The sequence below is a fragment of the Paraburkholderia sp. genome (assembly GCF_036488795.1).
In the GTDB taxonomy this organism is placed as follows: Bacteria; Pseudomonadota; Gammaproteobacteria; order Burkholderiales; family Burkholderiaceae; genus Paraburkholderia.
On sequence record NZ_DASXHA010000122.1, the window covers coordinates 1 to 101,088 of the forward strand.

Annotated in this window: 92 protein-coding genes, 1 tRNA gene and 2 pseudogenes; 29 read left to right on the plus strand and 66 right to left on the minus strand. The window is 62.1% G+C overall.

The genetic code is table 11. From position 1 onward, the window contains the following. The first annotated feature begins 231 nt into the window (after positions 1-231). Positions 232-1,422, plus strand: a complete 1,191-nt coding sequence (locus VGH41_RS17550; protein ID WP_331598780.1) for a porin — start codon at positions 232-234, stop codon at positions 1,420-1,422. Positions 1,423-1,626: 204 nt separating this feature from the next. Here VGH41_RS17550 and VGH41_RS17555 read toward each other — a convergent pair whose 3' ends face one another. The 6 genes from VGH41_RS17555 to VGH41_RS17580 all read right to left on the minus strand — a co-directional run bounded on the left by VGH41_RS17555 (position 1,627) and on the right by VGH41_RS17580 (position 8,742). Continuing rightward, on the minus strand, positions 1,627-2,505 hold the full coding sequence (locus VGH41_RS17555) for a proteasome-type protease (RefSeq protein ID WP_331598781.1): 879 nt from the start codon (positions 2,503-2,505) through the stop codon (positions 1,627-1,629). A gap of 94 nt (positions 2,506-2,599) precedes the next feature. After that, positions 2,600-3,400: a transglutaminase family protein gene (locus tag VGH41_RS17560; RefSeq protein WP_331598783.1), complete on the minus strand. Its 801-nt coding sequence runs from the start codon at positions 3,398-3,400 to the stop codon at positions 2,600-2,602. A 13-nt stretch (positions 3,401-3,413) separates the two neighbouring features. Beyond that, the gene (locus tag VGH41_RS17565) at positions 3,414-4,364 is read right to left on the minus strand and encodes an alpha-E domain-containing protein (RefSeq protein ID WP_331598784.1); all 951 of its coding nucleotides are present in this window, start codon (positions 4,362-4,364) and stop codon (positions 3,414-3,416) included. Between the two features lie 139 nt (positions 4,365-4,503). Next, positions 4,504-5,913 (minus strand): circularly permuted type 2 ATP-grasp protein, encoded by a 1,410-nt coding sequence (locus tag VGH41_RS17570; protein ID WP_331598785.1) that lies wholly within the window; start codon positions 5,911-5,913, stop codon positions 4,504-4,506. Positions 5,914-6,321: 408 nt separating this feature from the next. After that, positions 6,322-6,768 carry an HU family DNA-binding protein gene (locus tag VGH41_RS17575; RefSeq protein ID WP_331598786.1) on the minus strand — a complete coding sequence of 149 codons (447 nt, stop codon included), beginning with the start codon at positions 6,766-6,768 and terminating at the stop codon, positions 6,322-6,324. A 453-nt stretch (positions 6,769-7,221) separates the two neighbouring features. Beyond that, on the minus strand, positions 7,222-8,742 hold the full coding sequence (locus VGH41_RS17580) for an oligopeptide:H+ symporter (protein WP_331598787.1): 1,521 nt from the start codon (positions 8,740-8,742) through the stop codon (positions 7,222-7,224). 57 nt (positions 8,743-8,799) lie between these two features. Between VGH41_RS17580 and VGH41_RS17585 the strand changes: the two genes are divergently transcribed. Both VGH41_RS17585 and VGH41_RS17590 read left to right on the plus strand, forming a co-directional pair. Next, positions 8,800-9,102, plus strand: a complete 303-nt coding sequence (locus VGH41_RS17585; protein ID WP_331598788.1) for a hypothetical protein — start codon at positions 8,800-8,802, stop codon at positions 9,100-9,102. A 462-nt stretch (positions 9,103-9,564) separates the two neighbouring features. After that, on the plus strand, positions 9,565-10,137 hold the full coding sequence (locus tag VGH41_RS17590; RefSeq protein ID WP_331598789.1) for a helix-turn-helix domain-containing protein: 573 nt from the start codon (positions 9,565-9,567) through the stop codon (positions 10,135-10,137). Between the two features lie 86 nt (positions 10,138-10,223). On the opposite strand, the gene VGH41_RS17595 is transcribed toward VGH41_RS17590, so the two are convergent. The 8 genes from VGH41_RS17595 to VGH41_RS17630 all read right to left on the minus strand — a co-directional run bounded on the left by VGH41_RS17595 (position 10,224) and on the right by VGH41_RS17630 (position 18,161). After that, positions 10,224-10,523, minus strand: a complete 300-nt coding sequence (locus VGH41_RS17595; protein ID WP_331598873.1) for a hypothetical protein — start codon at positions 10,521-10,523, stop codon at positions 10,224-10,226. Between the two features lie 86 nt (positions 10,524-10,609). Next, a complete protein-coding gene (gene panE, locus VGH41_RS17600) occupies positions 10,610-11,545 on the minus strand; it encodes a 2-dehydropantoate 2-reductase (protein WP_331598790.1) in 936 nt (311 codons plus the stop codon). Between the two features lie 154 nt (positions 11,546-11,699). After that, on the minus strand, positions 11,700-12,884 hold the full coding sequence (locus tag VGH41_RS17605; RefSeq protein WP_331598791.1) for an acetyl-CoA C-acyltransferase: 1,185 nt from the start codon (positions 12,882-12,884) through the stop codon (positions 11,700-11,702). A 68-nt stretch (positions 12,885-12,952) separates the two neighbouring features. Continuing rightward, entirely contained in the window at positions 12,953-14,392 is a 1,440-nt protein-coding gene (locus VGH41_RS17610; RefSeq protein ID WP_331598792.1) for an efflux transporter outer membrane subunit, read from the minus strand. Positions 14,393-14,402: 10 nt separating this feature from the next. Further along, positions 14,403-15,974 carry a DHA2 family efflux MFS transporter permease subunit gene (locus VGH41_RS17615; protein WP_331598874.1) on the minus strand — a complete coding sequence of 524 codons (1,572 nt, stop codon included), beginning with the start codon at positions 15,972-15,974 and terminating at the stop codon, positions 14,403-14,405. A 37-nt stretch (positions 15,975-16,011) separates the two neighbouring features. Continuing rightward, positions 16,012-17,121, minus strand: a complete 1,110-nt coding sequence (locus VGH41_RS17620) for an HlyD family secretion protein (protein ID WP_331598793.1) — start codon at positions 17,119-17,121, stop codon at positions 16,012-16,014. Between the two features lie 82 nt (positions 17,122-17,203). Further along, a complete protein-coding gene (locus tag VGH41_RS17625; protein ID WP_331598795.1) occupies positions 17,204-17,620 on the minus strand; it encodes a MarR family winged helix-turn-helix transcriptional regulator in 417 nt (138 codons plus the stop codon). A gap of 109 nt (positions 17,621-17,729) precedes the next feature. After that, positions 17,730-18,161 carry a MarR family transcriptional regulator gene (locus VGH41_RS17630; RefSeq protein ID WP_331598796.1) on the minus strand — a complete coding sequence of 144 codons (432 nt, stop codon included), beginning with the start codon at positions 18,159-18,161 and terminating at the stop codon, positions 17,730-17,732. Positions 18,162-18,402: 241 nt separating this feature from the next. Between VGH41_RS17630 and fliD the strand changes: the two genes are divergently transcribed. Beyond that, the gene (gene fliD, locus VGH41_RS17635) at positions 18,403-19,899 is read left to right on the plus strand and encodes a flagellar filament capping protein FliD (protein ID WP_331598797.1); all 1,497 of its coding nucleotides are present in this window, start codon (positions 18,403-18,405) and stop codon (positions 19,897-19,899) included. Between the two features lie 48 nt (positions 19,900-19,947). Here fliD and VGH41_RS17640 read toward each other — a convergent pair whose 3' ends face one another. The 3 genes from VGH41_RS17640 to VGH41_RS17650 are packed head-to-tail and all read right to left on the minus strand — an operon-like array spanning position 19,948 to position 27,005. Continuing rightward, complete coding sequence (locus VGH41_RS17640) at positions 19,948-20,838, minus strand: transglutaminase family protein (RefSeq protein ID WP_331598798.1); 891 nt, start codon at positions 20,836-20,838, stop codon at positions 19,948-19,950. Continuing rightward, on the minus strand, positions 20,835-23,492 hold the full coding sequence (locus VGH41_RS17645; protein ID WP_331598799.1) for a circularly permuted type 2 ATP-grasp protein: 2,658 nt from the start codon (positions 23,490-23,492) through the stop codon (positions 20,835-20,837). Before VGH41_RS17645 ends, VGH41_RS17640 begins: the two co-directional genes overlap by 4 nt. Before the next feature lie 30 nt (positions 23,493-23,522). Then, positions 23,523-27,005: a transglutaminase family protein gene (locus tag VGH41_RS17650; RefSeq protein WP_331598800.1), complete on the minus strand. Its 3,483-nt coding sequence runs from the start codon at positions 27,003-27,005 to the stop codon at positions 23,523-23,525. A 344-nt stretch (positions 27,006-27,349) separates the two neighbouring features. Between VGH41_RS17650 and VGH41_RS17655 the strand changes: the two are divergent. Further along, positions 27,350-28,408, plus strand: a pseudogene (locus VGH41_RS17655) (zinc-binding metallopeptidase family protein); the annotation flags it as partial. A gap of 443 nt (positions 28,409-28,851) precedes the next feature. Further along, positions 28,852-31,200, plus strand: a complete 2,349-nt coding sequence (locus VGH41_RS17660) for a tetratricopeptide repeat protein (RefSeq protein WP_331598801.1) — start codon at positions 28,852-28,854, stop codon at positions 31,198-31,200. 56 nt (positions 31,201-31,256) lie between these two features. Here VGH41_RS17660 and VGH41_RS17665 read toward each other — a convergent pair whose 3' ends face one another. The 3 genes from VGH41_RS17665 to VGH41_RS17675 all read right to left on the minus strand — a co-directional run bounded on the left by VGH41_RS17665 (position 31,257) and on the right by VGH41_RS17675 (position 34,012). Beyond that, a complete protein-coding gene (locus tag VGH41_RS17665) occupies positions 31,257-32,534 on the minus strand; it encodes a DUF3443 domain-containing protein (protein WP_331598802.1) in 1,278 nt (425 codons plus the stop codon). Between the two features lie 10 nt (positions 32,535-32,544). After that, positions 32,545-32,994 (minus strand): DUF2844 domain-containing protein, encoded by a 450-nt coding sequence (locus VGH41_RS17670; RefSeq protein WP_331598875.1) that lies wholly within the window; start codon positions 32,992-32,994, stop codon positions 32,545-32,547. A gap of 595 nt (positions 32,995-33,589) precedes the next feature. Continuing rightward, the gene (locus tag VGH41_RS17675; RefSeq protein WP_331598803.1) at positions 33,590-34,012 is read right to left on the minus strand and encodes a phasin family protein; all 423 of its coding nucleotides are present in this window, start codon (positions 34,010-34,012) and stop codon (positions 33,590-33,592) included. Between the two features lie 578 nt (positions 34,013-34,590). Between VGH41_RS17675 and VGH41_RS17680 the strand changes: the two genes are divergently transcribed. The 5 genes from VGH41_RS17680 (at position 34,591) to VGH41_RS17700 (ending at position 40,846) form a co-directional block, all read left to right on the plus strand. After that, on the plus strand, positions 34,591-36,288 hold the full coding sequence (locus tag VGH41_RS17680) for a methyl-accepting chemotaxis protein (RefSeq protein ID WP_331598804.1): 1,698 nt from the start codon (positions 34,591-34,593) through the stop codon (positions 36,286-36,288). Positions 36,289-36,595: 307 nt separating this feature from the next. Then, a complete protein-coding gene (locus VGH41_RS17685) occupies positions 36,596-38,071 on the plus strand; it encodes a sensor domain-containing diguanylate cyclase (RefSeq protein ID WP_414696678.1) in 1,476 nt (491 codons plus the stop codon). Positions 38,072-38,209: 138 nt separating this feature from the next. Continuing rightward, positions 38,210-38,668 (plus strand): hypothetical protein, encoded by a 459-nt coding sequence (locus tag VGH41_RS17690; protein ID WP_331598806.1) that lies wholly within the window; start codon positions 38,210-38,212, stop codon positions 38,666-38,668. A 57-nt stretch (positions 38,669-38,725) separates the two neighbouring features. After that, positions 38,726-39,100, plus strand: a complete 375-nt coding sequence (locus tag VGH41_RS17695) for a DUF2784 domain-containing protein (RefSeq protein WP_331598807.1) — start codon at positions 38,726-38,728, stop codon at positions 39,098-39,100. Positions 39,101-39,247: 147 nt separating this feature from the next. Continuing rightward, positions 39,248-40,846, plus strand: coding sequence for an SH3 domain-containing protein (locus VGH41_RS17700; protein ID WP_414696677.1), 1,599 nt, complete (start codon positions 39,248-39,250; stop codon positions 40,844-40,846). Here VGH41_RS17700 and VGH41_RS17705 read toward each other — a convergent pair. Next, complete coding sequence (locus VGH41_RS17705) at positions 40,843-41,688, minus strand: CHAD domain-containing protein (protein WP_331598808.1); 846 nt, start codon at positions 41,686-41,688, stop codon at positions 40,843-40,845. The genes VGH41_RS17700 and VGH41_RS17705 overlap by 4 nt on opposite strands. Positions 41,689-41,921: 233 nt before the next feature. On the opposite strand from VGH41_RS17705, the gene VGH41_RS17710 reads away from it, so the two are divergent. After that, complete coding sequence (locus VGH41_RS17710; protein ID WP_331598809.1) at positions 41,922-42,077, plus strand: DUF3309 family protein; 156 nt, start codon at positions 41,922-41,924, stop codon at positions 42,075-42,077. A 468-nt stretch (positions 42,078-42,545) separates the two neighbouring features. After that, positions 42,546-42,917, plus strand: a complete 372-nt coding sequence (locus tag VGH41_RS17715) for a hypothetical protein (protein WP_331598810.1) — start codon at positions 42,546-42,548, stop codon at positions 42,915-42,917. Positions 42,918-42,999: 82 nt separating this feature from the next. Here VGH41_RS17715 and VGH41_RS17720 read toward each other — a convergent pair whose 3' ends face one another. After that, positions 43,000-43,155, minus strand: a complete 156-nt coding sequence (locus VGH41_RS17720) for a hypothetical protein (RefSeq protein WP_331598811.1) — start codon at positions 43,153-43,155, stop codon at positions 43,000-43,002. A 56-nt stretch (positions 43,156-43,211) separates the two neighbouring features. On the opposite strand from VGH41_RS17720, the gene VGH41_RS17725 reads away from it, so the two are divergent. Further along, a complete protein-coding gene (locus VGH41_RS17725; protein ID WP_331598813.1) occupies positions 43,212-44,759 on the plus strand; it encodes an FAD-dependent oxidoreductase in 1,548 nt (515 codons plus the stop codon). Positions 44,760-45,004: 245 nt separating this feature from the next. Beyond that, entirely contained in the window at positions 45,005-45,268 is a 264-nt protein-coding gene (locus VGH41_RS17730) for a hypothetical protein (RefSeq protein WP_331598814.1), read from the plus strand. Positions 45,269-45,283: 15 nt separating this feature from the next. Here VGH41_RS17730 and VGH41_RS17735 read toward each other — a convergent pair whose 3' ends face one another. Next, positions 45,284-46,267, minus strand: a complete 984-nt coding sequence (locus VGH41_RS17735; RefSeq protein ID WP_331598815.1) for a glycosyltransferase family 9 protein — start codon at positions 46,265-46,267, stop codon at positions 45,284-45,286. Positions 46,268-46,289: 22 nt separating this feature from the next. Here VGH41_RS17735 and VGH41_RS17740 point away from each other — a divergent pair, with 22 nt between their 5' ends. After that, a complete protein-coding gene (locus VGH41_RS17740) occupies positions 46,290-47,546 on the plus strand; it encodes a hypothetical protein (protein WP_331598816.1) in 1,257 nt (418 codons plus the stop codon). A 43-nt stretch (positions 47,547-47,589) separates the two neighbouring features. On the opposite strand, the gene VGH41_RS17745 is transcribed toward VGH41_RS17740, so the two are convergent. The 6 genes from VGH41_RS17745 to VGH41_RS17770 form a co-directional block, all read right to left on the minus strand. Then, positions 47,590-48,030, minus strand: a complete 441-nt coding sequence (locus VGH41_RS17745) for a PRC-barrel domain-containing protein (RefSeq protein WP_331598817.1) — start codon at positions 48,028-48,030, stop codon at positions 47,590-47,592. A gap of 153 nt (positions 48,031-48,183) precedes the next feature. After that, positions 48,184-48,582 (minus strand): RcnB family protein, encoded by a 399-nt coding sequence (locus VGH41_RS17750; RefSeq protein ID WP_331598818.1) that lies wholly within the window; start codon positions 48,580-48,582, stop codon positions 48,184-48,186. A gap of 157 nt (positions 48,583-48,739) precedes the next feature. Then, positions 48,740-49,339, minus strand: coding sequence for a LysE family translocator (locus VGH41_RS17755; RefSeq protein WP_331598819.1), 600 nt, complete (start codon positions 49,337-49,339; stop codon positions 48,740-48,742). 192 nt (positions 49,340-49,531) lie between these two features. Beyond that, on the minus strand, positions 49,532-52,579 hold the full coding sequence (locus VGH41_RS17760; RefSeq protein WP_331598820.1) for an efflux RND transporter permease subunit: 3,048 nt from the start codon (positions 52,577-52,579) through the stop codon (positions 49,532-49,534). After that, the gene (locus VGH41_RS17765; RefSeq protein ID WP_331598822.1) at positions 52,576-53,706 is read right to left on the minus strand and encodes an efflux RND transporter periplasmic adaptor subunit; all 1,131 of its coding nucleotides are present in this window, start codon (positions 53,704-53,706) and stop codon (positions 52,576-52,578) included. Before VGH41_RS17765 ends, VGH41_RS17760 begins: the two co-directional genes overlap by 4 nt. Continuing rightward, a complete protein-coding gene (locus VGH41_RS17770; RefSeq protein WP_331598823.1) occupies positions 53,696-55,108 on the minus strand; it encodes a TolC family protein in 1,413 nt (470 codons plus the stop codon). Before VGH41_RS17770 ends, VGH41_RS17765 begins: the two co-directional genes overlap by 11 nt. A gap of 173 nt (positions 55,109-55,281) precedes the next feature. Here VGH41_RS17770 and VGH41_RS17775 point away from each other — a divergent pair, with 173 nt between their 5' ends. The 3 genes from VGH41_RS17775 (at position 55,282) to VGH41_RS17785 (ending at position 58,915) form a co-directional block, all read left to right on the plus strand. Next, positions 55,282-55,944, plus strand: coding sequence for a response regulator (locus VGH41_RS17775; protein WP_331598824.1), 663 nt, complete (start codon positions 55,282-55,284; stop codon positions 55,942-55,944). Further along, positions 55,941-57,266, plus strand: coding sequence for an ATP-binding protein (locus VGH41_RS17780; protein ID WP_331598825.1), 1,326 nt, complete (start codon positions 55,941-55,943; stop codon positions 57,264-57,266). Before VGH41_RS17775 ends, VGH41_RS17780 begins: the two co-directional genes overlap by 4 nt. 140 nt (positions 57,267-57,406) lie before the next feature. Beyond that, a complete protein-coding gene (locus VGH41_RS17785) occupies positions 57,407-58,915 on the plus strand; it encodes a SulP family inorganic anion transporter (protein ID WP_331598826.1) in 1,509 nt (502 codons plus the stop codon). A gap of 42 nt (positions 58,916-58,957) precedes the next feature. Here the strand turns inward: VGH41_RS17785 and dhaL are convergent, their stop codons facing one another. The 5 genes from dhaL to VGH41_RS17810 form a co-directional block, all read right to left on the minus strand. After that, positions 58,958-60,664 carry a dihydroxyacetone kinase subunit DhaL gene (gene dhaL / locus VGH41_RS17790; protein WP_331598827.1) on the minus strand — a complete coding sequence of 569 codons (1,707 nt, stop codon included), beginning with the start codon at positions 60,662-60,664 and terminating at the stop codon, positions 58,958-58,960. Positions 60,665-61,028: 364 nt separating this feature from the next. Beyond that, positions 61,029-61,105, minus strand: a tRNA-Val gene (locus tag VGH41_RS17795). Between the two features lie 114 nt (positions 61,106-61,219). After that, a complete protein-coding gene (gene catC, locus VGH41_RS17800; protein WP_331598828.1) occupies positions 61,220-61,510 on the minus strand; it encodes a muconolactone Delta-isomerase in 291 nt (96 codons plus the stop codon). A gap of 53 nt (positions 61,511-61,563) precedes the next feature. Further along, positions 61,564-62,472, minus strand: coding sequence for a catechol 1,2-dioxygenase (gene catA / locus VGH41_RS17805; RefSeq protein WP_331598829.1), 909 nt, complete (start codon positions 62,470-62,472; stop codon positions 61,564-61,566). Positions 62,473-62,526: 54 nt separating this feature from the next. Further along, positions 62,527-63,684 (minus strand): muconate/chloromuconate family cycloisomerase, encoded by a 1,158-nt coding sequence (locus VGH41_RS17810; protein WP_331598830.1) that lies wholly within the window; start codon positions 63,682-63,684, stop codon positions 62,527-62,529. Positions 63,685-63,946: 262 nt separating this feature from the next. On the opposite strand from VGH41_RS17810, the gene VGH41_RS17815 reads away from it, so the two are divergent. Next, entirely contained in the window at positions 63,947-64,834 is an 888-nt protein-coding gene (locus tag VGH41_RS17815; RefSeq protein WP_331598832.1) for a LysR family transcriptional regulator, read from the plus strand. Between the two features lie 19 nt (positions 64,835-64,853). On the opposite strand, the gene VGH41_RS17820 is transcribed toward VGH41_RS17815, so the two are convergent. The 7 genes from VGH41_RS17820 to VGH41_RS17850 all read right to left on the minus strand — a co-directional run bounded on the left by VGH41_RS17820 (position 64,854) and on the right by VGH41_RS17850 (position 70,383). Beyond that, positions 64,854-65,861, minus strand: a complete 1,008-nt coding sequence (locus tag VGH41_RS17820) for a GlxA family transcriptional regulator (protein ID WP_331598833.1) — start codon at positions 65,859-65,861, stop codon at positions 64,854-64,856. A 70-nt stretch (positions 65,862-65,931) separates the two neighbouring features. Next, a complete protein-coding gene (locus VGH41_RS17825) occupies positions 65,932-66,981 on the minus strand; it encodes a HoxN/HupN/NixA family nickel/cobalt transporter (RefSeq protein ID WP_331598834.1) in 1,050 nt (349 codons plus the stop codon). Positions 66,982-67,012: 31 nt separating this feature from the next. Then, complete coding sequence (locus VGH41_RS17830; RefSeq protein WP_331598835.1) at positions 67,013-67,393, minus strand: nitrile hydratase accessory protein; 381 nt, start codon at positions 67,391-67,393, stop codon at positions 67,013-67,015. Positions 67,394-67,401: 8 nt separating this feature from the next. Further along, complete coding sequence (gene nthA, locus VGH41_RS17835; RefSeq protein ID WP_331598836.1) at positions 67,402-68,028, minus strand: nitrile hydratase subunit alpha; 627 nt, start codon at positions 68,026-68,028, stop codon at positions 67,402-67,404. Positions 68,029-68,049: 21 nt separating this feature from the next. Continuing rightward, positions 68,050-68,793, minus strand: coding sequence for a nitrile hydratase subunit beta (gene nthB / locus VGH41_RS17840; protein ID WP_331598837.1), 744 nt, complete (start codon positions 68,791-68,793; stop codon positions 68,050-68,052). 56 nt (positions 68,794-68,849) lie between these two features. Beyond that, positions 68,850-69,365, minus strand: coding sequence for a DUF1097 domain-containing protein (locus VGH41_RS17845; protein ID WP_331598838.1), 516 nt, complete (start codon positions 69,363-69,365; stop codon positions 68,850-68,852). A 49-nt stretch (positions 69,366-69,414) separates the two neighbouring features. Further along, on the minus strand, positions 69,415-70,383 hold the full coding sequence (locus tag VGH41_RS17850; protein ID WP_331598839.1) for a GTP-binding protein: 969 nt from the start codon (positions 70,381-70,383) through the stop codon (positions 69,415-69,417). A 223-nt stretch (positions 70,384-70,606) separates the two neighbouring features. Between VGH41_RS17850 and VGH41_RS17855 the strand changes: the two genes are divergently transcribed. Continuing rightward, positions 70,607-70,924 carry a hypothetical protein gene (locus VGH41_RS17855; RefSeq protein ID WP_331598840.1) on the plus strand — a complete coding sequence of 106 codons (318 nt, stop codon included), beginning with the start codon at positions 70,607-70,609 and terminating at the stop codon, positions 70,922-70,924. A 72-nt stretch (positions 70,925-70,996) separates the two neighbouring features. On the opposite strand, the gene VGH41_RS17860 is transcribed toward VGH41_RS17855, so the two are convergent. From VGH41_RS17860 to VGH41_RS17890, 7 genes are all read right to left on the minus strand, one after another. After that, the gene (locus tag VGH41_RS17860) at positions 70,997-71,767 is read right to left on the minus strand and encodes an SDR family NAD(P)-dependent oxidoreductase (RefSeq protein ID WP_331598841.1); all 771 of its coding nucleotides are present in this window, start codon (positions 71,765-71,767) and stop codon (positions 70,997-70,999) included. A gap of 12 nt (positions 71,768-71,779) precedes the next feature. Beyond that, the gene (locus VGH41_RS17865) at positions 71,780-72,775 is read right to left on the minus strand and encodes an acetamidase/formamidase family protein (RefSeq protein ID WP_331598842.1); all 996 of its coding nucleotides are present in this window, start codon (positions 72,773-72,775) and stop codon (positions 71,780-71,782) included. A gap of 60 nt (positions 72,776-72,835) precedes the next feature. Further along, entirely contained in the window at positions 72,836-73,540 is a 705-nt protein-coding gene (gene urtE, locus VGH41_RS17870) for an urea ABC transporter ATP-binding subunit UrtE (RefSeq protein ID WP_331598843.1), read from the minus strand. A 2-nt stretch (positions 73,541-73,542) separates the two neighbouring features. Then, positions 73,543-74,301: an urea ABC transporter ATP-binding protein UrtD gene (gene urtD / locus VGH41_RS17875; protein WP_331598844.1), complete on the minus strand. Its 759-nt coding sequence runs from the start codon at positions 74,299-74,301 to the stop codon at positions 73,543-73,545. After that, positions 74,298-75,434 (minus strand): urea ABC transporter permease subunit UrtC, encoded by a 1,137-nt coding sequence (gene urtC, locus VGH41_RS17880; RefSeq protein ID WP_331598845.1) that lies wholly within the window; start codon positions 75,432-75,434, stop codon positions 74,298-74,300. The genes urtD and urtC overlap by 4 nt, the downstream gene beginning before the upstream one ends. Further along, positions 75,431-77,071 (minus strand): urea ABC transporter permease subunit UrtB, encoded by a 1,641-nt coding sequence (gene urtB / locus VGH41_RS17885; RefSeq protein ID WP_331598846.1) that lies wholly within the window; start codon positions 77,069-77,071, stop codon positions 75,431-75,433. Before urtB ends, urtC begins: the two co-directional genes overlap by 4 nt. A 62-nt stretch (positions 77,072-77,133) precedes the next feature. Then, entirely contained in the window at positions 77,134-78,381 is a 1,248-nt protein-coding gene (locus tag VGH41_RS17890) for an urea ABC transporter substrate-binding protein (RefSeq protein WP_331598847.1), read from the minus strand. 400 nt (positions 78,382-78,781) lie between these two features. On the opposite strand from VGH41_RS17890, the gene VGH41_RS17895 reads away from it, so the two are divergent. After that, positions 78,782-79,969 carry a transporter substrate-binding domain-containing protein gene (locus VGH41_RS17895; RefSeq protein ID WP_331598848.1) on the plus strand — a complete coding sequence of 396 codons (1,188 nt, stop codon included), beginning with the start codon at positions 78,782-78,784 and terminating at the stop codon, positions 79,967-79,969. Beyond that, the gene (locus VGH41_RS17900; RefSeq protein WP_331598849.1) at positions 79,966-80,568 is read left to right on the plus strand and encodes an ANTAR domain-containing response regulator; all 603 of its coding nucleotides are present in this window, start codon (positions 79,966-79,968) and stop codon (positions 80,566-80,568) included. Before VGH41_RS17895 ends, VGH41_RS17900 begins: the two co-directional genes overlap by 4 nt. Here VGH41_RS17900 and pqqE read toward each other — a convergent pair. The 10 genes from pqqE to VGH41_RS17950 form a co-directional block, all read right to left on the minus strand. After that, a complete protein-coding gene (pqqE, locus tag VGH41_RS17905) occupies positions 80,565-81,725 on the minus strand; it encodes a pyrroloquinoline quinone biosynthesis protein PqqE (RefSeq protein ID WP_331598850.1) in 1,161 nt (386 codons plus the stop codon). The two genes, VGH41_RS17900 and pqqE, sit on opposite strands and share 4 nt — an antisense overlap. Next, on the minus strand, positions 81,722-82,438 hold the full coding sequence (gene pqqC / locus VGH41_RS17910) for a pyrroloquinoline-quinone synthase PqqC (protein ID WP_331598851.1): 717 nt from the start codon (positions 82,436-82,438) through the stop codon (positions 81,722-81,724). Before pqqC ends, pqqE begins: the two co-directional genes overlap by 4 nt. 72 nt (positions 82,439-82,510) lie before the next feature. Beyond that, the gene (gene pqqA / locus VGH41_RS17915; RefSeq protein WP_331598877.1) at positions 82,511-82,585 is read right to left on the minus strand and encodes a pyrroloquinoline quinone precursor peptide PqqA; all 75 of its coding nucleotides are present in this window, start codon (positions 82,583-82,585) and stop codon (positions 82,511-82,513) included. A 105-nt stretch (positions 82,586-82,690) separates the two neighbouring features. Next, positions 82,691-83,038, minus strand: a complete 348-nt coding sequence (locus tag VGH41_RS17920; RefSeq protein WP_331598852.1) for a hypothetical protein — start codon at positions 83,036-83,038, stop codon at positions 82,691-82,693. A gap of 109 nt (positions 83,039-83,147) precedes the next feature. Continuing rightward, complete coding sequence (locus VGH41_RS17925; protein ID WP_331598853.1) at positions 83,148-83,456, minus strand: cytochrome c; 309 nt, start codon at positions 83,454-83,456, stop codon at positions 83,148-83,150. Between the two features lie 9 nt (positions 83,457-83,465). Then, on the minus strand, positions 83,466-84,668 hold the full coding sequence (locus VGH41_RS17930) for a PQQ-dependent sugar dehydrogenase (RefSeq protein ID WP_331598854.1): 1,203 nt from the start codon (positions 84,666-84,668) through the stop codon (positions 83,466-83,468). A 266-nt stretch (positions 84,669-84,934) separates the two neighbouring features. Further along, complete coding sequence (glxR, locus tag VGH41_RS17935; protein ID WP_331598855.1) at positions 84,935-85,822, minus strand: 2-hydroxy-3-oxopropionate reductase; 888 nt, start codon at positions 85,820-85,822, stop codon at positions 84,935-84,937. A 22-nt stretch (positions 85,823-85,844) separates the two neighbouring features. Next, entirely contained in the window at positions 85,845-86,822 is a 978-nt protein-coding gene (locus tag VGH41_RS17940; protein WP_331598856.1) for a D-glycerate dehydrogenase, read from the minus strand. 40 nt (positions 86,823-86,862) lie between these two features. Continuing rightward, positions 86,863-87,282 carry a heme-binding protein gene (locus tag VGH41_RS17945; RefSeq protein ID WP_331598857.1) on the minus strand — a complete coding sequence of 140 codons (420 nt, stop codon included), beginning with the start codon at positions 87,280-87,282 and terminating at the stop codon, positions 86,863-86,865. 23 nt (positions 87,283-87,305) lie between these two features. Next, positions 87,306-88,316: a 2-keto-3-deoxygluconate permease gene (locus VGH41_RS17950; protein ID WP_331598858.1), complete on the minus strand. Its 1,011-nt coding sequence runs from the start codon at positions 88,314-88,316 to the stop codon at positions 87,306-87,308. 255 nt (positions 88,317-88,571) lie between these two features. On the opposite strand from VGH41_RS17950, the gene VGH41_RS17955 reads away from it, so the two are divergent. The 3 genes from VGH41_RS17955 to VGH41_RS17965 all read left to right on the plus strand — a co-directional run bounded on the left by VGH41_RS17955 (position 88,572) and on the right by VGH41_RS17965 (position 91,376). Further along, positions 88,572-89,342 carry a FadR/GntR family transcriptional regulator gene (locus VGH41_RS17955; protein ID WP_414696679.1) on the plus strand — a complete coding sequence of 257 codons (771 nt, stop codon included), beginning with the start codon at positions 88,572-88,574 and terminating at the stop codon, positions 89,340-89,342. Between the two features lie 172 nt (positions 89,343-89,514). Next, positions 89,515-90,138 carry a LysE family translocator gene (locus tag VGH41_RS17960; RefSeq protein WP_331598860.1) on the plus strand — a complete coding sequence of 208 codons (624 nt, stop codon included), beginning with the start codon at positions 89,515-89,517 and terminating at the stop codon, positions 90,136-90,138. Between the two features lie 296 nt (positions 90,139-90,434). After that, positions 90,435-91,376 carry a zf-HC2 domain-containing protein gene (locus tag VGH41_RS17965; protein WP_331598861.1) on the plus strand — a complete coding sequence of 314 codons (942 nt, stop codon included), beginning with the start codon at positions 90,435-90,437 and terminating at the stop codon, positions 91,374-91,376. Here VGH41_RS17965 and VGH41_RS17970 read toward each other — a convergent pair. Then, positions 91,373-92,353: a zinc-binding alcohol dehydrogenase family protein gene (locus VGH41_RS17970; protein ID WP_331598862.1), complete on the minus strand. Its 981-nt coding sequence runs from the start codon at positions 92,351-92,353 to the stop codon at positions 91,373-91,375. The genes VGH41_RS17965 and VGH41_RS17970 overlap by 4 nt on opposite strands. Positions 92,354-92,488: 135 nt before the next feature. Here VGH41_RS17970 and VGH41_RS17975 point away from each other — a divergent pair, with 135 nt between their 5' ends. Beyond that, positions 92,489-93,301 (plus strand): helix-turn-helix transcriptional regulator, encoded by an 813-nt coding sequence (locus VGH41_RS17975; RefSeq protein WP_331598863.1) that lies wholly within the window; start codon positions 92,489-92,491, stop codon positions 93,299-93,301. Here VGH41_RS17975 and VGH41_RS17980 read toward each other — a convergent pair. Further along, on the minus strand, positions 93,270-94,685 hold the full coding sequence (locus VGH41_RS17980; protein ID WP_331598864.1) for a PLP-dependent aminotransferase family protein: 1,416 nt from the start codon (positions 94,683-94,685) through the stop codon (positions 93,270-93,272). The two genes, VGH41_RS17975 and VGH41_RS17980, sit on opposite strands and share 32 nt — an antisense overlap. A 203-nt stretch (positions 94,686-94,888) precedes the next feature. On the opposite strand from VGH41_RS17980, the gene VGH41_RS17985 reads away from it, so the two are divergent. Further along, positions 94,889-96,217 carry an aspartate aminotransferase family protein gene (locus VGH41_RS17985; RefSeq protein WP_331598865.1) on the plus strand — a complete coding sequence of 443 codons (1,329 nt, stop codon included), beginning with the start codon at positions 94,889-94,891 and terminating at the stop codon, positions 96,215-96,217. Between the two features lie 51 nt (positions 96,218-96,268). On the opposite strand, the gene VGH41_RS17990 is transcribed toward VGH41_RS17985, so the two are convergent. From VGH41_RS17990 to VGH41_RS18005, 4 genes and pseudogenes are all read right to left on the minus strand, one after another. Further along, a complete protein-coding gene (locus VGH41_RS17990; RefSeq protein WP_331598866.1) occupies positions 96,269-97,243 on the minus strand; it encodes a nucleoside hydrolase in 975 nt (324 codons plus the stop codon). Positions 97,244-97,294: 51 nt separating this feature from the next. Continuing rightward, on the minus strand, positions 97,295-97,708 hold the full coding sequence (locus VGH41_RS17995) for a cytidine deaminase (RefSeq protein WP_331598867.1): 414 nt from the start codon (positions 97,706-97,708) through the stop codon (positions 97,295-97,297). Positions 97,709-97,813: 105 nt separating this feature from the next. Continuing rightward, positions 97,814-98,050, minus strand: a pseudogene (locus tag VGH41_RS18000) (nucleoside transporter C-terminal domain-containing protein); the annotation flags it as partial. A gap of 293 nt (positions 98,051-98,343) precedes the next feature. Further along, complete coding sequence (locus VGH41_RS18005; protein WP_331598868.1) at positions 98,344-98,865, minus strand: DUF6496 domain-containing protein; 522 nt, start codon at positions 98,863-98,865, stop codon at positions 98,344-98,346. A 250-nt stretch (positions 98,866-99,115) separates the two neighbouring features. Between VGH41_RS18005 and VGH41_RS18010 the strand changes: the two genes are divergently transcribed. Beyond that, positions 99,116-99,367 (plus strand): hypothetical protein, encoded by a 252-nt coding sequence (locus tag VGH41_RS18010; RefSeq protein WP_331598869.1) that lies wholly within the window; start codon positions 99,116-99,118, stop codon positions 99,365-99,367. Between the two features lie 147 nt (positions 99,368-99,514). On the opposite strand, the gene VGH41_RS18015 is transcribed toward VGH41_RS18010, so the two are convergent. Continuing rightward, entirely contained in the window at positions 99,515-100,723 is a 1,209-nt protein-coding gene (locus VGH41_RS18015; protein WP_331598870.1) for an ABC transporter substrate-binding protein, read from the minus strand. A gap of 109 nt (positions 100,724-100,832) precedes the next feature. After that, positions 100,833-101,088 (minus strand): cytochrome c (locus VGH41_RS18020; RefSeq protein ID WP_331598872.1); only part of this gene is annotated, 256 nt, incomplete at its 5' end.

A 101,088-nucleotide genomic window follows, 5' to 3' on the forward strand; every position in this document is an offset into this window, starting at 1 on the left:
GCCGCGACGGCGGTCCTATCTCAACGATCACTATAAACAAAACAACAATAATTCGTTTTTATCCATACACTATTGACGTTTTCACAACAATCAACTAAGAGCCTATTTCATAAGGGTTTTCTGCCGGTGTCACATTTAGACGACACTCATTTTTTTTCGTTTCTTACGCCCAGACACGCTGCGCTATTCTCCTTTCCGCAACAACGAAACCAACATCGCGTGGAGAAACGGATGAAAAAATTCGCACTGTCTACCCTCTCGCTGGCACTGCTGGGTGCAGCAGGTGCAGCGCATGCACAGAGCAGCGTCACGCTGTATGGCGTGATCGACGAGTCCATTCAGTACCAACACAACGTCAATGCCAAGGGCGACAACCTGTGGCAGATGTACGCCGGTAACATCCAGGGCGATCGCTGGGGCTTGAAGGGCACGGAAGATCTGGGCGGTGGTCTGAAGGCAATCTTCCAGTTGGAAAACGGCTTCAACGTGAACAACGGCACCATGGGCACCTACAACGGCAGCTCGAAGCTGTTCGGTCGCCAGGCATACGTGGGTCTCGAGCAGGACAGCTACGGTACGGTGACCCTCGGTCGCCAGTATGACCCGCTGGTCGACCTGGTTCAGCCGGTCACGGCCGACAACTACTTCGGCAGCACGTTCACCACGCCAGGCGACGTCGACAATAACGACAACAGCTCGCGCACGAACAACTCGATCAAGTACGCCTCGCCGGTATGGTCTGGCTTCCAGTTCGAAGGCTTCTACGCATTCGGCGGTGTCGCTGGTTCGACGGGTTCGGGTCAAACGTGGTCGGGTGCCGCAACCTACGGCACGGGCCCGTTCAGCGTGGCCGCTGGCTACATCCGTATGGACAACGCATCGACGTTCGCCGGCCGCGGCGGCAGCCTGACGACGGCTCCGGGCTGGGGCACGGGCGCCACCTCGGACGGCACGTTCGACTCGATCATCAACAGCGCATACGCATCGGCGAAGTCGATCGGCATCGCTTCGGTGGCGGGTCAATACGTGACGGGCCCGTTCACGGCAGCCATCCGTTACAGCAACGCGCAATACAAGGCGGATGCTTCGTCGGCCTTCGCATCGACCGAGCGCTACAACGTCGCTGGCGGCTACCTTGGCTACCAGGTGACGCCGGCTGCCTTGATCGGTCTGGCCTATACGTATACGCATGGCGCGGGCGACACGTCGGCTACGTACAATCAGGTGTCGCTGGGCGGCGACTACAACCTGTCGAAGCGCACGGACATCTACCTGCTCGGCGTTTATCAGCACGCCAACGGTACGCAACGTGTCAACGCAACGACGACGCAAACTGCAGTGGCTTCGGCTGCCGACTACGGCAACCCGTCCAGCAGCAGCTCGCAAGAAGTCGTCAGCCTCGGTATTCGTCACAAGTTCTAACTGGATTTGACGAACAACTAGCAGGACGCTGTTTAAAGCCAGCCACAGGCGCCAAGCCGGTGGTTGGCTTTTTTTATGGTTGCCGGCTTTTTACAGGCGTCACACGACGACGCGCCACGCGTCCGGGACTGTGGCGAGCGGGAAAATGCGGGGTAAAAGCGGAAAAGAACGGCGGCAATCGTTCACCGCCGCCCGACGCTACCGTTAGCGCTGCGTCTTGTTCTTGTCGGCTTGCGCCAGCGTCTGGGCGGGCTTGGCGGTCACTGCGTCATCGCTCGCCACCGGCGCACGATGCAACACCAGCGCGCGCTCGCGGCGCTGCAACGGCACGTTGGTCGACTCCTGCCAGTCGGGATCGGGGATCTCGCCGAACACCTGACGCAGGCGTTCGCCCCATGTCCGATGGATCATCTCGAAGTAGGCATTGTCGTGATCCACGGAAACAAAGCGCGTCACCTTCAGCGCATCCTTTTCGTAGACCAGCAGATCGAGCGGCAAGCCCACTGAGAGATTCGAGCGCAGCGTCGAATCCATCGAAATCAGCGCGCATTTGGCGGCTTCGTCGAGCGGCGTAGTGGGCGTGAGCACCCGGTCGATGATCGGCTTGCCATATTTCGATTCGCCGATCTGGAAATACGGATTCACGCTCGACGATTCGATGAAATTGCCCGCCGAATAGATCATGAAGAGTTGCGGCTTGCCGCCATGCTGCTTGCCCGTAACGGCAATCTGGCCGCCCAGGATGAAGCTGCAATTGAACTCGACACCGAATTCCTGCAACGCCTGCGCTTCACGCTGGTGCACGTCGCGCACCGCCTGGCCTACCACGCGCGCGGCGTCGGCCATGGTAGGCGCGGTCCATAGCGTGGGCCGCTCGGGCTCGGACGGTTCGCTCAGTTCGTGCAGCACGGCCTGCGTGAGCGACAGATTGCCGGCGCCCAGCAGCACCAGCACACGCTCGCCGGGCAGTTCGAAAACCGTCATCTTGCGCGCGGTGCTGATGTGATCGACGCCCGCATTGGTCCGCGTGTCGGAAAGAAAGACGAGCCCCTCGTCCACGCACATCGCCACACAATAAGTCATAAAAGTATCCAGAAAGACCCGCCAACGCCGCCATTGTAAAGCGGCGCCGCTGCGCCCTCCGTGCAACTCCGCTTACTGTGGCGCTACTCTGCCACTACTGCGGCACTTGCGCACTCACTGTCACGGAAACATTCAGTTTCTCTTCCAGGCCGCCAATGCGCCGGCCGCGCACCGGTGCAGCCGCCTCGTAGTCGCGCGCCGCCGCCAGACGGCAGTAGATTTCGCTGGCGAAGCTGGCGTGCGTGACGTCCACGGAGGTCCAGCCCACGCCGCTCAGCCACACGTCGACCCACGCGTGGCTCGCGCCGTGCGGCACGTCGCCCGGTTCGATATAGCCGCTCACGTAGCGCGCCGGAAGGCCGCGCGCGCGACAGCAGGCGAGCATCAGATGCGCGTGGTCCTGGCACACGCCCTTGCCGAGCGCGAGCGCTTCAGCCGCCGTACTGGTCACTTCGGTGCTGCCCGGCCGGTACTGCACCCGCTGCACTATCTGCTCCGCGAGCACGATCAGTCCGCCCGGCGAGCCCAGCATGGGCACCGATTCAGCCAGTTCGCGCACGGCCGCGTCGGCTTCGGTCAGGCGCGTCGCGCAGGTGAAATGTTCGAGCGGCACCGCACCGGCGGTGTCCGGCAGCAGACCGTCGACGAGCGGAATGGTGTCCACTTCGCCGGACACGTGCACGCGAATCTCGCTGTGCGGCTTGTTCAGCACCAGCGTGTGCAGCACGTTGCCGTACGCATCGAAGGTGGCGTCGAGCTTGCCGGGCGCGTCGATACTCCAGCGTCGCACCGACTGCGCCGCGCCGCTAGCCGGCGTCAGGCGCAACTGCTGGATCGAATAATGAACGGTCGCTTCGTAGCGATAGGAAGTGTCGTGGCGGATCGTCAGGTACATAAAGAAAACTCCGTCAGGCGACTGGCAGCATCAGATAGGTGCGCGCCACCAGATTGCCGAGTTCGAACACGCGCGCCAGAAACTGCGTCAGATAGGCATGCAGACCAGCTTCGAAAATCTGCCGGATGTCGGAATACACCAGCTCCGCGCGCAGCTTGCCGGCAAAGCGCTCGCACTGGTTGGAACCCTGCGTGCGCAGCATCGCCAGATTCGCGCATACGCCATCCAGCGACGCCAGCAGGGAGCGCGGCATCTGCTGATTCAGGATCATCAGTTCGACCACGCGCGCCGGCGTGACGACATCGCGATACACCTTGCGGTAGATCTCCAGCGCCGACACCGAACTGAGAATCGAGGTCCAGTAATAGAAGTCTTCGAGCTGACGGGCGGCGTCGCGTGAATTCGGTTCGACGTCGGCAAAGCGCACGTCGAGAATCCGCGCTGTGTTATCCGCGCGCTCCAGGTACGTGCCCAACTGCGTAAAGAAGAACGCATCGTCCTGCAGCGCGGTACCGATCGTCACGCCGCGCGACAGGTGCGAACGGAACTTGACCCACTCGAACAGTTCATCCGGATTCGCGGTCAACTGCCCGGCCGCGGTGCGCTCGTTGAATTCGAGCCACGTGTCGTTGATGGTTTCCCACCATTCGGTCGTCAGCGTGCCCCGCACCGCCCGGGCATTTTCACGCGCGGCCTGCAGACAGGAATGAATGCTCGAAGGATTGGTGGCATCCGCCACCATGAAATCGAGCACGTGCTCGCGCGCGGGTTCGTCGTAGCGTTGCGCGAAAGCCGCCTCGAGTTCGGAGATGCGCAGCACCGAACGCTGCGCGCGGGCCTCCTGCTCGGGCGTCTGCGGCAGCAGCAGCGCCTTCAGGTTGATATCCAGCATGCGCGCGGTGTTCTCGGCGCGCTCCATGTAACGGGCCATCCAGAAGAGGTGATCGGCAGTGCGGCTTAGCATGACGGCTTTCCATGATTGATGACGCAAGGCGCTGAGGCTTTGCGCTGGTTACCCGTTCGCGCCGGCCGCTCGCGCCGCCGGCATTCCTTGTTGCGGGCACGGTCACATGACGGAGTCTATGGCCGCACCCGCAACCCCTTCAGTCGACCATCCAGGTGTCTTTGGTGCCGCCCCCCTGCGATGAATTGACCACCAGCGAGCCTTCCTGCAGCGCCACCCGGGTCAGACCGCCGGCGCACATCGTCACGGTCTTGCCGGACAGCACGAACGGACGCAGGTCGATATGGCGCGGTGCAATGCCCGCTTCGACAAAGGTCGGACAGGCCGACAACGCCAGCGTCGGCTGCGCGATATAACCCGCGGGACGCGCGATCAGACGCTCGCGGAAAGCCTCGATTTCGGCCGTGGTCGAAGCAGGCCCGACGAGCATGCCGTAGCCGCCCGCGCCGTGCACTTCCTTGACGACCAGCTCAGGCAGATGCGCGAGCGTATAGGCGAGATCGTCCGGCTTGCGACACTGGAAGGTCGGCACGTTATTGAGGATCGGCTTTTCGCCGAGGTAAAACCCGATCATCTCCGGCACATACGGATAGATCGATTTGTCGTCGGCGATGCCGGTGCCCATTGCATTGGCGAGCGCCACACGTCCGGCCCGGTACGCCGTCAGCAGACCCGGCACGCCGAGCGCGGAATCGGCGCGGAAGGCGAGCGGATCGAGAAAGTCGTCGTCCACCCGACGGTAGATCACATCGACCCGCTTCGGACCCTGGGTAGTACGCATGAACACATAGTTGTCGTCGACGAAGAGGTCCTTGCCCTCCACCAGTTCCACGCCCATCTGCTGCGCGAGAAACGTGTGCTCGAAATACGCCGAGTTGTACATGCCCGGCGTGAGCACCACGACAACCGGATCGTCGACGCCTTCCGGTGCGACCGAACGCAAGGTATCCAGCAACAGATCGGGATAGTGCGCGACCGGCGCAATGCGGTTCTGCACGAACAGCTCAGGGAACAACCGCATCATCATCTTGCGGTTTTCCAGCATGTAGGAGACGCCGGACGGCACCCGCAGGTTGTCTTCAAGCACGTAAAACGCGCCGTCATCGCCGGCGCGCACAACATCCACGCCGGCAATATGCGCATACACGCCGAGCGGCACGTTGACGCCCTGCATTTCGGGCCGATACTGCGCATTGGTATAGACCTGTTCGGCGGGCACGATACCCGCGCGCACGATATTGCGGTCGTGATAGACGTCGTGGATAAACAGATTGAGCGCCTGCACGCGCTGCCGCAGACCCGCTTCGAGCGTCTGCCATTCGCCGCGCGGAATGATCCGCGGGATCAGATCGAACGGGATGAGCCGTTCCGTGCCGGACAGATCGCCGTTGACCGCGAAGGTGATGCCCACCCGGCGAAACAGCAGGTCGGCCTCCGCGCGCTTGCGCGCGATGGCCTCGTTGCCCTGTTTCGCCAGCCACCGCTCAAAGCGCGCGTAGTGAGGCCGCACGGCTTCATCGTGATGACGCATCTCGTCATAGCATCGCATGTCACGCCCCGCTCTTTTTGTCGGATAGAAGGCGAATGCGCTGCGCATTCGGTGTTCGACACGTTAAAAGCAAGCGCTATGCCATTGGCTTTCCCCACACACAGCCCAGCGGATGCCCATAAACGGCGCATCCGCGCCGGCACGGCTTGCGCACCATCGTACTGCGGCGGCCCGCAATGCGCTACTGCGGTGCATCCCGTACCGTTTACAGACGTAATGCTGCGAGATTCATCCAAACCGGTGCGCTCGACGCAAACCCGTTCAGTTGCTTGCGGGTATCGAGCGCCCATAAAAAATCCCCGCGGATTGGCACCCGCGGGGATTTTTTGCGCTTCATGAACTTCCGGACTTCTGACCGGCAAGACGTGAACCGCCGTTCGAAAACGGCGTGACGTCATGCGCGTCAGATCAGCTTGCTGCTGCGTCCTTCAGCTTCTTCAGCGGACGTGCCTTGATGCGCACGCTAGCCGGCTTGGCCGGGAACCAACGCTCTTCACCCGTGAACGGGTCCTTGCCGAAGCGCTTCTTCTTCGCCGGAACAGCTTGCACGACGATCTTCAGAAGACCCGACAGCGTGAATTCGCCAGCACCCTTCTTGTGGACTGCGCCGAGGATCGTGTCTTCGAGCGCGGCCAGCACAGCCTTGGCAGCCTTCGGTTCAACAGCAGCACGTTCTGCGACGTGAGCAGCCAGCGAGGCCTTCGTGAAGGTGTCCTTGATCGGCGACGGTGCGCCGGACGCCTTCACGGCGACCTTCTTAGCTGCGACTTTCTTCGCAGGAACTTTCTTCGCAGCAACCTTCTTGGTCGGTACCGTAGCAGCCTTCTTGGCCACCTTTTTTGCGGAAGTCGGCATGTTTCTCCTACCTGTTGTTGGTCAGTGAATGCACTGAAGCACGAGCGGTATGCGCATGCTTCAAGCCCGGATTCTACAAGCGCTAATGCATTTTGCGCGACTCTTTTGTGTAGATCGGTTACGGTTTGTTGCGTGGCGCTGACTCCGCAACACATTTTGACTCGTATTTTCAGGGGTAAACGCGATCGGATGCGTTAGGAGGCGGTCTGCCCAGGTGACGCTTGAAGCGAAGAAAAACCGTCTGAACGCGATCCTGCTGCGTGACATTGCGCCGCAGAAGAAGCGCGCTTGCTGCGATAAAAGCCGCTCCAGCAAGCGTTTTTTGCAGCATGTGATGCGTCTCGTGCAACGCGCCCGACGCCGCGACGGCCGTATACGACAAAGGGCGCCCGACTGCTCGGCGCGCCCTTGTGGATCCTCTCACCGGGTCGAGGCAACCCGGCATACGACGAACTATTTGGCTGCCGCCGACAATTCTTCGGCCTGCCGCGCGTCGTTGCGCGCCTCATTGCTGCTGCGATGATGCTCACGCGACAGCCGGCCCATCAGCGGCAACAGCAGCACCGCCACCAGCGCGCCGAGCGCCGCGACCCAGCCGAGTCCCATGAACAGCTTCGTATAGAGCGGCAGCGACTGCAGCGGATCGAGATCGCCGGACGGCATCTGCGCGAAGTTCGCCACCACGCTACCCAGGTAGCCCGACACGCCGGTTGCCACGAAATACGCACCCATCAGGAAGCCGCTCATGCGTGTCGGCACGTAACGCGCAATCATTGCCAGACCCAGGCCGCTCACCAGCAGTTCGCCAAGCGAATAGAGGCCGTAGCCGCCCACCATGAACCACGACGAGACCCGGCCGTCGACGGCGTAACGGCCGCTCACCGCGTAGACGAAGAAGCCCGCTGCCACCACCACGAAGCCGATTGCATACTTCGCCGCCACCGACACGTCGTTGCCGCTTTTCGCCAGCTTCGTGTACAGCACCGCGAGAATCGGGCTCAGCAGCATGATCCAGATCGGGTTGAGCGCCTGGAACTGCGCCGCGCTCCACGTGAAGAGCGTGGTGCCGAACAGCGAGAAACGCGGATCGACGTTGCGTACCGCGAACAGCGTAAGCGAGGTCGACATCTGCTGATAAAACACGAAGAACAGAATGGCCTGGAGTGTGAGCACCAGCGCCGCGATCAGACCGGCCCGTTCCGAGCGTTCGCATTTGATCAGCATGTAGCCAAAGATCGCCAGGATCGCGACGCCCGCCGCGTACACGCAGGCCACCGCGATGGCTTTGTGCTGCAGCACGAACATCGTCGCAAGACCGAGCACGACACCGCCGAGCGCGACCGCGCCGAGACGCTGCCAGCGCACCGGTTCGGCATCCGGCACGGAGCCCACGTGCGCCAGCGTGCGGAACATGATGAAGTAGTTCACCACCGCGAGCAGCATGCCCGCGCAGCACACCGCAAAGGCGGCGTGCCAGCCCCAGTGGTCCTTGATCCAGGGTGTGGCGAGCATCGACACCGTCGAGCCGATGTTGACCGCCATGTAGTAGATCGTGAACGCGCTGTCGATGCGCGCGTCGTCACCTTCGTAGATGCGGCGCACCAGGTTCGCAGCATTCGCCTTGAAGAGGCCGTTACCGACCACGATCACGCCGAGCGATCCGTACATGTAATTGAGCTGATCGTTCGGCATGGCGAGCATGAAATAGCCGCAGCACAGCACGAGTGCGCCGAACACCATGGTGCGGCGCGCGCCGAGAATCTTGTCGCCGATCCAGCCGCCGACCGAAGGCGCGGCATAGACGAGCGCCGTGAAAGCGCCCCAGGTGAGCGTGGCATGACTGTCGGTAAAGCCGAGCTTGTCGATCATGAACAGGACCAGCAGCGCGGCCATCCCGTAGTAGCCGAAACGCTCCCACATCTCGATCAGGAAGACTGTCGAAAACGATCGAGTCTGGGATACGGTTGAATTCATCGTGTACCTCGTATTCTTGCTTGTCGATTACGGCAGCGCACGTATCGACGAGCTGGCGTGTGGTGGATCGGCGCACTGCTGGAAACTGGAACTGGAAACGAATCTGTAAACTGCGGGCGGCGGGCAAATCAGGAAGGCGCGTCGCGCTCGAACCGCGCGCATCTGCAACTATTGGGAAACGGCGCGCCGCCGTGGCACGCGCGCAAGCCGGCGGCCGGGGCGGCCAACGGCGCGGCAGACAAGCCAGCCAGTGGAAGGGCTGATGAAGCCGGCAGTAAACAAGACATGGCGATACGGGTCAACGGTGACACTCATCTCAGGTTGGCGGCAGCAGTCGGGGTAAAACGCCGCGCCGGATAACCGCACGCAGGATCGCTGCACGCGGGGATGGCAAATGGCCGGTGATACGGGCGAAGGTTCCGGTTCTCCCGCAAGCGCCGCGATTCTCCGGAGGGCAGCCGCTTGCGTCACTCAGGGAATTCACTTATGCGTATCACCCCGCACAATGGGCGATCACACATTTTGCCGCGCCTTTGCCCGCGATATCATCCATGAGTCCGCCACATATCAATTGATTTAAGCGCCCGATGCATCAAACATTTGAATCTTCAGCAGGGCGCCACGTTTAACGCCCATGGCGTTTTGAAACGTAATCGCTTACCCGTCAATTAGCGGTAAGCGGCTGTGCTTCTGGCAACATGGCGCGATATTTCGAAAACAAATGCCTGACGGGCATACTCACCCTATCGCGATGGCCTCCAAGGCTATCAAATTTTGTTTACTAACATCAAACATATTTTTGACGGGCTGATTCATCCTGCTATGGTCACGAAAACTGAAAACAAAAATCCGGCCCTCGAGCTGGGTAGCAAGATACGCGCGCTTCGGCAACGCCTGAAGCGTACGCTCGATGAAACGGCCACCGCGGCGCGCATTTCCAAGCCTTTTCTCTCTCAAGTGGAACGCGGGCTCGCCACGCCGTCGCTCACGTCGCTGGCGGGAATTGCCAGCGCGCTCGGCGTCACGGTGCAGTATTTCGTCGACACGCCCAGTGAAGAGCGCTCGGTGAGCCGCGGCGATCAATTGAAGTTTTTCGGTTTCGCCGATTCGGCCAATCTGTTCGCGCGTCTGACCAATCTGACTGGCGGCCGGCAACTGGAAGCCATCCTCGTCAAGATGCCGCCCGGGCAGAAGCGCTCGGAGGTCAATACTCACGCGGGCGAAGAGTTTCTCTATGTGATCAGCGGCAAGGTGTCGTTGACGCTGGAGGGCAAGACCTTTTCGCTGCAGGCAGGAGACAGCGCGCACTACGAATCGACGGTGCCGCACAGCTGGGCCAATACCGCACGTGGCGAATCGCTGGTGGTGTGGGTCGGCACGCCGCGACTGTTCTGACAGGCGGGCGTGCTCGCAGGCGGGGATCCGGTTCGAGACAACTTGCTGCCTGATTCATCAGGAGTACTGGTGTCGGTGCCCTGGCATCACGTCAACAATGACAGCGCAACCGCAAGCCAGATGCCGCTCATGCCCGCCACGAACAGACGCCGAGCAACGCGCATGCCGGCGTCGCTGGTGTCGGATTCGACCGGGCGCGTCGCGACCCACGGCACCAGACCGAGGCAGGCGAAACCCGTCAGCGCGAGCGCCACGACGAGTACATCCGCGATGTGCCAGGGTGAGGCCTCGTGAATTCCCCAGTAACCGAGGAAAATGATGCCGACTGAAAACATCGTCGCCGCCGCCGAACTCAGTGCCGCCACCGACCCCGTTGGACTGTGCATCATTTCCTCCTGTCGCACGCCGGCCGCTCTATCGCGGATGCGCTGATTCTACTGCAAGGGGTATGACCGCCAGCGCCGCGGGAACGTCAGGCCGCGCCTGCCTGGCGTGCCTCGTAGGCTTTCAGATGGCTATACGCAATGCGCAGCAACGACAGCCCGGCGTCCCGCTGCTGCGCGACACCGCCGCGCTGGATCAGATCGCCGAGAATATGGTCGGCCTCGGTACGGGCGTGATTTTCAACGTCGCGCAGCATCGAAGCGGTCAGCGGCGACGGCGTAAAGAGCGTCTGCGTGGCGCGCGAGTCGAACTCCGGGCCCATCATGAAGCCGTTGTGCTGCGCCACCGCGCGACATTCGCCGAGCAGGCCTTCGATCACGCGCCGGCCGTCCGGTGTGCTCAAAATAGCGCCGATCGAGCCGCGGAACAGACACGTGCTGGCCGCGAGCGTCGCGAGGAACACCCACTTTTCCCACATGCGCAGCAGGATAGTGTCGCTCGTCATTGCATCGAAACCGGCGCCGCTCAGCACTGCGTCAATCGCGCTCACGCGCTCGGACGGCCCCCCGTCCAGTTCGCCGAAGGTCAGCGCATGCAACTCGTTCAGATGCACGATTTCGCGTTCCCGGTTCAGCGTGGCGGCAATCACGCACTGGCCGCCCAGCACGTGTTGCGTGCCGAACTTTTGCGTCAGCACGTCGATGTGCCGCATGCCGTTCAGGAGCGGCAGAATCCGCGTGGATGGCCCCACGAACGGTTCGAACGACGCGATCGCATCGTCGAGGTTGTAGGCCTTGCAGCTCAGCAGTACCAGATCGAAGGGCTCGGCGGGGTCCGTGGCCAGTATGGTCTTGACGTCACGCAGCGTCAGATCGCCACGCGCGCTTTTGATGACGAGGCCCGCGCGGCGCAGTTCTTCGGCCCGCCCCGCCCGCACCAGAAACGTCACGTCGCGGCCGGCGTGCGCCAGACGCCCGCCGAAGTAACCGCCTACCGCACCTGCTCCTACTACGAGAATTCGCATCGTTGTCTCTCGGGATGATCTGTTGTTCTGACCACGGGCGCGGTGCCGCGCCGTGCCATTGCCGGCCCGGCGCGCTCACGCAAACCGGGCATTCGCGAGAATGTAGCAAAGATTCCCGCTTTGCACCGCCGCCGTGGTCCGAACCCAGCCCGTCTCAGAGCATTTCGAGCGCTAGTGCGATGCCTTGGCCACCGCCGATGCACAACGTCACGATCCCGCGCTTGAGACCGTCGCGGCGCATCGAATGGATCAGGCGGGTTGTCAGTACCGCGCCGGTTGCACCGATCGCATGACCGTGCGCGATCGCGCCGCCCTCGACGTTGACGAGTTCCTCGGCGAGCCCGAGTTGCCGCAACACGGCCAGCGGCACGGCCGCGAAAGCTTCGTTGATCTCGACCCGCTCGACGTCCTTCAGTTGCCAGCCCGCGCGCGCCAGCGCCATCTGGACGGCCGGCACCGGGCCGAGGCCGAACATGCCGGGCTCGACAGCCGCGATGCCGTAGGCCACGAGCCGCGCGAACGGCTCGATGCCGTGGGCCTCGGCAAAACCGCGTTCCGCCACCACCATGGCCGCCGCGCCGCTATTCAGACCGGGCGCGTTGCCGGCGGTAATCGTGCCGTCGGGACGGAACGCCGGGCGCAGCCTCGCGAGCGTTTCGACGGTGGTATCCGCGCGGGGCTGTTCGTCGCGCGCGAAACGCACGGGCGCCTTGCGGCCGGGCACTTCGACGGCGACCACTTCGGCATCGAACAGACCTTGTTCCTGTGCGGCCACAAAGCGCTGTTGCGAGCGCGCGGCCCAGCGGTCCTGCGCCTCGCGGGTGATGTCCATCTGCGTCACGAGGTCTTCGGTGTGCCAGCCGGAATGTTCGCCGGAGAAGGCATCGACGAGGCCGTCGCGCAGCATGCTGTCGTGCACCTGCGCGTTGCCCATCCGGTAGCCCCAGCGGCCGCCGTCCAGCAGATACGGGGCGCGGTCCATGTTTTCCATGCCGCCCGCCACCGCCGCGTCGCCCAGACCGAGCCAGATTTCGTGTGCCGCCGACGCAATGGCCTGCGCGCCCGAGCCGCACACCCGATTCACCGTCAGCGCCGGCACCGACACCGGCACGCCGCCGCCGATTGCCGCCTGGCGCGCCGGGTTCATCTTGTTGCCCGCCTGAATCACATTGCCCAGCACGACCGAAGCCAGCTCAGCTGCGGCAAGACCGCTGCGACTGAGCGTTGCGCGTACGGCGAGCGCGCCGAGCTCCGTCGCGGGCACGTCTTTCAGCGTGCCGTTATAGGCGCCAATCGGCGTTCTCACCGGATTGCAGATCACTACGTCTCGGGTATTCATGGTCATCTCTCACTTTGAAGAACTGCACACCGCCGCCTCGAACGACCGAGGTGGCTTCTCAGGTCAGATCAATTCGTTGCCGCCGCCGTCGCCACGTCACCCACGGGCGCATCCCAGCCGCCGCCCAGCGACCGGTACAACGCGACCGCAGCCAGCGCGTGCTGGCGTTTGGCCTGGTTGAGCGACTCCGAATCGAGCAGATACGCTTCTTGCGCGGCGAGCACATCGAGGAAGCTCGAAGCGCCGTCCTTGTAAAGTTCGGTGGACAGCCGCAACGCGTGACCGGACGCATCCAGCGCCCCGCCCAGACGATCCACCTGCGTGGCGTCGCTGACGAGATCGCTGCGGGTGTCCTCGACTTCCTTGAGCGCCTGCAGCATGGTCTGCTGCAGACCGAGCTGCGATTCACGCATCCTGCTTTCGTTTTCGTCGATATTCGCGGTGATGCGGCCGGCGTTGAAAATCGGACTCGTCGCATTCAGCGCCGCGCTAAAGAGGTTGTCGGTCAGCGTGGGCAAGCCGAGATACGACGAAGCCAGCAAGCCATCCGCGAGATTCAGCCTGAACTGCGGATAGCGCTGCGCCTTCGACACGCCCACTTCCGCCGCACGCTGCTCCACGCCTGCGTATGCGGTGCGCACATCGGGGCGCCGCAACAAGGCTTCCGACGGCAGCATCTGCGGCACGCTTTGCGCCGGTACCGGGATCTCGCGTGCCTGCGTGAGCAGCAGACTGTCGACGCTCTCCGGCGTGCGGCCCGCGTAGACCGCGATCAGGCTCAACTGATGCTGGATGAGCGCCTGCACGTGCGGAATCTGGGCTTGCAGATCCTGCAACTGGTTTTGCGCGCGGGCGACGTCGAGCTGGGTGGACAGGCCGTAATGCAGACGCTCCTGCGTTAGCTTCAAGGCGTGACTGCGGATCTGCTCGTTGTCGTTGAGAATCTGCAGTTGCGACTGCGCCCAGCGCAAGTCGATGTACGCGCCTGCGGTATTCGCCGCCAGCGCGAGGCGCAATTCGTTCAACGCGCCCTCACGATGCGACACCTGCGCCTGCGCGGCCAGCACTGCGAGCCGCTCGCCACCGAATACGTCCGGCGTCCAGCTCGCCGCCACGCCGAAACCCGCCTGACGCACGTAGCCGAGCGGTGGCGGCGCGTTTTCCCGCTGATCCGCGACGATTGCGGTGGCATCCAGTTCGGGCAGCAAGTTCGAACGTTGCTGCGTTTCGAGGTTGTGCGCCTGCTTCACGCGCTCGACCGCGGCCTGCACATCCAGATTGCCGTTCAGCACGGAGTCGATCAGCTGATGCATGACCGGGTCGCCGAAGTTCGCCCACCAGGCGTTGGCATCGAGCGTGTCTTGCGGCGCGTCGACGCTCCACGCAGCGGGCGCGACGGTTTTGACGGTGTGCGGAAGGTCCGCGTGTTGCTCGGGCTGTACCGCGCATGCCGCGAGGCTCAGCAACACCGCGCTCACGATTGCCGGTCTGGCCATATTCGATTTCATCTGAAGATCCTCAATGCGCATCCGGAGGCGGCGCGTTGTTGCCGAACGGCCGCGAAAACGCCACGCTCAGGAGCCCCACGACAAAACAGAGCGCCACCGCGAGGAAAGCATCGGAAAAGGTCAGCACGAGCGCCTCGCGCAGCAGCAGCGTATGCAGCAGATCCAGCCCCGCGTGGCCGGCATTCAACGCGTCGCCGCCGACTGCGGCAAGACGCGCGGCCTGTTGATGCAACAGCGCCTGAACGACCGGACGCCCGGCCGTGACGTGCTCGTCGAGCCGCTCGTAGTGCAGGTTCAGGCGGTCGTTGAGCATCGTGCTGCTCACGGCGATGCCGATCGCGCCGCCCAGATTGCGCATCAGGTTAAACAGCCCGCTCGCTGATTTGAGCCGCGACGGCGGCAGCGAACCGAGCGCCATCGTGACGATGGGCGGCACGCAAAACTGCTGTCCGATGCCGCGCAACGCCTGCGGCAGCAGCAGTTCCTGCCAGCCCCACTGACTGGTCAACGGCACGTACAGGTAGCAGCCCAGGCCAAAGCACACGAGGCCGAATATCATCAACAGACGCATGTCGATCACGCGCGCCAGCGTCGAATAGGCCGCCAGCGCCAGCAACTGAAAACAGCCAACCGACAGCAACGCCAGCCCGATCTGCAATGAATCGAAGCCACGCACGCGCGCCAGAAACACGGGCGTCAGAAACACCGCGCAGAAGAGTCCCACGCCCGTGATGAACGACAGCAGACTGCCGATGCCGAAGTTGCGAATCGCCAGCGCGCGCAGATCGACGATCGGCTCTCTGGCCGTGAACGCATGCACGAGGAACAGAAAGCCGCAGATCGCGGAGATCCACGTGCACAGCACGATCACGTCGTCGCCGAACCAGTTTTTGCGCGGCCCTTCTTCAAGCACGTATTCGAGGCAGCCGAGAAATCCCGACATCAACAGGATTCCCAGGTAATCGCCTTTCTTCAGCAAGGAAATATCTGCTTCGTCGACATGGACGAATTTCGGCACCATTGCCGTGACGACAATCCCCGGCGCGAGGTTCAGATAGAACAGCCAGTGCCACGACCATTGCGAGGTAATCCAGCCGCCGATCACCGGTCCGATCGTCGGCGCGAGCGACGCCAGCGCGCCGATGGTGGTCGACGCAATCAGGCGCTGCTTGCCGGGAAACAGCATGAACGCAGTGGTAAACACGGTGGGAATCATCGCCGCGCCGAGCGCGCCTTGCAGGCCGCGAAACAGGATCATCGAGTTGATGTCCCACGCGAGACCGCAGAGCATGCTCGTGATCGTGAAACCGAGCGAAGAGACCGTAAACAGCCAGCGCGTCGAGAACACCCGCGTCAGCCATCCCGACATCGGAATCACGATGATCTCGGCAATCAGGTAAGAGGTTTGCACCCACGACAGCTCGTCCTGGCTGGCGGACAGGCCGCCGCCAATGTCCCGTAACGAAGACGCGACGATCTGGATGTCCAGGGTCGCCATGAAGAAACCGAGACACATCAGCGAAAACGCGAAGACTTTGGTGCGGGTCGGCTGATCAGCGGGGTTGAGCGACGGGCGGCTCATGCTGGACATGACCGAAGCGGCGGTTGCGGCGCTCATGTTACGAACGCGCCGGCGGGTTCACGCCATGCTCGCCGTCGACGTGCACCTTGACCGTCGCCGACAAGCCCGGCCGCAGCACGCCGCGCATATTTTCCGGCACCTCGAGGTGAATGCGCACCGGCACGCGCTGCACGATCTTCGTGAAGTTGCCGGTGGCGTTCTCCGCCGGCAGCACGCTGAAAGTCGCGCCGGTGGCCGGCGCAAGACTATCGACCACGCCGTGCAGCGACTCGCTCGACGCGTCGAGCGCGACGTCGACCGTATCGCCGACGCGCATTTTCTTCAACTGGTCTTCCTTGAAGTTCGCGTCGATCCACAGACCCGTCGACGGCACCACGGTCAGCAGCGACACACCGGTATCAGCCAGCAGTCCCACGCGTGCGGTGCGATTGCCGACATACCCGTCGACCGGCGAACGGATCGTCGTGTACTCCACATTCAATTCAGCGACACGCTGCGCGGCTTGCGCCGTCGCCACCCGCGCTTGCGCCGCACCGATCTGCGCATCGAGCACCGTGATCTGCCGTTGCGCGGCGAGCAACGCCGCGCCGCTGCGGTCCACCGCGGCATGCGCCTTGACGAGGTCCGCATCGGCGCGCTCGACGATCTGGTTCGACACCGCCTCGTCCTTGACGAGCGCGCGGTAGCGTGCCTGATCCAGGTTGCTGCGCGTCAGCTCGGCGTCAGAGGATTTCACTTCGGCTGCCTGCTCGTTGATGGTCGCCAGTTGCAGCGATTTCTTCGCCTGCAATTCGGTCACCGCTGCCTGGGCGCTCTGCACTTCCGCGCTTGCCTGCGCGAGGCGCGCATCGTAGTCACGCGCGTCGAGCCGGATCAGGACCTGTCCCACCTGCACATGCTGGTTGTCGTGCACCAGCACATCGGTGACGAAGCCATTCACCTTCGGCGCCATGACCGTCACGTCGCCGCCGACGTACGCATCGTCGGTACTTTCAACAAAGCGGCCAACGAAAAACCAGTACGACAACGCGAGCGCCATCACGAGCACCACGCCCAATACAGCGAGCAGCATCCACGGAACGCGGCGGGCAGGTTTGGCGACGCCGGCGGCGCTGGGCGGGGCAATAGTCGAAGGTGTGCTTGACATGATTGGATGTGCGTATGCACCAGATTGTTATCAAAGAAAGCGTGAGATTCACGCCGACCGTACTTATAGGGAGACGCCGAACCTAAGCCTTCGTCATATCGAACAACTCGCCGCGCAGCAGCGCCGCACGCTCAGCGCCGAAGCGGCGCTCGAAATCGCCCTGCGCGGCGCGCCAGCAAAGCCGCGCCGCGGCGAAGCGCGCTTGCCCGTCGGGCGTCAGGCTGAGCGACAGCCCTCTGCCACGGGACGTCGCGTTGCGGCCGGACACGAGGCCATCGCGCTGCAATGGTTGCAGCGCGCGCACCAGCGTGGTCCGCTCCATCACCATCGCGTCGGCCAGCTGTCGCATCGTCATGGAACCGGCGCGCCTGAGCTTGTTCATGATCGAGAATTGCGTGATCGTCAGACCGACCGGCGCAAGGTGGCGGTCGTAAAGCTGCGACACGTAGCGCGCGGCCTGGCGAATCGCGAAACAATCGTCATCGGGAAGCAGTTGCATCGGATCGACCCACTCTCTAAGTGCATACACACACAAGAACACGAAGCAGCGAACGGATTCGTCGCCCCTTGCACCCGGTGATTCGTGAGCGCCGGATGCGCGAATCTCGTCAGCCTGCGTCCGCGGTCAAGCCAAACAACTCCGCGCGCAGTGCCTTCGCTCGCCCCTGGCCAAACTTGCCTTCGAACTCGGCCTGCGCGTTGCGCCACGCCACCGCTGCCTGCGCGAAGGTCTCTTTGCCGCTCTCCGAGAGACTCAGCAGATACGTGCGGCCATCGTGCTCCGAGGCTTCGCTGACCACAAAACCATCGCGCTGCAAAGGCTTGAGCGCCCGCACGAGGGTCGTGCGGTCCATCACCATCGCATCCGCGATTTCGATCATGGTCGCTTCAGGCGTGCGCGCCAGCTTTGCGAGGATAGTGAACTGCGCAGCCGTCAGCCCCACCTCGCCCAGGTGGCGCTCGTAAATCTGCGTGACGTAGCGCGCCGCCTGGCGCAGCGCGAAGCAGTTGCACTCGTCGTAAGAGATCGGTCCGTTCATGTAAGCCAGTCTATATGTGCGTACACACAGAGTCAACCCACGCACTCGAAACAACGGCGAATTGAAAACTACTTGAAATGCACTTGTAATATTGAGATTTAGTTTATTACAATAGCTTACAGTTTGGACTGCCTGAGACTGGCTGGGGTCCGGACTGATCGAGGCGCGTCTGGAGCGCCCTCTTTGCCGCATTCGTTGCCGTATTCCAACACATTCTGCTGACGCGGGGGACCCACACGTCATGTCAACGGTTACTAACAGCACCAGTGCATCCACGGCCACTTCGATCCAGGACGCGGCGCAATCCATCATCAGCGGTTCGACCAGGTCGGATACCGACATCAACGCGCTGGTGAGCGCACTCGTCAACGCGAAAGTGGCCGGCAAAGCCGCGCAACTCGCCGGACGGGCGACGCGCGACAACAGCCAGTTGACGGCTATCGGCACCTTAAAGTCGGTGCTTTCGCTGATGCAAGGCGCGTTGACGCCGCTCGCAAACGGCAAGGCCTTCTCGAGCCTCACTGCGTCGGCAAGCGGCAAGGGCCTGACGGCGACGGCCGGCAGCGGTGTGGTGACGGGCAGCTATCTAGTGGACGTCAAGAACATCGCCTCCTCCCAGGCCATCACGTCCGGTGCGTTCGGCGCCAAAAGCGCGCTCGGCAGCGGGTCGTTGACGCTGTCGTTGGGCGGCAAGAGCACCACCATCAATATCGACACCGCGCACAGCACGCTGGCGGATATCGCCGCCGCCATCAACGCCGCCTCCGGCAATCCGGGCATCGCGGCCACGGTGGTCAACGGGGTGGACGGCGCGCATCTGATGCTGCATTCGAATTTCACGGGACTCGCGAACGGCATCAGCATCGACGTCAAATCGGACAACGCGGATTTGCGCAAGCTGAGCGTCAAGTCCAGCACGTCGAGCACCGTGCCGCCCACCACCGAACTCGACGCCTCCGGCAACTGGAAGCAAAGCGTGGCCGGACAGGATGCGCGGCTCAGCATCTCGGGCATGGAAGTGGTGAGCGCCAGCAACCTGGTCGGCTCCGCCATCGATGGCCTGAGCATCTCGCTCACGGCCGAATCCGAGGGAACCACGCAGACGCTCACCATCGCGCAGGACGTCAGCGATCAGAAGACGGCCATTGGCGCGTTCGTCACCGCGTACAACAACTTTGTCAACGCGGCCGCGTCGTTTACGGGCTTCGATTCGACCAAGGCAGCCGGTTCACAAGGCGGCGTGCTGCTGGGCGACTCGGTGCTGAACACCATCCGCAACACGCTCGCGAGCGCGCTGAGCGGGGACGGCAAACAAGGCGCGGGGGCGGGCTCGAGCACAGCCAGCCTTGCGGCCATCGGCATCACATTCCAGAAGGACGGCACGCTGAAGCTGGACGACGTCACGCTGTCCAACGCATTGAGCAGCGATTCCCGGGCGGTGGCGGCGCTGTTCAGCGCAAAGACGGGACTGGCTGTGTCGATGAACAGGTCGCTGACCACGTTCCTGCAAAAGGACGGCACGATCGACGCACATACCAACGCCCTCACGGCTGATCTGAAGGCGGTGGCGAGTCAGCAGACCCAGTTGACCGCCTATACGGACAAGATCACCAAGGCGTATAACGCGCAGTTTTCGGCGCTGAACAAGCTGATGACGCAGACGAGCCAGAGCGCGGATTATCTGACCGCGCTGTTTGGCGGGAAAAACAGTGCGGGGGCGATGGCGACGAACAAGTAAAGGTCGCGGGGGACGCTGCGCCGCGTTTGCGGCGCAGCGACGCGCACCTCATAACGCCAGCACGCTCACGCCCACCTCGACCCGGTGCGCGCCGCCGCCCAGAATCATCCCGCGCAGCAACGACACATCGCTGTAGTCGCGGCCAATCGCGAGGGTCACGTGATCCATATCGGCGAGCACGTCGTTGGTCGGATCCAGATCGATCCACCCGCTGCCCGGGCAATACACCGACACCCACGCATGCGACGCGTCCGCACCGATCAGCCGCGGCTGACCCGGCGGCGGGTCGTTGCGCAGATAGCCGCTCACATAGCGTGCCGGCAATCCCAGCGAGCGCAAGCAGCCGATCATCACCTGCGCGAAGTCCTGACACACGCCGCTCTTTAACTCGAAGGCGCGCTCCGCCGGCGTATCGAACATCGTCGCCGAGGGTTTATAGGCAAAGTCGCTGTGAATGCGCTGCATCAGATCGATCGCACCCGCGGCGATCGGCGTGCCAGGCGCGAAGCTCGGCAACGCATACGCACGCAACGCAGGGCGCAACGCGATGTTCGGCGAAGCAAAACAGAACTCCACCTCCGGCCGGAACTCGCCGCCCGCACAATAACGCAACGCCTGCGCCACTTCATCCCAGCCAGGCGTCGATTGCGGATCGAGCTGCGTCCAGCGCGGCGTCAATTGCACCGTGGTTTCGCTGACCAGTTGCAGCCGCTCGTGCGGCGCATCGAGCGTGAAATACAGCACGTCATTGCCGAACGCATCGACGCGGCTGTGCGCATACGACGGCTCCGGTTCGATGCGTTCCTCATGCGAGATGATGCGCTGCCACGCACACGCCAGCGGCCGGATGGTCGCGAGATGCTGCGCGGTTTCCACGTAAGTCGAATAACGATAAGTCGTGCGGTGCGCGACCGATAGCACCGTCTGAGCGGTCTTCATGACGACACCTGCGAGGCGAGCGTATTGGCGTGGCTGAAGTAGCGCGCGCTGACCTCGTTGGCCGCCGCTGCGACGAATGCGCCCAGTTCGTCGCAGACGCGCATGAGCGTCGTGTACGCGCCGTTTTCATCGGTTTCGCACAGGCGTTCGAGCGGCGGCAACGTCTCCGGTGGCGGCATCAGAGCCACGAAAGGCCGGTGTCTCGCGCCGCCGCCACCGCCTGCTGCGATCGAAATTTCGTCGAGCTTGCCGCACAGGCGTTCGTAGACGCCGTACAGGCCACGCGGATTGGTCGGCTCGACCACCAGCAGATCGAGCAGCGCCGGCACTTCCAGACGGCCCGGATAGAGCGAGCGATAGGTGAGCGTGCTGTCGAACAATTGCAGCAGCAAGTCGAAACCCGCAGGTGTCGCAAGTTGCCCTTTTTCAGCGACCACGCGCAGGGTCGACGTCATTGCCGCAACCCGTTCGATGTGGCGCCCCGTGAACAACAGCCGCCATGCTTCGTCGCGCGTCATGCGGTCGCCCTGCGAGCCGCTGATCGCCGAGAGCTGCGTGGCCAGATGTTCGAGCGCGTCCATCAGCGTGACGCGGTCGTAGCGGTCGAGCCGCGCGCCACCCTGCGGCGCACCACCATTGCCACCGTGGCCGCCGTTCGCGCCGTTCGCTCCCGCAGACGAGGCCAGCGCGGGCGTCAGCTTCGGCAAGGCGTCGCGGAAGTCATTGCGCGCCGCGAGAATGGTGCGCCAGTGATCGTTCGACAGACGGCCGCGAATCTCGCCGCTCGAGCGCGCCTGCGACGCCAGCACCTGCCCGATGCTGGCCGCGCCGGTGGATTCGTGCAGGTTGGCAACCAGCGTGCGCTCGAAAGCCTGTAACGAATCGCCGGCGCGCACGTCGCCGAATTGCACGAGCCCGCAATTCAAGGCCAGTTCGACGAGCGTGCTGAACATCGCGTCGGCATCGTTGCTCTCCAGCGAGCCGAGAATCAGCCGCAACAGCCGCACATTGTTCTCGGCGCGTTCGCTATAACGCCCCGCCCAGAACAGGTTTTCCGCCGCACGGCTGGAGACGGTGCGATGCTTGCGCGCGAGATCCGCCGGTTGCATCGGCGAAGGCAGCAGCGTGAACGTCGAGATCGGCTGGCTCGACAACACCCACGTATCGACGCTGCTGCCGCCGAACTGCATCGACACCGTCGCCTGCCGTTGCGCGGCGAGCCGCGTGAAACCGCCCGGCATCACATGCCAGCCGCCGTTGAAGTCGGCGATCGCATAGACGCGCAGCACCGACGGCCGGCGGCCGAGCGTGCCGTCCTCAAAGCGCGGCGCACACGAATACGGCAGCGGCTGTTGAATCGTGAAGTGATCGGGCAGCGCTTCGATGCGGCTACGCCATGCTTCGAGCCGTTGCGTGCCCTGCGCCATGCCAGGCGGACTGTCGCGGCCGGCGGCCGGCCAGGTCGGCAGCAGAAACGCTTCATCCAGATGCGTAAAGGCGTGTTCACGCGCCGCTTCTTCGCCGCACCACCACGTGGGCACGCCCGGCAGCACCAGTTCCTCGTTCAGCAAATCATGACAAATGCCCGGCAGAAAGCCATGCAAGGCGGGCGATTCGACGAAGCCGGAACCCGGCACGTTCGACACGATCACATTGCCCGCCCGCATCACCTGCAACAGACCGGGTACGCCGATGGTCGAATCCGCGCGCAGTTCGACCGGATCGCAAAACGCGTCGTCCAGACGGCGCACCACCACATGCACGCGCTCGAGACCGGCAAGCGTCTTGAGATACAGCATGTCGTCGCGCACGGTCAGGTCTTTGCCTTCGACCAGCGTCACGCCCAGATAGCGCGCCAGAAACACATGCTCGAAATAGGTTTCGCTGAACGGCCCGGGCGTGAGCAGCGCGATATGCGGCGAGCGGTCCGCGGCGTCGCCGCGCATCGTGGCGCGCGCGGCCTCGACCAGGGTGGCCATCAGTTGCGAATAGGTCGGCGCGAGGCGGCTCACGTGCAGCGCACGGAACGGCTCGGCAAACTGGCTGGAGACGATCAGGCGGTTTTCGAGCGCGTAGCCAAGGCCCGACGGCGCCTCGGTGCGATGCGACACCACGGTCCAGCCGCCGTTGGGCGCGCGTGCCAGATCCACCGCGACCACCTGCAGATATTGACCGCCCGGCGGCGTAAAACCCTTCACCGGCCGCAGATAACCCGGATGCCCGAAGACCAGCGCAGGCGGCAACTGGCCGCGCCGCAGCAGCGTCTGCGCGCCGTAGACGTCGGCGACCACCGCGTTGAGCAGTTGCGCGCGCTGCATCACGCCGCTCTCGATTTCGGCCCACTCGGCCTCGTCGATCAGGAACGGCAGCAGATCGAGCGCCCACGGCCGCGGCTCGCCCTTGTCGGCGTAGACGTTGTAGCTGATGTCGTTATCGCGGATCTGCTGCGCAACCGACGCCGCGTTGTGTTCGAGGCGGGCAATGCCGTCCTCGCCCAGCCGCTCGAAGAACTCGCGCCACGGCGCGCGCAACGCGCCGGACGCATCGAGCAACTCGTCCCAGTGGCCTTCGCGGACCGGCAGCACCCGCAGGAGCGACAGCGCATCCGCGTGGGCGGAGCTCGCCTCGAAGGGAAAAGTCGATTGAAAGGCCAAGGTCGTATCGCGGTTAATTGTTCTTCAGGGTCACCAGTAGCGTAAATCCAGCGTGAACGGGAATTCCAGACTGCGTTGCGGCGCCTCTGCCACGAGCGGTCCAGGCGTATGACCGGTCGTGAAGAAGCGCGCGCGCCGCCGGCTTTCTGCCTCGTACGCGTTGACCGGGAAAGTCTGGTAATTGCGCCCGCTCGGATGAGCCACATGATACTGGCATCCGCCGATGGATCGCCCGGTCCATGTATCGACGAGGTCGAACGTAAGCGGGGCGTCGACGCCAATCGTCGGATGCAGCGCGGAGGGCTGCGACCACGCGCGATAGCGCACGCCCGCCACCGATTCGCTGACGCGCCCAGTCGGTTGCAGCGGCACCGGCACACCGTTGACCGTCACGACATGGCGGTTGTCGTTCAGCCCCAGCACGCGCACTTCGAGCCGTTCCACGGAGGAATCCACGTAACGCACCGTGCCGCCCGGCGCGCCCTCCTCGCCCATCACGTGCCACGGTTCGAGCGCGCTGCGCAGGGTCAGCGTCACGCCGCTGGCGGTGGTTTCGCCCACCATCGGGAAGCGGAATTCGAAGTGCGGCGCGAACCAGGCGCGATCGAACGCATAACCGGCCTCGGCGAGTTCGGCGAGCACGTCGTCGAAATCCATCTGCACGAACGTGCCGAGCAGAAAGCGGTCGTGCAGTTCCGTGCCCCAGCGCGTGAGACGCGTGGTGTACGGCGTCTTCCAGAACCGCGCCACCAGGGCGCGCAACAGCAACTGCTGCACGAGGCTCATGCGCGCGTGCGGCGGCATTTCGAAGCCGCGCAGTTCGAGCAGACCGAGGCGGCCGGTCGGGCCATCGGGCGAATACAGCTTGTCGATGCAAAACTCGGCGCGGTGCGTGTTGCCCGTGACGTCGATCAGGATATTGCGGAGCGACCGGTCGATCATCCACGCCGGCAACGGGCCGCCCTCGCGGCCGCCGAGCAGGTCGATCTGGCGCTGCAGTTCGCGCAACGCCACTTCCAGTTCGTAGACCTGGTCGTTGCGGGCCTCGTCGACGCGCGGCGCCTGGCTCGTCGGTCCGATAAAGAGACCCGAGAACAGATACGACAGCGACGGATGATTGAGCCAGTACGCCACCAGACTCGCGAGCAGATCAGGCCGCCGCAGGAACGGGCTGTCGGCCGGCGTCGCGCCGCCCAGCACGAAGTGATTGCCGCCGCCGGTGCCGGTATGGCGGCCGTCGGTCATGAACTTCTCGGTGCTCAGATACGTTTCGTGCGCCGCCTGATACAGGTACTCGGTGTGATCGACCAGTTGCGCCCAGCTCGAAGCCGGATGGATGTTCACTTCGATCACGCCCGGGTCCGGCGTCACCTGCAGCATCTTCAGACGCTGATCGCGCGGCGGCGGATAGCCCTCGATCACGACTTTCATCTTCAGCTCGGCCGCAGTGGCTTCGACGGCGGCGAGCAGGTCCAGATAGTCGTCGAGTTCGGTGAGCGGCGGCATGAACACGTGCAGCATCTTGCGCCCGCTGCCGAAAGTCTCGGTCTCGACCTTCGGGCCGGCGGCGCGCGCCGGGTCACGGGCTTCGACGCACAAAGCGGTGCGCGTGACCCAACTGGCGGATTCGCCGCGTTCGGGGATGCGCGCGGCGGCGCTGGTGGCAGACGCGCCGCCTGCGGCGCTACCGCCAGCGCCCGCCCCCAAACCCGCTGCGCCGCCCACTCCCGCCGCACCCGCACGTGCTGCCGCTTCGCCCACCAGACCATTCGCAATCGAGCGCGCGTCGTACTGCATGCGCAACTGCGCCGCGCTGCGCAGCGGCGCCGGCGGCGCAAACGGATCGTGCGCGTGCTGATACGGATAGTCGGTGGCCGACACCCACGGCAGCGCATCGAGCGGCAAGCGGTAGCCCATCGGCGAATCGCCGGGAATCAGATACATGCGTTCGCCGCGAAAAGTCCATGGCCCGGTGATCCAGCGCGGTCCTTGCAGCGGCACGTCGCGCTCGCGCGCGAGCGGCAGCACATAGCCCGTCACCGACGCCAGCCCGCTGTCGAAGATACGCCGCAAACGCACGCGCTCCATCTCGTCGTCCAGGCGCGATTCGAACGGATCGACGTTGACCGGCAGGCGCCGCTCGCGCCACAGGTAATACCAGGTGTCCTCGTAGCCGGCCCGGATGAATTTCGTGTCGAGCGCGAGCTTGCCGCTCAGGTGCGTGAGGAAACGCTTCGCGTCCTCCGCGGTGTAACTGCCGGGCGAGCGCTCGTCGGCGAACAAGCCCGGGTCTTGCCAGCAAGGCTCGCCGTCCGCGCGCCAGTAGAGCGACAAGGCCCAGCGCGGTAGTTGCTCGCCCGGATACCACTTGCCCTGGCCGATATGCAGAAAGCCGTTCGCGCCGTAGCGCGAGCGTAGCTTGTCCATCAACGCAACCGCATAGCTGCGTTTGGTCGGGCCGAGGGCGTCGGTGTTCCACTCGGCGGCGTCGCGGTCGCGCACCGCCACGAAGGTCGGCTCGCCGCCCATCGTCAGGCGCACGTCCATGCCGGTGAGGTGCTCGTCGACCCGCGCGCCCATCTGCAGCACGTCGCTCCAGATCGCCTCGCTATAAGGCTTGGTGACGCGCGGCGTTTCCAGCACCCGCTCGATCGTCATCGTATGTTCGAACTCGACCTCGGACTCGTCGACCGCGCCGGAAATCGGCGCGGCGCTGCCCGGTTCAGGCGTGCAGGCCACGGGGATGTGCCCTTCGCCCGCGAGCAAGCCCGAAGTCGGATCGAGGCCAATCCATCCGGCGCCGGGCAGGTAGACCTCGCACCAGGCGTGCAGGTCGGTGAAGTCGACTTCCGTGCCGCTCGGGCCGTCGAGCGACCTCGTGTCCGGCGCCAGTTGCAGCAGATAGCCCGACACGAAGCGTGCCGCCAGTCCCAGTTGACGCAGTGTCTCGACCAGCAGCCAGCCCGAATCGCGGCACGAGCCCGCAGCGCTCGTCAGCGTTTCCTCAGGCGTCTGCACACCCGGCTCCATGCGGATCAGGTAGCGGATCTCGCGCTGCAGACGCTGGTTCAGTTCGACCAGAAAATCCGCGGTCACTTTCGGCGAGCGGTCGATGCTCGCGACGAATTCGGCAAACTTCGGAGTCGGCTCGCGCCTCACCAGATACGGGGCGAGTTCTTCGGCCAGACCGGGCGCGTAGGCAAAGGGGAATTTTTCGGCGGACGGTTCGAGAAAGAAGTCGAACGGGTTGTAGACGGCCATTTCGGCCACCAGATCCACTGTGATCTTGAACTCGCGGGTCTTCTCCGGAAAGACGAGACGCGCCTGGTAGTTGGCGAACGCATCCTGTTGCCAGTTGATGAAATGCCCGGCCGGTTCGACCCGCATCGAATACGACAGGATCGGCGTACGGCAGTGTGGCGCGGGCCGCAGGCGCACGACCTGCGGCGACAGTCCGACGAGGCGGTCATAACGGTAATGTGTGACATGGTTCAACGCGACACGTATCGACACACCGGACTCCTGGACGAAGGATGGCAGCCCGCCAAAAAGCAAGCTTCATGCCGTTGGTAGAAAAAGTTGCCGGTTCGGGCCTTGCGGCCGGAAAACATATCTCGCGTGCAGCGCGTGGTGCGTTCAGCCTGTGCGTTGCATCTCGGCTCACCAGCAAGCAGCCGCCGCAGGTGGCTTTTCTCACACCACGCACCAAAGCGGCGCAGTCCGCATGCCCCATCATGCACGTAATGTGCGTTAAAGCAGTGACGTCTGGCAAATGCGGCATGAAGCTTGCGCCTGCTTTGCGGATCGGGCACATCATCGTGCTCAAGCCAACTCAGCTACCACTTCCAGGCTCCGTCATGAAAACGTTTCACTGCAATCGCTGCGAACACCTCGTGTTCTATGAAAACGTCCAGTGCGAACGGTGCGAGGCGTTGCTGGGCTTCGTGCCGGAACTGGCCGAAATCAGCGCCTTCGAAGAGGCCGGCGAAGGCCGCTGGCGCAGTCTGCATCCGCGGGTGGACGGTGCGCTCTACCGTCAGTGTCATAACTACGCGGTGGAAAACGTCTGCAACTGGATGATCCCCGCCGATTCGCCCGATACCTTGTGCCGCTCATGCCGCCTCACGCGCACCATTCCGAACCTTGCTGCACCGGATAACCGGCTCTACTGGTACCGCCTCGAAGTCGCCAAGCGGCGCCTGCTCTATACGCTGGCGGCGCTCGGCGTGCAGGTCGAATCACGGCTGGAAAATCCCGAGGAAGGGCTTGAATTCGAATTCCTCGAAGACGGCGGCGACGGCGCGCAGGTCATGACAGGCCACGACGACGGCCTCATCACGCTGAACATTGCCGAAGCCGACGACGCCTACCGCGAACGCACCCGCACCGCGATGGGCGAGCCGTACCGCACGCTCCTCGGGCATTTTCGTCATGAGACGGGGCACTACTATTTCGATCGTCTCGTCGCCGGTACCGACTGGCTGGAGCCGTTCCGCGCGCGGTTCGGCGACGAGAGCGCGGATTACGGCGCGGCGCTCGAAGCCTACTATCGCGACGGCGCGCCAGCCGACTGGCCCCAGTCGTACATCAGCGCGTATGCCACCATGCATCCGTGGGAAGACTGGGCCGAGACGTGGGCGCACTACCTGCTGATCGTCGACGTGCTCGATACGGCCACCACCTATGGCGTCGCGCTGATCCCGCAAGCGCCCAACGAACCGACGCTGACGGACCAGACGCCGGTCGAAGACGCCAGCTTCGATAATCTGATGAAGCGCTGGTTTCCGCTCACCTACGCGCTGAACAGCCTGAATCGCAGTCTTGGCATGCCGGACGGCTATCCTTTCACGCTCGCGGCGCCAGTGGTGGACAAGCTGCGCCTGGTGCACCGGGTGGTCGCGGCGTCCGGCAAGAAAGGCCAGCGGGTGACGGCGAAAAGCGGGCCGGGCGCGCAAGCGGGCCGCAAGCTGAAGGCCCGGTTGGCTACCCAGCCGGCTACCCAGTCGGCCACGCAACCGGCCACTCAGCCAGAGACGCCGCCAAACGATCGGGCGGCCGCCCAGGCCGCCGTGCAATCCGACGCACAAAGCCTCGCTCAGTCAGATGCCCAGCCGGCAACCGATGCCGCAGCCCGGACGGCCGCGCAGCCCCCCGGCCAGCCGGGCTCACCGTCGGGTTCACCGCCTGATTCCGTCAACCCATCGTAAGCTGCGAGATTTTCTGGTTGGTCGCGGTAAAGATCGAGCGGGAATCTGCCGTTATTCCGCTCTTACGAGCGGACGGCTTAGGCCCGGCCTGCGCACCTCGCAAAAAAGCGCGTCCGCACTCATCGCACCCTTCGGAACAAGGCAAGACCTCGATGCAGAGCGACTCATGTCTGGCATTGGCCAAAGAGCGGCACCTCGCGGGCGACCTGGCGGGTGCCCGCGGGCTGTACCACAACGTGCTCGCCGACGATCCGGCCAACGCCGACGTGATGTTTCGCCTCGGTGTACTCGGACTGCAATGCGCCGCCTACGACGACGCGCTCGAGTGGCTCGACCGTGCGATCGAGGTCGTGCCCCGGGAAACCCGCTACCATTTTGCGCGCGCCCAGGTGCTGAGCGCGCAGCAGCGCTTCGACGACGCGATCGACACGTACCGCGCGCTGCTCGCTCTGGACGCAACGTCTGCGGATGTGTGGTGCGCGCTCGCCGACGCCTTGCAGGCGAACGGCGATATGCCCGGCGCGGCGAGCGCGTATGAGTCGGCCGCCTCGCTCGATCCGGCGCAAGTCGATGCACTGAACAACCTGGGCAACTGCCATCGTCAACTGGGTGAGGCGGCGCGCGCCGAAGCCGCGTACCGGCGCGCCATCGCGGCACAGCCCGGCCACGCCAGCGCGTTGACGAACCTGGGCACGCTGTTGCAGGCGCGCGGACAGATCGACGGGGCCGTCGAATGCCTGAGCCAGGCCGTGCTGAACGCGCCGGATTCGCCCACCTGCCTGCTCAATCTCGGCGTGGCATTGTGCTCACGGCGTCAGTTCGAAGATGCCGCGGCGCTGTTCACACGCACGCTGGAGATCGTTCCGCACTTTCCCGAAGCCGCGTACAACCTCGGCATTGCGTTGCACGCGCTCGGCCGTCGCCACGAGGCGCAGGCACAGTACCGCACCGCGATCGCACTCGATCCGCAGCACGCCGACGCCCACAACAACCTGGGCAACCTCAGCAAGGAGCTGGGCGAATATAAAGCCGCGGTGGATGCCTACGACGCCGCCATCCGGGCGCGTCCCGGTTTCGTGGCTGCCTACAACAACGCGGGCAATCTGATGCGCACCTTGCGCCGCACCGTGGACGCGGAAGCGCTGTTCGAGGCTGCGCTGGCGGTGGATCCGAACCATTCGGCCTCGCACAATAACCTTGGCAACGTGCTGAAGGATTGCGGTGCGCTCGATCGAGGCATCGTCCACTATCGCCGTGCCGTGCAGTGCGACCCTGCCAACGTGGTTGCGCACAGCAATCTGGCCTACGCGTTGACATTTCAGGCGGAACACGGCGAGCCCGTACTCGAGGAATGCCGTCGCTGGTCGGCGCAACACGAAGCGCCGCTCGCGGCGGCGCGTCTGCCGCACACGAACGACCGCACACCCGAGCGGCGTTTGCGGATCGGCTACGTCGGCGCGGACTTTCGCGATCACTGCCAGTCGCTTTTCACGGTGCCGCTGTTCGCCCATCACGATCACAACCAGTTCGAGATTTACTGCTATGCGAGCGTGGAGCGGCCCGACGATCTGACGCGGCGCATCGACGGCTATGTCGACGTGTGGCGCGAAGTTCGCGCGCTCGACGACGAACAGCTCGCGCAACAGATCCGCGCGGACGGCATCGACATTCTGGTCGACCTGACGATGCACATGGCCGACGGCCGACCGCTGCTGTTCGCCCGTAAACCGGCGCCGGTGCAGATGGCGTGGCTCGCGTATCCGGGCACGACTGGTATCGAAGCGATCGATTACCGGCTGACCGATCCGCGGCTCGATCCGCCGTCGAACGACGGCCATTACACCGAACGCTCCGTGCGCCTGCCGGACTCGTTCTGGTGCTACGACCCGTTGACGCAGTCTCCGCAAGTGAACCCGCTGCCCGCTTTGACGGCCGGTCATCTAACGTTCGGATGCCTGAACAATCCGTGCAAACTGACGGACCGCACGCTCGGCATGTGGAGCGTCGTGCTGGCAGCCGTGCCCAACTCACGGCTGCTGTTGATGGCACCAGCCGGCAACGCCCACGCCGATCTCGCGCGACGCATCGAACAGCAAGGCATCGACATTCAGCGCGTTGGCTTCGTGCCGTTCCAGCCGCGTGCCGACTATCTGCGCACCTATCATCAGATCGATCTCGGACTCGATACCTTTCCCTATAACGGCCACACCACCAGCCTCGACTCATTCTGGATGGGCGTACCGGTCGTCACGCGAGTGGGCGAGACTGCGGTAGGACGCGGTGGTTTGAGTCAGCTGTTCAATCTGGGGTTAAGCGAACTCGCCGCGCATACGGACGACGCATTCGTCCGTATCGTCGTTGAACTGGCCAATGACTGGCCGCGTCTGGCAGCGTTGCGGCACGGTCTGCGGTCACGCATGGAGCAGTCGCCGTTGATGGATGGCGCGCGCTTTGCACGGCATGTGGAAGCGGCTTACAGGAAGGTATGGAAGGCCTGGTGAGAATAAGCGGATTTTGCCGGTTGCAAATCCCACGCCCACGCCCCCGCAACCGCCCATCAATAGGCGATAAACGGCCCGGTCCCGCCCGGCGTCGCCTGCTGTTCCACGGCCGCGTACACGTTGCGTCCGTAGAAGAACGGCAGACCCCAATCGAAGATCGTCGACGTCACGAACGCCGGGCCTGCCAGCAGCGGCATCACGACATTGCCGTTGGCGCCTTGCGCAAGCGCCGTGGCGTTGCCCACATCGAATGACACCGCGCTCGTCACACCGTTCACCCCTTCGATCACCGCAGTCAATTGTTGCGTTGACAACGGACAGTAATACGCGTTGTTCGGACCGGCACAGACCGGCAGCGCGCTCGTCTGAAAGAACAGCCCGGTCGATCCGCTATCCATGATGCTTTTCGTGTACGTCGTACCGTTTTGCGAGGTCATGAAGGTGCCGGTTGACGGGCTCACGCCGATCACCTGCGCAGTGCCCAGACCGTTGTTGCTCTGTGTACCGATCCCGAACACCAGTTGCCCCGTCAGCGACGCCGCGCCGGTTGCGGCAACGGGCGGCAAGCTCAATTCAGAACCGTTGTTGTCCGTGGCGAAGTACGGAATCGGATTCGCGACCTGCAGATTCTCGGCCACGGCAATGGATGTGCACGTGGTTCCAGCACAACTGTAATAGGCTGCCGGCACCGCACGCTGCACACAGTTCGCGCCGCAATCGTGCTTGAAGACGCCAATGCCGAGTACGCCGTTGGCGGCCAATGCGCCAGGGGTATTGCGCGCTGTGCCGACGCTGCTGCAGTCCGACGGCGTCGCGCTGTAGCCAGGGTCGATCACCTGAATCGGCAACGACGCCGCTTTCTCACCGGCAATCCGCACATCGGCGAGCCGCACCGAACCCCATGTATAGCCGTCGAAAAACTGCATGCATTCGGCCAGCAGATTGCCGGACGCATCCTGCTGTTGCGGCAGCGCCATGGTTGGCGGCAATTGCGCTGCAAACACACGCAGCCCCCACGAGCCGGTATCCACCAACACGTGATCAATGGTTTGACACTGCGTAGTGCCCGGCGCGCACACCGTCACGCTGACGAACGGCATGTTCGGCACCCCGGTCACGCCCTGATCGACGGTCACCGCCACGACGTTGGCCGCCAGCGCCGTCGCGGGCGACGTGTTGGTCACCGTCTGACCCGGCGACGACACGTTCGTCGTGCCGCCGCTCGATGCGCCCGATGCGGCACCCCCTCCACCGCCTCCCCCGCCGCAGGCAGTGACGAGCAAGGCGAGCAAGGTGGCCGCGAGCAACGCGATGAACGAATCTGATTGACGCATGATCACTCCGTTATTGAATGACGCTCACGTCGACGCCGGCCGGCACCGCTTGCGGCAGGTATGCATGGCCTGCAAATGCGCGCAAATGGCCGCCTGAATACACCACGAGGCCGCTGTTCGACACGGCAAGCGGTGTGGCACGGCGCGTTGCGGTGGCGGCGACGTACTGATCGAAGGCTGCGCCCAGCGTCGCCTTCAGATCGGGCAAGGTCGGGCCTTCCCATGCCACGCCAAACACGATGCCGTTCGCCGCCACGTATTCGCGCACCGCAGTTCCCGAGGGCAGCGCGATCAGATGGACCGTGTATGCGGCCTGCGCCGTTGCGCCATGGGCGACGGCGTGCATGCGTGCCTCGTCGCTAGCGACGCTGCTGACGTTCTCGCCAAGCGCGGCCTGCGCGGGCAAAGAAAAGGCACAAGCGGTCCCGAGCATTGCGCAGGCAATGCTGGTATGAAGCATCGTTTTCAAGTGAATTCCTTCGAGGTGAAACGCTCGTGAGCCATTGAAGCCAATCACGAACGACGCATAAGAAGCGCACACCTCGACCGCGTGAACCACCGGTGTTGCAAACACGCCGGAGAGGCTGCGTGAGTGCGTCTACGGAGTGGCGGCGCGAAACTTTAGCGAAGCAAAAGCACGCTCTGGATCACTTGCCGGAGGTTCAAAACCGGCTTCGTCGGCACGTCCTGTTTGACTTTGAAAACCACAACGCCAACCCACGGCGAATCGCGGTCAATCTGACCGCTACCTGGCGTTTTAAGCGAACACCTGCTTGAAAATGAGGGGCGGCAGGAAAAAAGTCGCTAAGCCTGATGTATCCAGCACGCCGTTTTAAAAGGACGCTGCAGAATCCGGACGACCTTGTCTTTCTTCATACTTTGTTTGGTGTGCCAATTTCTTCGTCTGAAGAAAGCTTGCAGATCGTCGATAACGAGCGCCAAACAAGCAAAATGCCGGGGCGACCTCCTGGTCGGCGCCGGCATTCTGTTCGACTTCAGCCCTGTGTCCAATGCACGTGAGGACTGCACCCGCGTGCTTCGGCGTGGCCCTTCTGTTATTTCTTCGGTTGCAGAAGTGTCTTGAGTTCCTGCACGTTCTCTTCGACGCGTTTGGCAATCACGGCATACGACTCTGCCTGCGACTGATAGGCCGCCTGCGCGAGTTGCTGCATATCCGCCAATGCCTTGTGCAGGGTTTGCTGCACCAGATCCGCGGTTTGCGCGGAAGGAGCACCGCCCGAGGCCGAGAATTGACTGGCCAGCGACTGGAGTTCTCCCAGCGTGGAACGGAGCATTTCAGCCTGCTTCTGCGCGAGCGATTGCATGCCCTGCAGCGCGGCCTGATTCGCTGTTACCAGCGCCTCGACGTCCTTGCGTCGCGCTTCCATGATGGCGGGCACGTCGAAGCCGGGGAGCTTGAACTGCTCCAGCATTTTGGTGAAATCGCCAAACGGATTGGCGGCGTCAGGTCGTTCCATACTCATTCCTCCTTGGCGGGACAAGTCATGCCAACCGCGCACCACTGAAGACCATGGGGCCGGTGACGCGCATGGGTCGGCTTCGCGTGTGCCGCGCTCCGCTGTTGAGTTGCTTATAGGCTTGCACGCGCCGCAATGGCGCGACGCACGCTTGCGGGCTTACGACGGCACGTGGTCAATCATGCGCTTTATGCTCGCATTGCGCCAGCAATGGGGCCAAAACCGCCTTTCGATGCATGTCCTCGCCACATGTGTAGCAAAGGCAGGTGCAGGGGACGCACGCCTTACCGCGCATTACCCACCACCTGGACGGCAGCCGAGGCAGATACGCTCTCGGTGCAGATCGACCGCGGGTGCGCCCCATTGCAGTGCATGTTTTACCGCGCGGTAATCAGAATGAAATAAAGCAGCAAACAAAAGCGAAAGGATGCGTTTTTCTGCGACGCTTGCCTCAAGAACCCAAACGCCATGTCGTTTACACGTCTATGCCTTTGGCTTGCGTGACACCTCTCGTTAGACCAAACACCCGCGCGTACTCCCCCGAAGCAATCGCCTCTCCATCGTGTACAGGTATCTGAATGAACAAGCTGACCAGCACCATCAAGTTCAAGATCATTCTCGCGCTCGGCGCGTGCGTGGTGTTGATGATCACAATCGGATTGATGGGCGTACGCGGGCTCGCAGAGATGAGTTCCGACATGAACTCGATGTACGCCAATAGCACGGTGCCCATCCAGGATCTTGCGAACACGCGCGGAACCGCGCTGAAGATCCGCCTGGCGCTCGACCAGCTTGCGACGCTGAAGGATCCAGCGCAAGCGAAGCAGGCGGCCCAGGCGATCCGCGACCTTCAGAAGAAAGTCGATGCGGCCTGGAGCGACTACTATCCGGCTCGTGTTTCAGCCGGGGACGAACGTAAGCTCGCCGATCAGATCGCCGGGCAAACCGCGGATTTCAAAACGAACACCGACACGATCCTCGCGGCCGTCGATGCCGGTACGCTGGACGCCGTCGCACCCGCACTCGACAAAACGGTGTCGGCTGCCAACGCCGTCGCCGACAGCATCGGCGCAGACATCGAAATGAATTCATCCCAGGCCAGACAGTTCGCCGCAGACAGCGTCGACAGCTATCACGCCCTGTTGTGGATCGCGGTCGGCATGATCGCACTCGGTCTGGCCGTCGCCGTGGGTGCTTCGGTGTACCTGTTGAAAGCCATCATTACGCCGCTCACATCCGCGGTGAACGTCGCCCAGCGCATCGCCGAAGGACAGCTCGAAAACCAGTTGTCGATTCACTCGAACGATGAATTCGGCCATCTGCTCGGCGCGCTGAAGCAGATGGATTCGAACCTCGCCGAGATCGTCCGCGGCATCAAGGGGTCCAGCGAATCAATCATGGTGGCCTCCAGCCAGATTGCTGCCGGCAATATGGATCTGTCGTCGCGCACCGAAGAGCAAGCCGCCTCACTGGAAGAAACCGCCGCCAGCATGGAGCAGCTCACCGCCACGGTGAAGCAAAACTCGGAGAATGCGCGTCAGGCCACCACGCTTGCGGGCAATGCATCGCACGTGGCCGACAAGGGCAACACCATGGTGGAGCGCATGCTGGTGACGATGGGCGACATCACCGCCAGTTCGACGAAGATCGCCGATATCACTTCCCTGATCGAGGGCATCGCTTTCCAGACCAATATTCTCGCGTTGAATGCAGCCGTTGAAGCGGCGCGCGCCGGCGAGCAGGGTCGCGGCTTCGCGGTGGTCGCCGGTGAAGTGCGCAGCCTCGCGCAACGTTCGTCAAGCGCAGCGAAAGAAATCAAGGACCTCATTCAGAGCTCGGTCGAGACGATTCACAACGGTTCGTCCCAGGCCGAAGAAGTCGGGCGCACCATGGCCGAAGTGCAGCAGGCCATCAAACGGGTTGCGGATATCAACGCGGAAATCTCTGCCGCGTCTGAAGAGCAAAGCCGCGGTATCGAACAGGTGAATCAGGCCGTTGGTCAAATGGACGAAGTGACGCAGCAAAATGCCGCGCTCGTCGAAGAAGCATCGGCGGCCGCACAATCGCTCGAACAACAGGCCGCGCAGCAAAAGCGCGCGGTGTCCGTGTTCAAGGTCACCGAAAGCAAAGCTGTCCCTGCAGCCCGTGCAGTTGCGCCCGCAACGAAATCGCGCGCACCGCTGCAACGATCCGCACCGAAGCGGGCCCCCGCCCCTCCCGTCAAAGAGCCGGCCCCGATCGCCGAGGCGAGCGCAAACAACTGGGAAACGTTCTAGGTTCTCAGGCAAGTCATAGCGCAGGATATATCGCCCGCCATGGTGCGATATGTCCTGGCGCAACTCAATTAGATCTCCTGCTGCCGAAATGATCGGCGGGGATGAAGTTCTATAAGATCCGGCCGTTATACAAGCAACGCCAGTAAGCGGCGTTTTCAATTTTCTCGCCGAGCCGCGACATGTGAATGGCTCGCCATGCGCCGGCCCATCAGACTTTATGCAAATCAGTGAAAGCGCCCCAGCCGGGCCCATTCGAGCACTCCAACCGCGGCGCAACCGCATCGAATTCCGCTTGAGCCGCTTCGCGATGCGGGCGGTACGTCATCCGCTAGCCGTCGGTGCAGTAGGCAGTGTGCTGGCACTGGGGGCGTTTGCTCTCACGCTCGTCACGCTCGTCGCAGCACGGCAAGACGCCATCGACCACGCGCGCGACACGTCGCAAAGCGTCATCTCGGTTCTGAGCAGTGACGTCCAACGCAATTTCGAACTGGCGGATCTTTCATTGCAGGCGGTTGCATCGGGCTTGCGCGATCCGGCCGTGATGCGGCTCGATAGCGAGATCCGGCATAAAGTGCTGTTCGATCGCAGCACGACCGCCCGCTACGTCAGCTCCATCTCCGCGCTGGACGCGAACGGCAACTCCGTCGAATACGGCACCGGCACGCCGCCCAAAGGCAATCTGTCCGATCGCGATTATTTCCTGGTACACGAACACGCGCGCAACGTTGGGCTTTACGTCTCCGCACCGTACCTTTCCCGGCTGCGCAACGGCGCGCCCTCCATTGCGCTCAGCCGCCGCATCGACAAGGCGGATGGCTCGTTTGGCGGCGTCGCGGTGATTGCCGTCAATATCGAGTACTTTCGCCAGTTGCTCAAGCAGGTGGCGGTGGGACCGCACGGCTCCAGCCTCATCATCCGCAGCGACGGCAGCGTCGTCGCCCGCAACCCGGCAATGACCGGCCTCACGGGGTTCTTCATCCTGAAGTCGCCGACCTTCCGGCGCATGCTCGACAACCCCAGCGGCTCCTATGCGGCGCGCTCACCGCTCGATGGCGTGACGCGGCTCTACACCTTCGCGCGCATTCCGGGCACGCCGCTGATTGCAGTCGTCGCACCCGCCGAGGCGGATGTGCTATCCGCATGGCGTGCCCGCTCGCTGATGGTCGGCGCGTGTGCGCTGTTTGTGAGCGTGGCCTTCGTGATCGTCGTGTGGCTGCTCGCATTCGCCCTGCGCGACCGCGCCGCCATGCAGTCGCAACTCGAGCATATGGCGAAAACAGATTCGCTGACCGGACTCAGCAACCGCCGCGCACTCGATAAGGTACTCGTCACGGAATGGCAGCGCATGCGGCGCACCGGACGCGACATGTCGGTACTGTTCATCGATGCCGATCACTTCAAAAAGTACAACGACGAGCACGGCCACGCGCTAGGCGACCAGGCGCTGCAGCGCATCGCCGCTTGCCTCGAGCGGCATCTGCGGCGCCCGGGTGATCTGGCGGCACGCTATGGCGGCGAAGAATTCGTCGCGGTGCTGCCGGACACCGGCACGCGCGGCGCGCACGACGTTGCGGAAGCGATACGCCGCGAGGTCGAGGCCTGCCACGTCGGTGCGAGCCCCACGAGCATCCCGGCAGTGACCGTGAGTATTGGATGCGGCACGGTGGATCACTCCAGAGACGCCACGCTTGATGCGTTCATGCAGCGTGCCGACGCCGCACTCTATGCCGCCAAGACGGCCGGTCGCAACCGGGTCGTGATGGCTTCGCCGCAGAGGGTCTGACAGCGTCGTCTCGCCGGGTCCCGCAAGGGTGTGTAAGGTATCGCGAGGGCTTCAGTAACCCCACGCAAGAGTATCTCGACTATCGTGTTCATTCTGCCTGGCGCACTGGCGCGCCAACGCCGACCCGATGGAATCGACATGACGATAAAGACTCTTCTGCGCGCGGCAGCGATCGTGCTGCTGACCACTGCCGCGGCGTCCGCAGTCGCCGAGGACGCCCCGTCTTCCCCGCCGATGCCAGACCATGGCGAGGCGCAGCACTATGACGGTGCCCAACCTGCGCACGGCCCCGATTTCGCCGTCGTCAACGACCTCGAACAATTGCGCCGTCTGTATGCGATGACCGGGCATGAAGGCGACATCATCGCGGTTTATCACGAGGTGCTGAACAACACGCAAAACCCGCTGTTGCGGCATTTCGTGTACGACTCGCTCGCACGCGAACAGCTCAGGCCATCGAATCCGGATCAGGCAATCGCAACACTGCGCACCAGTCTTGCGGAAGATCTTGCCGCGTCGAACAGGCGGCCGCGCGGCGACCGCTTTGGTGTTGACATGCCGCAGGCGCCGGACGCGCCGCCTGCGCCGCGGCAGTAAGAAGCGGTAAGCTAGACCGCGTGGCCGCGTTCCGGCGGCAAACCGCGTGAGGGGAACATGACCGCTCTGGCGGATGCGGTGCTCACCGTGCATGCGCTGCTCGCGTTGTTCATCGTGGCTTGCCTGCCCGCCATCTGGATTGGCGCGTGGCGCAACTGGCAATGGGTGCGCAATCGCAGGCTGCGGTTCACCCATCTGCTTGCAATCGGCATTGTGGCCGTCCTCTCGGTGCTGGATCTTGCGTGTCCGCTGACCGTCCTGGAAGACTGGCTGCGTAACGGCTCGACCGGCTCGCAGGGCTGCATTCAGCGCTGGGTGAGCCGGCTTCTTTTCTACGACCTTCCCACGTGGACCTTCACGCTCGCTTACGTGACATTCGCTCTGTTAGTGATGCTGACGTGGTGGTGCATTCCGCCACGAAGCCGCGCCTAAGCCGCGCGAGCTGACACTCTGTTCGACCGCTTAAAGGTCCTGCTTGCGGGATATCTGCGATCCTGCGCAGGCGTTGGCGCGTCGAATCTCGATCGCATGCCCGAGACGTCGTATCATCTGCACCTCGGTCATCCACCTTCGAGCCCTATGCCCGTTGCCGCGTCGCCCCGGATTCAGGCTGAACCCCAGCCCTTTCAGTCATCAAGCCTCCGCGCCCAGGCGCGTGCGCCGCGAGCCGGCGTATTCGCCGGGCTGCGGGTTGCCGCCGCCGCGCTGTGCGCCGTCGCACTCGCTGCGTGTACCACGCCCCGTGCGTCTCACGACATGCAGGCGTACGCCGACCCGGTCAGCATCTTCCCGATGGCCGCTTACGACCAGAACGTCGATCACTGGATCGATCCGGCCAGTCCGGGCTACGACCAGCCATTCCTGAGTGCAGAAGACCAGCGCACCCACGCGGAGGCGCTGCGTACACGCTACTTCGGCACCGGCACCGACCACGCATCGCCATGGAACAGCGTCTACGTCGATACCCGCGTTTATAAAAATGGCGGCACCGATATCGTCGCATTGCAGCGTCGCCGCATCGCCTCATACGACAACGCAGACAAGAGCGGGCGCTCCATTGGCTACGGACAGAACTTCCGTGAACACACGCAGGCATGGATCGATGCCATCGCGCAGAACATGGACGTGGACCAGTTCGAGCGCGCGCCGGGCTATCTGGCCGCACGTCGCGCCATTGCCACGGACAACGCGCTGATACGGGAACTGCCCACCATGGACCCGTCATTCTATGACCGGCGACTCGCAGGCGAAGGCTACCCATTCGACAATCTGCAGATTTCCGCAGCGCGCCCGGGCACACCGCTTTATGTGCTGGGCAGCAGCCTCGACGGTGGCTGGTATTACGTGCAGACACCCGATGTGCAGGGTTGGATGCGCAGTGACAAGGTCGGCATGGTGACGCCAGGGTTCGTCGATATCTGGCGCAGCGCGTCACGCAACGGACTCGCCGCGGTCATCGTGGCTTCTGCGCCCGTGCACGATATTCGTGGCGCATACCGCTTCGACGCGCCTGCCGGCACGTTGCTGCCGCTCGCGCCAGGCGACTCCGCGACGCTGCGCAGCGTGCTGGTGCCCGCACGCGATGAAAACGGCAACGCCCTCGCCCGCATCGCTCAGATCAGCGACAAGGAAATCACCAGCGTGCCGCTCAGTGCCACGCCGCGCCATCTCGCGATGCTGATCAAAGCACTGATCGGGCGCCCCTACGGTTGGGGTAATACAGGCTTCTATAACGACTGCTCGTCTGAATTGCAGAGCATCTTCGCGGCCTTCGGCGTCTGGTTGCCGCGCCACTCGTCGACGCAGATGAGTGCGGGGCGCATGCTCGATCTGTCGGCCTCCACGCCAGCCGAACGCATCGATTACCTCGCGCAACACGGCGAGCCGATGCGCACGCTGATCTATATCGGCGGTCACGTCATGCTCTATCTGGGCAATACCACGCGCGACGGCCACCTCGTGCCGGTGGTCTACCAGGACGTGTGGGGCTTGCGGCCGGCCGACAATAGCCGCCGCGCAGTGATTGGCGGTTCGGTGATCATGCCGTTGCTCGCGCGGATTCCCGAAGATCCGGATCTGCAGTCGTTAGCAGGAACGCCCATCTTCCAGATCAGCATCCTCGGCACCCCCGCGGCCGGCAACGCCATACCGCCTGACGACGATAATCCGGCCAGTTAAAGTAACTTCACCGCCGCGCGCATCCGGTGCTTGCGTTCCTTTTCCAGCGCGCGCAAGGCGGTGTCCGGATTCAGGTCTGCGCCGAGCTGGTCGGCGCTATCGCGCAGCAAAGCTTCGCTGGCAACCACATCGTTCAGTTTGCCGAAACGTTTCTGGACTTTCTTCAAGCGCTTCACTGTCTTGCCTGCGCGTTCGCGATACACCGGCGCAAACAACTCGAGCAGATAACGAACCTTCTTGCCGGCCTTGCGAACGTTGTGAAACGCCGCATAGTCGGATCGCTTCGCCTTCGCAGCGCGGTTCATGCGCTTGCGCAAGGTTTTCTCTGCTTGCCCCAGCCGCTTGCCGGCAAACTTTTTCAGCGGCACCCGGCCGCGCGCCGTGTTCAATTCGGTGGTAGCCGAACTTAGCGTTTCGCGCAGAATGTGCTTCGCATCGGCATTGGCAATCGTCTCCCGGCTGGTTGCGAGCGCGTCCGCGCGAGCCGCGTCGAGGGCACCCGGCGGCAAGGAGGCTTTGCCGGAAAAACGCGTCAAAAGCTGGATGAGGATGTCCCAGTCGCGTGTCTTGCCCGCAGACGTCGCGAGATACCGGTAAAGCGCCTGCTGGCGGGTATTTTCATCTTTCTTCAGCAACGGCCGATACGCCCACCATAGCGAGCGCAGACGCCGCAAGGCCACGCGTAATTTATGCAAGGTTTCGGCAGAAGCATCGGTACTGATGGTCCCGGCGTGCTCGATGGCCGCGTCCACCAGGGGCGATGCCAATGACGCAAATGCGCTTTGCGCCGACACGCTGTTGAGCGAACTCGCTTCGGTTTTTCCGATATTTTCGTCCTTCATTCAAGCCCCCTGATTGCACGTCAGCCTCCAGCACGCTGCAATTACGGTTCCCGGCAATGCAAGTCCACACGTTCAGGCTGCTCAAGCCATTTCCCACTGGCTGCGCGTCGGTCTTTCACAAAGTCACGATCTTTCCGGCGTCTAAGGAGTTGGCACGCGTATTGCGGATGAGTGGCCATGCGCAGCGGCGGTATTGCCCTGCAAAATGAATTACACACGTCCAGGGAGGCGTTATGTTGGGAACCATTCTTCTGATCGTTTTGATCCTGCTCCTCATCGGCGCATTCCCCTCCTGGCCGCATAGCCGGTCATGGGGGTATGCACCGACAGGCACGATTGGTATCGTCGTCATCGTCGTTATCGTTCTTGTGGTTATGGGACAGATATGACGCCCGCTTCTCGTGAGTCGTAGTCCTATGCGCATGCAAAGCGGCCGCATGGCATAGGGTGCAATACAGGCTCCACCGTGGCGCCAGAGCGGATGCGGTGGAGCACATTCCCTTTTCACACAACGCTGACTCTCAACTGATTCGCAAGATACGCGGCTTATGTGCACGGGAATACGGCACGCCGTCCTGTGCAGCCTATTCCCTGTGGGTGCCTCCGTAGCTTCCTCTCCGTAGCTTCCTCTCCGTACAGCCAGTAGCGAGTTTTTACACGCCGCTTGCAACATTCAAGCATGGTGCTTTCGGTATGTGCGACGCGCTCCCCCGCTGTGTCAAACCTCCACAAAACTCCGCCACACATTTGCACGTGCGCCAGTTGCCATTATCCAGCGGCACGCCGCTTGCGGCCGGTATGAGTGTGCAGACGGAACATCCGTCTGGCCCACAACCTTGTCTACTGGAGATCTGAAAATGAACAGCACAACGAAGAAACTTCTTGCCTGCGCGGTGGTGATGGCGCTTTCTGGCGGTGTCTATGCTCAGGCTGGCGGAGGCGCCGGTGGGGCCGGTGGCGCGGGCGGCGGTGGAGCGGGTGCCGGCGTGGGCGCAGGCGGCGGCAACGCGGGTGGCGCAGGTGGCATGGCAGCGCCGGGTGGTGGTGCCGGCGGCATGAACCGTCCGGGCGATACCAGCGGCTTCGGCTCACCTGGCAACACCGCGACCGGCGGCGGCGTGGGTACCGGCACGGGATCGACGCCCAATCCAGCAACCAACCGGTCGCCCAACGGTACGTATAACCAGGCGCAACCCATGCAGAACGGCACGACGAACAACGGCCAATAATGCCCAGATGAGGCGATGAGGCCCCCGTTGATTGAGCGGCGGCACGATCGCCGCCGCTACTCAAGACCCTCCACTGAAGAGTTCAACCGGGTGCGGCGTGCAGCGCATCAGGTACGTCGCTTGCTAACCTGATATGTCCAGCGGTCGCCGTACCCATGCCCCACTGCAGCTTGAAGAATTCCGCTTCAGCGAGAAGAAATTGTTGAAGCTCACCGTTGAGATGATTGGCATTGGCCATGAGTCTAGCGTGCGCTTCATGCCCTATGCTTCATGCCCTATCCCGAGGAACTCGCCATGTCAGCAGATGCCCGGCGCGTCATTCAATTAACGCAGTTATCTGAGAATCGCGCGACGCGCCTCATCGTAGAGGGCGAGAACATTTTGCTCGTGAGACAAGGCGATACGGTGCGCGCGTACGGCGCGGACTGTCCGCACGCTGGCGGTCCACTCGAAGAAGGGGCGCTATGTAATGGCCGCATTGTTTGCCCCTGGCACAAGGGTAGTTTCGACATTGCAACCGGCAAGGTGCTCGAACCACCCGCCCTGTTCGACCTGGACTGTTATCCCGTCACGGTAGAAGGAGATGATGTACGGGTAACGCCGCGGAAGGTCGACAAGCAAAAGACCTTGACTACTACCGACAAACCGAAGTTCGTTATCGTCGGCTCAGGCGCGGCGGGTGCCGCAGCTTGCACCGCGCTGCGCGCCAACGGTTTTGCCGGGCACATCACGCTCATCGGCGAGGAGTCGCCCGAGCCGTATGACCGTACGGCCCTTAGCAAATTCGTGCCGTCCGCCGAAATGAGCCCAACAGACGTGCCTGCGCTGTTACCGCCGCACTGGTTAGAGAAGCAGCAGATCGATCGAATCGAGGCCAGCGTCATCGCTCTCGACGTCGCGCAGCGCAGCATCCACCTTGCGGACGGGCAGGAACTCACCTACGACACCGCGTTGCTCGCGACCGGCAGCGTACCTGAGCTCCCGTCGATCAAAGGCTGTGACCTTAAATCGGTCTATCTATTGCGCAATCTGCGGGACGCGGCTGCATTGTTTGAAGCCGCCGGAAACGCGCACCACGTCGCAATTATTGGCAGCGGCTTTATTGGACTGGAAGTCGCCTCCGCGCTGCGCAAACGCGGCGCTCAGGTTACGGTGGTGTCATCCGGGCGCGTGCCCTTCGAACGTCAGTTCGGCTCCCGTCTCGGCATGATGTTTCAGCACTTGCATGAAAGCCAGGGGGTGGTCTTCAGGTTCAACGAGAAACTCTCCGAAATTGCGGGCGACGCGAGCAACTCACAGGCACGCGCAATTGTCCTCGAGAGCGGTGCACGCCTTGAAATAGACGCCGTGTTGATCGGCGTCGGCGTTTCGCCCGCTACGGGTTTTCTCAAAGGACTGTCGTTACAGAAAGACGGTGGTGTGATCGTCAATGCCGGCATGCAGGCGGCGCCGGGACTTTATGCGGCCGGGGACATCGCGGCATTTCCGTTGTACGAGAATCAGGAACCGCTAAGGATCGAGCATTGGCGAGTGGCACAGCAGCATGCGGTCATTGCGGCGCAGAACATGTGCGGCGCACGCAATCGCTATCAGGGGGTGCCGTATTTCTGGACCTACCACTACGGCAACAGCTTTGAGTATCTGGGACATGCGACCAGCTGGGACGACCTCGTAATAGACGGGTCGCCCGAGGACCACCAGTTTCTGGCGCTGTATGTCAAAGACCATAAAGTAATCGCGGTACTGGCCTGCCAACGTGAAGCGGCTACCGCACGCCTGATCGGATCGCTGCAAGCGGGACTTTCAGCGGACGAGGCACTTCAGTTGGCCAAAGACGAATAGGCCCCACCGCCTATTGTTCGGAACATAACCGCATCATCGTTGCGTAGTCCCGCATTAGTCAGACCGAGTAACTTTAGCCACGCCGTTGCGTAAATTTTCAATGGCTTCGTGCGCGGTTCGCCGGAGCCTTCCGTCAATGCATATCGCATCAGCCTCCGCCAACCTGCCGCATTTTCTCCGGTCGCGGCACGCACATTGCACAGCATTGTGCCACCCAGTACTCAATACTCGTGCGGACAAATGCAATGAATCATCAGGACATTGAACAGGAACTCAGGCACCTCGAGTATGTGTTTTCCCATATTCTCGCGACAGACAAGGTGCCGACACTTCAGTACTGGCGCGGCCGGCTGAATGCGCTGCGCAAAGCCGCAGCGGTGCCTCCGCACCGGGACAAGATGAACCGGCTGGAGCAGGTACTGCGCGCACTCGAACTTTCGAAGCGGGAAGACGCCCCATCTAACGAAGAGGATGAATTTTCCACTGCAGCAGACTTCGGCCTTCGCTAGATTCTTAAGGAAAGCTCAAGACGTCTCGTGTCGAATCCATTTCCTGGTAACACGGGTGCGCAACGCAAAAAATGCCTTCAGTACGCGCCCAACGGTAATGCTCTCGCGCCACCACCGCTCCTTTAAACCCGCGGTAGGCAGCCACCATGACGGCAGCATGATGTCGCCAGTGGCGAAGCCCGGACGCCAGCGTTGCGCCACACCGCGGCGCCGGAAAATGGTCAGGGTCGGCAGGCCAAGCGACGACGCGAGATGCCCCACCCCTGAATCGTTACCAATAAACCAGCCGGACTCGTAGAGCCACTCAGCCAGCAACGCGGTAGAAGCGAACGAACGCAACGGCGGCAGCGCGCAGCCAAGGCTCTCCCAGCGCGAGCGTTCGCGGTCTTCGACAATCAGTTCGACCTGCATGCCGGCCGCCTCCAGACGGCGCGACAATTGCACAAAGCGATCTGGTAGCCAGCGCTTGTCAGGTGTGCTCGCTTCCGGATGCATCGCCACGCGCGACGCGTGCTTGCGGAATGTCAAATCACCCGGGGGACGCATGCCATTGGAAATCACTACGTCGGCAAGCTTGAACCTGGCTGCGGCAAAATCCGCAAAGCGCTTCGCCATGCAGTCGGCGTTCTTGCCATACTCCACTTCATGCAGATCGATAAAACCTGCATGCCAGTCGCGCAGTTGCGCGAGTGGCCGGTCGCGATGCATCTGGATCACGACCGGATAGCGCATCAGCATGCGAGGTGCGTCATCCGCCTTAAGCGCCGGCGCGATGCTCAGATGCGCAAACCAGGCCGCCAGCGCATGCGCGTGGTCGCCGAACACGTCCACCCGCCAGCCAGCGCGCCGCAAATTATGAGCAACGATCAGCAGGTTGAGCGTGTCGCCCAAGGCAGGCGACATGACAAACGCCACGCTGCGTTGAGCGGCTTGAACATCAGGTTCGCCGCGACCGATCGAATCGACATGATTCGCCTGTTGCGCCTGATCGTTTTCCATTCGCTCAATCCAGCCTAAGTAGATGCGACCGCATGTTGCCACAAAAATCGGCAATGCATCGATTCAGGTCTGTTGCCGCCTATTTCCCTTCGAAACCGACGGGACGAGCGAGGCCATCGAAATCCTGGCGCTCGGCACCCTTTTCTTTCCAACTATTTCTGCGGCCTGTTTCAGGCGGCCGCTCAAACCCCCTGTCTATCGGCTTTCACGTGGACGGCCAGCCAATACCGACGCCACGGGCCGGAATACAGGAGCCTTTCGGGAACCGGCCCAAGCCGCGCCCTCCCTGAAATTTCCCGTAAGCAACGCGGCAATTCGCGCCGTCCGCGTTGATGCAAGATGCCGGTCAAATCGACCGGGTTCGACTCCGGCCGTCGGCTCATTCTTTGATCGCCATTCGCCCATCATGCAAGTCGTCGTGTGTTTGACCTCGTTCAATCGTACCGATTGCGCGCGAATTTCCCTCGAGATCATCAAGCTAAACTGGGCTTACAAATGGCCTGTGGTGCACGCGTGTTCGGGGGCGGGCTACACGCGCTACATCGAAGACGTGCTGGTGCAGCGCGAGCCACTGCCGCTGACCGCTGGCGCAGCCGACCTTCTGCTCGCCTCAATGCGCGCAGCCGTGGCGCATTTCGGAGCGGAATATGTGGTGCATCTCGAAGCGGACACGTGGGTGTTCGATCAGAAAGTGATCAAGCGCTATCTGCAGGCGCTCGCCGACCGTCCCGAAGCCGTCATCGCCGCATCCTCCTGGAGCACCGATTGCCTCCCTCAATGGACGCGCTCGCCGTCGCGAGGCAGAAGGTTGCGCGCGCAACTCGCGCGCGTGCTCAGACCGCTTGGATTTCGTTATGGTGTGCGTGAGCGCAAGTCGATCTCGACACAATTCTTCATTGCCCGCGCAACCCCCGCCTTCATGGACATGCTTGCGGACATCCGCGTCAAGGACGACGACTTTCTGGAAAAGATCCTGTATAGCGCGGTCGTCGAGCGTTTCGGGCAACGCAGCATTATCGGCATGAAGGAACGCGAGCCGGTTCATCCGGTTTTCCGCAGCTCATGCGAACCGTTGACACTGTACTGTCAACATTGGCCCAGTGCAGAAGACGCACCTGGCGTGGACATCGCGCCGGACCTCAATCCGGCTGACCGCTTGCGTGGGAAGAAGGAATGTCTGGCGAGCGCGCCGCTCATGCGGCACGGTCCGTACATGCAAAAGCTGCTGCATAGCACGGACTTAGACTATTACAACGGCAACGCCAGGCGATCCGGTTAAAGGCGCCGCTAAAGCTTGCCGCAATCAGGCGCCTCGTCGCGAATCAGTGATGGTCGTTGCTGTATTGCGCCCTGGGCTTAGGCGCCGAGCTGACCTTTGCGTATTCGAACTCGGGCAGCGACTTGATTGCCTGCTTCGTTGCACCGGCGAGCACCAGCTTGCCATCGGCGAAGTCCAGTTGCTCGATCGGAATCGCCACGTCGTGATGTGCCACACCCAGAAACTGGTTAGCGGCAATGATTGCATAGGAAACGGACTTGTCCGGCGCCACGATGATGTCATGAATGACGCCGACACGCTGGCCATTTTCGTTGAAGACCGGCTTGTTCAAGATCGACTTTCTTACGCTCCAGCCTGCCACGATTGCCGACGATTCTTCCACGGAGATACCGAGCGGCTGGGCGCCGGCCACCTGAGCGTGCGCGTCTAGCGCCGCGAGTCCGAGTGTGGACGCGAGCAGGCATACAAGCAGATTCGATTTCATGACGTTCCCTTCGTTCTGACGTTGACGGGGCGGCATCAGACCAGCAATGATCAGGCAAATGCCGGACCCGGTGCGCGGCGTACGTTCATGTTAGGACGCCTGATGCGGCGTCGCCAAAAAAATCTGCGGAGGGGGCCATTCCTGGCCCCGATTTCAGTGCCCGGACAGCAGCACGCTGGCAATCACGCCGGTCGCCACCGCTGCGAGCACGTAATCTCCGTTCACACCGACCCATTGGTAACCACGCGGCGGCGCTTGCAGTCCATGACCATGCCAGTCGTCGACGACATAGCTGCGATCGCGATACTCCTGCGGCAGCCGCTCGCCCTTGTGCCAGTCATTGTGTGGAATCGGGCCGCCTGGGCCTCCTATGGAGGCTTCGCGCGGCGCGGGGCCACGACTATGACCATGCGGGGCGCCGTGGTCATGACCCGGCTGGCCATGCGAAGGCTGAGCGCCGCCGTGATCGTCATGGTGTTGCTGCGCGAATGCGGGCGCGGACGCGGCAAGTAACGAAGCAATCACTAGCGGTACGACGATTCCTGATTTCATGGTTCAGCCTCAAAAGAACGACACTGTGAAGGTAAAGGGTTACAGGCTTGTGTACCGGCCATACTTTCCCAAGCCATCTTGCCGGCTCACGATGCGGTATGAATACTCACAACGCTGCGCCCGACCAGCAAGATCGGCCATGATGTCACAAGCGCGTCTAATGAAACAGCGTCCACGCTAGCGAAACGCAAAACGTTGCGAGCACAACTGACGCGCAACGCTGCACGCGCTCCGGGCGTGCCCACTTCAGCTTGCCGCCGCCGAGCGCCGCACCGAACATAATCCAGGCGAGTCCGATGGGAATCAGCAGCGCGGCAAAAATCGCCATGGCCTGCAGATAAGCCGACCATGCGGCAAAGGCAGTCGCCGGAAAAATTGTTCCTGCGAACAGAATCGCTTTCGGATTGAGGAGTGTCGCAACGAATAACGTACGCAGACCGACGGTCGCTTGCGGTGCCGAGGAAAACGCCACGGCCGTGCGCCACATACGGAGCGCAAGGTAGGCGATGTACAGACAGCAGAGGGTACGCACCAGCGTAGGCAGCCAGGTCAGCGAATTGGCGGCATGTGCAAGAAAGTGTCCCCACACCGAAATGGATACGAGGTAGCCGGCAAGTTCGGCAGCCGTGAGCTTTGCTGCACGCCGCACACCCTGCTTGAGTCCGGCTGCCGCGAGCAAGGTATTGGTGGGTCCCGGCATGATCAGTACGACCGAAGTACCGAGCACGAACAGCGCTGCACTTGAAGTGGTAAGCATGGGTGAGCAGAGAGAATGCCCGGAGCAGGTCAGTCAAAGAACTGCGTAACCAGATGCGGAAGAATTGGGCATTCCGCGTTGACAAGAAGTCTTGCATGATACGCCATTGATCTGGTGGCTCTCAATCGCACAAAAATAATGGGGCGTCGCACAAGATTCAAAAGGCGGGTGTCCAAAAGAAGACACCCCGCTTTAGATCACTTTCTTCATCAACAGCTTGAGCAGCACGGGCAACAGCAGCAAGACCAACGGCAATTGCACGATCAGGCCGGAGATAATCGCAATCGCCAACGGCTGCTGCATGGCAGACCCTTGCCCAAGCGCAAACGCCAGCGGCAATAGCGCGAGAATGGCGGCAATCGTGGTCATGGCGATTGGACGCAGGCGGTTGCGCCCCGCGTCGATCAAGGCCTGCTCGAACGGTATGCCTTCGTCACGCACCAGCCCCTGCAGTTCCGACACGTAGAAGATGGCCACTTCCGTCACGATCCCGATGATCATGGTCATGCCCATCATCGCGGAGATATTGAGCTCGATCCCGGTGATCCACAGGCCGACGAATACCGCGCCCGTGGCCATGAGCGGCATCGCCATCACGGCAAGCGCCACACGGAAACGCTCGTACAGAAAGAGCAGCAAACCGAATACGAGCGCCACTGCCGCACCGAACACCGTCAGCAGGCCTTTGAAGGCAATCTGCTGTTGCTGATAAAGACCACCCAGCTCGTAATAAACGCTTGCGGGCAAGAGGCTCTTCTCACCTAGCGCATTCTGCACGTCGGCAATCGTCGAACCCAGATCGCGGCCGTCGATACGCGCCGTCACGGCCACCATCCGCTTCAGGTTGTCGCGGCTGATCTCGGGTTGTCCGCTGACAGCAACGCGCTCCGCCACCCGGTTCAACGCAAACAGATGACCATCCGGCGCGCGAATCTGCAGTTGTCCCAGTTGCGTGTCCGTCAGCCGCAGCGCGCCCCCCACGCGCACCCGCACGCCCACCGTCTTCGGCCCACTCTGAAACTGCGTGGCCACATTACCCTGCACCATGTCGGACACAGCCTGAGCGATCGCTTGCGGATCCATTCCTTCGGCAGCCGCGGCTTCGGGCCGGATATGCAGTTCGAGCGCATCGCCAGCCGGGTTGATGCCGTTGTTCACATCGACAATGCCGGCGATCTTGCTGATCCGCTCCGCTACCTTCTGCGCGGTCGTATCCAGCGTGTTCTGATCGTCGGAGTAGATCTTGATCTGCACCGGTTGCGGCACCGCGGTCAGGTCGCCAATCAGATCCTCCATCAACTGCGCCAGTTCGATATTCACACCTGGCACCTGCGCCTCGATCTTCGTACGGATCTCTTCCATCACCGTTTCGATCGGCTCGCGGTTGCCGGATTTGAGGCGCACAAAAAAGTCGCCTTTGTTCGGCTCGTTCAGATCGCCGCCAAGCCCCGCACCCGTGCGCCGTGAATATGTGGCGACGTTCGGGTTCGCCCTGATGATCGCTTCGACCTGCTTCATCAAGCGATCTGTTTCAGTAATCGACGTGCCTGGTTCAGTGTGATAGTCGAGCACAAAGCCGCCTTCGTCCATGGTCGGCATAAAGCCGCTGCCTACACGCGTAAACGCCAGACCTGCAACGACAATCAGCGGAATCACACCGATCAGCACGAGGATGGGTCGTGCGCTCACGGTTTGAACGAGCGCCGCATAGCGCCTGTTCATCCATACCGCAAAGCGTGTTTCATGATGTTCCTCGGCGTCTTTCGCTTTCAGCCAGCGGTCGCACAGTATCGGCACCGCGAGCCAGGTTACCAGGAACGAAATGAACAGGGCGCTCGCCATCGTGACCGAAAGCGCCTTGAAGAACGCGCCCGTCACCCCCGACAAAAACGCGAGCGGCACGAAAATGATCAGCGTCGCTGCGGATGAGCCCGCCAATGGCCGCGTGAATTCAAGCGCGGCCGACATGACGCGGCCGTGAAACGCATGAGCCCCCGCTTCGCGCATGCGCCGCACGATGTGTTCGATCATGACGATCGCATCGTCAATCACGAGACCCACCGCGGCGGCCATGCCGCCGAGCGTCATGATGTTAAAGCCCATGCCGAACACATCCAGCAGCAAGATGGTGGCCGCCATCACCACCGGCACGAGCGCCACCGCAATAGCAGTGATCTTCCAGTTGCGCAGAAACGCGAACAGCGTGAGCGCTGCGAGTACGACGCCGATCATGATGGCATCGCGCACGCTGGTTGCCGACGCAATCACCAGTTCGCTCTGGTCGTACCAGTTCGCAAGACGCACCCCTGGCGGCATCTGTTTCTGAAAGTCCGCGAGCTTTGCGTGGATCGCTTTGGCCATCGCCACGCTGTTGGCGCCCGGTTGCTGAAAGATGTTGATCAGCACCGCGTCCTTGCCATCGGCGGTCACGCGCATCCATTGCGGCACCACGCCCTGTGTGACGCCGGCGATATCGCCGAGGCGTAGCTGGTTCGCACCACTGGTCGACACCACCACGTTCTTCAGTTCATCAATGTGCGTGACCGTCGAGTCGGCTACCACCAGGTACAGCTTGTAGTGATCTTCGATGCGGCCCGTCGCCATCAGCACATTGCTGGCGCCGACGGCCCTCGACACATCCGCGAGCGAAAGCTTGTATGCAGCGAGCCGCGCCGGATCAATTGCGACTTCGAACTCGTCCTGCGCGCCGCCCGTCACCTCGACACGCGCTACGCCTTCCACCGAGGACAGCAACGGCCGCATCTGGAACTGCGCGAGATCGTGCAGCGCCGACAGCGACTGCTGTTGCGACGTGAGGCTATAGGCAAGCACCGGAAATACGGTCGGGTCCATGCGCCGAACCTGCATCGAGGTCCCTGGCGGCAAGCTCGCCAGAATCTCGCTGATCGCCGACTGCGCCTGCAACGTCGCCTGCGCCATGTCAGTGCCCCAGTCGAAGTTGATCGAGATCTCCGCCGAGCCGCGGCTCGTCTTCGACTCGACATCGCGCACATTGGGCACGCGCCGCAACGCCTCTTCGACCGGCATCGTCACCAGCGTCGCCATCTGTTCCGCAGGACGGTCGCCGGCATCGAGCGACACGACCGCGCGTGGAAACGCCACGTTCGGGAACAGCGAGATCGGTAGACGGAAGGCGGTCAGCGCGCCCGCAATCGCAAGCAGCGCAATCACGAACAGCAGCGAGCGCCGATGCATCTGCATCCATTGGCCGAAGTTCATTGCGCGGCGTCTCCGCTCGCTTGCACGGCCATGCCGTCTTGCAGTTCATAGTTGCCGCTGGTGACGACGGGCCGCGCTGCATCGAGCGGTCCGTCCACCCCATAGCGATCGCTCTCCTCCACCTGAATGACGACATTCACGCGATGCGCCTTGCGATCCGGCGATATCTGAAACACGTATGCGCCCGCGGCATCTTTCAGTACCGCTGAGCGCGGCACCGCCCAGTGCGGGCCAACCCGCGTTTCGATATCGGCACTCACGCGCGTACCGGGAATGAACGGCGTCTGCGCAAGCGGCACATTGGCGCCCACATTGACCAGTTGGCTTTGCGCATCTACCGAAGCGCCCACCATCACTACACGCCCCATTGCCACAGTTTTCACAAGAGACGTGGACAGGCCGCGTAGCAACACGGCGTCCCCAGTGTGAATGGATGCGACGTCAGACGGCTCGATCCCGAGCATCACGTTGGCGCGCATGTCCTTGTTGCCGTTGGCGGCCGCCAGTTGCAGGATCGCGGCACCTGCCTGGATCTGATCGCCCTGCGCGACGGCCACATTCAACACCACGCCGTCGAACGGTGCGGCGATCGTATTGCTGCCGGTGCCGATATTCAAATGATTCTGTGCGGCCAGCGCTTGCTGCGCATCCTGCAAGGTCTTGTTTGCACCCGCGAGTTGCGATTGCGTGGCAAGCCCCTTGTCCAGAAGCGACTGCGTACGCGCGACTTCGCCTTGCGCGAGCGTCACCGTGCTCTTCGCCTGAGCGGCGGCCAGCACCGCGGCGGGATCGGCCTGCACGATGACGAGCGGCGTGCCGCGCGCGACGCTCTGGCCCGGCTGCACGCGTAGCTGCGTGATGCGCACGCCATACGGCAGGCTGATCGTGGTCACGTTCGACGGAGACGCCGCGACGATGCCATAGCCGCGCACCGGCTGCGCCACCGTGGCGCGCTGTACGGGCGAGGTCTGTACAGCAACGACCGTAGCAGCGGCTTCCTGCGTCACGGCAGCGCGACTCCTGCCCGACGTAGCAAGCATGACGAACGCGACGACGGCGGCGAAGGCCATGATGGCGAAACACGCCGCAACGCGGCTCGTCTGCATCGGAAAACGACTATTTCGCATGAGTTTCGGTAATGGTCTGATCGGAGGAGGAGGCATCGGGAATCGCGCTGCCTAGCAGTGCTTGCAGAGCCACCCGCTGTTCGGCAAGCAATTCACGCAACGTCGCAATGTCGATGCGTTTAGTGAGTGCGGCGCTTTGTGCATCGGTGTACGCGCCCAGCGTCAGGTCATGCTCGGCGTAGGCGTCGCTCGCATGCTGCGCGGCTCTATAGACGCCAGGCAATGCCGATTCGGTTCGCTGCAACTGGCCCTGCAAGATTTCACTGTCCGTACGCATGTGCGCGACATCCGCGTATGCCTGGTTCAGACGCGTTTGATATTCGTCGCGCAGCCGCTGCCGAGTCGCCTGTTCAATCGCGACGTTACCGCGATTGCGGTTGAAGATGGGCAGACTCAGGTTGATCTGAAAGCCACTCGTGTAGATCTCCGAAGTATCGCGGGCGCGTACGAAACCCACCGACAGGCTCGGAAACTGGCTCAGGATCGCCGCGCGATACTTCTGCTCCTGCGCCTCGTAGCCTGCGCGCAGCGCGAGCAGATCGGGACGCCGTTGCGGCAACGCGGCCAGTGCGGCGTCGATGTCGCTGCCCGCTACCGGCTCGATCTCGTCATTACCTGTGAGTTCGAGCTGAACGTCCTGAGAAAGGCCAAGCAACGCATTCAGGTCGTGATGGGTCTGCTCGGCGGCACGCTGTGCGTCGTCGTATTGTTTGCGCGCATCGCTATAGGCGATGAGTGCGGCAGTCGTCACGTCTTCGGTCAGATTTCCCGCGCGCTGTGCTTCGGCCATGCTTTCATAGCGTGTCCGCGTCAGATCGCATTGTTCCTGCAGCAACGGCAAGCTCTCTTGCTGAAAACGCGCCTTGAGGAACAACTGCTTTGCCTGCGCGACAACTTGCCATTCCTGCCACAGCAAGCCAAGATCGGTCTTCACCACGGTCGCATCCGCGGATTTCCGGTTCGCGCCGCGCGTGACGATCGCCATCACGTCCATGCTCAAGCCATAGGTGAAGGCTCGCGAATAACCCTCCATGCCCGGATAGTCACTCGACAGGCCAAGCTGCGGATCAGGCAGCAGACCTGCAGAAAACGCCTGCGCGCGAGCGATTCCCAGATCGTCGCGAGTCAGCTTCAGATCGGGATTGTTGGCCACCGCGAGCATTGCGACTTCTTCGATGTCCAGTCCATCAGACGGATCGAAACGGTGTGCCTTGAGTTCCGGTAATGGCATCGTCGCGGGATCGATCTGCACGCGCTCCAGTGTGCGCGTCGAGACGGACGTATCCTGCCCGGACAACGGCTCGTGGTGATACCAGCTGCAACCGGCAAACAGCATCACGCAGCCTGCTGCCAGCACGCGCATCATGAAGGCATCGACAGCAATGTTTGAATCGGCGGGCAATACCGTCTCCTGGGTCGAAATGGGAACAATCAGGCAGGCAGCTTGAAGTCCATGCGCAATGACGCATGGGAACCCGGATGATTTTCCCGATGAACCGCTTAAGTAATGCTTAAGGGGCTGTTAAGCTGAACCAGGTCACAATGCAGGCACATGAGATGCGGAGGATGGCGGTAATGCGACTGCTTTTGGTGGAAGACGACGAGATGATCGCCGAGAGCGTTCTGGATTCGATGCGGCGCGCCGGCTATGCAATCGACTGGGCACAGGACGGCCGCGCGGCGGAACTCTCGCTTGGCAACGGCGTGTACGACCTCGTGCTGCTGGATCTCGGCCTGCCGAAAAACGACGGCATCCACGTATTGAACGCCTACCGTAAAACGGGGGGCCTGGCACCGGTCATCATCGTGACGGCACGCGACGCTGTGGATGAGCGCATTCGAGGACTCGACGCCGGTGCTGACGACTACCTCATCAAGCCATTCGACCTCGATGAACTGGCCGCGCGCGTACGCGCCCTGCTGCGCCGGCGCACCGGCCAGAAGCAACCGGTGTTCGCGCATGGCGAACTGACACTCGATCCGGCCTCGCATGAAGCCACCAAAAACGGTGAGCTGTTGCCGCTCGTACCGCGTGAGTTTGCATTACTGCAGGCGCTGATCGACGAGCCGACCCGCGTATATACGAAGGCCGAGCTCGAAGAAAAGCTGTACGGGTGGGGCGAGGAAGTGGGCAGCAACACCATCGAAGTGCACGTGCATAGCTTGCGCCGCAAGATCGGTGCGGACCAGATCGTTACCATCCGCGGCGTGGGTTATCGCCTGAAGAGGGCTGGATGACGTCGATCCGCCGCTGGCTGTTGGGTTGGCTGATTTTTGGCCTCGCCGCCGCATCGGGCGTGGCCGGTTACGGAATCTTTCACACCGCGCGGCAGGAAGCGAGCGAACTGTTCGATTACGAACTCCGTACCGTGGCGCTGTCGTTGCCGGCTCGGCTCGAATCGGCCATTAGCGCGGAGCAACCCAGCCCTGACTTTCACGGCATCGACGACGATCGCATCGTGATCGAGATCTGGGATCGCACGGGCAACCTCGTCTATCACTCGCTGAAGGCACCGGCGCTGGAGCGCTATTCCGCAGGCATTCGCACTATCGTGCGCGGCGAGTATCACTGGCGGGTGTTTGGACTGCAACAGCCGGACCGTTTCATTCAGGTAGCGCAGCCGTTCTCGGTACGCGAAGATCTCGCCATGCGGCTTGCCTTGCACACGTTATGGCCGCTCTGGCTGATGGTGCCGGCCACGATTGTGCTGGTGCTGTTCGTGGTAGCGCGCGGCCTTGCGCCAATTCGCGATTTGTCGCATGCCCTGTCGACCCGCTCGATCGATTCGCTGCAGCCGCTGCAACTGGACGGCAGCGTACCCGTTGAAATCCGCCCGCTGGTCGAGGCGCTCAACGACCTGCTGCTGCGCCTGAACGTGGCGTCGCAGCAGCAGCGCACGTTTGTCGCTGACGCCGCGCACGAACTGCGTTCCCCGTTGACCGCGCTCAAGCTGCAATTGCAGGCCGCCGCGCGCAACGGCACGCTCAAGGGCGAGGGACAAACGCTGGAACGCGTCGAGGGACGACTCAACCGCATCATTCACCTTGTGCAGCAATTGCTCACGCTGGCGCGTGAGGATGCGCAACCGGCCACCTCGATGAAGCCGGTTAGCCTGCGCCGGCTCGGCGAACAGGCGGTGGGCGACTTCTCGCTGATTGCCGAGGCAAGGCGTGTCGACCTTGGTCTCGAATGCGTGCAGACCACTTCGCCCGCTGATCCTTATACGGTCCTTGCCGAACAGCACAGCCTGAGCGTGCTGCTGAACAATCTGATCGACAATGCAATCCGTCACACGCCGGAAGGCGGCAAGGTGGACGTGATCCTCAGCCGCACGGAAAACGGTATTGGCCTCGAAGTGGTGGACAGCGGCCCCGGCATTCCGGAGAAAGAACTGGAGCGGGTGCTGGACCGCTTCTATCGCGGCGAGGGCGCGCATGGGCAAGGCAGCGGCCTGGGGCTCGCGATTGCCGCACGGATTGCGCAACGCCATCAGGTCAAACTGACCTTACGCAATAACAGCAGTGCCGGCGGCCTTTCGGTTTCGGTGACGGGGCTTTAAGCACGGACAGGCGCGAAACTGGCGCCGCAGCGATCTGTTGTAAAATTGCGGCCTTCCGGCAAGGCCGCCTTCGCGGTCCGGCCTGTCTTCTGCCCTGCCCGATGGCTCGCTCGCCGCCATCAGACCGTGATTCTCCACCGATGAAAACCGCTACCCTTCCGCCCGCCCGCTGGTCCGGCATTCGAAGCAACCTGCTCGCGGGCCTCACGTCCTCGTTTGCGCTAGTACCTGAGTGCATCGCTTTTGCACTGGTCGCGCAGGTCAATCCGCTAATGGGTCTGTATGGCGCCTTCATCATTTGCACGCTAACGGCTCTACTCGGCGGTCGCCCTGGGATGATCTCCGGTGCGGCCGGATCCATGGCCGTAGTGATCGTGGCGCTCGTCGTACAGCACGGCGCGCAATACCTGCTTGCCACGGTTGTAGTCAGCGGCATGTTGATGCTGCTGTTCGGCGCGTTGCGCTTAGGCAAACTGATCCGCATGGTGCCGCATCCGGTCATGCTGGGTTTCGTCAACGGCCTTGCGATCATTATCGCCATGGCGCAGCTCGAGCATTTCAAGCAGATGACGCCGCAAGGCGAAGCGTGGCTGCGCGGTTCCGCGCTTCTCGTGATGAGCGGTCTTGTGGCGCTCACCATGGTCATCGTCTACCTGCTGCCGCGCCTGACCAAAGCCGTACCGCCGGCGCTGGTGGCGATTGTCGGCATTGGCGCGCTTAGCCAGTTGCTGCATCTGCCCACACGCACGCTCGGCGATATGGCGCATATTGCCGGCAATCTGCCGCAATTTCACTTTCCGGGCGTGCCGTTCACGCTGCAGACGCTGCGCATCGTCATGCCCTATGCGGTATTGATGGCCGTGGTCGGCTTGTTGGAGACGCTGCTGACGTTCAACCTGACCGACGACATCACCGCCACTCAGGGCCAACCGAATCGCGAGTGTCTCGCGCTCGGTTTCGCCAATATCGTGTCCGGCCTGTTCGGCGGAATGGGCGGTTGCGCGATGATCGGCCAGACCATGATCAACCTGAACTCCGGTGGCCGCTCGCGCCTGTCCGGCGTGACGAGCGGCATCATGATCCTGCTGTTCATTCTGTTCCTGTCGCCGCTGATCGAGCGTATTCCGCTCGCGGCGCTAGTTGGCGTGATGTTCGTGGTCGCGCAGCAAACGTTCGCATGGGGCTCGCTGAGAGTGCTCGGCAAGGTGCCGCGCAATGACGCGCTGGTGATCGTCGCGGTGACGACCATCACCGTGTTTTCAGATCTGGCTATTGCGGTGTTGTGCGGCATCGTGATCGCCGCGTTGAATTTTGCATGGCAGCATGCCCGCGAAATTCATACGGATATCGAAGCAACTGACGCGAGCCGAAAAACCTATGTACCGCGCGGCACGTTATTCTTTGCGTCGACCACGCGCTTTCAGGAATTGTTCGACCCGGCGCAAGATCCGCTGCACGTGACAGTGGATTGCCGCCACCTGCATCTCGCGGATCATTCAGCAATCGCCGCACTGGAAGGTTTGAGCGAACGTTACGCGAGGGCGGGCAAGCATGTGCACCTCACGCACCTGTCGGAACGCAACGAACGGCTGTTGCAGCGGGTGGGTGTCGATCTGACGCAAATGCGCGCAGCGCAGCTTGAATCTTGATGGATGCAGGCTACGCAGCGCTGGCCCAGGCTGACTGAGCGCTCATTGCCGCAAAGCCTCTCGCACAGCCGCGAGCCACAATGCCACGGCATGCGCGCCAGGATCGGCAAAGCCTAGTGCCCGATCGCCCACATAGCTGGAGCGGCCACGCCGTGGACTCATCGACGCCGTTTGCGCGGCACCGGCGGTGGCGGCATCGACAGCTGCCTTTAACGCGTCATCCACGCTGGCCGATTTCCCGAGCGCCGCTTGTAATGCCTCGACAGCCGGCAGCAATGCATCAACCATGGTGCGATCACCCGCATGCGCGCCGCCAAGTGCCATCAACGCCCGTACGCCCGCAGCGAATGCTTCGGACCAGCGCTGCGGCGCGGCCTGTCCGGCGGTTTGATCGAGGACGCTGCCCGCACGCAACAGCATCACTGCATAGAGCGGCCCCGAAGTGCCCCCCACGACGCGCCGAACCGTCGCGGACAACGCATGCAGCACCGCACCGGGTGTGCTTTCCGCGGGATAGCTGTCGATCTCCTGCAGAATGCCGCGCGCGCCGCGCGACAGGCTGATGCCCAGATCGCCGTCGCCAACGCGCTGATCCATTTCGGTCAGAACCGGCTCAGCGTCAAGAAGGCGTGCACAAACCGCTTCGATCACACGGCGCAAGGTCGAATCGCGCGTCAGGGCGGCCCCGCCTGTCTGATTCGGCGCGGCAGGCGCGGCTTTCACGCAAGCCTGCGCCACGCGTCCGCTCAATGCGGGCCATGCACTCGTTTGCGTGGCCGCATCGAGCCACGCAAGCCGCTGATCGTCGACGCGCAATAGCGTCAGTGAAACGCCCGCCATTTCGAGCGCGCTCAGAAACGTGCCGGCCCATGCCCGTTCCACGCGGATGCCTCTCCCAGCCAGATAGCGCAGCGCCGAACCCGCGACAATGCCCAGTTCGCTCAACGGCGTGCCGCCCAGATTATTGACGAGCAACACGACACGTTCACTGGTTTGCAACGACAGGTCTTCGCTGATCTTCGCGAGCAGGCGCTCGACGATCGCATCCGCCGGTTCGAGTGCGCCACGCTCGACACCCGATTCGCCGTGAATGCCCAGGCCCCATTCGATCTCATCGTCTGCGAGTGCGAAGCCCGCCTTCCCCGCCGCCGGCACCGTACACGGCGTAAGCGCGACGCCCATGGTGCCGAGCATGGCAGCCGCTTCTTTGGCGGCCTGCGCGACTTCGGCCAACGCACGCCCTTCGGCGGCTGCCGCACCCGCTATCTTGTGAACCAGCACTGTGCCCGCTAGACCTCGCCGGCCCGCGTGATCACCGCTTGCTGAAAGCGCGACGTCATCCGCGACGATCACCATCTCCACTGCGATTCCCTCAGCGCGCGCGATCTCGGCAGCGAGGCCGAAGTTAAAGCGGTCACCCGTGTAATTCTTGACGATGAGCAACACGCCTGCCGGACCGGCGACGGCGCGGATGGCGTCGAGCACCGCATCCGTGGATGGCGAGGTGAACACTTCACCCGCTACCGCCGCGCTCAGCATGCCGGCGCCAACGTAGCCGGCATGCGCCGGTTCGTGGCCCGAACCGCCGCCCGAGATTAGTGCGACTTCGCCACGCCCGGCAGCAGCGCGTGCGTCGGTCCGTACGATGATTGTGCCGCCCTGCAGCAAGGAAAGACCGGGATTGAGCGCGGCGAATCCCTGCAGCATCTCCGGCACGACCGAGGAGACATCGTTGATCAGCTTTTTCATGTGCGCCAGCTTCCTTGTGAGCCGCGGGTCAGACGCTACCCAGCGCGGGCCCGTGGTAATTGAGGTTGCGAGACAGCTTCGAGAAACGCCTGGAACGCAGACGACAGTTTGACACCACCCGGGTTTTTGCGTCGACACGAACGTCAACGGCTGCGCGAAAACGCATTCACGTCGTGATTAGCAGCGTGCCGGGAAGTTGGAGAAATGCGGGAAAGAGGTTTTTGAAAATGCGTGCGGCAAATGCCTCATGCAAACACATTTAGCAAACGCATTTAGAAGAAGCAGACACGACGACAGACAGAAGCCGAAGCCATGGAAGTGTGATGCCCCATGGCGACTGCTTCTGTCCGTGCCGAATATTCGTTGGTAGGCTCGATTGGATTCGAACCAACGACCCCCACCATGTCAAGGTGGTGCTCTAACCAACTGAGCTACGAGCCTGTAGAGGCGCGAATTATAGAGACTCCCAACGCACAGCACAAGCCCGGAGCGTGATCGACTTCATCGCGTCGTACGACAGGCGCCGGCACGCCCCGACAGCTTCGCGACGGCTGCTCAGCGATCGTCGTCGCGGATCGACGACGCATGCCGGCATAACGCGCGTACTTCAAGCTTCATATACGGAAAGAGCGGCAACTGGCTCAACACGTCATGCAGATGTGCGGGGCTTTCGACATCGAAGATGCTGATGTTCGCGTAGTGTCCGACGATGCGCCACAGATGCCGCCATACGCCCTGCTCCTGCAGCCTCTGCGAGATTGCCTTTTCGTCGGCCTTCAGGCGCGCCGCGCTTTCAGGGCTCATATCCGACGGCAGGTTGACCGTCATTTCTACGTGAAACAGCATTCAATACTCCTTGTCTGGCAGATCCACCGCGGCTTTCGCTGAAGACCTGAGGTTCAGGCTTCAGCCCGTGCGCGCTCCACTTCCGCGCCGGGCACGTTGTCCCGCTCTTTGGCGAGCGTGAAATCGAAGTCGATCAACATGAAGTTGCCTTCGACACCATACGGCTTGCCTGCGGCGCCTTCGGCCTTTTTCAGTTCGGGCACGAGACCATCGCGGGTTGCAAAGGCAAAGTCGTCCCAAAGGTAGGGATCGCCGTCAATATTGATCTGCGTGGTCAGCTTGCGAAAGCCAGGCGCGGAGACGAAGAAGTGAATATGCGCCGGACGATGTCCATGACGTCCAAGCTGATCCAGCAGCTGTTGTGTCTTGCCTTGCGGCGGCACGCTATAACCGACCGGCACCACGCTGCGGAAACTATAGTTGCCGTCAGCATCGGTACGGATCGAGCGGCGCAGATTGAAGGCCGGTTGCGATTTGTCGAAGTACGAGTAGTTGCCCAGATGATTCGCGTGCCACACTTCGACCAGCGCGCCGCCTAGCGGCTTGCCGTCCTCACCGGTCACGCGGCCGCGCATCACGAGTGTTTCGCCCGGATCGGTGCCGTCGTCCAGACGCGCATGCCCTTCCGAGAGCGGCGCACCTGCTACGTACAGCGGCCCTTCAATGGTACGCGGCGTACCGCCTTCAATACCGGCCTTCGCCTCCGCTTCGTCGAGGCGCAGATCCAGAAAGTGTTCGAAGCCGAGACCCGCGGCGAGCAAACCGAGCTCGCCACTGCTGCCCGCTTCGCCGAGGTAGTTCAGCGCGGTCCAGAATTCGTCTGGCGTCACGTCGAGATCTTCAATCGTGTAAAACAGATCGCGGATCACTCGGTTGACGATGACCTTGGTGCGCGGATTGCCTTCGTGGGTGGCGCTGTCGTTGATCTTTTGCAACAGCGCGTCGATTGCCTGCTTGTTCATGGGATATCTCCTTTGAAACGTTTGTAGTAGATGCAACGTAGATGGCTTGCGTGTTCAAGGTGCGGCAACGCTTGCGCCTCTGCGCGAATCGCGCCGCAAGCGGTCAATCTTGTCCCAGTCCAGCGTGATGCCAAGCCCGGGGCCCTGCGGCAGATGCAATGCGAAATTCTCGTAGCGCAGCGGCTCGGCGAGGATCTCTTCGGTCAAGAGCAGCGGTCCGAACAGTTCGGTGCCCCATTTCAGTTCGGCAAACGTGCTAAACAGTTGCGCTGACGCGATGGTGCCGACTGCGCCTTCGAGCATCGTGCCGCCGTACAGATCGATGCCCGCCGCAAGCGCAATGGCGGCGACACTTGCCGCTCCCGTGAGGCCGCCCGATTGCGCGATCTTCACCGCAAAGACATCGGCGGCCCGCGCGCTGGCGACGGCGAACGCATCGACCGGACCGTGCAACGCTTCGTCGGCCATGATGGGTACCAGTGCAAGATCGCTCAGACGCTTGAGGCCCGCGCGATTGTCCGCGGCAATCGGTTGCTCGATCAGCGCCACGCCGCCATCGGCGAAACGTTTCGCAGCCCAGATCGCTTCCGACTCGCTCCACGCCTGATTCACGTCCACGCGCACTTCGCCTTGTCCTTCCAGGGCACGTCGGATGGCAAGTACGTGAGCGACATCCTCCGTCACGGCACGCGCGCCGATTTTCAGTTTGAACACGCGATGCCGCTTTGCCTCAAGCACGCGTTGCGCTTCGTCGATGTCGCGCGTCGTGTCGCCGCTGGCAAGCGTCCAGGCCACATCCACGCTATCGCGCACGCGGCCGCCGAACAGCTCCGATAGGGGCACGCCGAGTCGCTGTGCCTGCGCGTCGAACAATGCAGTCTCGATCGCGGACTTCGCAAAACGGTTGCCCTGGAACAGCGCGCGCAGCTTTGCCATCGCCGCACCGGGACGGGTCGCGTCCATGCCTTTGAGCAAGGGCGCGAAATAGGTGTCGATATTGACCTTGATGCTTTCCGGGCTTTCTTCGCCGTATGCGAGGCCGCCAATCGTCGTGCCTTCGCCGACGCCGAGCGTCCCGTCGGCACAGCGGACGCGCACCAGCACGAGCGTCTGGCAGTTCATGGTGGCGACGGAAAGCTTGTGCGGCCGAATGGTCGGCACGTCGACGAGAAGGGTCTCGACCGACTCGATCTTCACTGGCGCTGCTGTCATGCGATTTTCCTCCTGATGTGCGACATCTTAGGAACAAACCCACGCGACAGTCCAACACCGATTCCGACTACTTCCATACCTTCAGAGCATGAAGCACGCCAAGGCCATTCAAGCTGCCCCTTCCGATCGTCCGGCTAGAACACGCAGATGGCGCTGCAGCCGCTGCAAATCCCGCTTCAATACGCAAACTCATACACCCATCTGCTGAACGAGGTGGCAATATGTCGAAACATAAAAGAGCTTCCATACTTTGGGGACATGCATGGAACTGCGCCAGCTTCGCTACTTCATCGCCGTAGCCGAGGAAATGAACATCACGCGCGCCGCGGACCGGTTGCATATGACGCAGCCGCCGCTGAGCCGGCAGATCCAGCAGATCGAAGAAAGCATCGGCCTGCCGCTGTTCGAGCGCGGCTCGCGGCCGCTGCGGCTCACTGAGGCCGGCCGCATCTTTTATACGCAGGCACGGCGCCTGATCGACGAAGCCGACGAACTTGCGCCGCTCACGAGGCGGCTTGCGCAACTGGCGGAGCGCATCGTGATCGGCTTTGTGCCGTCCACGCTCTATGGCGCCCTGCCCGCCGTGATTCGCGCCTTCCGTGAGGCCGCGCCGCAGATCGAACTAGCGTTGATCGAAATGTTCACCATCGAGCAACTAGCCGCGCTCAAGGGCGGCCGTATCGACGTCGGCTTTGGCCGCTTGCGTTTCGACGATGCACAGTTGACGCGCGAAGTGCTTGTCGAAGAAAGAATGATTGCTGCACTGCCTCAAGGCCATCCGTTGGCCACGCAACGAAAAGCGTTGACGCTTGCTGCGCTGGCGCAGGAAACGCTGATCATCTATCCGAGCACACCGCGACCCAGCTACGCAGACCAGCAACTTTCCGCGCTGCACGACCATGCGCTTGAGCCGAAGGCCATTCACGAAGTACGCGAATTGCAAACGGCGCTCGGACTCGTTGCCGCCCAGGTCGGTGTGTGCCTCGTGCCGGAGAGCGTGGAAGGTTTGCGCGCGCACGGTGTGGTGTACCGGCGCATTCCGGGCGCCAATGTGGCCTCGCCGATCATCATGAGCCGCAGGTTGCACGACGAATCACCTGCGACGACGCTGTTGTGCTCGCTTGCGCGTGATCTGTTTCGCGCCCCTTGAGTGTTCTCGCAGCCGCGTCTCAGCGCGCCTTGGCGAGTTCGTCGTGGGCGGGTTCCGGGGCGTCACCTGAGCGGAAGCGGTCGCGATAGTCGGCCGGATTGATCTGCAAACGGCGCTGGAAAGTGCGGCGAAACCCGTCGGTTCCGTCGAATCCGCAACGTTTTGCGATTTCGCGCAGCGTCAGGTCGGTGCTTTCCAGAAAGCGGCGCGCCGCGTCGATCCGTGCATTGTTCAGGAACGTAGCCGGGCTAACGCCGCATTCCCGGGTAAACAGGCGCGTCATGTTGCGGGCACTCATATGGGCGCGTTCCGCAAGAGAAGCCAGCGTATGCCCGGCGGCGAGATTGTCGAGCATGTATTGCTGGATTGCGACCATCTGCGAGCCGGGCGCGGCCTGCGATTCCAGCAGCGGGCTGAATTGCGACTGCCCGCCCGCGCGTCTCAAGTACACCACAAGGTACTTGGCGACATCCAGCGCCATGTTTCTGCCGAAATCTTCTTCGATCAACACCAGCGAAAGATCGATGCCGGCCGTCACGCCCGCCGTGGTGTAGACGCTGCCGTCCTTCACGTAGATGCGATCCGGCTCGATACGTGCGCGCGGAAACGTGGCGGCGAGGCGCGGCACGTCCATCCAGTGTGTGGTTACCACGCGGTCATTGAGCAACCCCGCCGAACCGAGCGCAAAGAGGCCATTACAAATGGCCGACACGCGCCGCGCGTGTTTATATTGCTCTTTGAGCCAGTTGCTGAGCGCCGGGTCGTCGAAGGCTTCGAAAATGCCCAGGCCACCTGGCACCAGCACGGTATCGAAGTGCGGGCACAGATCGAAGATGGTGCGGTCCGGCACGACCGTCAAACCGCTTGAGGATTGCACGCTGCCGCGCGTCGTGCCCACTGTGAGCATTTCGTATTCGCACTCGCCGCGGCTTAGCACCTTCACTTCCGCGAACGCGTCTTTAGGCCCGGCAATATCCAGTAGCTGAAAGCCGGGAAAGACGATCATGCCTATTTTGATCTGCTTCATCGTGGTCACGCACTCAGGTCTTCAACATCAGGCAGAGCCGGTGGCGTGACCGCAGCGCCTGCAGGCCGCTTCACGCCGGAATGGTTTCGCGGTCGTATCCCTTCATTTTATAAAGCAACGCCGACGCGAGCCAGCCAATCGCGAATACCGCGACAATGCCGTAACCCAGCAAGCCGAAATTGTCGTTCAGCCTCCCGATCAGCTGCCAGAACGGCCCAGCCAGGCTCAGTTGGTCGCCCAGCAGCCCGAGCGCCTCGATGCCGCCAATCAGCAGCGCGACGACCGTCGAAATAAGCGTAATCGTCAGATTGTAGTAAAGCTTGCGCAACGGCTTCACGAAGGCCCAGCCATAAGCGCCGAGCATCAGGATGCCGTCGGTGGTGTCGACGGTCAGCATGCCGGCTGCAAACAGGCACGGAAACGCGAGAATGGTCCACATCGAGAACCCCGCCGACGCCTGCGCAGCCGAGGTGCCGAGCAAGGCTATTTCAGTGGCCGTCTCAAAGCCGAGTCCGAACAGGATGCCGAGCGGCAGCATCAGCCAGCTTGAACGGATCAGACGAAACAGCGGCTTGAACAGGCGCGCCAGCAGATTGCCTTCGAACTGCGTCAGGCGAACGTCGTCATCATGTCGCTGGCCGCGGCGCATGCGTCCAAACGCGCGGAACAGATCCACCAGCAACACAATATTCACGGCACCGATCATGATCAGAAAAGCCGCCGAGACGAACGTGCCGAGTGCCGCGCCCGTCTCCTTGAACGCTTCAAAATGATGCGCGAGCGCCTTGGTTGTCAACGCAACTGCCAGCGCGCCGACGATCACCGTCAGCGAGTGGCCGAATGCGAAGAAAAAGCCCACCGACACCGGGCGCTTGCCGTCGTTCATCAGTTTGCGCGTCACGTTGTCGATGGCCGCGATATGGTCTGCATCCATTGCGTGACGCAGGCCAAAACTGTAGGCGAGAAAGGCAGTGCCGATCAGCGCCGGCGAAGCGCGCAAGACCATCCACGCCCATGTCCACGCAAAGATGTTGATGACGGCCAGCGCAACATACATTGCACCAATCTTTTGACGCACAGGTGCATTGGCGCGCGTCATCATGACGTTTAGGGTTTCCATTCGTCTCTCCTGGTTTGGGACTGACTCAATTTCAATGACTTTGGGCGGCCGCGCCGGCTAGCGTGTGTGCTGTCGAAACCGGACGCCTCGCGACCATCACCTGAGCGAGTTCTTCGCGCGATAGCACGCCGCTGGACTCGACCACATCCAGCAAGGCCTCAAAAAAGCGCTCGTAGTAATCCCAGCGCGGCTGACCTTCACAGGGGGCCGATTCCCAGCGCGCAATGGCTGCAATCAGGCACTGGCGGAACGCTTCCCACTCGAAGTAACCCGCTTTCGATAACGATAACGCCAGGCCAAATACATCCCGTTCCCAGCGATTGGAGAAAAACAGCTTGCCATCCAGCCGCGGCGGCGAATCGTCAGCACCGAGCATGGATGCCGCTGCGTATTCTTCGAAACGCGTAAACATGATCGGCCTCACGCAGCCGCGGGCGGCGCAACCAGCGCGACACCCATCATCGATTCAGGCGTCACGAGCGCCGCCAGTTCCTGCTCGCTCAAGTGCGCGCTGTTCGCGGGACGCTCCGGCACGACGAACCAGCGAATCTGCGCGCTGCTGTCCCACACCTTGACCTCGGTTTCCGGCGGCACGTCGACGCCGAATTCGCGCAGTACCGCGCGCGGCTCGCGCACGCCCCGCGCACGAAACACCGGGTCCTTGTACCAGTATGGCGGCAAGCCGAGCACAGGCCACGGATAACACGAGCACAGCGTGCAGATGATCAGGTTGTGCACGCCTTCGCCGTTTGCCACGGCCGCCATGTGTTCGCCTTCGGCGCCCGTCATGCCGGCCGGCAGATCGAGCTCGGCAATCGCTTTCGGCGTGTCTTCAATGAGCCGTTGCCTGAACGCCGGGTCTACCCATGCGCGCGCAACGATCTTCGCGCCATTGAACGGGCCGGCGACGGTTTCGAAGTGCTGCAGGACCGCATCGACAGAGTCGCTGCCAATCACACCCTTCTCGATGAGCAATGCTTCGAGCGCGCGCACCTTGGCCGCGCTCGACACCTCGCGGTCGTCTTGATACTGGAACAGCTCGGTCATGATAATTCCCTCCTGCGCAGACTAGATGGCACACTGAAGATAAGCTTCGAACAGATCCGCGTAGATCGTGGTGTTCGGTTCGCTCTTGCCTTCGCCCCAGATGTGCGCGGCATCGAAGGCGACTCGATAGACCGGCATCGGTTCGCCGATCCCATCGACGCCCGTCGAAACGAAATACGAGAACGCGCCGGGATAAATCTCCACCACCTTGCCGGTCTTGCAGCGCAGATAGCCTGGCAAGCGCGTGTGATCGACCGCCGCGGGATCTGCGACACGGACCGTGTCGCCATTTGCGAAGCGCGCTTGAGCACGCGGTTCGTGATAGGCGGAATCGCCCTTCTCGAGGTACGCGTCGATCTGTTTCCTGATCGGCGCACTCGGTTTGTCAGGCAACGGGGCCTGCGGATTCGCACGGTATAGCGACGTGCGCTCGGCCAGCTCGTCAGCCGTGATATAACCCTGATCCACGAAGAACTGCGAGATGCCCATCAACCACTTTTCGTAGTAGCGGTACTTGAAGTACTCGAACGGCTGCATGTCTTCGGCACCCGTGCGCAGCGACGCCCACGTCCATGTATTTTTGAACGTAGTCGGAAGCTCCTTGACCGGATAAGCCGGTAGCGCTTCGCCGAGGTGATTGCTCTCGGCCATCATCGCGGTGTGAATACCGAAGATGCGTTGCTCCCACGCTTCGACGAAGACACGTGTCTCGACACTGACAGGGCCGAGATTCTCGATGCCCCCAAGATGGTGCTGTAGTTTCAAGGTTCGCTCCTGAACGGTGGCGGTGAATGAAAACCGGAGTGTTTAAGACCGCATGCCTAGCTCAGCTTGTGTTTGTGCGCGTGCTCGTGCCTGAAGGCGAGTGCATCGCCAAGCCTCTCCGAGACAAAGCCGAATGCGGCACCTGTCACGAGCGCGGCTGCCGCGACCAGACCGGGATTGCTCAAACCGATCATGGTGATGGGCTTGCCCGTTGCCACCGCCGTTCCGACTGTCGACGCAAAGCCCCAGACGATGGCAGGCAGCACATCCAGCAGTTTGATCTTCGAAGCCTGCACCATGACAGCGCTCCCCACCCCCACCAGCACCGCGACTGCGAACGCACTGCCGCTAGTCGTCGCGATACCCAGCAAAGTGAGCGAGCTGATCAGCGCGCCGGCCAGGTTCGAAGCGACGCTCTTGATGAAACCCGCACGCCCTGCGCCAAGCACGAAGAACGACGCCCACGCGATGAACGTGACCCACACGGGCACGGGAAACACGGTTGCGGTGAGCCACGTATCGGCCACCGCGAGCACACCGATGCTGACGGTATAGGCTTCTGACTTTTTCATCTGCGTATTCCTGAGGTAAGTGAACAACGGAAAGGGAAAAGCAAAGCGTTCAGGCCATGCAGCCAAGCAGACCTTCGCGCATGGCCGGCATATCCAGATCGCGGCCGATCATCACAAACTTGCTGTCGCGCGCCTCGTCTTGCGCCCACGCCTTGCCGAAGCTTGCCTCGAGCAACATGTGCACACTGTGGAAATGCAGGCGGCGCCGCTCTTCGTGCAGGTTCAGCACGCCCTTCATCCGCAACAGCTGCTGACCGTGCGATTGCACGAGCTGATTGACCCAGCGATTAAAGCGTGAGGCGTCGAGCGGTCCCGGAATCACGAACGAACAGGACGCTATGGAGTCATCGTGCTCATGCTCGTGCCCGTCTTCGTCCAGCAGATCGGGCTCCACTGACAGCAGCGCATCCAGCGAGAAATGCCGGACGCCAAAGACCGCCTCCACGCCAAGCGCGCCATGGCGTGCAACGTCGAGGGTTGCGGTGGGATTGAGTGAACGGATGCACGCGACGAGGGCTGTCACCTCGTCCGGCGTCACCAGGTCGGTCTTGTTGATGACGATGTGATCGGCAAACACGACTTGCTCGCGGGCGATCTCGTCGTTGAGCTGTTGATGGAAATGACGCGCATCCACGACGGCCAGCACCGACTCCAGCTCAACGCGCTCACGCACATCCGGATCGGCGAGAAAGGTTTGCAAAACGGGCGCCGGATCCGCCAGGCCGGAGGTTTCGACGATCAGGCGTTCGACCGGCTTGCCCGGGCGCGCCAGCAATTCGGCCACGCTATTGACGAGGTCTTTGCGCACGGTGCAGCACACGCAGCCGTTGTTGATCTCCACAACGGCATCCTGCTCGGCGACGATCAGTTGTCCATCAATACCCACTTCGCCGAATTCGTTGACCACAATGCCGATACGCGTGGCCGGCGAGTGTTCGAGAAGATGATTGACCAGAGTCGTCTTGCCCGCCCCGAGGAATCCGGTCACTACCGTAGCGGGGATCTTGTTCAGTCGCATCTGCACTCTCCTGATGTTCCGCGGCGTACGTGCCGGGAAAGTTGAATCAGTCTGAGCGAGTTCCGCGCCGAAAAACCTGCGCTGTCCGGATGCGCAATTCATTTGTCACGAATCGCCGGGTACGTTTGCCTGATTTGCCCGAACCGTCAAATCAGGCCATTCCACCGGCCACGAATTCGCTGGCAACGCGCCTTACGCGGGCAGCGAAAAAGGCGCCGCGCCGGTGCATTTCTCCCCATTCAGGTGCACTTTCAAATGCAAAAGTGCGCTTCATCCGGCGATGCTTCGGCTTGCCCTGTGTTTTCTCGCGCGGCGTCTGGCCGGCGCGTGCCCGGCCAAGGTCATGGCGTTCTTCGTGGTGCTCTATGAGGCCATCTGGTTGCCGGTGATCGGGCTTGGCATGACAGTACATCAGGTCGGAATCGGACACGCCACGCTGATTTTCGCCGGCCTGAGCATCGCGCTCGCGCTGAGCGTCTTGATTCTTTTGTTGCGCGCACAGGCTCGCGGCGTAGGTAAAGTGGGAGTTGCTAAAAGTTGAGAATGCGAGTGAGTGAGGCACTCGAGCAGATGGATTGCCTGGGCCTGCGCGATGGCAAGCCCAGGCGCTGAGTCAGAACTGCACACCGCGCGTTAGCGCGCCGTCCACAACAACATTTGCGCCGCTGACAAAACTCGCTGCGGGACTCGCGACGAAGGCGACCGCATTCGCGATTTCTTGCGGGCGTGCCATCCGTCCGCTCGGATTTAGCGCGAGTGCGTCCGCGAACAGTTTCGGATCATTCTTCTCGATGTGATCCCACACACCCCCTTCGAAATAGACATTGCCGGGCGACACGGAATTCGCACGGATACCCTTTGGCGCGAGCTGATACGCAAGACCTTGCAAATAGTGGATCAAGGCGGCCTTGAACGTGCCGTAAGGGCCTGCAGCAAAGTCGATCTCGCGGCCTGACACGCTTGAAATCGCGACGATCGATGCTGCCTTGCTAGCTTCGAGGAACGGCAGCGCGGCGTCGACGAGATTGACCGTGCCCATCAGGTCGGTTTCGAATTCCTTGCGCCATGATTCGGCGTCGTTGCCGATCGACAGCGCGCTCACATTGGCGACCACGATGTCGACGCCGCCCAGTTGCGCCGCGGCCGCGCGCGTCCAGTTCTGCAGCGCGGCTGCGTTCGACACATCGACTGACGCACCCGTCACCTTGACGGCGCCGCCGCTCAGCTTGACAAGGCTGGCCACGGTTTTTTCAACCGCGGCGCCGTCACGGGCGCACAGCGCCACGTCGGCGCCTTCGGCCACGAGCGTTTGCACGATGGCAAGACCAATGCCCTTTGTGCCACCCGTAACGAGTGCTTTCAAACCCTTGAGTTGCAGATCCATGGCGAAGTCTCCTTAGGCTAACGGTGCAAGATATTTCTTGCTGATTGCCGCGCCGACGGAATACTTGGGGTCGACGAAGTTGCCCAGTCTTACCTTGCCGCACTGGCTGAGCATCATATAGGCATCCCAACGATCGAAACCATATTCCTTTTCGAGCCACAAAACCAGTTCGTGATACGCGATCCGTGTTGCATCCTCCAGCGGACGCGCACTGCCGATCGTCATCAGCAGTTCGTCGGTTTCAAGGCGGGGCCACGCGATCTGCCAGTTCTTGATCAGATCCACGTGGATCGTCGTGGTACTGGAGAACTCGACGGCAGTACCGCAAACTTCACCATCGCCCTGACAGGCGTGCGCGTCGCCGATAAAAAGCCGTGCGCCCTCTGAGCGCACCGGCAGGTACGTGATGCTGCCCGGACCCATGTCGGGTACGTCCATGTTCCCGCCGTGGTTGTCCGGCGTCAGCGAATTGATCGAGTCGATTTCCGGCGACAGGCTCAGCGTGCCAATGTGCGGCTTGTACGGTAGCGTGACGCGCTTGCTCCAGTAGACGCCCTCTTCGTCGACGTCGATCTTGCGGGTGATCTCCGGCAACGGCTCATTCAACGTGGCGGTGTACTCCGTGCCGGTCAACGCGCCGAAGCGCGGAATCAGACAACACGTGCCGCGTGGATTGTCGCCGCGCGGTAGCATCGATTCGATGTAGACCGCCACCACGTCGCCTTTTTGCGCGCCTTCGATCATGATCGGCCCGCTTTGCGGGTTCAGAAACGGCACCCGCAATTTCTGGCTCGGCAGGTCCTGTTCCGTGCGGATCTTGCCGTCAAACGCATCGCGCGTCTGGACTACCACGCGGTCGCCCGGCGCCACGCTCAGCACCGGCTCCGAATACGGTCCGATCGTGTAGTGAAAGGTGCCCTGACGGGCCTCCGAAAGTTCATGCGTCTCACCAACCTCGCCGCGGGCGACACCGCGTGTGTGCATGATCGATTGTTTGAGCCAGTTCATCTGGATGGTCCTGTTGAAGTGTGGGTTGTCGAAATGAAGCGATGCGCGCTGGGCGTCGCTTCACACTGAAATAAGCGATCTGACGTCATTGGCTTCCATCTGGTCGCCACGACCCGCCGATACGACCTGGCCGCGCACCAGCACGACGTAATCGTCCGCCACGGCCTGAGCGAAATCGAAAAACTGCTCGACCAGCAGGATCGACAGCGAACCCTTCAGCGAACGGATCACGGCTTCGATCTCCTTGACGATGGAGGGCTGGATGCCTTCAGTTGGTTCGTCGAGAATCAGCAGCTTGGGATTGGTCAAAAGCGCGCGGCCGATAGCAAGCTGCTGTTGCTGGCCGCCGGAAAGGTTGCCGGCAATACGCCGGCGCATCGTCTTTAACACCGGAAACGTGTGAAAGACATCGTCGAAGGAAAACTGTTTGCCCTGTGCGGTCTGGTTGCGCTCGCCCGCGTACGCGCCGATGCGCAGGTTTTCTTCAACGCTGAGCAACGGGAAAATTTCGCGTCCTTGCGGCACGTAGCCGAGCCCCGCCAGCACACGCCGGTGCGACGGCGTACGCGTGAGCGGCTGGCCGGCAAGGACGATCTCGCCGGCTTTGACCGGCAGCAAGCCGACCAGGCATTTCAGCAAGGTGGTCTTGCCCACGCCGTTGCGGCCGAGCACGACAGTACACGCACCTTCCGACACGTTCAGCGAGACATCACGCAACGTATGGCTGCTTCCGTAAAACTGATTGAGTGAGGAAATCTTCAGCATGCTCACCGTCCCAGATAAACCTGAATCACGCGGGGATCTTTACGTACGACGTCCATCGAACCCTCCCCGAGCAGTTGCCCTTCGTGCAGCACGCTTACAAGGTCGGCAATCTCGCCGACGAAATCCATGTCGTGCTCGATCACGACGACGGCCCGCTCGGGTGACTTGAGCTTCGCGATCAGTTCGGCGGTGCGCGCCGTTTCGTGATCCGTCATGCCAGCTACCGGTTCGTCAAGCAAAATGACCTGCGGGTCGGCAACCAGCAACATACCTATCTCAAGCCATTGCTTCTGACCATGCGACAAGGTTCCTGCGCGCCGCTGTCCTTCGTTCTCCAGACCGATCGTCTCCAGTACCTCGTCGATGCGTGCGTTTTGCGCGGCACGAAGACGCGAACGCACCATATCCGCATAGCCGCGGCCATTGCGAATCGCGAGCTCGAGATTTTCGCGCACGCGCAACGCCTCGAACACGCTCGGCTTCTGGAACTTGCGACCAATGCCGAGACGCGCAATGGAGGTCTCGTCGAGCGACGCGAGGTTCGTGACCTTGTTGAGAAACACCTCGCCGGCTGCCGGACGGGTTTTGCCTGTAATCACGTCCATCAAGGTGGTCTTGCCTGCGCCGTTTGGACCGATGATGGCGCGAATCTCGCCATAGCGCAATTCCATCGACAGGTTGGTGATCGCCGCAAAACCAGCGAACCTGACGGACAACCCGCTGATGTAAATCGCGGTGCCGGGTATGGACCGATTGTTCATTGGCCAGCCCCCTTGCTTTCGCTTGCCGCAGCCTTGAGCGTGCCCCACACGCCATTGTTGAAGTACACGACAATCAGAAGTGTCACACCGGCAAGAATGAACGGCCACACGGTCGGCAACTGCGCAGTGAGCCAGAACTTCAGCCCGTTCACCACAATCGCCCCAAGAATGGCGCCGATCAACGTGCCGCGTCCGCCGATTGCCACCCACACGGCAATTTCAACGGACAGTTCCGGCGATACGATAGTCGGGTTGACAATCCCCACTTGCGGCACATACAGCATGCCCGCAAACGCCGCGAGGACGGCGGACAGACACCACGCAAACAGTTTGAGCGTATGCGTTCGGTAGCCAAGAAAGCGCATGCGCGCTTCGTCATCGCGCACGGCAATCAACGCACGGCCCAAGCTGGAGCGTGCCAGAAAGCGCACGCCGACATAGGCCGCAACGAGCAGCAGGCAGGAACACACCGCGAGACCGATTTGCGTCGGCACGTCGCCCAGCTTGTAACCGGCAATACTCGAAAATCCGGTCATGCCATTGTTGCCGCCCAGGCCGACGTCGTTGATGAACAACAGCAGCATCAGCGCGTAAGTAAGCGCCTGGGTGATGATCGACAGGTAGACGCCGTTGATCCGCGAGCGAAATGTGACGAACCCGAATACACCGGCTATCAGGGTGGTGACGATGACGGTGGCGAGTATCGTCACATCGAGGCGCGAAAGAATCTTCCAGGCAGCCGGGAAATCGCTCGCACCCATGTATTGCATGAAGTCGGGCAAAACGTGGGTCTCGGCATATGCACCGTTAAGCAGGTACATGGCCATCAGATAGCCGCCAATGCCAAAGAAGATGCCGTGTCCAAGGCTCAGGATGCCGGCGTACCCCCAGACCAGATCCAATGCTAGCGCAAGCAAAGCGAAACACATGATCTGGCCGATCAGGTTGATACCGAACAGGGACAAATGCAGTGCGTTCGACTCGGGAATCACAAAGTACGCAAAGGGCAAATAGCAGGCGACCAGCACCAGCACAGGTACGATGCCGACCTCGACAGTCTGGCCCAACCATTTCGTAGCGAAGGCCGACAAGGTGAATTTCCTGCTGACGGGCGAATCGGGAAGCGTGTTCATACGCGGGTCTTCAATGCAAAGAGTCCTTGGGGGCGCTTCTGGATGATCAGAACAATCAGCAGAAGCACGGCAACCTTGGCGGCCACCGCTCCATAGAACGGTTCAATAAACTGGTTGATTTCACCGAGTGCGAGCGACGAAACCACCGTCCCCGCGAGACTGCCTGCGCCACCCAGCACCACCACCATGAACGAGTCGACGACGAAGCCCGTGCCCATCGACGGATTGACGCTGGCAATCTGTGTCAACACCACTCCGGCGAGTCCCGCGAGGCCAGCGCCCAGTCCGAACGCAATCCGGTCGACCCGCTCGGCCGGCACGCCCAGGCAGCGCGCCATGTCGCGCAGCTGGGTCGTGGCGCGCATCAGAAGCCCAAGCTTCGTGAAGCGGACCACGGCGAAGGTCGCCGCGAAGATCAGGACCGCGAGGACGATCGCGAACACACGGTTGTAGGTCACAAAGAAGCCGGGTGCGACCTGCATGCCGCCGTTGAGGAACGCTGGGGTGATGAATTCCACATTCTGCGAACCGAACAGAACCTGAATCAGCTTGATCAGCGCGATGCTGACGGCCCACGTGGCGAGCAGCGTTTCCAAAGGCCGGCGATACAGAAAGCGGATGACGAAGAACTCGAGCAACATGCCGCATACCGCGCAGATCACGAACGCCACTGGAATTGCGACAAAGATGTACGCATCGAACCAGCCCGGAAGATGAGCCTGCATGAAGCGTTCAACCAGATACGTCGAGTAAGCACCGATCATGATGAACTCGCCGTGTGCGAGGTTGATCACCCCCATCAGCCCAAAAACGATCGACAAGCCGAGGGCGGTCAGCAACAGCACACCGGCGTAGCTCAAGCCGCTGAACAGTATCGATAGCGCCTTGCCCACCGAGAGCCATGTGTCCATGCTATGGATCGCGCTCTGTACGGCGGCGAGGACATCGGGATCGGAGCGCACCGAGTCCTGCGCAGCGAAGTTCGCCAGCGCTGTGCGGGCGGTTTCGCTCGGCACTTCGGCTACGGCCCTGATCGCCGCCAGCCGGTCCGCCTTCACACTGCTGTTCAGGCCGCGCTTGGCGAGCGCCAGTGTGAGCACCGTTGCGGTATCCGGATCGTGCTGCTGTTTGATCGCGCGGGCCACGATGGTGGGATCGAGCAAGCTGAAAAATTTGTCGACCTGGCGCGCGGCCGCTTCACGCGTGTCCTGCCGCGGTGCAAACAGGTCCATTTCTGCCGACGCCACAGCGAGCTTGCGCATCATGACGATGCTGGGGACGTAGGGCGCATCCGTTGTCGTACGGCTGACGGGCTGAAGACTCGCCGCGTCGCGTGCGGGGCTTCCCTGGATCATGACCGAAGCGTCGGCGCCACACACCAGCGCGCCGTTGCGGATCGCTGCGACGATTTGCGCGGCCCACGCACGCTCGTGCACATCGGTCGACACACCCGCTTCGACGAGTTGTTCGAGCGCCGCGGCCTTATCGCTGTCCGCGGCGCAAAACGATGCGAGCACCGCAGCGCGGCTTGTGGGTAGGGGTGTTTGCGGCGCAGCGCGCGCAGCACCAGACCAGACGAGTGCCAGACACGCGATCGCAAGAAAAATCTGCCTGAGGTTGATCATCGGTGTTTCCATTCAATCCTGCTCCAGGACCGGCGAGCTTCCGCACGCCGGCCCCAACTGCCTGACGGCCTGTGCTATGCCTTGCCGATAAACGGACTAAACGGCACCGGTTTGACGATGTCCTTCGACCTCCAGAGAATGTCGAAGCCCTGCCTGGCATTGATCGAGCCAATCATGTCGCCACGCCAGAGATATTGCGTGGAGTCATCCATCTTGACCGTATAGCCGGCTGGGTCGACCATCGACTGGCCCGCGAGCGCCTTGCGTACCGCGTCGGTGCTGGTTGAGTGCGCCTTCGTGGCAGCCTGTGCCCAAAGGTTGATGCCGAGGTAGGTCGACACCATCGGATCGATCACCATGTCTGGACGATGCTTCAGGTTGTGGGCGCTGACATAGTTCTTCCAGTCGCTCTTGAACTGGCGGTTCTGCGGCGTGTCGACGTTCTGGAAGTAGCACCAGCAACTGAGGTGACCGACCAGCGGCGTCGTGTCGAGCCCTTCGAGATCGCTATCCACTACGTCCAGACCCAGAATCGGAATATCGGTTGCACGCACACCCTGGTTGACCGCTTCCTTGAACATCGCCGGGATCGAGTCGCCCACCACCGTCATCACAACGATGGCCTGCCCGCCTGGTTGAGCGGCGAAGTCCTTGATGTCGCGCACGATGGTTTGAAAATTCGATTGTCCGAACGGCACGTAATGTTCGCGCCAGGCGGAATCGGGAATGTTCTTCGTCTTCAGATAGCCTTTGAGCATCTTGTTGATCGTGCGCGGCCAGACATAGTCGCTGCCGATCATATAAAAGCGCTTGGCCCCGCCGCCCTGATCGCTCATCAGATAGTCGATTGCAGGCAGCACCGAACTGCTCGGCGGTGAGTTCAGATAGACCACATTCTTCGACTGCTCTTCGCCTTCGAAATGAAGCGGGTAAAACAGAAGATTGTCCTGTGTTTCCACCACCGGCAGCACCGATTTACGTGACACGGAAGTCCAGCATCCAAACAGTGCCGCGCATTTGTCGCGCAAGATCAGTTGCTTGCCGAGTTGCGCGTACATGGGCCAGTCCGACGCCGGATCGACCACCACGCCCTGCAACTGTCGGCCAAGAACGCCGCCCTTCGCGTTGATCTGATCGATCGTCATCAAGGCCGTGTCCTTGAGCAGCGACTCGCCGTTGGCCATTGTCCCCGACTGCGAAAACAGCAACCCGAGCTTGATCGGCTCGCTGGTTCCCGCAGCCTGCACGACCTTAGGCAGTGCGGTGCCCGCAGCGGTTACCAACCCGGAACCGACTGCCGACAGGAAGGTACGTCTTTTCATTTGTTGCACTCCGACAGGGATTAGAAATCGCAAACGCAAAAAGCCCGAAACCAGACGAGCTGGTTTCGGGCTTTTTTGGCCGGTGCCGATCAAGACGCCTTTGTCTTGACCGACGAAGTGGATGCTGAGATCCCCGTTATGCACAACGGGCAGCGCAATGCTTAAAGCAATCGTCATGCCAAGATGCGCGCATCTGCTACGGGACGCGCCACCACACTTCGTCTGAGCCGCATTCAAATTGATTGCTTGCATCGAGGGCCGCAAAAAATGCATCATAAATAAAGCACTTTTCTGTAGCTGCCCCAGGAGCACCGCACAAGTGCGGAGCATTTTTGCACCAGCATGGCTCGACCGCGCACAGGTGATGCGCCCGTCAATCCACACTCTTCAATTTCGGCGCATGACTCGTATCGATTCTTTCAGTACTTCCGATCCCATCAGGATTGGCGTGCTCTACTCCAGCTCGGGCGTGACTTCGGCAGCCGAGATTACGCAACTGCAAGCCACCATGCTGGCGGCCGAAGAGATCAATCGCGCGGGTGGTGTGTCCGGTCGCGAAATCGAACTCGTCCGCCTTGATCCGCAGTGCCAGCCGCGCCGTTATGCAGACCTCGCCGAGCAGTTGATCCTCGAACATCGAGTGCGGATCATTGTCGGCTGCTACATGTCCAGCACTCGCAAGGCCGTGATACCCGCTGTCGAGCGATACAACGCACTACTTTTCTATGCAACGCCGTATGAGGGATTCGAATACAGCCGCAATGTGATCTATACCGGCGCGGCGCCGAACCAGAACACCCTGCCGCTTGCGGGTTTCATGCTTGCGCAGTTCGGCTCGCGCGTCACCATGATTGGTTCGGACTACGTGTGTCCTTACGAGTCGAATCGCGTGATGAGCGATCTGATCCTCGAGCGCGGCGGAGAGAAGGCCGACGAGACTTATTTATCTCTCGATGCCCCGTGGGAAAGTTATCTGGATGCGGCCAGGCGGATCAAGCAACTCGCACCAGACTTCATCTTTTCAACGGTGGTGGGCGAAGGCATTCAGCATCTGTATCGCGCATTCGCTCATGTCGGGCTCGATCCCTACCGAACGCCCATCGCGAGCCACATGACGAGCGAAGCCGAAATCGCGGCGATGGGAAGTGATCTGGCGCAAGGGCACATTACTTCGGCCACTTATTTTCAGAGCGTCGACACGCCGGCCAACCAAGGCGCCGTCGCGCGCTATCAGGCACGTTTCGGCGACGATCAACCGACCAACATGTGCTGGGAAGCAGCCTATTTCCAGATGCATTTGCTGGCGGATGCCATCCGTCGTGTCGGGTCCGACGATCCCACCTTGTTGCTGCGCGTCCTGCCGGGGCTCGAATACGATGCGCCTCAGGGCCGGGTGCGGATCGACGAACACAATAACCACACCTACCTGCGTCCGTTGATCGGCCGGGTCAACGCGCAAGGCCGCTTCGACATCATCGGGCGCGCGCCTGAGCGGGTGAAGGCCGACCCTTACGTCGTCTCGCACAGCACGCCTGAGTGGACTGCAGACGCGCATCCGGAGCTTGCACGTGGCGGAGAGAGCAGATGAAGCGCACCTCCGAGACGCCGGCGATTCTGCGCGATCTGCGCTCGCTGAAGGTCGTTGTGATTCATCCGCAGGATCAGGACGGCGAAGAGTTGCTCGCACAGTTGCACCGCATTGGCTGCGAGGTGGAGCTGTGCTGGCCGAAACTCGACAGCTTGCCCGCGGGTACAGAACTGGTGCTGATGGCGATGCGCCCAGAGACCCTTTCGATCGAATTTCCGTGGCTTGGGTCCAGCACGTCGCCGCCCGTGATCCCGGTGGTCACCTACGAAAATCCCATCACCATCGAAGCCGTGCTGCGCCTGAATGCGTTTGCGACGATACCGTCACCCGTACGCTCATTCGGGCTGCTGACTGCGATAGCGGTGGCGCTAACGCAATTCAAGGCATCGCGCTTGCGCGAACGATACATCGAGCGGCTCGAACAGAAGCAGGCGAAGGTTCGTGTGATTCAGCAGGCCAAACAGATCGTGATGGAGGCGCGCGGCGTGTCGGAAGAAGACGCGTATCAATTGTTGCGCTCACAAGCGATGCTTAAGCGCGAGCACATCGAGACGGTGGCCGGTGAGATCGTCAAGGCGCATGAAACCCTGCGGTTTTAGCGTGCCCCTTGCTCACCACTCACGAGTCGCGAGTTGGCATCATTGCGGAACATGATTGGCTGCTCGCCCGGCTCGCGTATAGACGCAGCCTGACGCACCACGGCGATCACCTTTTCGTGCATAGGGGATTTGTCGCAGACCGGGTCCGCGGCGGCCGCGTCGCCTGTCAGCAGATACGCCTGGCAACGGCAGCCGCCCGCATCGATCAGTTTTTCCTCGCAACTCCTGCACGGCTCCTTCATCCAGTCGAAGCCACGGAAACGGTTGAACGCGTCGCTCTCGTACCAGATCTCCCGGAGCGGCACTTCCTTCACGTTCGGAAATATCAGGCCCGGCAACGAGCGTGCAGTGTGGCACGGTAGCGCTGCACCGTCAGGTGCGACACCGAGGAACACCGAACCCCAGCCGTTCATGCAGCGCTTGGGGCGCGTTTCGAAGTAGTCGGGCACCACGAAATAAATCTTGCAGCGCTCACCAATCTCGCGGCGATAACGCTCTACCGCCGCTTCGGCATCGCGCAGTTGCTGCGCCGTCGGCATCAGCTGCGCGCGATTCGCATGCGCCCAGCCGTAGTACTGCGTGTTCGCCAGTTCCAGGTATTCGGCGCCCATGGCGAGTGCCATGTCGATGATCTTGTCCACGTGCGGGAGGTTGTAGCGATGCAGCACGCAGTTGAGCACCATTGGAAAACCATGCGCCTTGATCGACTTCGCCACCCGGTTCTTCAGATCGAACGTGCGGGTACTGCTCAGGAAGTCATTGAGCTCTTGCGTGGAGTCCTGAAACGAAAGCTGGATGTGATCGAGACCTGCCTGTTTCAACGTATCAAGACGTTTGTCCGTCAGTCCAATGCCCGATGTAATCAGGTTCGTATAGAAACCCAGCTCATGTGCTTCGCCGACCAGCACCTCGAGGTCATCGCGCACCAACGGTTCTCCGCCAGAAAAACCCAGTTGCGCCGCGCCAAGCGCGCGTGCCTGCCTGAGCACGTTGCGCCATTCATCGGTGCTCAGCTCGTTGCGGTGATCCGTGTAATTCACCGGGTTGTAGCAGAAAGCGCAATGCAGCGGGCAGCGGTACGTGAGTTCCGCGAGCAGCCAAAGCGGCGGAGCGATCGCGACCGGATCACTGGCATGCCGAGGCTCGGGCGTGGTCATTGCGGAAACGCCTTTTCGATCGCATCGAGCATCGACCACAGGATGTCGAGCTTGAATTGCAAAATCTCCAGCGCGCGTTCCTGCTGCTCGCGGGTCTTGAAGTAATCGAGCGTCACCGCGAGCCCGTGTTCGACGTCGCGTTGCGCCAGCGAAATGCGCGAGCGGAAATAGTTCAGCCCAGCGGCTTCGATCCACGGATAACACGTGGGCCAGGTAGCCAGACGGTCCTTGTGGATCTGCGGCGCGAAGATCTCGGTCAACGACGAGCACACCGCTTCCTGCCAGGGCGCGCGTCGCGCAAAGTTGACGTAGGCGTCGACAGCGAATCTCACACCAGGTGTCACGTGCTGCAGCGACCAGAGTTCGTCGCGCGAGAGGCCGACCGCATCGGCGAGCCGTGCCCAGATTTCGATGCCGCCTTCGTCGTTGCCATGACCGTCGTGATCGAGAATGCGCAGCACCCAGCGGCGGCGCGTCTCTCTATCGGGACAGTTCGACATCACAGCCGCATCTTTGAGCGGTATGTTGACCTGGTAATAGAAACGATTGGCGACCCACCCGCGAATCTGTTCGCGCGAACACCCCCCTGCGTTCATCTTCACGTTGAACGGATGATGGATGTGATATGCGGTGCCTTTGGCGCGAAGCTGCGCTTCGAATTCATCGCGCGTCCATGCAGGTTTTGCCACAGTGAGGTGCTGGTCGGCAGTCATGTTCATTTTCTGGATTCATTTGCCCGGGACGGCGTAATCCATTCCGCCCTCCCGGGCATCCATCAGGCAAAGTTACCGTGTCGCAATGTACATGGTGATTTCAAAACCAAAACGCATGTCGGTATAAGACGGGGTAGTCCAATTCATGAAATTTGCTCCTTGTGAATGTCAGGGAAACGTCACTTTCGGAAAGCTTAGCCATCCGAATCTTCAGTCTACGCTTAAGAACAAGAATATCAAGACCCGTGCGGGTCATTTATCACGCGGACACACTACGTTGCTATCCACGTCTCCGTCGCCGAAGAATGCGCCGTCCGTGCCAATCTGGCCACCGCTCGGCATTGCTTTCACACCGTCAGGCAGCGGCGGATTGTCCGCGGCCCAGGTGATGGCATAACCGTCATCGTAAGTCGCGTGCCAGGTCTGCGAACCACGCGTAAACGCCAGGGTCTTCCTGTTCATGTTCACCGCGATCTTGTCCCCATTCGGACACGTCTGCGTAAAGACATGGGGATCGGTTGCGGCATGGGCCAGCGGTGCGATCGAAAGTACGGCTATCGACCAGCAGCACGCAAGGACGGCAGTCGCTGTCATCTTCATTGTCGGCTCCAATTCGTTTCGGTCTGGCGCGCTGTGCGTCCGGCCGGAATCCATTCGTCTTGAATCCCGCGGATTGCGCGAATCACGCGAATCCCGCGGGTGCTATGGCTTATTTCAAACTGCTGAAGTATCCGGCCAGATTGGCGATCTCCGTGTCGCTAAGCGGTTTGGCGATGACCGACATGGTTTCGTTTTGCCGCGTACCCGAACGAAAATCTTTCAGTTGCTCAGCCAGATAGTCTTCGTCCTGCCCTGCCAGATTTGGGGTCTGCGGCGTAACGGCGTGTCCGTCAGGTCCATGGCAGGCCGCGCATTGCATTGCGCGGGTTTTGCCCGCTGCAATGTCGGCCGCCATGCTGCCCTGCGCGGCGCAAGCCAACATGGCGGAGAGACTGAAACTCACAAGTATCTTTCGCACGCTCGCCCCTCACTTACCCACATAGGAAATGCGGTAAACCGCGCTCGCAAAGTCGTCCGATACCAGCAGCGAGCCATCCTTCATCGGTTCGACATCCACGGGGCGTCCCTTGTATTGGCCATCAGGCGTGAGCCAGCCGGAAGCGAAGACTTCAATACCCGCAGCCGTGCCGTCAGGCTTCAGATGTGTGAACATGATGCGCGCGCCCAGCGGATGCTTGCGGACCCACGAGCCGTGTTCGGCGTCGAAAATCCCGCCTGCATATTTCTTCGGAAACTCGCTGCCTTCATAGAACGACATGCCGAGATCGGCCGCGTGCGGTGGCAAGTCCACCTGCGGGAAGATCACCCCGGCAGGCGGCGTCTTGTCCTGGTACTCCACGGTCCGGTCATGGCCTCCGCCGTAGAACGGATAGCCGAAGTCCTGGCCCGCCTTGGTGGCACGATTCAGCTCGCCAGGAGGACGGTCGTCGCCGAGCGTGTCCGTCTGGTTGTCCGTGAACCAGAGCGTCTTGTCCTTGGGATTGAAGTCGAGCCCAACCGAATTGCGAATACCGTGCGCGTAGATCTCGCGGCCGCTGCCATCCTGGTTGTAGCGCACGATCGCGCCCATGCCTGCCTTGTAGTAGGCCTCGTATTTCTCCGGCGGCAACACGTTGTAGTGTTCGCCGACGGCTATGTACAGCTTGCCGTCCGGTCCGACGCGGCACACCCGCGCGCCGTGGTTGTAGGCTTCGTCACCAACCGGGATCAGTTGCCCCTGCGGCACCACGTCTTTCTCGGTTGGCGTCGCGCTGCCCGGATTGCTGAACGACAGGATCCGGTTGAGTTCGGTGACGAACAAGGTTCCGTCGGGCGCGAAGCAGACCCCGTTCGGGTCCTTGAAGCCCGAAGCCGGGGAAAACTCGGTCACCTGGGTCACTTTGCCGTTGCCGTCATCGTGCAAGACCCAGACCGCATTCTTGCGGGTGCCGATATACGCGGTGCCGGTTGTCGGGTCAACGGCAATGGCCCGCGCCCCGGGCACCATGGCATACAGTTCGATCTTGAAGCCGGGCGGCATCTTGATGTTCTTCAGGTTCTCCTGGATTGATGCCGCGGCCTCCGGATCCTGCGGATAGTTGCGCGGCGCGTCTTGGGCCCACGCGCCGCCCGCTACCGCATAGGCCAATACACCCGCTGCAACGATTGTTTTTTTGAAACCTGGATGCATTTACGTCCTCGATTTTTCAAAAGTTATGACATGAACTCAAGCGAACAGGCTCGAATCCGCAGGGGCGCACGGCATCACCGTGCATAGCGTGAATCATGGAGACGCGTGACGAGCGCGGTCCTCGACTGGCGGAATATCCTGTCCGGCAGCCTGTTTTAACTAATTTGGAATGCTAAATATGTAACGGAAAAATTTTTAGTCTAAAGCGAGACGGGTTATCCGGGTTTTGGCAAAACGCCAGCCCGGATAGAACCCGCCCTGGCTGCTTATTTATCCGCGATCTGGTGGTTCGACATCAGCTCAACCGCCTGGCACAACGCGGAGTGATCCAGTTTGCTCTTGCCGTTCGCCGCGCACGTGTTCATCAATTCCTGCGCGGACGCCGTGTGAGGCAGCGCGACACCCAGCGCCCGTGCACCCTGCAAGGCGAGATTCAAGTCCTTCTGATGCAACTCGATCCGAAAGCCCGGATCGAAAGTACGCTTGATCATGCGTTCGCCGTGAACCTCGAGAATCCTCGACGCCGCGAAACCGCCCATCAGTGCCTGCCGTACCTTCGCAGGGTCCGCGCCCGCCTTCGACGCGAATAGCAGCGCTTCCGCTACGGCCTGTATGTTCAGCGCGACAATGATCTGGTTGGCTACCTTGGTGGTTTGACCGTCGCCGTTTTCGCCGACCAGCGTGATGTTCTTGCCCATCAATTCGAAGAACGGCTTGACCGCTTCGAACGTGTCGGCGGGACCGCCGACCATAATGGTGAGCGTACCCGCCTTGGCACCCACTTCGCCGCCGGACACCGGCGCGTCGAGGTACCGCGAACCCAGCGCATTGACCTTTGCCGCGAACTCCTTGGTTGCCATCGGCGAGATCGAACTCATGTCGATCACGACCTGACCCTTGCCGAGACCGCTCGCCACACCGTTTTCGGCAAACAGAACCCGTTCGACGTCCGGTGTGTCCGGCACCATGATGAAAATGAATTCCGCCTGTTGCGCCACCTCTCTCGCCGACGCGCATTGCGTCGCGCCGCTTTCGATCAGTGACGCAGGCACGGAACTGCGTCCATGTACGAACAATTGATGACCGCCACGCAGCAGATTCGCCGCCATTGGCGCGCCCATGATGCCGGGGCCGATAAAGCCTAACTTAGCCATGATGTCCTCTTTCGCCTAACCGTTATTTGAGCACTTGCGGATTGATGCAGTTGAGCGGCGCTTCGCCGTTGAGGACGCGGATCACGTTGTCGGTGGCGATCTTGCCCATTGCAAGCCGTGTCTGTGCCGTGGCGGATGCTATATGCGGAACGATGACCACGTTGTCGAGTTCCGCAAGCCCGGGCGCGAGCGTGGGTTCGTCCTCGAAGACGTCGAGTCCGGCGCCCCAGATCACCTTGTCTCTCAACGCGTCGACCAGCGCCTTTTCATCGACGAGCGGCCCGCGCGCTGCGTTGATCAGGATCGCGGTCGGCTTCATCGCAGCCAGTTCGGCCGCGCCGATATAGTGATGCGTGTCGGCAAGCAGCGGCAGATGCAACGACAGATAATCGGACTCGCGCAGGAGCGTTGCCTTGTCGACGAAGCGCGCGTTGTACTGGCGCTCGAATTCCGCATTGGGTTTCGCGTCGGTATAGATAATGTTCATGTCGAACGCTGCGGCTTTGCGCGCGAACTTCGAACCGATGCGGCCAAGCCCCGCAATCCCGAGCGTTTTGTTGTCCACGTCCTGGCCGATGAACGCCATCGGCGCCCAGCCATGCCATTTCCCCGCACGGACATAGCGCTCGGACTCCGGAATGCGCCGGGCGGTGGCAAGCAGCAAGGCCCACGCATGCGTCGCCGTTGCGTCGTCGAGCACACCGGGTGTGTTGGTCAGAATGACGCCCCGCGCGGTCGCCGCAGCGAGATCGAAGTTGTTGAAGCCCACGGCATAGTTCGCGACGATCCGGCATTGCGGACCGGCCGCGTCAAGCACCGCGCCGTCGATGGTATCCGTGAGCAGAGTGACGAGCGCATCGCGGCCGCGAACGGCTTGCAGCAGTTCTTCCCTGGTCAGCGCACGGTCATGCGGATTGACTTCCACGTCATAGCGCTTGCGCAGCGTGTCGATGGTCTGCTGCGGGATCATGCGCGTCACGTAGACGCGAGACTTTGCCATTACTAGAACTCCTGAACAAAAATTTTTACGACGATGAGATTCAGATTGTCTGCTGGATGAAACCGGTCCCAGTGTCGGCCAGAACCTGATCTTCCGCAGGTGCGAGACCGCTGATGCCGATTGCACCAATGACGCCGTGCATCCCGTCTTCGAGCAGCGCGCCACCCGGCAGCGCCGTTAGCAACGGATCGCAAAAGTAACCAATGGCGATATCTTCGCGGCGCAGACGTTCGAGAAAGGCCGTGGTCGTGCTGCCCATGCGCGCGGCCGTGTACGCTTTTTGCTGTGACAGCGCAATGCTGCGCAGTGGCGCGCCGTCGGCCCGGGCAAAGGCAATCAGAAACCCGTTCGCGTCGCACACAGCGGCGCACACGGGCTTGTCGAAACGTGTCCTGGCTTGCGCCAGACAATGCTGGAGAACGCGTTGGGCGCGTTCGAGATCCGGTTCCACTACTGCCATCAGTTCCTCAAGTAAGTGTGGGGTTAGCGATTTACAGCGGGCTGCGGGTTTTCGACGGCAGGCGGTGCTGCCGGCTGGCTTGCCGCGACCCGCTCGGGAGCTTGCGCTTTTTGTCTGATGCGGCGGTGAACCAGCGCGGTCAGAAGCGGGGTGAGAATGGCTGTCACGATCACCGACGCTGCCACCTGGATGGTCGCAATGGGCGCAATGGCGGCATACGACGGGTCAGCCATTGCCACCGCCTGGGGCGTGCCGGCCGCGTTGCCGGCCGTGCTCGACGCAGCTGCGCCGGCAACCCCCGAGCCGCCCAGCAAGCGGTCTGCCGTGATGCAGACGAGGCCGGTGATGACCACTACCGCGATCCCCAGCAAGATGCCCGGCAGGCCGGCGGTGGTCACGGCTTTGAGATTGATGCCCTCGCCAAGGGTGAAGGCCATGAATGGGACGATGATCGGCTCGTGTCGCCCGAAGAAGTCGCGCAGGTCCTCATCGAGATTGCCGAGAATCGCGCCTGCAGCGATGGGAGCGACAACCGACACCATGGTGAGCCACGGAATCACGGCGAGCCCGGCGCCGACCAGTACCAGCATCGTCACGAAGGGCCCTGTCTCGATGCTTTGCGCAACGTACGTTCCGGCGTCTTCCTTGGTACCGAAGGTACTGGTGAGAGCGAGGAACATGCCGCCGTTGGTGTCGTTCATCGCCGCCAGCAACGCCAGCGTGGTCAGGCCGAGGAAGTTTCCATGGAACAGATGTGCCACACCGAGCGCGAGCACCACGGCCACACCGACCTTGGCAAACAGGATGCCGAGCCCACGTTTGAGCATCTTCGGCGCTGCGCGCAAAGTCATCTTGGAACCGGCCGTGAACAGATACATGGCCAGGATCGTCGGATAGCCCGCGTTGGTGAGGGCCTGAGTAAAGCCGCCGATCTTTAGCGCATTGGGCGCAAATGTGTTCAGCACCATGCCGATGAAAAGCGGTACGACCATCAAACCGCCCGGCACACGAGTCACTGCCTGATAGATTTTCACTGATCTCTCCTGCCGCACTTTGCCGGCCCGTCCCCGGGCGGCAAACGTCTCGCTAAATGGATACAGCTTGTAATCTTCGATGCGAACTGCAAAGCCGGCAGTATGCCCCGCTCGTCTGCTCAGCTTCTAATCATGTTATATGAAGACTTGACCAGAAAATCGCTCAGGTAAACCCTGGAATCTGGAGTAAATTATTTCCCAGAGACCGAAGGCTTACACAATGTTGACTTCGGTGGGCATAAAAAGGACGCAGACATTACGATGAAAGTCACCTCTTTGACCGAGCAGGTCGCTGAGTTCATTCAGGATGCGATTTCTTCCGGCGTCTATCCCGTCGGCACGAAACTCCCATCGGGGAAGCTACTCGGCCAGATGTACGGCGTCAGTCAGGCGGTCATCCGGGAAGTGACGGAACGTCTGCGCTCGAAAGGTCTGATCGACAGCCGCCAGGGCTCAGGCTGCATCGTCAAGGCGCGCACCGATATCAATGGTTTCAGAGTCCTGAATATTATTGATGCGGACCGTTCGGAACTATCGAGCGTGTTCGAGCTGCGGCTCGATCTGGAAGGCGCCGCCGCCGCGCTGGCGGCGGTGCGCCGCACCGATGAAGACCTCGCCGCGCTCGCGGGCATTCTCGCGACCCTGAGCGAAAATCTTCACGACCTCGAGGCCGGCGTCGAACTGGATTTGGCTTTTCACACGGCCATCGCAGTCGCCACGCACAATCCCTACTACGGGACCTTGCTCAAATACCTCAACCTTCAATTGCGCCACGCCGTACACGCGGCCCGTTATAACGCGCTGACGCATGAACCTCTGCCGCAAACGGTCCAGCATGAGCACATGGCCGTATTCGAAGCAATCAAGGCGCGCGACGCGAGCGGCGCACGCGCGGCAATCATGCTGCATTTGCAGCGTGCCGCATGCCACCTCGAACTGGATATTCGCGGACGCGATCAGGACACAGGCATGCTCGAGGCAACCACGCACAGCAGGCGCAGGAGAAGCAAAGAGTCGGTCGATTGAAGCCGCCGCCTCGAGTTCGATTTCGTCTGCCAATTGCGCGTTGCGGTGGAGCGTCCCACCGCACTGCGCCCCGTCCAAACCGTACCGGAATCCACCTGTCAATCTGTACAGTTACTGTACCGGTCCCTGTCGATACACTAGATGAAAATGCAATCGATCCAGGAACCACGCCATGTCTTACGCATCCCTTAGCGCCTTACCCGCCGGCATCCTGTTCGCGCTCGTCACGACCATCACGCCGGGTCCGAACAACACCATGCTGCTCGCCTCGGGCGTGAACTTCGGCTTTCGCCGCACGCTGCCGCATCTGTTCGGCATTAGCGCGGGCGTCGTGGTGCTGATGCTGTCGGTGGGCTTCGGCCTGGGCGAAGCATTCCAGCGTTTTCCCGCGCTGTACTCGGTACTGGAAATCGCCAGCGTCGCGTATCTGCTGTATCTGGCGTGGAAAATCGGCACCTCGGGAGAAATCAAGCTGCGCAAAGGCGAGCGTCGTCCGATGAAATTCCATGAAGCAATTGCCTTTCAGTGGGTCAATCCGAAGGCGTGGATGATGGTGCTCACCGCCGCGACGACCATTCACATCAGCGAGAGTTTCGGCATCAACGTGATGCTGATGGCTGTGCTGTTCTACGTCATTGGCTTTCCGTGCATCTGTCTGTGGGCCGGATTCGGCACCGCGATGCGTGAGGTTCTGACCGATCCGAAGCGGCTGCGTATCTTCAACGTGGTGATGGCGCTGCTGCTCGTGATGACGCTTTATCCGATCGCTGCAAACTGGCTAGGCAAGTTCGCCTAAGCCACGCCTGAGTCTGGCCTCAGCTCATACGCAACGCAATCTGCCCGTGCGGCAGTTGCGTCTGCGACTCCGCGCCTGCCTGTCGCGGCGGCATTCTGACGCGCTTCCCCCACCACGTCTCTTCCCATGAAGAGAGCAGCGAAGACCGGGTTTTGTGGCTAGAATCCTGCAAGGTGTCCTCGCATAAGCATCCGGTTGGTGCATCGACTGGCGCCGGCGAACCGCGACATTCATCTGATCAGCATCATCGCCCACCTGAAAACGAAAATAGCAGTTCCTAGTAAGGACCCGGTCTCATGAACGTGGACTCTATCCTGTTGATGGCCTATGTGGATGGCGAATTGTCCCCGCAGGAATGCCAGGAGGTCGAACGGGAGATCGCTGTGTCGCCTGATGTCGCCGAACTCGTTGCTCAATTGCAGAGGTCGCGGCTGCCGTATGCGCAAGCGTTCGCGCGGCAAAAGCTGCCGCCGGTTCCGGACCGTCTGACCCAGACGATCGCGGCAATGGCGCATGAGCATGCGCAACAGGCCGCCCCACTGGCCGCCAATGACGCCGTGCTGGATCATGGCGCGTCGGTTCCGTCGTCTGCCCCGCTTCACTCACGTTGGCGTGTCGCGCCCGCGTGGCTGGCAGTGGCGTTCCTCGCCGGCGTGTTCTGCCTGGGCATCGGCCAGTACTTCCTTCCTCAACTCGTCGGCCCGAACGTGCATCCCCTGACTACGCCTGCTTCTGCCAACCGCGGCACTTCGCCCTGGGTGGCAGCGGCCGCAGGTTATCAGCAACTCTACGGGCGCGACACCGTGGCCCGGTTGCCGGTGAATGCGGAGGCGTCGGCCCAGACTGTCGACGAAATCCGTCATGAAGACGGCATGAATATGCGGATTCCGGATCTGAGCCAGGACGGGCTGACATTCAAACGCGTGCAGCGTCTGCGCTTTCACAACCAGCCGCTCGTGCAAATCGTCTATCTGCCTGCGAAAGGCGATCCGGTTGCACTATGCGTGATGAAGGAAGCGCAGCCCGATGCGGCGATCGCCGGGCACCACATCGACAGCATGAACGTCATGACGTGGCGGCAAGCCGAGCTCAGCTATGCGCTGATCGGCAAGCCCGACGAGGTCGACCTCTCCGCGCTCGCGAGGCGCATATCCGGCAGCGCCGCCGGGAACCTGTTCGGCGACGCCGGCATCAGCCGCGAAGCGGATGCGAAGCATGCGGCTGGGGTGCGAAGCTAGCGGCCGCGAGCGGCGCCGCTTAGACCGGGCACGAACACAATTCGCTGCTGGCTACTGAGGTTGCCCCAATGCGTGCTCAAATCTTCGAGCGGGACTGCCGCAGTGGCGATTTGCAAGCCCGCCGACGCGGTAGCGTCGAACACCTGCTGCATCGCGTGCAGCATCCGCGCTGAAGGAATGCTGCCGATCCCGCTGCCTAACAGAGAGATCGGCGCCGAGCGCAGCACGGCGGCCGGCAAGAGGAGATCAGCGCCGCTGATCGCGCCGATCTGAACGAAGCGAAGCGGTTGATCATCAGCGAGCGAGCGCGCCGCGGCGATCAGTAGGGACAACGCGCTCGCGCCCCACACATAATCCAGCACCACGTCGACTCTTTCCCGCAGTTGCGCTTCGAATACGCGGCTCAACGCGTCCGCGTCCTGCTCCAGCGAAATGATGACGTCCGCACCGGCTTGCTTGAGCGCCCCCAACGCCGCTGCGTTACGGCCCGTTGCGACGATTTTGCGCGCGCCGAGATGCTTCGCGATCTGCACAGCCAGCCGGCCCGACGTGCCCGTTGCGCCGTTGATCAAGACCGTCTCGCCTGCCACGAACCTGGCCCGCTCGACCAGCGCCGCCCACGACGACATGCCCGGGATTGCAATGGCGGCGGCTGTGACGTCGTCAATCGCCGCCGGTAACGGCACACAATTCGCCGCAGGTACGAGGCACTGCTGCGCCATCGCACCGAACGGAGCCTTCGGCCAGAAGAAATACACGCGCTCGCCATCTTCACGACGCCCGGTGCCGTCGAGTCCCGCCACGAACGGGAACACCCCTGTCGACGAATAGTGCGAGCCCGATGCCTTGGCGCGGGTGACATGACTCAGCGCAGCCGCCGTGACGTCGACAAGATGGTGCTCCGCAAGCGGATAGGGACGATCGAAATCGGCATACACGGGGGCTTCGCCCGCGGCTTTGACAACGGCAGCTTTCATGGTGAGTCCTTGATCGGCAGAAGGTGTTCGGCTCGCATCGCGCGTCACTGCGGCGCTGCGTGAACGAAAGCCAGTCTAGCGATGCAGGTTCGACCCGTCTCCGGTATAAAGGTCATTCGATACGGAATTCAAGCCATGGCAACCCGTTTAATCCGGCCGGATCTCGTGACCTCGTCCGACGGTCCGTTCCTCGCCGCCGCTGAATTGACGCAAAACGAGGCGCGCACGATGTCCTCGCACAGCCACGCGCGGGGACAACTGATGGGTGCGCTAAGCGGGCTTGTTTCGGTCGGGCTCGACAAACAGCAATGGGTCGTGCCGGCAACTCATGCAATCTGGATTCCGCCGCATTGCGTCCACTCGGTGCGCTCTTACGGGCCCTTCTCGGGGTGGAGCGTTTTCATTGCCGAACCCCACTGCGCGCGTTTGCCGCGCGAGGCTCGCGCAATCAGGACGACGCCTCTCTTGCGCGAGGCCGTGCGGCGCGCGGCAAGCTGGCCCGGCATCGAACTCGATCAGACCCAGACGCGCATTGCCGAGGTGATCGTGGATGAACTGGCTGCGTCGCAAGCGCAATCGCTGGGTCTGCCGAGTCCCGAAGATCCGCGCCTTGTCCGCATCACGGATGCGCTCGTCAGCGACCTCTCGGACCACCGCCGTCTCGAACAATGGGCAGCATGGGCCGGTCTCGCACCGCGTACGCTGAGCCGCCGTTTCGTGACCGAGACCGGCATGACGTTCGCGCAATGGCGTCAGCGGGCCCGCTTGCTGCGCGCACTCGAACTGGTCGCGGAAGGCGTTGCCGTGACCACCATCGCGCTCGAACTCGGCTACGACAACGTCAGCGCATTTATCGACATGTTTCGGCGAGCCCTGGGCACGACGCCGGGGCGATACCTGGCCAACGAGATCCCCTTTACCGCGCCTGCTCGCCCACCTGCTGAATGAACCGCCACAAGGCATCATCCGTGGAATACGGCGCGTTGAAGCGGAACCATGCGCTCGGCGCGTCGCCGGGGCGGAAGTATGAACCCGGCGCGAGCCAGATGCCGTGCGACAGCGCGGCGGTCGCCACCTCCACGGCACGTGCGGGTTCGATCGGCAAACGCGCCCACAGGAACAGCCCGGCGCGCGGCCGGTGAAACACCTCGAGTCCCAGCGCATCCATGCGCTCTTCGACCGTCGCATGCGCAGCCTTGAGCCGCTCGTTGACGTCTTCGACGTGCCGCGCATAACGCCCTTCCAGCAGCACCTTGTCGACAATCCGTTCGATCGGCTCCGACGACGTCAGCCCCACCGCCATTTTCGTGCGCGCCAGTTCGCGCAGCACGTCGCGCTCGGCCACCACATAGCCGCAACGCAAACCCGGTGTCACCGTCTTCGAGAAACCGCCCACATACAGCACGCGCTGCAAGCCCTCCAGCGCGGCGAGCAGCGGCGCGCCCGGCGCTACGAGTTCGCGGCTCACGTCATCCTCGATCACCCACATGCGCGCCCGTTCCGCAATCTGCAGCAGACGAAACGCCGCCGCCATGCCGAAGGTCGCGCCAGTGGGATTCTGCAGCGTCGTATTGACGAAAATGGCCTTCGGACGATGCGTGGCCACCAGCGTTTCGAGCACCTCCGTGTCGATGCCGGCCGGTGTGCGCGGCACGCCATGCACCTCGAGTCCCGCCAGTTTGAGAATCTGCAGCAGATTGCAGTAACCCGGATCTTCGACGATCACCACATCACCCGCGCGCAGCAGCGTGCGCACGATCAGGTCCAGCGCCTGGGTCGCGCCCTGCGTGAGCAGCACATTCGATACGTCGACCGGCAAGCCGTGCCGGTCGAGCTGAGCGGCGATGCGCTCGCGCAGCGGCGCAAATCCGTACGGATGCCCGTAGTCGCCGAGGCGCGGCCCGGGAACCCGGCTCATGGTCCGCAGCGCGTGCTGCAAGCCGCTCTCGTTGATCCATTCGTTCGGCAGCCAGCCGCCGCCGGCCTTGATCGGCACCGAATGATCGGCGAACACGTCGGACAGCAGCCACGTCGCGGTCAGGCTGGGCGGCTGCCAGTCGGTCGCGCTGGCGCGTGCGGCCTGCGCACGCGTCGCCACGCGATAGCCGGAACCGCGCCGCGCCACCACCAGCCCCATCGAAACAAGACGGTTGTAGGCCTCCATCACCGTAAAGGTGCTGAGCTCGTGACTCGACGCCAGCCGCCGCACCGAGGGCAGCAGCGCGCCGGCGCGCAAGGACTGCGACTCGATGGCACGCGCGAAGCCTTGTACCAGTTGCTCAACAAGGGTAGGCGCAGTGCGGCGGTCGCGTTCCAGTTCAAGTTCGATCATGGCGGCAGGCGCTCTCGACGCGCGGGACCGGGTGAAATAAGAGGCGAAAAAGGACAAAGTCCCAATACAGTTGCGCCAACCTGACCTGCACAGTTAGCAGCGCAGTACATCAACTGTTTATGTGCGCCATTTCACCGCGGACGCTACAGTTTCGCAACGTCCCGAAGGCAGTCGCCTTGGGGGACCACTTCGAGGAGAACACCATGACTTCACGCCCCGTCATCGACGATCTGTCGTCTTTCTGGATGCCTTTCACCGCGAACCGCCAGTTCAAGGCCGCGCCGCGCCTGCTCGAATCGGCCAAGGGCATGTATTACCGCACGACGGACGGGCGTGAAGTGCTCGATGGCTGTGCCGGTCTCTGGTGTGTGAACGCGGGCCACAGCCGCGACGAAATCGTCGCGGCGATCAGCCGGCAACTGTCCACGCTCGACTTCGCGCCGACCTTCCAGATGGGCCACCCGCTCGCCTTCGAAGCCGCCACCAGGGTCGCGGAACTGATGCCGAACGGCCTCGACCGGATTTTCTTCACCAACTCGGGTTCTGAATCCGTGGATACGGCGCTCAAGATCGCGCTGGCGTATCACCGCGCTCGCGGCGAAGGCCAGCGTACCCGGCTGATCGGACGCGAGCGCGGCTATCACGGCGTGGGTTTCGGCGGCATTTCGGTGGGTGGCATCGCGCCCAATCGCAAGACCTTCTCCGGTGCGCTGCTGCCGTCGGTCGATCATCTGCCGCACACGCATAACCTCGAACACAACGCGTTCACGAAGGGACAGCCCGGGTGGGGCGCGCATCTGGCCGACGAACTCGAACGCATCGTGACACTGCATGACGCCTCGACGATTGCCGCTGTGATCGTGGAACCGGTTGCCGGCTCGACCGGCGTGCTGGTGCCGCCGCAAGGCTATCTGCAGAAGCTGCGCGACATCTGCACGAAGCACGGCATCCTGCTGATTTTCGACGAGGTGATTACCGGCTTCGGACGTCTGGGCAAAGCCACCGCCAGCGAATACTTCGGCGTCACGCCGGACCTGCTGACCATGGCCAAGGCGATCAACAACGCCGCGATTCCGATGGGCGCGGTCGCCGCCAGCCGCACGGTTCACGACACCGTCGTCAACGCGGGGGCGCAAGGCGCGATCGAGCTGTTCCACGGCTACACGTATTCGGCGCATCCGGCGGCCGCCGCGGCTGCGATTGCCACGCTCGATCTGTACCGGCGCGAGGACCTGTTCGCGCGCGCGGCGTCGCTCGCTCCGGTGTTCGAATCAGCCGCGCACGCACTGCGCGATGCGAAGCATGTGAAGGACATCCGCAATCTGGGGATGGTGGCGGGCATCGAACTCGAACCGCGCGACGGCGCGCCGGGTGCGCGCGCCTATGAGGCGTTCGTGAAGTGCTTCGAGGCGGGTGTGCTGGTGCGCTTCACCGGCGACATCCTCGCCTTCTCGCCGCCGCTGATCGTCAACGAAGAGCAGATCCAGCACATCTTCAAGACCGTGCGCAACGTGCTGGCCACGGTGCAGTAACGCTTCTTGCGGTTTCGCTCAAGGCGGTGGCGTTGCGCCACCGCCTTTTTTTCAGGCCGGCCGCGCGACGATCGTATCGAAGTAGAGCTTCAAAAAGCCCTCTACGTCGACGTCGGCGCACACGTTCTGTTTCGGGCAATCATCCCAATGCGGCGCCGGCACCTTCTTCTGCTCCGGCTTCTGAATGGTTTGTCCCACCGCGATGCCTTCGAGCACGACCCGCACGGCGCCGCGCCGGATGCGATAAAGCTCCGGCGCCACCAGGTAGGCGACCGCCGACGAATCATGCACGTAGATACCGTGCACGCCCGCGCTATCCACGTGAAACTGCTCGTAAAGCCGCGACACGTCCCAGAGAAACTGCCCGTCCTCGCCGCCGTGTTCGCGCAGACGTTCGAGATACTCCGCGGGCATGACGGCCTTTTGCGTCACGTCGAGTCCCGCCGCAGTGACCTTCCACGCGGCGGTGAAAACCGCATCGGCTGCATGCGGATCCGCCGCGATGTTCGCCTCCGCGCACGGGCTCACATTGCCCAAAACGCCGTTCATGCCGAACGCGCCGCCCATGATGATCACCTGCTTGACCAGTTGCGCGATTTCGGGATCTTCTTGCAACGCCAGGGCGAGATTGGTCAGCGGTCCCACGGCGATCAGGTTGATCTCCTGCGGATGCTTACGGATCTCGTCGATGATGAAGCGATAGGCCGGCCGTGCGTCGAGACGCGCCTGCGCGGTATTGGTCAGCGGGTCCAGCGCCATGTCGCCCAGCCCGTTTTTGCCGTGGATATGCGCGACCGGCTCGGGCGCGGTGCCACGCAGCGGTTGTCCCGCGCCGCGCGCGACGACGACCGGCGCAGCCGCGAAGCGCTCGACCAGATAGAGCGCGTTGCGGGTCGTGGTTTCGATCGTTGCGTTGCCGAACACCGACGTCACGCCAATCAGCTCGATCTCTGGATGACGCGTCTGAAACAGGAGCGCCATCGAGTCGTCGACACCGGGATCCGTGTCGAAAATTACCTTGTGCATGATTCACCACTCACATTCGTTGCAGATGAAACCACTATGCCAGCGGCATGATTATGCCGAAGGCGCGGCGTCCGGCTCGAGATAAAACGCGCCCGGCAGCAGCGCGGCGGCGCTCGTCACTTCCACTTTGCCCGCCAGATTGCTCAGCACGACTTCGAGCGCGGGCGTGCCCAGTTCGATCATTACCTGACGGCAGGCGCCGCACGGTGCAATCGGCCCGTCGGTCTGGCCGATCACAGCCAGCGTCTTGAACTGCCCCGGGCGATACCCGGCCGCCACCGCAGCAAACAGCGCCGTGCGTTCCGCGCAATTGCACAGGCCGTACGCGGCATTCTCGACGTTGCAGCCATAAAATAGCTTGCCGTCCTTCGTTTCCAGCGCGGCGCCGACGCGAAACTTCGAATATGGCGCATAAGCCCGCTCGCGTGCCTTGCGCGCTTCGTCGATCAGTTGTTCGTGTTGCATTGTTCCCTCCGCAAGAACCGTAAGAGGTTTTTCCCCCGGGACGTATTGTCCGAGTTCGGCAGGCTCTGTCAAACGGCCGCAAGCATCATAAGCCCTTTGCCAAGGCTAATGAATCGTCAGGAAGATCCCTGCGATGGCCGCGCTCATCAGATTGGACAACGTGCTGGCCGCCACCACGCGCAATCCGTAGCGCGCCACTTCCGAGCGGCGTTCCGGCGCGACCACGCTCAAGCCGGCTGCGGCGATGTCGCCGCTGCTCTTCAGGTACGGCGACAGATCGACGTAGGCGACGAACTCACTGAGGATCATCTGGGCGGTGCAGACACGCGCGGCATTTGACGCGGACGGCTGGCGTGTCCGTGGAGAATTGAGGGTGCTGCCTGATTGCGTATCCGGTTTTATTCTGGATGCCTATCTTTCCTCCTGGGTCTCTTGCTGATTTGTTACGCCTGTCAGGCGTGTACTGCTCCAAGCATGGCGGCCTGATCTGCGTCACGGATAGCCGCCTGGCATTTGCATCTTCCCTGACCGCACACACCGCACACGAAACGTTGACGCGTGCCATGCCAGACGCTAGCGAGAGCTAAAGACGAGGCGGAGGCTTTACACTCCGCCCGTGTCGCACTCAACACGAATCAATGATGCGAGCGCGCCGCCCTCGTCTGAGCGGCCTTTTTGGCGGCGGCTGAGCGGCCAGCCGCGCCCTTCGTCGCGGCAGCCTTCTTCGCCGCTGCTGAGCGGCTCGCGGCCGGCCGGCGCGTGGCTGCAGAAGTAGCCTGCTTCGACATGGCCGCACTCGACGCAGCTTTGCCGCTTTCGCGCTTGAGCACAGCCGTAGCGGTATGCGAGCGCTTCGCCTTCGACTCCGTGCTGGCGCTCTTCGCAGCCGCCTTGTGCTGGCCGGCGGCGTTGTCTTTAGCGGCCTTCTCGCGCGTCGCCTCGCTGGTCGTGCCCTTCTTCGGCGCCTTCAGATCGACACCTGCGCGGCGCGCTTTCGACAAGCCAATGGCGATGGCCTGTTTGGCGCTCTTCACGCCGTGCTTGCCGGCGCGCACGCGATCCACTTCCTCCTTCACGAATTCCCCCGCCTGGGTACTCGAAGCTTTGCCGGCACGCTTGTCCGCACGGGCACGCTGGATGGTTTTCTGTTCGGGCATGACGGTTCTCCAATCTGGCTGTAGGTCTCCGGTTCGCAGCAACACGCGTGCCGCGCGTAGCCACAGCTGGCCTCAACGACGGTGCCGCCACTGCCGCAATGCGTCATACGGGGTCATGCGACATGACACGGTGCGGATGTGCCTCGCCGTGAATCTGCGGAAAATGCCATCAATACGTGCGCCGGCCCCGTGGACAGCGTATGGTTATAGCAACGGCCGGCGCCGTGTGCGGCCGCTTTGGAGACGCCCCATGAAGATACCCACCGTTCGCGCAGGCATCCACATCGAAGGCATCCATTGGATTGCGGAATATGCTGAAGACGTCCACGAGATTCGCGTGTTCCGCGAGGGACAGGAAGTGGATGTGCACAATGCGCCGTCAACCCTGTTCGGCGATGAAGAAAATGCCGGATCGAAAAGCAACGCCGACCACCGCGCCGCAGAAGCGGCCGTACTGGCGTATCTGAAGCACTTCGTGGCGGAGCATGACGCTGAGGAATAGCTTTCTACGGCTACCCGCTGTAGCGCAGCGCATAGCAGCACGCCTGGATGTCTTTAGACCAGACCAGCCGGCCGTGTGGCACGGCTGGCCGGTCACGCCGAAGCGGCAAGAGCGTCCGCTTCGCCGTGCAATCAACCCTTCATCCGCTCAATCGGCCGGACGCAGCTTTTTCACCTCGGCGTCCGACGGTTGCACACTCGCGCCGTCGATATACCGGTACGACGTCATGATGCCCTTGCCGTCCTTCACGGTCGTCACGCCGACAAACGCACCCATGGTCGACTGATTGTCCTGCGTGCGATAGGTAATCGGCCCAAACGGCGTGTCGACGCCCAGGCCCTTGAAGGCGGCGGCCAGCTTGTCAGGATCAGTCGAGCCGGCCTTCTTCAAGCCATTCGCAATCGACATCAGCGCCGAATATCCCACCACTGAGCCAAGCCGCGGATAGTCGTGATACTTCGCCTGATACGCGTCGACGAACTTCCTGTTCGCGGCCGTATCGAGCGAATACCACGGATAGCCCGTCACGATCCAGCCGGTCGGCGCTTCAGCGCCCAGCGGATCCAGATAATCCGGCTCACCCGTCAGCAGTGAAACCACGCTGCGGTCCTTGAAGAGTCCACGCGTGTTGCCTTCGCGCACGAACTTGCCGAGATCCGCGCCGAACAGCACGTTGAAGATCGCATCAGGTTTCGCGTCGGCGAGCGCTTGCGTCACTGCGCCGGCATCGAGATTGCCGAGCGGTGTCGCCTGCTCCGTCACGAACTCGATGTCGGGCTGCTGCGCCTGCATCAGCTTCTTGAAGGTCGCCACCGCGGATTGCCCGTACTCGTAATTCGGATACACCAGCGCCCAGCGCTTCTTGTGCAGCTTGAGCGCTTCCGGCACCAGCATCGCCACCTGCATATAGGTGGAAGGACGCAGACGGTACGTGTATTTATTGCCATCCGCCCAGACGATCTTGTCGGTCAGCGGTTCGGCGGCGAGGAAGAAAATGTGCCGCTGCTTCGCGTAGTCGGCAAGCGCCAGACCCGTATTCGACAGGAAGCCGCCGAACAGCACCTGCACGCGCTCGCCCGCCACCAGTTCCTGCGCGACGCGCACCGTGTCGCCAGGGTTGGCGTTGTCGTCCCGCGAGATCACTTCAAGCTGCTTGCCGAGCACGCCACCCGACGCGTTGACCTGCTCCAGCGCCAGATTCCAGCCGTTTTTATAAGGCCCGAGAAAGGCGGGTTGCGCCTTGTAGCTGTTGATTTCACCAATCTTGATGGTCTCTTGCGCCGTCGCCCCGAGTGCCGTCAACGATAGCGACAAGGAGAAGGTGAGACGGGAAATCCATCCTGCGCGCGTGGTCATGTGTTTCTCCGTTATCAATGGAATTGCGGGAATACAAAAGCGGGTGCGGCGATTTTATGGCGTAGCCAGGACCTGGCGCCTGGCTGCAAGTCGTAAGGTGTGCAGTGCTTCAGTCGTTGCGTTGTGCGGCGCGAATGCGTGCGACCGTTGCCTCGACGTTCTGCCATGCAGGCTTACCGCCCGCAAACTGTTGCCGCAGGTACGACACGAGTTCGGCCACCTGAGCGTCGTTGAAACTGTCGCGGTAAGCCGGCATCGTACCGAGTTCGGCCCGCGCAGGCGAGCCGATACCATCCAGAATCACGCGAATCAGGTTATCCGGCGCCACGCTATGCAGATTCGTGTTGAGCGCGAGCGACGGATGC

Coding starts and splice junctions, on each gene's coding strand:
- VGH41_RS17630 (WP_331598796.1), bottom strand. CDS start 18,161: ATGAACGGACCGATCTCTTACGACGAGTGCAACTGCTTCGCGCTGCGC.
- VGH41_RS18005 (WP_331598868.1), bottom strand. CDS start 98,865: ATGCCCGAACAGAAAACCATCCAGCGTGCCCGTGCGGACAAGCGTGCC.
- VGH41_RS17670 (WP_331598875.1), bottom strand. CDS start 32,994: ATGCTTCATACCAGCATTGCCTGCGCAATGCTCGGGACCGCTTGTGCC.
- VGH41_RS17690 (WP_331598806.1), top strand. CDS start 38,210: ATGACGATAAAGACTCTTCTGCGCGCGGCAGCGATCGTGCTGCTGACC.
- VGH41_RS17725 (WP_331598813.1), top strand. CDS start 43,212: ATGTCAGCAGATGCCCGGCGCGTCATTCAATTAACGCAGTTATCTGAG.
- VGH41_RS17735 (WP_331598815.1), bottom strand. CDS start 46,267: ATGGAAAACGATCAGGCGCAACAGGCGAATCATGTCGATTCGATCGGT.
- VGH41_RS17940 (WP_331598856.1), bottom strand. CDS start 86,822: ATGGCAAAGTCTCGCGTCTACGTGACGCGCATGATCCCGCAGCAGACC.
- VGH41_RS17785 (WP_331598826.1), top strand. CDS start 57,407: ATGAAAACCGCTACCCTTCCGCCCGCCCGCTGGTCCGGCATTCGAAGC.
- VGH41_RS17610 (WP_331598792.1), bottom strand. CDS start 14,392: ATGAAATCGAATATGGCCAGACCGGCAATCGTGAGCGCGGTGTTGCTG.
- VGH41_RS17605 (WP_331598791.1), bottom strand. CDS start 12,884: ATGAATACCCGAGACGTAGTGATCTGCAATCCGGTGAGAACGCCGATT.
- VGH41_RS17615 (WP_331598874.1), bottom strand. CDS start 15,974: ATGAGCCGCCCGTCGCTCAACCCCGCTGATCAGCCGACCCGCACCAAA.
- VGH41_RS17995 (WP_331598867.1), bottom strand. CDS start 97,708: ATGCAACACGAACAACTGATCGACGAAGCGCGCAAGGCACGCGAGCGG.
- dhaL (WP_331598827.1), bottom strand. CDS start 60,664: ATGAAAAAGCTGATCAACGATGTCTCCTCGGTCGTGCCGGAGATGCTG.
- VGH41_RS17960 (WP_331598860.1), top strand. CDS start 89,515: ATGTCTTACGCATCCCTTAGCGCCTTACCCGCCGGCATCCTGTTCGCG.
- catC (WP_331598828.1), bottom strand. CDS start 61,510: ATGCTGTTTCACGTAGAAATGACGGTCAACCTGCCGTCGGATATGAGC.
- VGH41_RS17570 (WP_331598785.1), bottom strand. CDS start 5,913: ATGCGATGCTATGACGAGATGCGTCATCACGATGAAGCCGTGCGGCCT.
- VGH41_RS17720 (WP_331598811.1), bottom strand. CDS start 43,155: ATGGCCAATGCCAATCATCTCAACGGTGAGCTTCAACAATTTCTTCTC.
- VGH41_RS17865 (WP_331598842.1), bottom strand. CDS start 72,775: ATGAACTGGCTCAAACAATCGATCATGCACACACGCGGTGTCGCCCGC.
- VGH41_RS17845 (WP_331598838.1), bottom strand. CDS start 69,365: ATGAAAAAGTCAGAAGCCTATACCGTCAGCATCGGTGTGCTCGCGGTG.
- VGH41_RS17695 (WP_331598807.1), top strand. CDS start 38,726: ATGACCGCTCTGGCGGATGCGGTGCTCACCGTGCATGCGCTGCTCGCG.
- VGH41_RS17775 (WP_331598824.1), top strand. CDS start 55,282: ATGCGACTGCTTTTGGTGGAAGACGACGAGATGATCGCCGAGAGCGTT.
- VGH41_RS17900 (WP_331598849.1), top strand. CDS start 79,966: ATGAAGCGCACCTCCGAGACGCCGGCGATTCTGCGCGATCTGCGCTCG.
- urtE (WP_331598843.1), bottom strand. CDS start 73,540: ATGCTGAAGATTTCCTCACTCAATCAGTTTTACGGAAGCAGCCATACG.
- VGH41_RS17680 (WP_331598804.1), top strand. CDS start 34,591: ATGAACAAGCTGACCAGCACCATCAAGTTCAAGATCATTCTCGCGCTC.
- VGH41_RS17990 (WP_331598866.1), bottom strand. CDS start 97,243: ATGCACAAGGTAATTTTCGACACGGATCCCGGTGTCGACGACTCGATG.
- VGH41_RS17895 (WP_331598848.1), top strand. CDS start 78,782: ATGACTCGTATCGATTCTTTCAGTACTTCCGATCCCATCAGGATTGGC.
- VGH41_RS17580 (WP_331598787.1), bottom strand. CDS start 8,742: ATGAATTCAACCGTATCCCAGACTCGATCGTTTTCGACAGTCTTCCTG.
- pqqE (WP_331598850.1), bottom strand. CDS start 81,725: ATGACCACGCCCGAGCCTCGGCATGCCAGTGATCCGGTCGCGATCGCT.
- VGH41_RS17930 (WP_331598854.1), bottom strand. CDS start 84,668: ATGCATCCAGGTTTCAAAAAAACAATCGTTGCAGCGGGTGTATTGGCC.
- VGH41_RS17970 (WP_331598862.1), bottom strand. CDS start 92,353: ATGAAAGCTGCCGTTGTCAAAGCCGCGGGCGAAGCCCCCGTGTATGCC.
- VGH41_RS17740 (WP_331598816.1), top strand. CDS start 46,290: ATGCGACCGCATGTTGCCACAAAAATCGGCAATGCATCGATTCAGGTC.
- urtD (WP_331598844.1), bottom strand. CDS start 74,301: ATGAACAATCGGTCCATACCCGGCACCGCGATTTACATCAGCGGGTTG.
- VGH41_RS17625 (WP_331598795.1), bottom strand. CDS start 17,620: ATGCAACTGCTTCCCGATGACGATTGTTTCGCGATTCGCCAGGCCGCG.
- VGH41_RS17745 (WP_331598817.1), bottom strand. CDS start 48,030: ATGAAATCGAATCTGCTTGTATGCCTGCTCGCGTCCACACTCGGACTC.
- VGH41_RS17705 (WP_331598808.1), bottom strand. CDS start 41,688: ATGAAGGACGAAAATATCGGAAAAACCGAAGCGAGTTCGCTCAACAGC.
- VGH41_RS17780 (WP_331598825.1), top strand. CDS start 55,941: ATGACGTCGATCCGCCGCTGGCTGTTGGGTTGGCTGATTTTTGGCCTC.
- VGH41_RS17975 (WP_331598863.1), top strand. CDS start 92,489: ATGGCAACCCGTTTAATCCGGCCGGATCTCGTGACCTCGTCCGACGGT.
- urtC (WP_331598845.1), bottom strand. CDS start 75,434: ATGAACACGCTTCCCGATTCGCCCGTCAGCAGGAAATTCACCTTGTCG.
- VGH41_RS17755 (WP_331598819.1), bottom strand. CDS start 49,339: ATGCTTACCACTTCAAGTGCAGCGCTGTTCGTGCTCGGTACTTCGGTC.
- VGH41_RS17920 (WP_331598852.1), bottom strand. CDS start 83,038: ATGAAGATGACAGCGACTGCCGTCCTTGCGTGCTGCTGGTCGATAGCC.
- VGH41_RS17640 (WP_331598798.1), bottom strand. CDS start 20,838: ATGAAGACCGCTCAGACGGTGCTATCGGTCGCGCACCGCACGACTTAT.
- VGH41_RS17575 (WP_331598786.1), bottom strand. CDS start 6,768: ATGCCGACTTCCGCAAAAAAGGTGGCCAAGAAGGCTGCTACGGTACCG.
- urtB (WP_331598846.1), bottom strand. CDS start 77,071: ATGGAAACACCGATGATCAACCTCAGGCAGATTTTTCTTGCGATCGCG.
- VGH41_RS17685 (WP_414696678.1), top strand. CDS start 36,596: ATGCGGGCGGTACGTCATCCGCTAGCCGTCGGTGCAGTAGGCAGTGTG.
- VGH41_RS17985 (WP_331598865.1), top strand. CDS start 94,889: ATGACTTCACGCCCCGTCATCGACGATCTGTCGTCTTTCTGGATGCCT.
- VGH41_RS17750 (WP_331598818.1), bottom strand. CDS start 48,582: ATGAAATCAGGAATCGTCGTACCGCTAGTGATTGCTTCGTTACTTGCC.
- VGH41_RS17555 (WP_331598781.1), bottom strand. CDS start 2,505: ATGACTTATTGTGTGGCGATGTGCGTGGACGAGGGGCTCGTCTTTCTT.
- VGH41_RS17945 (WP_331598857.1), bottom strand. CDS start 87,282: ATGGCAGTAGTGGAACCGGATCTCGAACGCGCCCAACGCGTTCTCCAG.
- VGH41_RS17850 (WP_331598839.1), bottom strand. CDS start 70,383: ATGCGACTGAACAAGATCCCCGCTACGGTAGTGACCGGATTCCTCGGG.
- VGH41_RS18010 (WP_331598869.1), top strand. CDS start 99,116: ATGAAGATACCCACCGTTCGCGCAGGCATCCACATCGAAGGCATCCAT.
- VGH41_RS17810 (WP_331598830.1), bottom strand. CDS start 63,684: ATGACAGCAGCGCCAGTGAAGATCGAGTCGGTCGAGACCCTTCTCGTC.
- VGH41_RS17595 (WP_331598873.1), bottom strand. CDS start 10,523: ATGCACAGTCCAACGGGGTCGGTGGCGGCACTGAGTTCGGCGGCGGCG.
- VGH41_RS17550 (WP_331598780.1), top strand. CDS start 232: ATGAAAAAATTCGCACTGTCTACCCTCTCGCTGGCACTGCTGGGTGCA.
- fliD (WP_331598797.1), top strand. CDS start 18,403: ATGTCAACGGTTACTAACAGCACCAGTGCATCCACGGCCACTTCGATC.
- VGH41_RS17980 (WP_331598864.1), bottom strand. CDS start 94,685: ATGATCGAACTTGAACTGGAACGCGACCGCCGCACTGCGCCTACCCTT.
- VGH41_RS17565 (WP_331598784.1), bottom strand. CDS start 4,364: ATGCTAAGCCGCACTGCCGATCACCTCTTCTGGATGGCCCGTTACATG.
- VGH41_RS17715 (WP_331598810.1), top strand. CDS start 42,546: ATGAACAGCACAACGAAGAAACTTCTTGCCTGCGCGGTGGTGATGGCG.
- VGH41_RS17825 (WP_331598834.1), bottom strand. CDS start 66,981: ATGGAAACCCTAAACGTCATGATGACGCGCGCCAATGCACCTGTGCGT.
- pqqC (WP_331598851.1), bottom strand. CDS start 82,438: ATGACTGCCGACCAGCACCTCACTGTGGCAAAACCTGCATGGACGCGC.
- VGH41_RS17665 (WP_331598802.1), bottom strand. CDS start 32,534: ATGCGTCAATCAGATTCGTTCATCGCGTTGCTCGCGGCCACCTTGCTC.
- VGH41_RS17820 (WP_331598833.1), bottom strand. CDS start 65,861: ATGAAGCAGATCAAAATAGGCATGATCGTCTTTCCCGGCTTTCAGCTA.
- VGH41_RS17965 (WP_331598861.1), top strand. CDS start 90,435: ATGAACGTGGACTCTATCCTGTTGATGGCCTATGTGGATGGCGAATTG.
- nthA (WP_331598836.1), bottom strand. CDS start 68,028: ATGACCGAGCTGTTCCAGTATCAAGACGACCGCGAGGTGTCGAGCGCG.
- VGH41_RS17830 (WP_331598835.1), bottom strand. CDS start 67,393: ATGTTTACGCGTTTCGAAGAATACGCAGCGGCATCCATGCTCGGTGCT.
- VGH41_RS17560 (WP_331598783.1), bottom strand. CDS start 3,400: ATGTACCTGACGATCCGCCACGACACTTCCTATCGCTACGAAGCGACC.
- catA (WP_331598829.1), bottom strand. CDS start 62,472: ATGAACAAGCAGGCAATCGACGCGCTGTTGCAAAAGATCAACGACAGC.
- VGH41_RS18015 (WP_331598870.1), bottom strand. CDS start 100,723: ATGACCACGCGCGCAGGATGGATTTCCCGTCTCACCTTCTCCTTGTCG.
- VGH41_RS17660 (WP_331598801.1), top strand. CDS start 28,852: ATGCAGAGCGACTCATGTCTGGCATTGGCCAAAGAGCGGCACCTCGCG.
- VGH41_RS17675 (WP_331598803.1), bottom strand. CDS start 34,012: ATGGAACGACCTGACGCCGCCAATCCGTTTGGCGATTTCACCAAAATG.
- VGH41_RS17765 (WP_331598822.1), bottom strand. CDS start 53,706: ATGCGAAATAGTCGTTTTCCGATGCAGACGAGCCGCGTTGCGGCGTGT.
- VGH41_RS17815 (WP_331598832.1), top strand. CDS start 63,947: ATGGAACTGCGCCAGCTTCGCTACTTCATCGCCGTAGCCGAGGAAATG.
- VGH41_RS17890 (WP_331598847.1), bottom strand. CDS start 78,381: ATGAAAAGACGTACCTTCCTGTCGGCAGTCGGTTCCGGGTTGGTAACC.
- VGH41_RS17860 (WP_331598841.1), bottom strand. CDS start 71,767: ATGGATCTGCAACTCAAGGGTTTGAAAGCACTCGTTACGGGTGGCACA.
- VGH41_RS17700 (WP_414696677.1), top strand. CDS start 39,248: ATGCCCGTTGCCGCGTCGCCCCGGATTCAGGCTGAACCCCAGCCCTTT.
- VGH41_RS17590 (WP_331598789.1), top strand. CDS start 9,565: ATGGTCACGAAAACTGAAAACAAAAATCCGGCCCTCGAGCTGGGTAGC.
- VGH41_RS17760 (WP_331598820.1), bottom strand. CDS start 52,579: ATGAACTTCGGCCAATGGATGCAGATGCATCGGCGCTCGCTGCTGTTC.
- panE (WP_331598790.1), bottom strand. CDS start 11,545: ATGCGAATTCTCGTAGTAGGAGCAGGTGCGGTAGGCGGTTACTTCGGC.
- VGH41_RS17620 (WP_331598793.1), bottom strand. CDS start 17,121: ATGTCAAGCACACCTTCGACTATTGCCCCGCCCAGCGCCGCCGGCGTC.
- VGH41_RS17730 (WP_331598814.1), top strand. CDS start 45,005: ATGAATCATCAGGACATTGAACAGGAACTCAGGCACCTCGAGTATGTG.
- VGH41_RS17710 (WP_331598809.1), top strand. CDS start 41,922: ATGTTGGGAACCATTCTTCTGATCGTTTTGATCCTGCTCCTCATCGGC.
- glxR (WP_331598855.1), bottom strand. CDS start 85,822: ATGGCTAAGTTAGGCTTTATCGGCCCCGGCATCATGGGCGCGCCAATG.